General features: G+C 51.3%; 110 protein-coding genes and 1 other annotated feature (2 of these 111 cut by a window edge). Of the genes, 60 read left to right on the top strand and 50 right to left on the bottom strand.

Features of this window, described 5'->3' with window-relative positions; translation table 11 throughout:
* A protein-coding gene (locus DSZ37_RS06490; RefSeq protein ID WP_109726126.1) for an ABC transporter ATP-binding protein crosses the window boundary here: on the bottom strand, nucleotides 1–755 show its 5' end (the start). It extends 973 nt beyond the left edge of the window; only the first 755 of its 1,728 coding nucleotides appear in the window; it begins with the start codon at nucleotides 753–755; its stop codon lies off the left edge, out of view.
* Between the two features lie 143 nt (nucleotides 756–898).
* Here DSZ37_RS06490 and DSZ37_RS06485 point away from each other — a divergent pair, with 143 nt between their 5' ends.
* Complete coding sequence (locus tag DSZ37_RS06485; protein WP_181380260.1) at nucleotides 899–1,858, top strand: CPBP family intramembrane glutamic endopeptidase; 960 nt, start codon at nucleotides 899–901, stop codon at nucleotides 1,856–1,858.
* A gap of 339 nt (nucleotides 1,859–2,197) precedes the next feature.
* Here DSZ37_RS06485 and DSZ37_RS06480 read toward each other — a convergent pair whose 3' ends face one another.
* Nucleotides 2,198–3,376, bottom strand: a complete 1,179-nt coding sequence (locus DSZ37_RS06480; protein ID WP_109726124.1) for a CPBP family intramembrane glutamic endopeptidase — start codon at nucleotides 3,374–3,376, stop codon at nucleotides 2,198–2,200.
* 98 nt (nucleotides 3,377–3,474) lie between these two features.
* Nucleotides 3,475–5,778 (bottom strand): alpha-xylosidase, encoded by a 2,304-nt coding sequence (gene yicI / locus DSZ37_RS06475; RefSeq protein ID WP_109726123.1) that lies wholly within the window; start codon nucleotides 5,776–5,778, stop codon nucleotides 3,475–3,477.
* 524 nt (nucleotides 5,779–6,302) lie between these two features.
* Here yicI and DSZ37_RS06470 point away from each other — a divergent pair.
* Nucleotides 6,303–10,250: an endo-1,4-beta-xylanase gene (locus tag DSZ37_RS06470; RefSeq protein WP_109726122.1), complete on the top strand. Its 3,948-nt coding sequence runs from the start codon at nucleotides 6,303–6,305 to the stop codon at nucleotides 10,248–10,250.
* Nucleotides 10,251–10,595: 345 nt separating this feature from the next.
* On the opposite strand, the gene DSZ37_RS06465 is transcribed toward DSZ37_RS06470, so the two are convergent.
* The 19 genes from DSZ37_RS06465 to ruvC all read right to left on the bottom strand — a co-directional run bounded on the left by DSZ37_RS06465 (nucleotide 10,596) and on the right by ruvC (nucleotide 30,248).
* The gene (locus tag DSZ37_RS06465; RefSeq protein WP_109726121.1) at nucleotides 10,596–11,723 is read right to left on the bottom strand and encodes a DUF4317 domain-containing protein; all 1,128 of its coding nucleotides are present in this window, start codon (nucleotides 11,721–11,723) and stop codon (nucleotides 10,596–10,598) included.
* Between the two features lie 63 nt (nucleotides 11,724–11,786).
* Nucleotides 11,787–12,485 (bottom strand): cohesin domain-containing protein, encoded by a 699-nt coding sequence (locus DSZ37_RS06460; protein WP_109726120.1) that lies wholly within the window; start codon nucleotides 12,483–12,485, stop codon nucleotides 11,787–11,789.
* Nucleotides 12,475–14,829: an ATP-dependent Clp protease ATP-binding subunit gene (locus tag DSZ37_RS06455; RefSeq protein WP_181380259.1), complete on the bottom strand. Its 2,355-nt coding sequence runs from the start codon at nucleotides 14,827–14,829 to the stop codon at nucleotides 12,475–12,477. The genes DSZ37_RS06460 and DSZ37_RS06455 overlap by 11 nt, the downstream gene beginning before the upstream one ends.
* A 70-nt stretch (nucleotides 14,830–14,899) precedes the next feature.
* On the bottom strand, nucleotides 14,900–15,799 hold the full coding sequence (locus DSZ37_RS06450) for a hypothetical protein (RefSeq protein WP_109726119.1): 900 nt from the start codon (nucleotides 15,797–15,799) through the stop codon (nucleotides 14,900–14,902).
* A gap of 65 nt (nucleotides 15,800–15,864) precedes the next feature.
* Nucleotides 15,865–17,028 carry a DUF5711 family protein gene (locus tag DSZ37_RS06445; protein WP_242978585.1) on the bottom strand — a complete coding sequence of 388 codons (1,164 nt, stop codon included), beginning with the start codon at nucleotides 17,026–17,028 and terminating at the stop codon, nucleotides 15,865–15,867.
* A 55-nt stretch (nucleotides 17,029–17,083) separates the two neighbouring features.
* Complete coding sequence (truA, locus tag DSZ37_RS06440) at nucleotides 17,084–17,848, bottom strand: tRNA pseudouridine(38-40) synthase TruA (RefSeq protein WP_109726117.1); 765 nt, start codon at nucleotides 17,846–17,848, stop codon at nucleotides 17,084–17,086.
* A complete protein-coding gene (locus tag DSZ37_RS06435; protein ID WP_109726116.1) occupies nucleotides 17,808–20,711 on the bottom strand; it encodes a YfhO family protein in 2,904 nt (967 codons plus the stop codon). The genes truA and DSZ37_RS06435 overlap by 41 nt, the downstream gene beginning before the upstream one ends.
* Before the next feature lie 23 nt (nucleotides 20,712–20,734).
* Nucleotides 20,735–21,538 carry an energy-coupling factor transporter transmembrane component T family protein gene (locus DSZ37_RS06430; RefSeq protein ID WP_109726115.1) on the bottom strand — a complete coding sequence of 268 codons (804 nt, stop codon included), beginning with the start codon at nucleotides 21,536–21,538 and terminating at the stop codon, nucleotides 20,735–20,737.
* The gene (locus tag DSZ37_RS06425) at nucleotides 21,539–22,402 is read right to left on the bottom strand and encodes an energy-coupling factor transporter ATPase (RefSeq protein ID WP_109726114.1); all 864 of its coding nucleotides are present in this window, start codon (nucleotides 22,400–22,402) and stop codon (nucleotides 21,539–21,541) included.
* Nucleotides 22,403–22,437: 35 nt separating this feature from the next.
* The gene (locus DSZ37_RS06420; RefSeq protein ID WP_109726113.1) at nucleotides 22,438–23,289 is read right to left on the bottom strand and encodes an energy-coupling factor transporter ATPase; all 852 of its coding nucleotides are present in this window, start codon (nucleotides 23,287–23,289) and stop codon (nucleotides 22,438–22,440) included.
* 15 nt (nucleotides 23,290–23,304) lie between these two features.
* Complete coding sequence (locus DSZ37_RS06415; RefSeq protein WP_109726112.1) at nucleotides 23,305–24,096, bottom strand: hypothetical protein; 792 nt, start codon at nucleotides 24,094–24,096, stop codon at nucleotides 23,305–23,307.
* A 12-nt stretch (nucleotides 24,097–24,108) separates the two neighbouring features.
* Nucleotides 24,109–24,303, bottom strand: coding sequence for a DUF6440 family protein (locus DSZ37_RS06410; RefSeq protein ID WP_109726111.1), 195 nt, complete (start codon nucleotides 24,301–24,303; stop codon nucleotides 24,109–24,111).
* Between the two features lie 102 nt (nucleotides 24,304–24,405).
* Entirely contained in the window at nucleotides 24,406–25,272 is an 867-nt protein-coding gene (locus DSZ37_RS06405) for a class I SAM-dependent methyltransferase (protein ID WP_109726110.1), read from the bottom strand.
* Nucleotides 25,273–25,303: 31 nt separating this feature from the next.
* Nucleotides 25,304–26,662, bottom strand: coding sequence for a phosphoglucosamine mutase (gene glmM / locus DSZ37_RS06400; RefSeq protein WP_109726109.1), 1,359 nt, complete (start codon nucleotides 26,660–26,662; stop codon nucleotides 25,304–25,306).
* A gap of 32 nt (nucleotides 26,663–26,694) precedes the next feature.
* Entirely contained in the window at nucleotides 26,695–27,246 is a 552-nt protein-coding gene (locus DSZ37_RS06395) for a hypothetical protein (RefSeq protein ID WP_109726108.1), read from the bottom strand.
* A 32-nt stretch (nucleotides 27,247–27,278) separates the two neighbouring features.
* Complete coding sequence (gene ruvB, locus DSZ37_RS06390; protein WP_109726240.1) at nucleotides 27,279–28,319, bottom strand: Holliday junction branch migration DNA helicase RuvB; 1,041 nt, start codon at nucleotides 28,317–28,319, stop codon at nucleotides 27,279–27,281.
* 33 nt (nucleotides 28,320–28,352) lie between these two features.
* Nucleotides 28,353–29,087 carry an enhanced serine sensitivity protein SseB gene (locus DSZ37_RS06385; RefSeq protein WP_242978580.1) on the bottom strand — a complete coding sequence of 245 codons (735 nt, stop codon included), beginning with the start codon at nucleotides 29,085–29,087 and terminating at the stop codon, nucleotides 28,353–28,355.
* Nucleotides 29,088–29,121: 34 nt separating this feature from the next.
* Nucleotides 29,122–29,745 (bottom strand): Holliday junction branch migration protein RuvA, encoded by a 624-nt coding sequence (gene ruvA, locus DSZ37_RS06380; RefSeq protein ID WP_109726107.1) that lies wholly within the window; start codon nucleotides 29,743–29,745, stop codon nucleotides 29,122–29,124.
* A gap of 26 nt (nucleotides 29,746–29,771) precedes the next feature.
* Nucleotides 29,772–30,248 carry a crossover junction endodeoxyribonuclease RuvC gene (gene ruvC, locus DSZ37_RS06375; protein ID WP_028519434.1) on the bottom strand — a complete coding sequence of 159 codons (477 nt, stop codon included), beginning with the start codon at nucleotides 30,246–30,248 and terminating at the stop codon, nucleotides 29,772–29,774.
* Between the two features lie 235 nt (nucleotides 30,249–30,483).
* Between ruvC and DSZ37_RS06370 the strand changes: the two genes are divergently transcribed.
* From DSZ37_RS06370 to DSZ37_RS06360, 3 genes are all read left to right on the top strand, one after another.
* Nucleotides 30,484–31,599, top strand: coding sequence for a bifunctional chorismate mutase/prephenate dehydratase (locus DSZ37_RS06370; protein ID WP_109726106.1), 1,116 nt, complete (start codon nucleotides 30,484–30,486; stop codon nucleotides 31,597–31,599).
* Nucleotides 31,600–31,610: 11 nt separating this feature from the next.
* Entirely contained in the window at nucleotides 31,611–33,986 is a 2,376-nt protein-coding gene (locus DSZ37_RS06365; protein ID WP_109726105.1) for a homocysteine S-methyltransferase family protein, read from the top strand.
* Between the two features lie 113 nt (nucleotides 33,987–34,099).
* A complete protein-coding gene (locus DSZ37_RS06360; RefSeq protein ID WP_109726104.1) occupies nucleotides 34,100–34,564 on the top strand; it encodes a hypothetical protein in 465 nt (154 codons plus the stop codon).
* Between the two features lie 96 nt (nucleotides 34,565–34,660).
* Here the strand turns inward: DSZ37_RS06360 and DSZ37_RS06355 are convergent, their stop codons facing one another.
* From DSZ37_RS06355 to DSZ37_RS06280, 16 genes are all read right to left on the bottom strand, one after another.
* Nucleotides 34,661–35,605 carry a lysylphosphatidylglycerol synthase domain-containing protein gene (locus tag DSZ37_RS06355; RefSeq protein ID WP_109726103.1) on the bottom strand — a complete coding sequence of 315 codons (945 nt, stop codon included), beginning with the start codon at nucleotides 35,603–35,605 and terminating at the stop codon, nucleotides 34,661–34,663.
* A complete protein-coding gene (locus DSZ37_RS06350; protein ID WP_109726102.1) occupies nucleotides 35,595–36,755 on the bottom strand; it encodes a glycosyltransferase family 4 protein in 1,161 nt (386 codons plus the stop codon). Before DSZ37_RS06350 ends, DSZ37_RS06355 begins: the two co-directional genes overlap by 11 nt.
* Nucleotides 36,752–37,738 (bottom strand): glycosyltransferase family 2 protein, encoded by a 987-nt coding sequence (locus tag DSZ37_RS06345; RefSeq protein ID WP_109726101.1) that lies wholly within the window; start codon nucleotides 37,736–37,738, stop codon nucleotides 36,752–36,754. The genes DSZ37_RS06350 and DSZ37_RS06345 overlap by 4 nt, the downstream gene beginning before the upstream one ends.
* Nucleotides 37,739–37,758: 20 nt before the next feature.
* Entirely contained in the window at nucleotides 37,759–40,224 is a 2,466-nt protein-coding gene (locus DSZ37_RS06340) for a hypothetical protein (RefSeq protein ID WP_109726100.1), read from the bottom strand.
* A 9-nt stretch (nucleotides 40,225–40,233) separates the two neighbouring features.
* Nucleotides 40,234–41,412 (bottom strand): glycosyltransferase family 4 protein, encoded by a 1,179-nt coding sequence (locus tag DSZ37_RS06335; protein ID WP_109726099.1) that lies wholly within the window; start codon nucleotides 41,410–41,412, stop codon nucleotides 40,234–40,236.
* On the bottom strand, nucleotides 41,409–42,620 hold the full coding sequence (locus tag DSZ37_RS06330) for a glycosyltransferase family 4 protein (RefSeq protein WP_109726098.1): 1,212 nt from the start codon (nucleotides 42,618–42,620) through the stop codon (nucleotides 41,409–41,411). The genes DSZ37_RS06335 and DSZ37_RS06330 overlap by 4 nt, the downstream gene beginning before the upstream one ends.
* Before the next feature lie 14 nt (nucleotides 42,621–42,634).
* Entirely contained in the window at nucleotides 42,635–43,717 is a 1,083-nt protein-coding gene (locus DSZ37_RS06325) for a glycosyltransferase (protein WP_109726097.1), read from the bottom strand.
* Entirely contained in the window at nucleotides 43,714–44,172 is a 459-nt protein-coding gene (locus DSZ37_RS06320) for a hypothetical protein (protein WP_109726096.1), read from the bottom strand. Before DSZ37_RS06320 ends, DSZ37_RS06325 begins: the two co-directional genes overlap by 4 nt.
* A 3-nt stretch (nucleotides 44,173–44,175) precedes the next feature.
* On the bottom strand, nucleotides 44,176–45,237 hold the full coding sequence (locus tag DSZ37_RS06315; RefSeq protein WP_109726095.1) for a class I SAM-dependent methyltransferase: 1,062 nt from the start codon (nucleotides 45,235–45,237) through the stop codon (nucleotides 44,176–44,178).
* A gap of 3 nt (nucleotides 45,238–45,240) precedes the next feature.
* Nucleotides 45,241–46,476, bottom strand: a complete 1,236-nt coding sequence (locus tag DSZ37_RS06310) for an ABC transporter ATP-binding protein (protein ID WP_109726094.1) — start codon at nucleotides 46,474–46,476, stop codon at nucleotides 45,241–45,243.
* The gene (locus tag DSZ37_RS06305) at nucleotides 46,476–47,252 is read right to left on the bottom strand and encodes an ABC transporter permease (RefSeq protein WP_109726093.1); all 777 of its coding nucleotides are present in this window, start codon (nucleotides 47,250–47,252) and stop codon (nucleotides 46,476–46,478) included. Before DSZ37_RS06305 ends, DSZ37_RS06310 begins: the two co-directional genes overlap by 1 nt.
* Before the next feature lie 160 nt (nucleotides 47,253–47,412).
* On the bottom strand, nucleotides 47,413–47,889 hold the full coding sequence (gene rlmH, locus DSZ37_RS06300; protein WP_109726092.1) for a 23S rRNA (pseudouridine(1915)-N(3))-methyltransferase RlmH: 477 nt from the start codon (nucleotides 47,887–47,889) through the stop codon (nucleotides 47,413–47,415).
* Nucleotides 47,886–48,671, bottom strand: coding sequence for an MBL fold metallo-hydrolase (locus DSZ37_RS06295; protein ID WP_109726091.1), 786 nt, complete (start codon nucleotides 48,669–48,671; stop codon nucleotides 47,886–47,888). Before DSZ37_RS06295 ends, rlmH begins: the two co-directional genes overlap by 4 nt.
* A 166-nt stretch (nucleotides 48,672–48,837) precedes the next feature.
* Entirely contained in the window at nucleotides 48,838–50,259 is a 1,422-nt protein-coding gene (cysS, locus tag DSZ37_RS06290) for a cysteine--tRNA ligase (protein ID WP_109726090.1), read from the bottom strand.
* Nucleotides 50,260–50,308: 49 nt separating this feature from the next.
* A complete protein-coding gene (locus DSZ37_RS06285) occupies nucleotides 50,309–50,677 on the bottom strand; it encodes a four helix bundle protein (RefSeq protein WP_109726089.1) in 369 nt (122 codons plus the stop codon).
* A gap of 69 nt (nucleotides 50,678–50,746) precedes the next feature.
* Entirely contained in the window at nucleotides 50,747–51,124 is a 378-nt protein-coding gene (locus DSZ37_RS06280) for a hypothetical protein (RefSeq protein ID WP_109726088.1), read from the bottom strand.
* A 462-nt stretch (nucleotides 51,125–51,586) separates the two neighbouring features.
* Between DSZ37_RS06280 and htpG the strand changes: the two genes are divergently transcribed.
* Nucleotides 51,587–53,488 carry a molecular chaperone HtpG gene (gene htpG / locus DSZ37_RS06275; RefSeq protein WP_109726087.1) on the top strand — a complete coding sequence of 634 codons (1,902 nt, stop codon included), beginning with the start codon at nucleotides 51,587–51,589 and terminating at the stop codon, nucleotides 53,486–53,488.
* Between the two features lie 251 nt (nucleotides 53,489–53,739).
* Here the strand turns inward: htpG and DSZ37_RS06270 are convergent, their stop codons facing one another.
* From DSZ37_RS06270 to DSZ37_RS06220, 11 genes are all read right to left on the bottom strand, one after another.
* Nucleotides 53,740–54,126, bottom strand: coding sequence for a metal-dependent transcriptional regulator (locus tag DSZ37_RS06270; RefSeq protein WP_109726086.1), 387 nt, complete (start codon nucleotides 54,124–54,126; stop codon nucleotides 53,740–53,742).
* Between the two features lie 28 nt (nucleotides 54,127–54,154).
* Nucleotides 54,155–54,739: a CDP-diacylglycerol--glycerol-3-phosphate 3-phosphatidyltransferase gene (gene pgsA, locus DSZ37_RS06265; RefSeq protein WP_109726085.1), complete on the bottom strand. Its 585-nt coding sequence runs from the start codon at nucleotides 54,737–54,739 to the stop codon at nucleotides 54,155–54,157.
* Entirely contained in the window at nucleotides 54,736–56,067 is a 1,332-nt protein-coding gene (rimO, locus tag DSZ37_RS06260) for a 30S ribosomal protein S12 methylthiotransferase RimO (RefSeq protein ID WP_109726084.1), read from the bottom strand. The genes pgsA and rimO overlap by 4 nt, the downstream gene beginning before the upstream one ends.
* Nucleotide 56,068: 1 nt before the next feature.
* Entirely contained in the window at nucleotides 56,069–56,710 is a 642-nt protein-coding gene (locus tag DSZ37_RS06255) for a regulatory protein RecX (RefSeq protein WP_109726083.1), read from the bottom strand.
* Nucleotides 56,710–57,897 carry a recombinase RecA gene (gene recA / locus DSZ37_RS06250; protein WP_109726082.1) on the bottom strand — a complete coding sequence of 396 codons (1,188 nt, stop codon included), beginning with the start codon at nucleotides 57,895–57,897 and terminating at the stop codon, nucleotides 56,710–56,712. The genes DSZ37_RS06255 and recA overlap by 1 nt, the downstream gene beginning before the upstream one ends.
* A 26-nt stretch (nucleotides 57,898–57,923) precedes the next feature.
* On the bottom strand, nucleotides 57,924–58,790 hold the full coding sequence (gene prmC, locus DSZ37_RS06245; RefSeq protein ID WP_242978578.1) for a peptide chain release factor N(5)-glutamine methyltransferase: 867 nt from the start codon (nucleotides 58,788–58,790) through the stop codon (nucleotides 57,924–57,926).
* Nucleotides 58,787–59,800 (bottom strand): DUF1385 domain-containing protein, encoded by a 1,014-nt coding sequence (locus DSZ37_RS06240; protein ID WP_109726080.1) that lies wholly within the window; start codon nucleotides 59,798–59,800, stop codon nucleotides 58,787–58,789. Before DSZ37_RS06240 ends, prmC begins: the two co-directional genes overlap by 4 nt.
* Nucleotides 59,801–59,836: 36 nt before the next feature.
* The gene (locus DSZ37_RS06235) at nucleotides 59,837–61,240 is read right to left on the bottom strand and encodes a sensor histidine kinase (protein ID WP_109726079.1); all 1,404 of its coding nucleotides are present in this window, start codon (nucleotides 61,238–61,240) and stop codon (nucleotides 59,837–59,839) included.
* Nucleotides 61,240–61,941: a response regulator transcription factor gene (locus DSZ37_RS06230; protein WP_109726078.1), complete on the bottom strand. Its 702-nt coding sequence runs from the start codon at nucleotides 61,939–61,941 to the stop codon at nucleotides 61,240–61,242. The genes DSZ37_RS06235 and DSZ37_RS06230 overlap by 1 nt, the downstream gene beginning before the upstream one ends.
* Before the next feature lie 61 nt (nucleotides 61,942–62,002).
* Nucleotides 62,003–63,340: a hypothetical protein gene (locus DSZ37_RS06225; RefSeq protein ID WP_109726077.1), complete on the bottom strand. Its 1,338-nt coding sequence runs from the start codon at nucleotides 63,338–63,340 to the stop codon at nucleotides 62,003–62,005.
* A complete protein-coding gene (locus DSZ37_RS06220; protein WP_173328660.1) occupies nucleotides 63,337–64,698 on the bottom strand; it encodes a citrate synthase in 1,362 nt (453 codons plus the stop codon). The genes DSZ37_RS06225 and DSZ37_RS06220 overlap by 4 nt, the downstream gene beginning before the upstream one ends.
* A 129-nt stretch (nucleotides 64,699–64,827) precedes the next feature.
* On the opposite strand from DSZ37_RS06220, the gene spoIID reads away from it, so the two are divergent.
* From spoIID to DSZ37_RS06065, 31 genes are all read left to right on the top strand, one after another.
* A complete protein-coding gene (spoIID, locus tag DSZ37_RS06215; protein WP_109726076.1) occupies nucleotides 64,828–65,850 on the top strand; it encodes a stage II sporulation protein D in 1,023 nt (340 codons plus the stop codon).
* Nucleotides 65,851–66,039: 189 nt separating this feature from the next.
* The gene (locus tag DSZ37_RS06210) at nucleotides 66,040–67,428 is read left to right on the top strand and encodes a sugar transferase (protein WP_109726075.1); all 1,389 of its coding nucleotides are present in this window, start codon (nucleotides 66,040–66,042) and stop codon (nucleotides 67,426–67,428) included.
* Nucleotides 67,425–68,489: a mannose-1-phosphate guanylyltransferase gene (locus tag DSZ37_RS06205; protein WP_109726074.1), complete on the top strand. Its 1,065-nt coding sequence runs from the start codon at nucleotides 67,425–67,427 to the stop codon at nucleotides 68,487–68,489. The genes DSZ37_RS06210 and DSZ37_RS06205 overlap by 4 nt, the downstream gene beginning before the upstream one ends.
* A 67-nt stretch (nucleotides 68,490–68,556) precedes the next feature.
* Entirely contained in the window at nucleotides 68,557–69,594 is a 1,038-nt protein-coding gene (gene gmd, locus DSZ37_RS06200; RefSeq protein ID WP_109726073.1) for a GDP-mannose 4,6-dehydratase, read from the top strand.
* Nucleotides 69,595–69,624: 30 nt separating this feature from the next.
* Nucleotides 69,625–69,894, top strand: coding sequence for a hypothetical protein (locus tag DSZ37_RS06195; RefSeq protein WP_109726072.1), 270 nt, complete (start codon nucleotides 69,625–69,627; stop codon nucleotides 69,892–69,894).
* Between the two features lie 43 nt (nucleotides 69,895–69,937).
* Nucleotides 69,938–71,089 carry a glycosyltransferase family 4 protein gene (locus DSZ37_RS06190; protein WP_109726071.1) on the top strand — a complete coding sequence of 384 codons (1,152 nt, stop codon included), beginning with the start codon at nucleotides 69,938–69,940 and terminating at the stop codon, nucleotides 71,087–71,089.
* On the top strand, nucleotides 71,082–72,206 hold the full coding sequence (locus DSZ37_RS06185) for a glycosyltransferase (RefSeq protein ID WP_109726070.1): 1,125 nt from the start codon (nucleotides 71,082–71,084) through the stop codon (nucleotides 72,204–72,206). The genes DSZ37_RS06190 and DSZ37_RS06185 overlap by 8 nt, the downstream gene beginning before the upstream one ends.
* Nucleotides 72,207–72,218: 12 nt before the next feature.
* Nucleotides 72,219–73,154: a GDP-mannose 4,6-dehydratase gene (locus DSZ37_RS06180; protein ID WP_109726069.1), complete on the top strand. Its 936-nt coding sequence runs from the start codon at nucleotides 72,219–72,221 to the stop codon at nucleotides 73,152–73,154.
* Between the two features lie 38 nt (nucleotides 73,155–73,192).
* Complete coding sequence (locus DSZ37_RS06175; protein WP_109726068.1) at nucleotides 73,193–73,528, top strand: hypothetical protein; 336 nt, start codon at nucleotides 73,193–73,195, stop codon at nucleotides 73,526–73,528.
* Between the two features lie 240 nt (nucleotides 73,529–73,768).
* On the top strand, nucleotides 73,769–74,491 hold the full coding sequence (locus DSZ37_RS06170) for a F0F1 ATP synthase subunit A (protein ID WP_109726237.1): 723 nt from the start codon (nucleotides 73,769–73,771) through the stop codon (nucleotides 74,489–74,491).
* Between the two features lie 2 nt (nucleotides 74,492–74,493).
* On the top strand, nucleotides 74,494–74,721 hold the full coding sequence (gene atpE / locus DSZ37_RS06165) for an ATP synthase F0 subunit C (protein ID WP_037296843.1): 228 nt from the start codon (nucleotides 74,494–74,496) through the stop codon (nucleotides 74,719–74,721).
* A gap of 24 nt (nucleotides 74,722–74,745) precedes the next feature.
* Nucleotides 74,746–74,973, top strand: a complete 228-nt coding sequence (atpE, locus tag DSZ37_RS06160; protein ID WP_037296843.1) for an ATP synthase F0 subunit C — start codon at nucleotides 74,746–74,748, stop codon at nucleotides 74,971–74,973.
* Between the two features lie 34 nt (nucleotides 74,974–75,007).
* Entirely contained in the window at nucleotides 75,008–75,496 is a 489-nt protein-coding gene (gene atpF / locus DSZ37_RS06155) for a F0F1 ATP synthase subunit B (RefSeq protein WP_109726067.1), read from the top strand.
* Nucleotides 75,493–77,523: a F0F1 ATP synthase subunit alpha gene (atpA, locus tag DSZ37_RS06150; RefSeq protein WP_109726066.1), complete on the top strand. Its 2,031-nt coding sequence runs from the start codon at nucleotides 75,493–75,495 to the stop codon at nucleotides 77,521–77,523. The genes atpF and atpA overlap by 4 nt, the downstream gene beginning before the upstream one ends.
* Before the next feature lie 14 nt (nucleotides 77,524–77,537).
* Nucleotides 77,538–78,449, top strand: a complete 912-nt coding sequence (atpG, locus tag DSZ37_RS06145; RefSeq protein WP_109726065.1) for an ATP synthase F1 subunit gamma — start codon at nucleotides 77,538–77,540, stop codon at nucleotides 78,447–78,449.
* A 203-nt stretch (nucleotides 78,450–78,652) separates the two neighbouring features.
* Nucleotides 78,653–80,047 (top strand): F0F1 ATP synthase subunit beta, encoded by a 1,395-nt coding sequence (gene atpD / locus DSZ37_RS06140; RefSeq protein ID WP_109726064.1) that lies wholly within the window; start codon nucleotides 78,653–78,655, stop codon nucleotides 80,045–80,047.
* A 12-nt stretch (nucleotides 80,048–80,059) separates the two neighbouring features.
* On the top strand, nucleotides 80,060–80,470 hold the full coding sequence (locus DSZ37_RS06135; RefSeq protein WP_109726063.1) for a F0F1 ATP synthase subunit epsilon: 411 nt from the start codon (nucleotides 80,060–80,062) through the stop codon (nucleotides 80,468–80,470).
* Nucleotides 80,471–80,793: 323 nt separating this feature from the next.
* Nucleotides 80,794–82,212, top strand: a complete 1,419-nt coding sequence (locus DSZ37_RS06130) for a preprotein translocase subunit SecD (RefSeq protein WP_431768065.1) — start codon at nucleotides 80,794–80,796, stop codon at nucleotides 82,210–82,212.
* Nucleotides 82,209–83,189: a protein translocase subunit SecF gene (gene secF, locus DSZ37_RS06125; RefSeq protein WP_109726061.1), complete on the top strand. Its 981-nt coding sequence runs from the start codon at nucleotides 82,209–82,211 to the stop codon at nucleotides 83,187–83,189. Before DSZ37_RS06130 ends, secF begins: the two co-directional genes overlap by 4 nt.
* Nucleotides 83,190–83,369: 180 nt before the next feature.
* Nucleotides 83,370–84,497: an FHA domain-containing protein gene (locus DSZ37_RS06120; protein ID WP_181380258.1), complete on the top strand. Its 1,128-nt coding sequence runs from the start codon at nucleotides 83,370–83,372 to the stop codon at nucleotides 84,495–84,497.
* 21 nt (nucleotides 84,498–84,518) lie between these two features.
* Nucleotides 84,519–85,286 carry a PP2C family protein-serine/threonine phosphatase gene (locus DSZ37_RS06115; protein ID WP_109726059.1) on the top strand — a complete coding sequence of 256 codons (768 nt, stop codon included), beginning with the start codon at nucleotides 84,519–84,521 and terminating at the stop codon, nucleotides 85,284–85,286.
* Nucleotides 85,287–85,306: 20 nt separating this feature from the next.
* A complete protein-coding gene (locus DSZ37_RS06110) occupies nucleotides 85,307–85,540 on the top strand; it encodes a hypothetical protein (protein WP_109726058.1) in 234 nt (77 codons plus the stop codon).
* A gap of 75 nt (nucleotides 85,541–85,615) precedes the next feature.
* A complete protein-coding gene (locus DSZ37_RS06105) occupies nucleotides 85,616–85,987 on the top strand; it encodes a hypothetical protein (RefSeq protein ID WP_109726057.1) in 372 nt (123 codons plus the stop codon).
* A gap of 47 nt (nucleotides 85,988–86,034) precedes the next feature.
* Entirely contained in the window at nucleotides 86,035–86,730 is a 696-nt protein-coding gene (locus DSZ37_RS06100) for a hypothetical protein (RefSeq protein WP_109726056.1), read from the top strand.
* A gap of 170 nt (nucleotides 86,731–86,900) precedes the next feature.
* Entirely contained in the window at nucleotides 86,901–88,340 is a 1,440-nt protein-coding gene (gene purB, locus DSZ37_RS06095) for an adenylosuccinate lyase (RefSeq protein WP_109726055.1), read from the top strand.
* A gap of 228 nt (nucleotides 88,341–88,568) precedes the next feature.
* Nucleotides 88,569–89,174 carry a helix-turn-helix domain-containing protein gene (locus tag DSZ37_RS06090; RefSeq protein ID WP_109726054.1) on the top strand — a complete coding sequence of 202 codons (606 nt, stop codon included), beginning with the start codon at nucleotides 88,569–88,571 and terminating at the stop codon, nucleotides 89,172–89,174.
* A gap of 36 nt (nucleotides 89,175–89,210) precedes the next feature.
* The gene (rimM, locus tag DSZ37_RS06085) at nucleotides 89,211–89,714 is read left to right on the top strand and encodes a ribosome maturation factor RimM (RefSeq protein ID WP_028519491.1); all 504 of its coding nucleotides are present in this window, start codon (nucleotides 89,211–89,213) and stop codon (nucleotides 89,712–89,714) included.
* A 1-nt stretch (nucleotide 89,715) separates the two neighbouring features.
* Nucleotides 89,716–90,306: a hypothetical protein gene (locus tag DSZ37_RS06080; protein WP_431768064.1), complete on the top strand. Its 591-nt coding sequence runs from the start codon at nucleotides 89,716–89,718 to the stop codon at nucleotides 90,304–90,306.
* 54 nt (nucleotides 90,307–90,360) lie between these two features.
* Nucleotides 90,361–91,086, top strand: a complete 726-nt coding sequence (locus DSZ37_RS06075) for a hypothetical protein (protein WP_109726053.1) — start codon at nucleotides 90,361–90,363, stop codon at nucleotides 91,084–91,086.
* Nucleotides 91,087–91,137: 51 nt separating this feature from the next.
* The gene (gene trmD / locus DSZ37_RS06070; RefSeq protein WP_109726052.1) at nucleotides 91,138–91,836 is read left to right on the top strand and encodes a tRNA (guanosine(37)-N1)-methyltransferase TrmD; all 699 of its coding nucleotides are present in this window, start codon (nucleotides 91,138–91,140) and stop codon (nucleotides 91,834–91,836) included.
* A 365-nt stretch (nucleotides 91,837–92,201) separates the two neighbouring features.
* On the top strand, nucleotides 92,202–92,474 hold the full coding sequence (locus tag DSZ37_RS06065; RefSeq protein WP_019679940.1) for an HPr family phosphocarrier protein: 273 nt from the start codon (nucleotides 92,202–92,204) through the stop codon (nucleotides 92,472–92,474).
* A gap of 57 nt (nucleotides 92,475–92,531) precedes the next feature.
* Here DSZ37_RS06065 and spoIVB read toward each other — a convergent pair whose 3' ends face one another.
* Nucleotides 92,532–93,758 carry a SpoIVB peptidase gene (gene spoIVB / locus DSZ37_RS06060; protein ID WP_109726051.1) on the bottom strand — a complete coding sequence of 409 codons (1,227 nt, stop codon included), beginning with the start codon at nucleotides 93,756–93,758 and terminating at the stop codon, nucleotides 92,532–92,534.
* Between the two features lie 110 nt (nucleotides 93,759–93,868).
* Here spoIVB and DSZ37_RS06055 point away from each other — a divergent pair, with 110 nt between their 5' ends.
* From DSZ37_RS06055 to DSZ37_RS05950, 23 genes are all read left to right on the top strand, one after another.
* A complete protein-coding gene (locus tag DSZ37_RS06055; RefSeq protein WP_109726050.1) occupies nucleotides 93,869–94,399 on the top strand; it encodes a hypothetical protein in 531 nt (176 codons plus the stop codon).
* 188 nt (nucleotides 94,400–94,587) lie between these two features.
* On the top strand, nucleotides 94,588–95,571 hold the full coding sequence (locus DSZ37_RS06050; RefSeq protein WP_181380257.1) for a biotin--[acetyl-CoA-carboxylase] ligase: 984 nt from the start codon (nucleotides 94,588–94,590) through the stop codon (nucleotides 95,569–95,571).
* A 56-nt stretch (nucleotides 95,572–95,627) separates the two neighbouring features.
* A complete protein-coding gene (locus DSZ37_RS06045) occupies nucleotides 95,628–96,302 on the top strand; it encodes a TIGR00266 family protein (protein WP_109726048.1) in 675 nt (224 codons plus the stop codon).
* Nucleotides 96,302–96,445: a WxxxWxxW domain-containing protein gene (locus DSZ37_RS17655; protein ID WP_173328644.1), complete on the top strand. Its 144-nt coding sequence runs from the start codon at nucleotides 96,302–96,304 to the stop codon at nucleotides 96,443–96,445. Before DSZ37_RS06045 ends, DSZ37_RS17655 begins: the two co-directional genes overlap by 1 nt.
* Nucleotides 96,446–96,499: 54 nt before the next feature.
* The gene (locus DSZ37_RS06040) at nucleotides 96,500–96,760 is read left to right on the top strand and encodes a hypothetical protein (RefSeq protein ID WP_109726047.1); all 261 of its coding nucleotides are present in this window, start codon (nucleotides 96,500–96,502) and stop codon (nucleotides 96,758–96,760) included.
* A gap of 160 nt (nucleotides 96,761–96,920) precedes the next feature.
* Nucleotides 96,921–97,171: a binding site (T-box leader), on the top strand.
* A 74-nt stretch (nucleotides 97,172–97,245) separates the two neighbouring features.
* The gene (locus tag DSZ37_RS06035) at nucleotides 97,246–98,913 is read left to right on the top strand and encodes a 2-isopropylmalate synthase (RefSeq protein ID WP_109726046.1); all 1,668 of its coding nucleotides are present in this window, start codon (nucleotides 97,246–97,248) and stop codon (nucleotides 98,911–98,913) included.
* A gap of 346 nt (nucleotides 98,914–99,259) precedes the next feature.
* Nucleotides 99,260–100,942 carry a biosynthetic-type acetolactate synthase large subunit gene (gene ilvB, locus DSZ37_RS06030; RefSeq protein ID WP_109726045.1) on the top strand — a complete coding sequence of 561 codons (1,683 nt, stop codon included), beginning with the start codon at nucleotides 99,260–99,262 and terminating at the stop codon, nucleotides 100,940–100,942.
* A 10-nt stretch (nucleotides 100,943–100,952) separates the two neighbouring features.
* Nucleotides 100,953–101,453 (top strand): acetolactate synthase small subunit, encoded by a 501-nt coding sequence (gene ilvN, locus DSZ37_RS06025; protein WP_028519502.1) that lies wholly within the window; start codon nucleotides 100,953–100,955, stop codon nucleotides 101,451–101,453.
* A 49-nt stretch (nucleotides 101,454–101,502) separates the two neighbouring features.
* Nucleotides 101,503–102,771, top strand: coding sequence for a 3-isopropylmalate dehydratase large subunit (leuC, locus tag DSZ37_RS06020; RefSeq protein ID WP_109726044.1), 1,269 nt, complete (start codon nucleotides 101,503–101,505; stop codon nucleotides 102,769–102,771).
* Nucleotides 102,768–103,259 (top strand): 3-isopropylmalate dehydratase small subunit, encoded by a 492-nt coding sequence (leuD, locus tag DSZ37_RS06015; protein WP_109726043.1) that lies wholly within the window; start codon nucleotides 102,768–102,770, stop codon nucleotides 103,257–103,259. The genes leuC and leuD overlap by 4 nt, the downstream gene beginning before the upstream one ends.
* A gap of 10 nt (nucleotides 103,260–103,269) precedes the next feature.
* On the top strand, nucleotides 103,270–103,695 hold the full coding sequence (locus DSZ37_RS06010) for an NUDIX domain-containing protein (RefSeq protein WP_109726042.1): 426 nt from the start codon (nucleotides 103,270–103,272) through the stop codon (nucleotides 103,693–103,695).
* Nucleotides 103,688–104,344, top strand: coding sequence for a YhfC family glutamic-type intramembrane protease (locus DSZ37_RS06005; protein WP_109726041.1), 657 nt, complete (start codon nucleotides 103,688–103,690; stop codon nucleotides 104,342–104,344). Before DSZ37_RS06010 ends, DSZ37_RS06005 begins: the two co-directional genes overlap by 8 nt.
* Before the next feature lie 57 nt (nucleotides 104,345–104,401).
* The gene (gene leuB / locus DSZ37_RS06000) at nucleotides 104,402–105,475 is read left to right on the top strand and encodes a 3-isopropylmalate dehydrogenase (protein WP_109726040.1); all 1,074 of its coding nucleotides are present in this window, start codon (nucleotides 104,402–104,404) and stop codon (nucleotides 105,473–105,475) included.
* A 137-nt stretch (nucleotides 105,476–105,612) separates the two neighbouring features.
* Nucleotides 105,613–106,317 (top strand): hypothetical protein, encoded by a 705-nt coding sequence (locus tag DSZ37_RS05995; RefSeq protein ID WP_109726039.1) that lies wholly within the window; start codon nucleotides 105,613–105,615, stop codon nucleotides 106,315–106,317.
* A gap of 69 nt (nucleotides 106,318–106,386) precedes the next feature.
* Nucleotides 106,387–106,764 carry a RidA family protein gene (locus DSZ37_RS05990; protein WP_109726038.1) on the top strand — a complete coding sequence of 126 codons (378 nt, stop codon included), beginning with the start codon at nucleotides 106,387–106,389 and terminating at the stop codon, nucleotides 106,762–106,764.
* A gap of 440 nt (nucleotides 106,765–107,204) precedes the next feature.
* On the top strand, nucleotides 107,205–108,137 hold the full coding sequence (nadA, locus tag DSZ37_RS05985) for a quinolinate synthase NadA (protein WP_109726037.1): 933 nt from the start codon (nucleotides 107,205–107,207) through the stop codon (nucleotides 108,135–108,137).
* Nucleotide 108,138: 1 nt separating this feature from the next.
* A complete protein-coding gene (gene hydE, locus DSZ37_RS05980; RefSeq protein ID WP_109726036.1) occupies nucleotides 108,139–109,173 on the top strand; it encodes a [FeFe] hydrogenase H-cluster radical SAM maturase HydE in 1,035 nt (344 codons plus the stop codon).
* Nucleotides 109,174–109,257: 84 nt separating this feature from the next.
* Nucleotides 109,258–110,202: a hypothetical protein gene (locus tag DSZ37_RS05975; protein WP_109726035.1), complete on the top strand. Its 945-nt coding sequence runs from the start codon at nucleotides 109,258–109,260 to the stop codon at nucleotides 110,200–110,202.
* 11 nt (nucleotides 110,203–110,213) lie between these two features.
* Nucleotides 110,214–111,170: a hypothetical protein gene (locus DSZ37_RS05970; RefSeq protein WP_109726034.1), complete on the top strand. Its 957-nt coding sequence runs from the start codon at nucleotides 110,214–110,216 to the stop codon at nucleotides 111,168–111,170.
* A 12-nt stretch (nucleotides 111,171–111,182) separates the two neighbouring features.
* A complete protein-coding gene (locus tag DSZ37_RS05965; RefSeq protein ID WP_109726033.1) occupies nucleotides 111,183–112,139 on the top strand; it encodes a hypothetical protein in 957 nt (318 codons plus the stop codon).
* A 12-nt stretch (nucleotides 112,140–112,151) separates the two neighbouring features.
* Entirely contained in the window at nucleotides 112,152–113,090 is a 939-nt protein-coding gene (locus tag DSZ37_RS05960) for a hypothetical protein (protein WP_109726032.1), read from the top strand.
* A gap of 15 nt (nucleotides 113,091–113,105) precedes the next feature.
* Nucleotides 113,106–114,620 (top strand): sialate O-acetylesterase, encoded by a 1,515-nt coding sequence (locus DSZ37_RS05955; protein WP_109726031.1) that lies wholly within the window; start codon nucleotides 113,106–113,108, stop codon nucleotides 114,618–114,620.
* Nucleotides 114,621–114,638: 18 nt separating this feature from the next.
* Nucleotides 114,639–115,343, top strand: the 5' portion of a protein-coding gene (locus tag DSZ37_RS05950) for a type III pantothenate kinase (RefSeq protein ID WP_109726030.1). It continues 66 nt past the right edge of the window; only the first 705 of its 771 coding nucleotides appear in the window; its start codon is at nucleotides 114,639–114,641; the stop codon falls past the right edge of the window.

The following is a 115,343-nucleotide window of genomic DNA, read 5'->3' as shown; positions in this document are numbered from 1 at the left end:
ATGCTGGCGTACATTACCAGCTGCATTATAGGCATATTGAGTATTACAAGCTTTTCCGCCGCGAACTGTGCCAGACGGACATCGTTGGTGTTCTCCTCAAAGCGCTTCTTCTCATAGTCCTCACGGGCAAAAGCCTTTACCACGCGGATACCGATGAGGTTCTCCTGTATCCTGCCGTTCATGCTGTCATACTTGGTAAGCATCTTCTCAAAGCGCGGGTGCGCCTTGGAGATGATGAAGAACACCGCACAGCCCAGCACGGGAATGGCGAACAGGAATATCACCGACAGCTTCGCGTTCTGTCTTACCGCCATTACAGTGGCACAGACAAGCATTATCGGCGAGCGGAATGCCGAGCGTATGAACATCATGAAGGCATTCTGTATGTTGGTGACATCTGTGGTCAGACGGGTGGTCAGGGACGCCGTTGAGAACCTGTCCACATTTGCAAATGAGAAGCCCTGCACCTTGCGGAAAAGTGCGCTCCTGAGATTTTTGGCGAAGCCCATTGCCGCAACAGCGCTGAATCTTGCCGCCAGAGCGCCGAAGCAGAGCGAGCATATTGACATAACGACCATGAGTCCGCCCATTTTCGCAACGTAGCCGATATCGCCCTTCTGTATACCGTTATCAATTATCTTTCCCATAACTATCGGTATCAGCACCTCCATAAGCACCTCTCCGATAATGGTAACAGGCGACAATATTGCCTGTTTTTTGTATTTTCCGACATGAGAAAAAATGGTCTTATACATTGATATTCCCCTTCCAGACCCCTTAATACAGTCTAACTTTAATTTTAACATTTTTAATGTGTCTTGTCAAATGAGCAGAAACTCTGTCCTACGCCTTGACATCGGGAAGATACTATAGTAAAATGATATTCGGAGGTGTTTTGATGTTTAATTACAGACCCAAATTATTCGACGAAGCGTCAAAGTCACACGCTTCAAAAAAGCTCTATAAGATACTTATCTGCTTTATAGTGGTTTTCATAGTGATCGCCCTGCTGGAGTCATTTGTCCCCGGCATAATGTCATGGAGGGATATCGCCGAGAATATTGCCAATTCGGACAAGGACAGCAAATGGGAGGCGTCAATGGATGCCTCAAAGAAGGCACTTGCAGACACCAACACAATGATCGCCACTCTGTTCAGTACGATCTTCGGCACCCTTGGCGCCATGTTCTACTGCCGTTTTATCGAGATGCGGTCCGTCCGCTCCATGGGCGCTGTAAAGAAGCGCTGCGTACCAAATTACATCATCGGACTGGTCATCGGTGCGGGGCTTATGTCCGCCATCGTTGCCATGAGCAACGCCGCAGGCGCAAGCAGGACCGTTGTCTGCACCGACGCTGACTACACCAAGATAATACTGTTCTTCTTCGGGTTTGTGGTACAGGGTATGAGCGAGGAGTTCATCTTCCGCGGCTATCTGTTCACGACCATCGGCGGCGCAGGCTACCACACCGCAGTCGCGGTGGGCATAACCTCCGTGGGCTTTGCACTTGCACACGCCTCAAATCCCGGCTTCGGAGTCATCGCCTTTATCAATCTCACCCTTTTCGGCGTCTTTGCAGCACTTTACCTGACGCTTACAGAAAGTATATGGGGCATTTCCACCATACATTCCATCTGGAACTTCACACAGGGAAGCCTGTACGGCATAAGCGTCAGCGGAACTTCCGACTATCCCTCCATACTGCGCACTTCCACCGTCTCCTCAAAGGCGCTGCTCACAGGCGGTGAGTTCGGCATAGAGGGCAGCATATTCACCACTGTCGCATTGGGTATCGGCACAGCTGTCATATTGTTCCTGCTGAGCAAAAAGGCTGCAAAAAAGCCTGCGGCACAGTGATATCCGCACTAAACAGTATATCAGACAAAAGCCCCGAAGCTTAATGGCGGTATTCTTATAGAAGTTTTACAAGTGATATTGAGGAAAACCCTTTTGAAAAAGGGTTCTTCCTCAAACTCCTTTCCTAAAACTTTCAGCATTTAATTTAGCCCAGACAGGGCGCTCTCAGTATTATTACTGATTTTCACATCTTGTGAGGAGCGCCCTGTCGGGGCTAAATTCAGTTATAAAGTCTTTGGAAAAGGGGTTCGGGGGAAGAACCTTTCCTCAGAAAGGTTTTCCCCCGATAATTTGCTATAACATTCTATAAGAGTACCGCCCTTACGCATTGGGGCTTTTTTATTGTTTCGTAGCTATTATGTTCAGTGCCATGTATCCGATGTGGATGACCACTGCGATTATACATCCTACCGAGGTCTTTGCCACAGATATGCCTCTCAGCCTCTGGGCAGGTGTTGCCATGGGCAGCTTGTTCTTCACGCGGAAGATTATCAGCAGGATTAGTCCGATTACTGCGCCTGCGATAAGTGCCAGAGAATAAAGCCCCAGCGCGATGTCATGCTCCTCAAGAAGTGACATAACCGTTACCATTGAGTTGATAAAGATATGCACTATTATGGAGGGGATTATGGAGTTGTGCTTCATATCGATGTGTCCGAAGAATATTCCGATAAGGAAAGCCAGCATGAACTGGGGGATATTTCCGTGTGCCAGTCCGAAGAACACTGCCGATATGAATATGGCGAAGCGTCTGTCTGCCTTGGAAAATATCTTCATCAGCGCCCCCCGGAACATTATCTCCTCTGTCAGCGGAGCGATGATGCAGCTGTATATGGTCATTATGGCAAATCCCAGACCCGTATTGCCGTAATCCATGTCCACATCTGTTGAAAAGCCGTACTGCGAGAAGATATTGTCTATGCCCTGCGAAAGGACTCCTGCACATATCCATATGAACAGTCCCGCAAGGCAGTGGACCACAGCGTCGCTGAAGCTGTAATCCCGCGTATTCAGCATGAACGAGGGCTTTACTTTTGCCCATTTCAGTCCTATGAAGGCAAATCCTACATTTGCGGCAAGATATATGATAAGGTTTATGGAGACAAATATCGCTCCGCCCCTCATATAGTGTTCTATCGCTCCCGAAGCCGCGTCGGGGTTTAGCTTCCCAAGTATCAGCTGTATGCCCGATATGAGCAGCAGCGCCAGCACATTTGAGGCGAGGAACTGGAACAGGAAAGTAAATCCGCCTATGTTGTAATACTTCCTGAGAGCGTTCTTTTCCACCTTTGCAGGCTCATACGGCACTGAGAACTCGGGCATGGTTATCCACGGAAGTATCTCCGAATAGTCATCGTTGTACCAGTGGTACTCTGAGGGGTTGTCGAAGGGGTCATAGACATCGGTCTTCTGCTTTTCTTTCAGTTCCTTTTCCTTAGCTTCGAGCTGCTTTGTAAGGCTGTATATCTCATGGTTAAGTGCGGCATATTCCGCACTGTATCCCTGTGTTTCATTCATTTCTGTCGTTTATCCCTGCCTTTCTCTGTATCTTCAGCATATTCCGAACTATATTTTAACATAAAAATCAATAAAAGTAAAGGGGCAGCAGCAAGTTTTCATCTGCTGTACACTATTGCAAGTCCCTGAGCACTCTCACAGGTGAACGGCTTGCCGGTTCCCGTGACTGTAACAAGGAGCTCCTCTCCCCTGCGGACCGCTCTTATCTCTGCGGCGATATCACCGTTTCTGTCGTATACGGCGGTCTCCGCACAGCCGCCCTCGCTCATGCCGTAGAACACTATCCTCATGCCGTCGGCGTAATCATAGTCGGCGGTGTCGGTAAAGTTTCCGTACACTATGACGGAGTCGGGCTTTGCATACAGAGGCATACCAAAATAATCGTACTTACGGGTATACCAGCCGCCGCCCTGAAGTTCCTCACCTGTCTGTATATCGGTCCATGTGCCGCCAATGGGAAGGTAGAAGCTGCACTCGCCATCCTCGCTGAAAACAGGAGCCGCCAACAGTGAGTCCCCCAGCATATACTGAGTGTCAACAGTGAGTGCGCCGCGGTCGCGGGTGAAGTCCACAGCCATTGCCCTCATGACGGGGATACCCGTGAGATGTGCCTTTACGGCGCTGCTCCAGATATAGGGCATGAGCCTGCCTTTCAGCTTCACGAAATGCCTTGCCACATCGCAGCTCTCCTCGTCGAAATGCCACGGCACACGATAGGAGTTATTGCCGTGATAGCGCGAATGGGAGGACATGAGCCCGAAGGCTGTCCACCGCTTGTAGAGGTCGGGTGTGCCTGTTGCCTCGAAGCCGCCGATATCATGGGAGAAGAAGCCGAAGCCCGACATACACAGCGACAGTCCGCCGCGGAGAGTCTCCCACATGGAATTATAGTCCGAGAAGCAGTCTCCGCCCCAGTGAACGGGAAACTGCTGGCAGCCTGCGGTGGCTGACCTTGCGAAAAGGCAGCCCTTGCCGTCAAGGGCTTCAAAAGCCGTTCTGTTGTAGAGATAAGCGTAATAGTTATGCATCATATACGGGTCGGAGCCGTCGTGCCAGACCACGTCCGTGGGGATACGCTCACCGAAATCCGTCTTTACCGCATCCACGCCCATATCAGCAAGTCCCCGTATCTGCGCGGCATACCACTCCCTCGCTTTCGGGTTGGTGAAGTCGATGATGCCCATGCCCGACTGCCACATATCACACTGGAACACGGAGCCGTCCCTGTTTTTCAGGAGATAGCCCTTTTCCGCGCACTCTGCGAACACAGGGGATTTCTGCCCCACATAGGGATTTATCCACACGCATACACGCAGTCCCCTTGACTTCAGTCTCGCTATTATCGCCCTCGGGTCGGGGAACTTGCTCTCATCCCAGCGGAAGCTGCACCACTCCATCTCCTTCATCCAGAAGCAGTCAAAGTGGAAAACGTCAAGGGGTATGTCTCTCTGCTGCATACCGTCAATGAAAGAGGTCACTGTCTCCTCGTCATAATCCGTGGTAAAGGACGTTGACAGCCACAGTCCGAATGACCACGGCGGCGGCAGTGCAGGTCTGCCCGTGAGGGCGGTATATCGCTCTATAACGTCTGCAATGGTATCTCCGCCGAAGATGAAGTACTCCAGAGTCTCGCCCTGCACGGAAAATGCAGTCTTTGACACGTTCTCGCTGCCCACCTCGAAGCTGACTCTCGCAGGCGTATTCACGAACACTCCGTAGCCCCTCGACGATGTAAAGAAAGGCACAGACTTGTAGCTCTGCTCGGTGCAGGTGCCGCCGTCGTCGTTCCACACCTCAACGGTCTGACCGTTCTTCACAAAAGAGGTGAACTTCTCGCCGAAGCCGTAGATGTACTCCCCTACGGAGATATCAAGCATCTCGCGGATATAGGTGCTGCCGCCGTTGTCCCACCTCGAGAAGAAGCGCTCTCCCACGGTCTCCTGCTGTCGGAGCTGTCTCCGCAGGGGCTCCTCCCCGATGATGGACGTAGTCCGCCAGCCCGACTTTGTAAGCAGCCTGCCGCCGTATCTGTAAGAGATATCCCACTCCTTGCCGTCTGCGCCGATCCTGACGGAGGTCATTCCCGAAATGAGCTCCCAGCCGCCGTCCTCTGTACGCTTTATGACGGGGCGGAAGCCGCTGTCCTCATTGAGAGGGAAAGAGGGACGCTTTTTCACGCCGCCGCTGAAATGGCTTATGGTGACCTTGATGCTGTTCTCGAGGGTAGAGGTAAAGGTCACGGTGAGCATTGGACCGCCTAAGGTCATGCCCCTGTTTGATATGAACTGTGTAGCCGCCCAGACCGTCAGGGACCTGTCGTCCGCTGCGGTCTCGTATATCTGAGCTGCCCAGCTGACATCGTAGCCCGTCCTGCTGAGCCAGTAACCGTCGGATACTTTCATTTTTTCAACTCCTTTCGCGCCGAAAGCGCTGTATGTCATGATAGTACTATCATATCATGTTTTTATGAACTTTTCAATCCGTTTTGTCAAGTCTTCCGCAAGGTTTACGCCTTAGGTGGACTTTCTACAAATGGTAATTTTTGCAAGTTACTTTCCCCTGCGGATATAACGACTTCTGCACTTTTTCTGCATTCCGCACATGGGCGGTATACAGCCTTTCATGCCGTTAAAAAATGCTGTTTTGCACCGATGATGCAGAGCTTTTGGTATAACATATCATGCAAAATATCACACATTTTCTGAAATAGCATTATTATGCTAAAAATAGTAATATCTTAACCAAAATTTTAAGGCAAACGCCTATTTTTCGGCACATTCTTCGTTTTGTACACCAAATCTTTGTTTTTTGAGTTGCAATGTTATTATTATTGAAGTAAAATGAGTGTAACAGCATGAAATGATATACGGTATATCATTGCGTGAGCGAAAAAAATAAAATAAATAAATATTGAGGAGGAGAATGTATGAAATTCAAAAAACTTGTCGCAAGTCTTACCGCTGCAAGCTGTCTTTCGGGCGCCTTCGTGGCATTTCCCGAATTCGTACAGCGCACATACGCTGCTTCTATCGTAACCAACGATTTTGAACGCAACTATGACGGCTGGTACGGCGAGGGCGACACCGTAGAGCTCACAGCTCAGCCCGCAGCAGGCGCAGATATGTCAAGAGGCATGAAGGTCTCGGGACGTGCTTCCGCTGAGGACGGCGCCGCTTCATCAAAGGGTCTCTACCTTTTCGGCGGAGACAAGTACAATTACAGCGTAAAGGTATTCAGCAATACCGCTCAGAAGTTCCACCTTTCACTTCTGGTCATCGACGAGGAGACAGAGGAGGAGACAACTGTTGAGCTGGCTTCCAAGAACGTTCCCGCAGGTCAGTGGACAGAGCTGAAGAACAGCTATACCGCTCCCGAGGGAAGCTACGAGTTCAAGTTAAAGATCACCACAGACTCCACAGATGACTTCTTCTTTGATGATTTCCTCATCACAGGAGACAAGAAAGCTCTTGAGGCACACGCTGCTCCCGCAGGCAAGGGTCTCAAGGACGAGTTCGGCGATTACTTCCGCGTTGGCAACATCTTCAACGGCGGTACCATCAAGAACAGCGGTATCCAGGGCATACTGCTCAAGGACTGCAACGCTATCGAGTGCGAGAACGAGACAAAGCCATGGGATACTATGGTCCAGAACGGCTCGACCAATACCAACGTAAAGGTATCTCTCAACAGCTGTGCAGCTATCTGCGATTTCTGCGTTGAGCACGGTCTCGGCTTCAGAGGTCATACCCTTGTATGGCACAGCCAGACTCATGAGTGGTTCTTCAAGGAGAACTTCAGCGACAACGGCGGTTATGTAAACAGCTCCACTATGGATCAGCGTATGGAGAGCTACATCAAGAATATGTTCAACGCATACGCAACTCAGTACCCCGACCTCGACCTCTATGCTTACGACGTTTGTAACGAGGTCATCTATGACGGCACCGCTTCACAGGGCGGTCTCAGACCTACAAACGGCACAGAGGGTCAGAACGGCTCATCTGCATGGGTAAGAGTTTACGGAAACAACTCCTTCGTTGAGAAGGCATTCACCTATGCAAGACAGTACGCTCCTCCGACCTGTAAGCTTTTCTACAACGACTATAACGAGTTCGCTAATGACAAGCAGAACTGCATCATAAACACAATCCTCAAGCCTCTCATGGCTAAGGGACTCATCGACGGTATGGGTATGCAGTCTCACCTCAACTGCGCTGCAAGCGGCGCATGGGGCGACACAAACTCCTACCTCGCAGCTATGGACAAGTACCTCAACCTCGGTATCGATGTTCAGGTAACAGAGCTTGACCTCTCAACTGAGGGCGGCAAGTACACCTTACAGCAGCAGGCTGACAAGTACAAGGCTATATTCAAGCACGCTATGGACTGGAACGCAAGCCACCCCAACGGACCTAACGTAACTCTCGTTCAGGTGTGGGGACCCAACGACAATAACTCATGGGTAGGCACAGACAGGAATTCAGGCAAAAGCAATCAGCCTCTGCTCTATGACGGAAACAATCAGCCCAAGTTAGCTTACAACGCTATCACAAGCCTTGTTCCCGACAGCCAGTGGAGCGAAGGTCTCCCCTACCACGGTCCCGGAAGCTCTAACTTCACCATCTCAGACCCCGAGCCCGATTCCGACGGTTACTGGTTCCACAGCCACTTTGAAGGCTCAGAGGACAACTGGGTAGGCAGAGGCTCAGCTTCTGTAAGCACCAGCGGCAGAACAAATTACGAAGGCAAGGAAGCCCTCCTCGTTCAGGACAGAGAGGCTTCATGGAACGGCGCAGCAATGCCCCTCAATTCAAGAATATTCAAGCCCGGCGAGGAGTACAGCTTCTCAGTAAATGCCTGCTACCTCGACGGTGATCTGGATTCTCAGGAATTCAAGCTCACACTCCAGTACAATGACGCTGACAACGAGCCCCATTACGATCAGATCGCTCTGGCATCTGCTCCAAAGGGCGAGTGGGTACAGCTTGCAAACACAAACTTCAAGATACCCTCGGGCGCTACCGACGTACAGATCTACGTTGAGACAACTCACGAGACGATATTCACAAACTTCTATATCGATGACGCAGTAGGCGCTCCCGCAGGTACAGTAGTTCCCGGCGCAGGACAGCCTCATATCCGCACAGTCATCCTCGGCGATGTAAACTTCGACGAGTGCATCGACTCTCTGGATATGGTCGCTGCAAGAAGAGGACTCCTCAACGGCGGCTTCGAGGATTCAATGACTCAGAAGGCTGCCGACGTTGACCAGAACAGAACTTTTGAAGTTGCCGATCTGGTTCTCCTCCAGCAGTACATCCTCAAGAAGATCACAGAATTCCCCGTAAACAAGCCACAGGTTGACATCAGCGCTTTAGCTGCTAAATTTGGAACAGTGAATATTGCAGAATCATGGAAAAAGGACGGAGAGAACAATCCTCTCACAACTCAGCGCTTCGGTGCTGACCCCGGCTGGATGGTATATGACGGAAGACTTTACATCTATACCACCAACGACGCATTTGAGTACTACCGCGACGGCAGACTCCAGATAAACACATATAACTCAGGTACTATCAACTGTGTATCTACCGACGATATGGTAAACTGGACTGACCACGGCGCTATCCCCGTAGCTGCAAGAAACGGCAGGACCACAAACGGCATTGCTTCATGGGCAAACGCAGCATGGGCTCCCGATGCAGCATGGAAGATGGTAGACGGCAAGCCTAAGTTCTTCCTCTACTTCGCAAACAACGGCTCAGGCATCGGCGTTCTTTCAGCTGATGATCCCACATTCACCAAGAATGTAAAGGATCCTATCGGCCGCGAACTCGTAAGCCGCAATACAGCTAACTGCAGCAACGTAGAATGGCTCTTCGACCCCGGCGTATACTACGATGAAAAGACCGATGAGGCTTACCTCTTCTTCGGCGGCGGCAAGAAGCAGAACGACGGCAACGGCTACGACAACCCCAAGACAGGCAGAGTTGTTAAGCTCGGTTCAGACATGACCTCACTTTCAGGAACTCCTCAGACTATGGAGACTCCTTACCTCTTCGAGGATTCAAGCCTTATCAAGATAGGCGACACATGGTACTATTCATACTGTGCTAACTGGAACGTTCCCGGCGGCACAAACATCAACGGCGTAAGCTTCGGCAACGCAGATATCCTCTACATGACTTCCACTAATCCCTTAGGTCCTTGGACAAAGAACCAGCTCAAGGGCGTTGTATTCAAGAATACAGGTACTCAGAGAATAGACAACGGCGGTAACAACCACCACTCTATCATCGAGTTCAAGGGCAAGTACTATGTAGCATATCACTCACGTCAGCAGTCCCTCCGCATGGGCAATACCTTCATCGACAGCGGCGATCCCAATAACCGTAACAAGGATAACAAGGACGGTAACTATCGTTCAACTCAGATCAATGAGTGTACATACAATTCTTCAAACGGCACACTCAGCTGCAGCGGCGATATGAAGGGCTGCTCACAGATTCAGAACCTAGATCCTACCAAGACTGTACGCGCTGCTACAATGGCTAACGAGTCAAAGGGCATCACAGTTTCAGGCGTAGGCAACACAACAGTCGAGTTCAAGAAGGGCGAATGGGCTAAGGTAAGCAAGGTCGACTTCTCCAAGGTAAGCGGCACACTTACTGCAAAGGCTTCATCCAAGAGCGGCGCGATCATCAAGGTTTGCGCAGGTTCAGCAAGCGGCGAGGCTATAACCTACATTGAAGTACCCGCAGGCGGCTCAATGGAAACTATTGAGACTCCTCTCGCAAATATCCCCAGCGGCGCTTCAGACATCTACTTTGTAGCTAACGGCGACGTAAGCTTCGACAGCTGGTCGATGTCATAATTCTTTTCGATGTTGATCTGTGCGGTGCATCTGCACAACGCGCCGCACAGATTGATATAATTCCAAAAATAAATTGTAAGGGACAAATCAGAACAGGAAAGCCGTGCTTGAGCAGCACGGCTTTCCTGTTTTTTATCGCATATTATTGTCGCTCGGATAACTCGGAATTTAACACCGAAGGTGTTAAATTCCGAAGCCATTAGCCTTTAGCTTTTAGCCATTAGGAAGCGGCTTCGCCGCTTTATTATCGGGCGGCGGAACGCCGCCCCTACATCAGGCTAACGGCTAATGGCTTTGGGCTAACGGCTTAAATCATAATTTAGCTCCGCTAAATTATGATTTATATTACAGAGTAACGGGAAGTCCGTTTATCTCAATGGTAGGGTCGTCGATATCAATGAGCAGGCATCTTCTGCCGTCCACCACACTTGTACGCACCTTATCTGCCGCCGAGGGCTTGATGTTAACGGTGATGCCCGGTGAGGTGAGAACTGTCTTGTTCTCCACAAGATTTGCCGCAGTAAGTGGAGCTGTGCCGCAGACCTTTTCGTATACGGGCTCCACCATGTTAACTCTCTCCTCGGGAAGTCCCACATCCACAAGGATATCCTTCAGCTTTGCATTGTCGATGACCACCTTGTCGGTCTCGTCCTTGCTGTCGTCCACGACCTCCTGTATCTTCTCGTTCACGGTCTTGATAAGCATATAGTCAAGGTCCTCACCCACTACGTTCTTGAGTATGCTCTGGAAGCTGCTCTTTTCGCTCTCTGCCGACATCACAAAGGTGCAGCCCAGCACGTTCTCAACCACCGACACGTTAGGAGCCTTCACATTCTTGGTGTAGTACATCACATGGTTGATATCGGAGCTCCTGTTGCTGAAAACAGGGTAAAGGAAGCCGTCCGAGGGAGCCTTGCTGATGATGAGCTCGGTGTTTACCTTCTTGGTTATCTCGTTGCCGACACTGTCGAAAATAAAGCCGTCCTTGCTGGTGTTAACGGGGCAGATAGCTGTGAGGATATAGCGGTATATCTCGTCCTCGCCGTCAGCGAACTCGTCATTCTTGTCCTTCTTGCGGATGGTATAGGTGCAGTAGGATGTTATCACCGCAAAGGGTCCCGTATAGGCGATGTTGTTGGCAATATGGTTGAGGAAGTCCTCACAGGCTGTCTCGTCCTTCAGCTCGGAGGTGAGGAGGGTATAGAGGATGTTCTGGGGCTGACCCTCGTCATATGCCTCGTTGGGGAACTCATACTCCACAAAAGCCTTGCCCACGTTGGTGTTGAGCACCTTTTTCAGCGTCTCGTCGTAGACATCGTGCTCCTCAACAGGCATGGTGAGACATGAGCTGACATTGTGATAGCGAACATTCTTATCCGCGTCGATGAACGCTGTAAGAACTCTCTCCATGATGAAAAATCCGCTCTTGTCGGAAAAATTCTTCTTTATCTCTGCTGTTTCCTTTTTATTCATTATGTACTTCCTTTCTCAGAAACATACGGAGCTGCCGCACTTATGCGCCGCAGCTCCGTAAACTTATCTTATAGTGATACTTCCGTCCTGAAGATGCTCAAAGGCATACTTCTCGAATGACATATCCGACTGCTCATCGCGGAACATATCAGAGTCCATATAGTAATAGCTGAGCTTATAGACCGTTCCGGGCTGTGCATCGTCGGGGACCTTGAAGTAGAATGTGGCGATATCGCCGTCATGTCCCTTAGTATCCATGAACATGGTGGTGAAGAACAGCGACTTGTTATGCTCTCTTACCATTTCGGGTGCAAGATTGTCCTCCCAGTCCATAGCTACAAAGCCTGCGTTATTCCTTACAGCATCGCCGGGCTCGTACAGCGCATACAGCTCCTCGGCATTGGACAGCTGGCACTCCAGTACATCGGGATATGTGATGTGTATTCCGCACATATTCCACTGGTTGTCTGCTCCCGTGAGAGAAACCGTTACCTCTGCTATCTCTCCGGGCTTTGCGGTGGTATCGCTGATCTTTATAACGGGACCGCTCTCCAGTGCGGGAACGTCCCTGAATTTGACATACATGAGCTCCATGCTCTCGGACAGCTCCTCGCCCTCGTCATTGGTAAAGGGCTCAGAGGCAGTTGTCTCCTCGGGAGCCGTTGTGCCCGCCGAGCTGCTTTTTCCCGAATCGAGACAGCCTGTGAAAACAGCTGCCGAAGCTGCCATAACTGCAATAAGTGACAGTAACTTACGCTTCATCTTCTTTTGCCTCCTTACTGCCCCCGACAACTATCTTGTCGCCGTCGCAGGAAATGCTTATCTTATTGATCTCAGAGCCGCGCTCAAGAATGAGCTCAGCCACCTGATCCTCCACCTCGTCACGGATGACTCTGCGGATATCTCTTGCGCCGTAGGGCTTTCCGAAGGACTTCTCGGCAATGAGTTCAAGAGCCTGTCTTGTGTAGTCCACGGTGATATCCTTTTCTGCAAGGGGCTCCTTCATCTCGTCGATCATAAGAGCGGCAATGTCAGCGAAATTCTCCTTTGTGAGATCCTTGAACACAACGATCTCGTCTATACGGCTGATGAACTCGGGGCGGAGGAACTCCCTCAGACCCTTCATAGCCTTGTCTCTTGATATTTCATTCTCTGTGCGGTTGAAGCCAACGCCTATGCTCTTGTCCGTAGAGCCTGCGTTTGAGGTCATACAGATGATGGTATTTGCAAAGTTTACGGTCCTTCCGTGAGCGTCGTCCACCTTGCCCTCGTCCAGTATCTGCATAAGGATATTCATAACATCGGGGTGAGCCTTCTCTATCTCGTCAAAGAGTATTACGGAGTAGGGCTTTCTGCGAACCTTTTCTGTGAGCTGTCCTGCCTCGTCGTAGCCGACGTATCCGGGAGGCGAGCCTATCATTCTCGCAACGGAGTGCTTCTCCATATACTCGGTCATATCCAGTCTGATGAGCGGATCGGGAGAGTCAAAGAGCTCCTCGGCAAGTGCCTTTACCAGCTCTGTCTTACCTACGCCTGTGGGACCCACGAACACGAATGAAGCAGGTCTGCGGCGCTTGCTGAGCTGTACTCTTGTGCGCTTGATAGCTCTTGTGAGTACCGAAACAGCCTCGTCCTGACCGATGACCCTCTTTTTGAGAGCACCCTCCAGCCTTGATATCTTCAGGAACTCGTTCTCTGCTATCTTAGCCGCAGGGATACCCGTCCAGCGCTCGATGACCTTGGTGATATCGGACTCCTCAACATTGATGTTCTCAGCCTTCTCTTTGAGCTCAGCCTCAGTCTCGCGGATGTGTATGAGTTTGCCCTTTACCTCTGCAAGAGCCTGATAGTCTATCTCATCCTGCTCGGAAATGGACTTCTCCATGTCCTCCAGTACCTTTATCTCCTTTTTGAGCTTTTCGTACTCGCCTATCTCGGGAGAGCGTATGCAGGCGTATGCACAGCTTTCGTCCATAAGGTCGATAGCCTTATCGGGCAGGAAGCGGTCTGTGATGTATCTCTCTGAGAGCACAGCGCACACTCTCACAAGGTAATCGGAGATGTGTACCTTGTGGAACTCCTCGTAATATTTCTTTATGCCCACGAGGACGTTGACTGTGTCCTCGATGGTGGGCTCGTTGACTGTAACAGGCTGGAAACGGCGCTCGAGAGCGGAATCCTTCTCGATATACTTGCGGTACTCGCCGAATGTGGTGGCACCGATGACCTGGACCTCGCCTCGTGAAAGGGCAGGCTTCAGGATATTTGCAGCGTTCATTGAGCCCTCAGAGTCTCCTGCGCCGACAAGATTGTGTACCTCGTCTATGAAGAGTATGATATTGCCCTCGCGCTTTACCTCGTCCACAAGCCCCTTTACACGGCTCTCAAACTGTCCGCGGAACTGAGTTCCCGCAACAAGAGCGGTGAGGTCGAGAAGATATACCTTCTTATCCACAAGGTTGAAGGGAACATTTCCCTCGTTGATGCGGAGAGCTATACCCTCTGCGATAGCGGTCTTGCCGACACCCGGCTCGCCTATGAGGCAGGGGTTGTTCTTGGTACGCCTTGAAAGGATCTGTATAACTCTTGCTATCTCGTTGTCTCTGCCGATGATATTGTCCAGCTTGCCGTCAGCAGCCTTCTGTGACAGATTGGTGCAGTAGCTTCCGAGGAATTTGGGCTCTCTCGGCTTTTTCTCCTTATTGCGTCCGAAAAGACCTTTCTTCTCCTTGCTGTCGGACTGCTTGTCATCGGAACGTCCGCCGCCGAAGATGCTTCTCGGGTCGAAGCCGCCCTCATCGGGCTTATCTCCGCCCTCTGAGTCGTCGCCGCTGTTTCCGCCGAACATATTCGTGATAAAGTCGGGAAGTACGCCCGAGCCGCCCATTTCAAAGCTGTCGCCGTCAAGCATACCCATCATCTGATCCGAGAGCTGATCCAGCTCCTCGTCGGTGATGCCCAGCTTATCCATGTATTCCTTTATCTGCGGGATATTCTGCGCCCTTGCACATGAAAGGCACAGACCCTCGTTTTTCTTTTCGCTGCCCTGAACGGAGGTGATGAACACCACCGCAGGTCTTTTTTTGCATTTACTGCACATTATCATCAGGCAGTTCCTCCTGTAGTAATTTCTATGCGCTTGTTCCGCAAACCGCGGGCGCTGTTGTCAAGCCGCCTCAGATACCCTTTACGATATCGTAGATGTACTTGAAGATAAAGGTCTTGTCTATTGCCTCGTGGTTGAAGAAGAGCATTTTGTTGCTTCCGAATACCACATAAAGACGGACCATTACCGCTATAAGGAACACGAATACCGCGCCCTTGAATATGCCTATGAGTCCGCATATCACATGGGTAACGATGCTTGGTTCCATCTTATCGTTCTTGCCTGCTGTAGTTGAAATGATTATGGTAAGAACGAGGAATATTATGAGCATGACTATAAGGGTTATGAGCTTGATAATCGAGACATAAGGTGCCTTGAGGTAATTATCAACGATAAACTCAGCAGGTGCTCTTCTGCTGTCGGGTTCATCCATAAGCTTCATGAAGCCGTAGAACTTTGTCGGATGCTCCCTTATCTCCTTTGCGGCACACTCTGCGGAATACTCGCTGAGGTGCTTTGATACCAGACCGCTCATAACGGTGGCATAACCCTCATGGAGCTTGTTATAGAAGATGCCCTCCTCGGATTCTACCTTTCTGCCGTTGATATTGTTGAGATAGGTATAGATATTCTCATCAACATCCTCGCCCTTGATGTAGATACCGGTGAGCTTGTCGCGGTCTACCTTGACATTGTATCCCAGAGATTCAAGATACTTTGCCAGCTCCTCTGAGAACTCGTTCTCGGAAAGAGCCTGATCCATCTTTTTGACATTGCTCTCTCTTACAGACTTGCTGTATATTGAGCTGCCGATAGACGAACTGAGAGACAGCGCGATAAATAATGCCAATACATAACCCAGCAGCGATACTGCTGCCTTTAAAAAACCTCTTTTTACTGTGATGAATAAGCAGATAAGGATAGTTGCAACTGCGATAACATCATAAAACCACCAGAATTGTACTCCCATATAGATCGCGTCATTTGATAAGGTGACGCTTCCTCCCTTCAAATGTGGATTGATCGTACCAAAAATCAGCTCTCATAGTCTATACGGTCTATTTTATTATAGCCCTTCAGGAAAATATGATCGTCGCTGCGAAGGAATCCGGTGTAAGAGTCGCTTACCTCGGCGACAGAGCGCAGACCTCCGTTAAAGTCATAGGCATTTATCTGACCCTGACACATAACATAAACGAGATCCTCATATATAGCAACATCTATCGAGGGCTTGTCCAGCTCGATAATACGGGCTTCTGTATTGCCGCCCTTGAATATAGCCATTACATATTTTCTTCTGTCGTCGTCGTTGACGATAACCGCAGAGTTGCCGCCCTCGCTTGCTCCTGCGGCAAGCTTGCCGTCATAGGAGTAATACGAGCTTATCTGCCCGTTGTCATCAACGTAGCCGCAGGCGTCCGTTCCGAGCACAAATGCGCCCTTTCCGTAGCCAAAAACATCAAGTCCGAGGGTATTAAGTCCCGGGGATGTCCAGTGCTCACCGTTTTCGCTGAAGTCGATCTCCTGAACATTAGTTACGAGCTGGTCGTTTTCTGCCGAGATATAGCTCAGCACACAGCCCTTGCTCCTTTCTATGAAGCTCAGGTCACTGACCTTTTCGATACATTTTCTTTCGTATATGACCTTTCCCCTTTTATCATATACGATGATCTCACAGCTGTATTTGTCGGAAGTTGTGACAACAGCCGTATATCCCTCCTCGCTTATCCTTGCGAAGAGTATGAGATTCTTCGGAAGAGTCTTGGTGTAGATGATCTGATCCTCATCCTCCACACAGAGCTCGTTCCCTCCGTTTTCATAGAGCAGGGCTCTACCCCCTGCTGCACGGAGCACCGTGTTGGTGTATGTATGCTGACGGCGTCTCAGAAGCGCTCCGTCAGTATCGTAGAAGTAAGTATAGGTATCGCTCATCACGATCATTTTCCTGTCTGTAAGCTCAAACTGGTAATCCGATCCGCTGCTGACTTCTATCGGGAAATTGCCCTCAGCCAGCTTGCCTGAATTGACGATAGTCCTGTACTGTTCTCCTATACCCCTTAACTTATTATACCACTTGTCACGGGTAAAATAAAGACCCGTTCCAATGCCCGCTATAAGCAGGATAGTCAGAAACCGCATAAGTCTTTTCCGCCGTCTCTTGCGATTTTTAAGATCGACTATATCATCGGCGTCATACATTTTCGGCACACTGACACCTCCTTATCCTTTGTTCTTGCTGATGAGAGCCGCCTCATCAGTATGTATCTTTCATAAGCTCATCCTCGCTGTAGAACACGCGGTTCAGATACAGTCCGTGAGCCATGGCTGTTCTGCCTGCCTTCAAGCGGTCTTTTGCGGCAAGGATAGCGGGGATATCGTCGGGCGAGATGCGTTTTTCGCTTACGTCCAGCAGAGTCCCTGCCATTATCCTAATCATATTATACAAAAAACCGTTGCCTTTTACAAGCATTATCACAGAATCTCCACTATTTTCTATTCTGAAAGAATAAATAGTCCTTACAGTCGTGGAAACATTTGTGCAATCGGCACAAAACGAGGAGAAATCATGGGTCCCCACAAAGTATTGTGCCGCCTTTCTTGCCGCCTCGATGTCGAATTTTCTCCTGTAATGGAGCATAAGATCGGCGGCGAAAGGATTTTTCGATTCGCTGCAGTGTATCTTGTAGATGTACTCCTTGCCCTTGCAGTCGAACCGCGCGTGGAAGTCCTCGGGAACGTCCTCACAGCTCAGTATGGATATATCATCGGGAAGCTCGCCGTTCACTCCTCTGCAAAAGCCGAGGCAGTGTATCCTGCTGCTGGTCTTTACATTGAAGCAGAACATATTGGCATGGACTCCCGTATCCGTCCGCGAGCAGCCCGTAATGGTCACAGGCTCGTTGAGCACCTTTGACAGCGCCTTTTCGAGCACCTCCTGCACCGTTACCGCGTTGCTCTGCCGCTGAAAGCCGTGATACTTAGTCCCCCTGTATGCTATGGTCACTTTCAGATTTCGCATCATCGACCTCCTTTTCGGGCTTTTTGCTTCCGTCGTACAGTATGACCTCGGTATCCTCGACCCTGCCTACATCCTCACCTATGAGGGACTCGCAGACCTGATCGTATACCTCAGCTCTGTAATTGAATGGCGGCTGCTCCTGAAGCTCCTCCTGAGGAGCCTCCGCCGCGGGAGCTGTTCTCCTGCGCCGGCGCAGCCTTCTTCTGTCGAAAAGCATTGCCAGTATTATCAGTCCGAGACTGACGAAGGATATGGTAACACCCAGAGGGAAGCCCTCGGGAGTATACTCTATGCGGATATCGTGGCTGCCCTTGGCGACCTTTACGCCTGTCACAGCCTGAAGGAGCTTGAAAGTCTCAGCCCTCTCGCCGTCAACGTATACCTTCCAGCCCTTTTCGTATGGAATGGACAGGAAGAGTATGCCGTCCTCCTTTGCGGTGAGCTCTCCCCTTATCTTCCTGTCGGAAAACTCGGTTATATTGAGCTGTTCATCGGCGAGCTCCTCATAAGCCCTGTCGAATATCTTCGTATCAAGAGCATATATCATCAGCTTGAAGTTGCCTGTCTTGTGATCCTTGTTGGAGGTTATCCTCACCGTGGAGGTCTCTCCGCCCTGACCGTTGCCCATGGTAAATACTATGGGGTAGCTCTCGATGAGCTTGCCCGAGTCCACCAGATCCTCGCCGCACTTTATCTCAAGGGTATCGCAGGTGCCGCCCGTACCGTTCGCATAACCGTAGAGGTAGCTGCCGTCGATGCAGTCATAGGTGTATAAAGCGCTTCCTGTTGGCTCATCCGAGTCGTTCTGGAAAGTGTAGTTCCCGTAGCCGTTCTTTGTTACGTCAAGTCCGTCGTATTCCACGAGAGCCACGGGCTGGGGCACGAAAAGCCTGTCCTCAACACCCGAGACCCTGCGGATAAGGTCGTTCTGATACTCGAAGGGATTGGCGCCGCCGCCGTCCTCCATGAGGAGCACATTATCCTTGACCATGAAGCCCATTGACAGAGGATAGCGGTTCTTGTAAAGATGTGTGCTTCCCGAGGAGTCCTCCTCCTCAAGGACCCAGCCCTCTGAGTTGAGTGTGCCGCCCTTCTTGATGATGTATTTTATTCCCAGAAGCGAATTCACAACGGGGGTAGATGTTCTGTAATAGTATCTGTTTCCCGCCTCCGAGGCATAGAGCCCCAGACGCTTGAACATTGTCGTCACCGAGACATTTGCTGCCGACGAGAACTGCGATACTCCGCGGTAGCCGTACAGCGCACTGTCATTTAAGGTGTAGGTCTGTGTCATCTCCATACGGTAGAAAAGGTCCTTGTCGTTCTTTTTCACCTTGTCAAGGAGGGGCTTTACGTCGCCGTAGCTGGCAGGATAGTCGTAGTAGCCCGTAGTGTCCACGGTCCTGACGCCTATCTGTGCGTTGCTGACGAACTCGCTGAGCACCGCTGCCGTAAGGGCAAGTGTCAGCAGCACGTTCCGCCTCTTTGTGGTCTTGAACGGGAATATCTTTGCCGCGATGAATATGAGCCAGAATGCGGCGGTAATGACAAGTGAGCTCTTGAAAGCCTGTGAGGGCTTGAATGCGTCACCCTCCACCATGCGGTTGAGGACGAACACCGTCACAGGAGCTATGGGCATCAGTATGAGCTGGTATATCTTAATGCCCTTTTTGAGCATGATATCCAGCGCCCTGAACGCCGACGCCGCCAGTACAAAGCTGAATATAAAAGCAAATCTGTATGGTATCTGATTGGTGAAGTGGAAGCCGTGCCAGATGAAGTTGAGGATATTCATATTGCAGCTCACGGCGATGATACCCAGCATTATCAGTGACGATATCTTCTCCCTTATCTTTATGCCGAATGACAGCAGGAACACTCCGAAGAGGAGCACCGCCAGCATTCCGCAGGCAAAGTTGGGAAGTCCGTCCACCTTTGTGGGCTCATTGTATGAGAGCAGGTTTGCGAATATCTTCTTCCAGTCCTCATAGAAGGACATCTCCCGCGGCATGGTGTTGTTTGCGCTGTATGTGAGCTGTAATCCGTAGTATGCAGGCAGGAGGATGAAGCCTCCCAGACCTATGCCGAGAACTGAGGAGCGTATCATCAGAAACAGCTTCCTGAACCAGTCCTTTATGCCCCTGCACTCGATGATGCTTGCCGAAGCGAACATGAATACCGAGAATATGCAGGTGAAATATCCCACATAGTAGTTTGCTATGAGTGACAGCGCGAGACCGAAGGTGAACACCTTCCATTTTCCCTCACGGCATATCATGACGATACCCGTCATGACCAGAGGGAACAGTGCGATGGTGTCGAACCACATTACGTTCCAGTAATAGCCCAGAGTGTAGCTGCAAAGGGCGTACATCACCGAGAACATACATATGGTGAAGTCCCTGCGCTTATATGTATACCGCAGGAATGTGCTGAAAAAGGCTCCTGCGAAACCTATCTTTGCCGCCAGTATGAACGTAAGCGCATCACGTTCATTGCCCTCGCCGAAGAACACCGAGAGCCAGTTCAGCGGACTTGCCGCGTAATAGGATATGAGCGACAGGAAATTGGTGCCCATACCGTTTTCCCATGAGTACAGGAACGAGCCGCCGCTTGTGAGCTTCTCGTGTACCACCCTGAAAAACGGGTAGTACTGATGCCACAGGTCGACTACAAGTATCTGCCTGTCTCCGAAGGGATGAACGCCGTAAATGCCGAAGGCATACAGCATTATCGCAAATGGGATAAGGAACGAAAGCAGGAAGTACAGGACTCCCTTATCGTACAGTATCCCGTAGAATTTTCCTTTTCTGAACCGCTCAAGCCTTGTGCGCCTTGCGGCTCTTTTTTCCTCTTTGTTCATTTTTACCCTCTCTTTTGTTCTTGTCAGAACAGTCTTCCCAGAACTATAACTCCCGCAAGGAACAGGACAGTCACGCCAAGTGCGATATAATCACGGGGCGCAGACTTCAGCTGTCTGAGACGTGTTCTTCCCTCTCCGCCGTGGTAGCAGCGGCACTCCATAGCCGTAGCCAGCTCGTCCGCACGTCTGAACGCGGAGATGAACAGGGGCACCAGTATGGAGATGAGGTTCTTTGCTCTCGTTGTGAAGCTTCCTGTATCTATTTCGGCTCCACGGGCTTTCTGTGCGGACATTATCTTGTCCGTCTCCTCGATGAGTGTGGGGATGAATCTGAGCGCTATGGACATCATCATCGCCAGCTCATGTACGGGGAACTTTATCTTTCTCAGCGGCGAGAGCAGCCGCTCTATGGCGTCGGTCAGCGTTATGGGCGAGGTAGTGTAGGTCAGCAGTGAGCTTCCCATGATAAGAAGGACTATCCTTATGACCATGAATACGCTGGTGTGTACGCCTTCGTCTGTTATCTTTATGAATTTCCAGTGCAGGAGCACGTTTCCGCGGCTCATGAAGAACAGGTTTATGACGGCCGTTATCATAAGGAAGATAAACAGCGGCTTGACGCTCTTCACGAACATTTTCAGCGGTATCTTCGACAGGAGTATGGCTCCTATGGTGAAGACTGCTCCCACTGCAAGGCAGAGGTAATTTCCGCCCGAAAAAAGCATTACGATATAGAGAATGGTTATCACTATCTTGAACCTTGGGTCAAGCTTGTGGATAACGCTGTCTCCGGGAAAATACTGTCCGATGGTGATATCTCTCAGCATTCAGCGTACCTCCCTTTCCTTCAGCTTCCTGAGCAGCAGGTCACGGGCATAGCCTACTGTGTAGACCTCCTTGCCGAAGTCAAGTCCCCTGCGTCTGAGCTCTCCGAAAACTCTGGTTATCTGTGGTACGTCCAGACCTATCTCGGATATCTCGTCGGCTCTTGCGAAGACCTTTACCGTCTCGTCATAGCAGAATAGCTTTGCCTTGCTCATGACAAGTATCTTGTCCGCAAAGGAAGCAATGTCCTCCATGCTGTGAGAGACAATGAGGATGGTATTCTTTGTGCGCTCATGGTAGCGCTTGATATGCTCGAGTATCTTGTCCCTGCCCGCAGGGTCGAGACCTGCGGTAGGCTCGTCGAGAATGAGCACCTTCGGCTCCATAGCCATAACGCCTGCGATAGCCACACGGCGCTTCTGACCGCCCGAAAGCTCAAAGGGAGAGCGCTCGAGGAGCTCCTCCGAAAGACCTATATCATTTGCGGTCTCATGGACGCGGCGCTTTATCTCAGCCTCGTCAAGTCCCATATTCTTCGGACCGAAGGCGATGTCCTTGTAGACGGTCTCCTCGAATATCTGATACTCGGGGTACTGGAAAACAAGCCCCACCTTAAAGCGCACATCTCTTATCTTGTCCTTGTCCGCCCAGATGTCCTTTCCGTCGAGAAGCACCTTTCCCGACGTAGGCTTGAGGAGTCCGTTGAAATGCTGTATGAGCGTGGATTTGCCTGAGCCTGTATGCCCCATGACGCCCACCATTTCGCCCTCTTCTATTTTAAGGCTCACATGGTCCACAGCGGTCTTCTCAAAGGGAGTACCGGGGCTGTAGGTATATGTGAGCTCCTGTGTTTCAAGGATAGCCAATTCTATTCTCCTTTTCTTTCCTGTGAGCTGTGCGGCTATTCCGCAAACAGCTTTTCGATGGCAGCCGCGCACTCCTCCTCGGTGATTATCTCGGGAGAGATATCACAGCCTGCCTTTCTCAGCTCCCATGCCAGCTCTGTCACCTGCGGCACGTCGAGACCGATAGCCTTCAGCTTTTCCACCTGCGAGAAGACCTTCTCGGGGACATCGTCAAGGACGATCTCGCCCTTGTCCATGACCACTACTCTGTCACAGTCCGCAGCCTCGTCCATATAATGTGTGATGAGGACTATGGTTATGCCCTTTTCGCGGTTCATGCGGTGTATGGTGGCGAGCACCTCTTTGCGTCCCTGTGGGTCCAGCATTGCAGTGGGCTCGTCGAGGATTATGCACTTGGGCTCCATGGCGATTATGCCTGCTATTGCCACTCGCTGCTTCTGACCGCCCGAGAGCTGGCTGGGAGAATGGAGCCTGTACTCGTACATTCCCACGGCTTTCAGACTGTCGTCCACCCGTCTGCGCATCTCCTCATAGGGGACGCCCAGATTTTCCAGAGCGAAGGCAACGTCCTCCTCAACTATCGAGGAGACTATCTGGTTGTCTGGGTTCTGGAACACCATGCCTGCGCACTGGCGCAGGTCAAAGAGCCTTTCCCCGTCCTTGGTGTCTATACCGTCCACCGTTACCGTTCCCTCGGTGGGGAGCAGTATGGCGTTAAGATGTTTGGCGAGGGTGGATTTGCCGCAGCCATTGTGCCCCAGCACCGCCACGAACTCACCCTGCTTTATGTCAAGGTCAATGCCTTTCAGTACCTCAACGGGCTTTTTCTCCTCGTCGTCGGTCTCGTATGAAAAGTGCAGACCCTTTATTTCGATTATATTATCCATATTTATCCCTGTTCTTCACTTTATATCGATCGTTGAGCACATCATCAGTGCTTCCTCAATAGTATCTCCGATGACCTGTACCTGATAGTACTCGTTATCGGAAACGAAGATCATTGCATTAAAGCTCTCGCAACCGTCATTGCTGAAATCATTTTTCATAAAATAGACTTCACAGCCGTTTATCTGCTTATAATAGACCTCGGAATTGTCCCGGATCGTAAATTCCTTTGCAATCATAGCCGTCTCAAAGCTTTCGGCATTGCTGTCGGTGCGCATTTCGCTTGTCAGAGACAGTACCGCCTTATACATAGAGAGCCAGCTTCCGTCAAATTCTATGCCCAGCACTTTGAAAGCCTCTGCCGCTGTCTCCTCGTTTACCTCCGGAAATCCGGTATTCAAAAAGCCGTACTTATTTTCCATTTTCTCGACAATGTAAGCTGTTCTGAAGCTGTCCTCCTTGCCGTAGCACGTCTTTACATAGGAAGGCCACATCTCTGTTTCCTCAAGGTCGGGAGGTATCCTCAGACTTACCCTCTCGTAGGATATTTCCTTCCAGTCTTCAGGGATATGGTCAAATTCAGGCAGTGGCTTCGGAGTTATATCAATGCCTTCCTCAGCATCGCGCCTTATAAGTTCCCTATATTCTTCATTATCGGGATCTGTTGTCTCTGCCTCTGTGGTATCTTCTTCGGAAGCAGCTGTGGTCTCATTCACCGCGCCGCTTTCCTCTTTTTTACTGCCGCAGGAAACTGCGGAAAATGCCATTACAGCGGCTGCTGCGATAATTGCCATAAATGCTTTTTTCATATTATATCCTTTTTACTTTAAGTTGGCTATTTCCTCGGCTGTGGATACAACGGGCTTGCCGTCCTTGTCGGTCAGTACGCACAGACCGCCCGAATAGCCGTCCTTGCGGTAGAGGTAGTTAACGCCTGTTTCCTTATCCACCCATATCTCGGTCTCTACGAGCTTGCCCTGTGAATATGTCTTGATAAATCTTTCGTTTTTTGCCATGTTTATTACTCCTTTGATTTCTGTGATTATTGATGTATAGTTTGTGCATTTATTGCAAGCCGCGCAGCAGCACGGCATATGGCTGTGGATATGCGGAAGGCTTTACTTTGCCTCCCAGATAGCGGTAGAGCCGCAGGGAAGCGTCATTCCCGTGGACTTAACGGGAAGACCTATCTCATCGAAGCTTACCCTGCCGCCGAACCTGTCGGTGAGGACGCTTCCGAGGATATATCCCATTACCGAGGGAGAAAGTCCCGTGGTATAGCTGTTTATCAGGAAGAAAAGCGGCTGGTCGGAAAGGACTCCCGAACAGAGCTTCACAAGGTCATAGACGCAGTTTTCCAGCTTCCAGACCTCTCCTCCCGGACCTCTGCCGTAGCTTGGCGGGTCCATTATGACCGCGTCGTACTTGCGTCCGCGGCGTATCTCACGGGCGATGAACTTCTCGCAGTCGTCCACTATCCAGCGGACGGGCTTATCGGAAAGTCCCGAAGCAGCGGCGTTGTCACGCGCCCACTGCACCATGCCCTTTGAGGCGTCAACGTGGCAAACGGAGGCACCTGCCGCCGCACAGGCGAGAGTAGCTCCGCCCGTATAGGCAAAGAGGTTGAGGACGTTTATCTCACGCCCTGCGTTCCTTATCTTATCCGCCATGAAGTCCCAGTTCACAGCCTGCTCGGGGAAAAGTCCCGTATGCTTGAAGCCTGTGGGACGGATATTGAAGGTAAGGTCTCCGTAGCTTATATTCCACGACTCGGAAAGCTTTCTGCGGAACTCCCACTTGCCGCCGCCCTGATTTGAGCGGTGGTAATGACCGTCGGCATTTCTCCACAGGGGGTCGGTGCGCTCGGTCTTCCAGATTATCTGGGGGTCGGGACGGACAAGGCTTATGCCGCCCCATGTCTCCAGCTTTTCGCCGTCGGAGGTATCGAGTATTATATAATCCTTCCAGTTATTTGCTGTTCTCAAAATAAATGCTCCTTATAAGTGTTATCAGCGCTCAGACCTTGTAGGCACAGGTGTCCTTGATAGTCTGTGCTATCTCCACAGCCATATCGTTGATGCGTCCGAAGTCTGCGCCCTCTATGAGGATACGGACGATGGGCTCCTTGCCGCTCTCGCGGATGACCAGTCTTCCCTCGTCCCCAAGCTCCTTGCCGAAGCTTTCTATGAGCTCGGTGATGTCCTTCTCGTTTTTCCAGAGCTCCTTGTAGTGGGGGTGTATCTTAACATTGAGCCTTACCTGCGGATATCTGGGCATATCTCCCGAAAGACCGCTGAGAGGACTTCCCTTTTCCTTCATTATGCTCAAAAGCCTTACTCCTGCAAGCTGACCGTCGCCTGTGCCCGAGTCGTCAAGGAAGATGATATGACCGTCGGGCTCTCCGCCCAGCTTATAGCCGCCCTCCAGCATACGCTCAAGGACGTATCTTGTGCCTGCTCCCGAGCTCACCAGCTTTATGCCGTGGTCGGAGGCATATCTGCGGAAACCGAGGGTACTGCCTGCGGTGACCACTGCGGTATTCTTGAAAAGGGTACCCTTTTCCTTCATATATCGGGCGAAGATCGCAAGCTGCCTGTCTCCGTCAACAAGCTCGCCCTTTTCATCGACGGCTATGCACCTGTCTGCGTCGCCGTCAAAGGCAAGTCCGCAGTCACAGCCGTTACCGATAACTACTTCCATGAGGCGGTGTACGTTTGTGCTGCCGCACTCTCTGTTTATGTTTGTGCCGTCGGGCTTGTCCGCGATGACTATGGTCTCCGCTCCCAGCGCCGTGAACAGCTTTTCCGCGGTGGAAGCCGCGCAGCCGTTGGCACAGTCCAGAGCCACCTTCATGCCGCTGAGGTCAGCGCCCGTCAGCTCCTTGATATGCTTTATGTACTCCTCCGCGGCTTCCTCGCCGTGGATTATCCTTCCCACCTTGTCGTGGGACTTCAGCTTTATCTCCTCGGGAGCAGTCAGCACCAGCCTTTCTATCTCCTCCTCAGCCTCCTCCATGAGCTTGCAGCCCTTTGCGGAGAACAGCTTCAGACCGTTATACTCGGCGCTGTTATGGCTTCCCGATATCATTATGCCTCCGTCGGCACCGTGGGCGCCGATAAGGTATGTGACCGCAGGTGTGGGAACAGTTCCCAGCAGCTCTGCGTCTGCTCCTACCGAGCATATACCTGCGCAGACCGCTGCCTCCAGCGCGTCTGAGGACAGTCTTGTGTCCTTGCCGACAAGTATCCTCGTCTTTCCGCCGTCCTTTTTCGCCAGCACCAGTGCAGCGGCGCGTCCCGTCTGCATGGCGAGCTCACAGGTCAGGTCGGTGACGGCGATACCTCTCGGACCGTCGGTCCCGAAAAGTTTAGCCATTACGGAGTCTCCTTCTAAATCAGGTTGTAAAATCAGAGTCGGGAGCCTTCCCCGCTCTCAACTATCTCATAAACTGCAATGGGGCGGCGCTTTCCCGCCACCTCCTCCAGATTTCTGCAAAGCTCCTCGGAGGTGCAGCTGTTGTATCTGTTATAGACCAGTATGCCGTTCCACTGCTTCACGCAGAACACCGTGTGAATGGTGGAAAGGAAGGGCTTTTTCGTCCAGAAGGTTATGATGAAAGCCTTCGCTTCATCGGGGGCTTTCGTCCGTCTGAACTCGACGCCGAAATGCTTCAGCGCTTTGCCTATCCGATAGGCATTACAGCCGAAAAAGCCCAGCAGCACGCGGAATCGCTCCATATAGAAGGCGATCTCCTTCAGTGGACGGGGCTTTTTCAGATAGACAAGTGCATTGTGTACCGCTATGACCTCGCAGCCGTTGAAGCTCATATGACAGATGCCGTATCTGAACTGTGACACGATACCTCTGCCCTGTCCGTTAATCATCTCCCCGAGGGGAAGCTGCTCGGTGATAGACTCATTATGTCTGAGATTATATCTCCTTGAACCTTTTATAAGCATATTCAATTCCTCGCTCCCCTGTGGGAGTATCGTCAGAAGCTCATCTGTCCGTCTTCGGGGGAAGCCGCCTGCTCGGGAGGCACTATGCCAAGGTGCTCATAGGCAAGCCTTGTGGCAACTCTGCCCCGCGGCGTTCTGCCAAGGAAGCCCAGCTGCATAAGGAAGGGCTCGCATACATCCTCAAGGGTAACGCTCTCCTCGTTGATAGCCGAGGCGAGGGTCTCAAGACCCACAGGTCCGCCGCCGTAGCCCTTGATTATCATTTCCAGCATACGTCTGTCCAGACCGTCAAGACCGAGATGGTCTATTTCCAGACGGCTCAGGGCGATGGAGGCTATCTCCTGCGTTATCTGACCGTTGCCCATGACGTCGGCGAAGTCGCGGACGCGCTTCAGCAGTCGGTTGGCTATTCTCGGCGTACCTCTTGCCCTGCCTGCTATCTCTGCGGCTCCGTCAGCCGTACAGGGTATGCCCAGTATCATTGAGCTCCTGCGGACGATATCCGTGAGCTGCTCCTTGGTGTAGAGCTCAAGCCTGTGGATAACGCCGAAGCGGTCGCGGAGAGGCGCTGAGAGCTGACCTGCTCTGGTGGTGGCGCCGATGAGGGTAAAGGGCTTCAGGTCCATTCGTATGGAACGGGCTGAGGGCCCCTTGCCGATGATTATGTCTATTACTCTGTCCTCCAGTGCAGGGTAGAGTATCTCCTCAACCGCGCGGGACAGTCTGTGTATCTCGTCGATGAAAAGCACATCGTTGTCGGAGAGACTGGTCAGCAGCGACACAAGGTCTCCCGGCTTTTCAATGGCAGGACCTGTGGTGACTCTGAGATTTACCCCCAGCTCGTGAGCTATTATGGAAGAAAGGGTGGTCTTTCCCAGTCCGGGAGGTCCGTACAGAAGCACATGGTCTAAGGGTTCGTTCCTGCGCTTTGCAGCCTCGATATATATGGCAAGGTTTTCCTTTACCTTGTCCTGTCCGATATAGTCGTGGAGGGTCTGTGGGCGGAGACTGAGCTCAGCCTCGCTGTCCTCCGCGGTATTCTCGGGAGTTATTATTCTCGGAGCGAACTCCATATCCTCTGTCTGTATCAAATAAACACCTCTGAATTATTTCTCGAAAAATCTCTTTTTGCGGACATAGAAGGGCTCTACGGTCTCCGCAGCCTTCTTGCCCATATCCTGTTCATAGCTGATGAAGCACAGATGCTCGTTTGCCTTGACCGTCTTGGAAAGGTACTTTGAAAGCGGCACGAACAGCTTTCTCGTGCTTCCCATCATATCCAGAACAATGAGTATCTGAGGCTTTTCGCAGCCCTTTATCATCTCCATGATGAAGGCGCGGTCAACGTTGGGCTGCTTTGAGAGGAACTTGCTTGCAGCCTTTACGATATGTCCCACCTCATGCTCAACGGGGCGGTAGCTGATGATGTCCGCTTCGTTGTATGAGATAGCCTTTATCTTGAGGTTTCGTGCTATCATGAGTATGCTCTTTATCTCCTGTGATGAGAACTCCTTGCCGTAGGAATTGGGGTTCAGCACAGCGGATACCGACTGTATGAGGTCAAAGAGCCTCAGACAGTTTATCTTATAGCAGTCAACATAGCGCTTTGCGAACTGCTGGAGGGCACGGTAGCTGGTGAAGAAGGGGATAAAGATATCGCCGTCGGGGTTCTGGGTGGTTATCAGCTCAAGCTGAATACCGCCTTCTGCTCTGCCGCGCTCCTGCTGAACAGGGTTCTTGCAGATCACATATACGTCGCTTTTGATGAGCGTCTGGAGGAACTGAGCGCGTTTTGAGGGGTCCTTTATTGCTGCTTTCAGCAATTCATCAAGATTCATCATAACAGTAACCATCCTTGTAACAAAATTTTGTTTTTTACCGCATATTCTTTGCTGTCATTAATCTGAGCGTTTCCTTTATGAGCTCCTGTGTACTGAGAGAGGGGTCCAGCTTGCCGAGGATAGGGGCTGTCTCGCCCTGTGAATACCCCAGCACCATAAGAGCCTCCAGAGCCTCCGACACAGCCGACGAAGCCGCGCCCGAGGGGATATTTGCAAATTCCGCAGCGTCGCCGCCAACGCTGCCGCTTATGGACTCCGAGGATATCTTGTCCTTGAGCTCAAGGACTATCCTCTGTGCAGTCTTTGCACCGATGCCCTTGGTTTTAGTGAATGCCTTGCTGTCTCCCGAAGCCACGAGAAACGCAAATCTTTCGGGAGTAACATCCGAGAGTATCGCCGTTGCCGCTTTTGGTCCCACTCCCGATACGGAGATGAGCAGCTTGAAGCAGCTCAGCTCCTGCTGGGTGGCAAAGCCGAAAAGCTCCACCACATCTTCCCTGACGTAGAGATAGGTGTATAACATCGCTTCGCTGCCTATCTCGCCCAGCTGTGCGACCGTATTGTATGAAGTCCTGCAGCCGTATCCAACTCCGCCGCATTCCACTACGGCAAAGCCCAGTTCCTTGACTGCGAGCCTTCCTCTTACGCTGTATATCATTTTACCACCTTTTGAACAAAGGATCGTCAGTTCCACCTGACGGAATGACCGTGGCATATGGCTATGGCAAGGGCGTCCGCAGCGTCATCGGGCTTTGGTATCTGTGCCAGCCCCAGCAGCTGCTTGGTCATCTCCATGACCTGCTTTTTCTCTGCCTTTCCGTAGCCCACTACCGATTGCTTTACCTGAAGGGGGGTATACTCCGACACGGGGACTTTCCTCATCGCCGCCGACAGTACGGTTATACCTCTCGCCTGCGCCACATCAATTGCAGTCTTCTGGTTGGTAGTGAAATAGAGCCGCTCTATCGCCATACAGTCGGGAGAGAACTTATCGAAGATGAATTCGATATCCTCGTGTATAGCCCTGAGCCTTTCGGGGAACGGAGTTCCTGCCTCGGTGAGCACCGCACCGTATTCCACGGGCGTGAACCTTATGCCGTCATAGTCCAGCACACCGAAGCCCACTATTGCATACCCCGGGTCTATGCCTAAAATCCTTATCTTTTTCACTGTTTTTTCCTGTACATTTGTTAAAATCTTCACATGGATATAGCTTCTCACTATATTCTATATCATTATACCACAGAACACTTGTGATTTGCAATATATTTATCCTTTTTTTATTGATTTCTACAAAAATAAATGCTATAATATGTGAGGTATATCAATACGAGCCTTCAGCCCTGCGGGTTTGCCGACACATAAGGACTTACGGCTCAAATCGGAGGTATTTTTTATGGATCTTAAACAGCTTCGTGACGGCATCGATGATATAGACAGCAGCATACTTTCCCTCTTTATGAAGCGCATGGAGCTCTGCAAGGGCGTCGCAGATTACAAGAAGGAGCACGATATGCCCGTTTTTCAGGGCGGACGCGAGCAGCAGGTCATCGACCGCATCAAAGAGCTGACAGGGAATAAAGACCTTGAAAAGGGCACGGCTGCCCTTTTTACCACTATCATGGATATAAGCAAGATACTCCAGAACCGCACTATCCTGGCAGGAGCTCCCGACTATGAGTTCTCCGCTCCCGACTTTGCAGGAGCAAGGACAGTGGGCTGTCAGGGCACCTCGGGCGCCAACTCTGAGGTGGCTGCAAGGTCTGTATTCGGTGACCGAAGCTTCACCTTCTATCCCTCCTTCGAGGACGTTTTCAGAGCGGTCAGCGACGGCGAGATAGACTACGGTGTGCTGCCCGTTCAGAACTCCACCGCAGGCTCGGTAAGCAGCACCTACGACCTCATGGCAAAGTACCCCGTGTACATCGTCAAGGAGGTAATAATCGAGATAAACCACTGTCTCGCTGCGAAGAAGGATATGCCCCTCTCGCAGATAAAGAAGGTATACTCCCACCCTCAGGCACTGGCACAGTGCGAGACCTTCCTCCGCAAAAACGGTCTCAGGACCTCTGAGTACGCAAACACTGCAACTGCCGCAGAAAAGGTCATGGAAAGCGACGAGGATATCGCAGCTATCTGCTCGGTACAGTGTGCGGAGCAGATGGGAATGACCATCCTCGCAAGGGATATCGCCGATGTGTCGGTGAACCGCACACAGTTCATAGTTATATCAAAGAATATGCAGGTGGCGGAGGACTCGGATTCCGTTTCCGTAATGCTGGCTATCCCCCACACAGAGGGTAGTCTTTACCGACTCCTCACCAAATTCTATGTCAACGACATGAACCTTATCCGTATCGAGAGCCGTCCCATCCGCGACGGCAGCTTCAATGTACTTTTCTTCCTTGATTTCAGCGGCAAGCTCACAGACCCCAACGTAAAGGCGGTCCTCCGCGACCTTGAGGAGAACCTCGAGACCTTCCGCTGCATAGGAACATTCAAAAGCGAATAAAGGAGACAGCTATGTCAGATAAATTCTTTTCACTTCTCGACAGCAGCAGCTTTGTATTCCTTGACGGCGGCATGGGCACCATGCTGCAGGCTCACGGGATAAAGACGGAACATATACCCGAGCTTCTCAATATCACAGACCCCGAAGCCATTATGAACATCCACCGTCTCTATGTGGAAAGCGGTGCGGATATAATCTACGCCAACACCTTCGGCGCAAACCGATTCAAGCTTTCGGGCAGCGGCTATTCCGTTGAGGAGATAGTCTCCGCAGGTGTTGCCAATGCCCGTAAAGCCGCGGCAGGACGCGCTCTCACGGCTCTGGACATGGGTCCCATAGGGCAGCTCCTCGAGCCTGCGGGAACACTGAAATTCGAGGAAGCCTACGAGGTCTACAAGGAGCTTGTACTGGCAGGAAAGGAAGCCGACGTTATCGTCATCGAGACCATGACCGACCTCTATGAGGTAAAGGCTGCCCTCCTCGCCGCAAAGGAGAACTCCGACAAGCCCGTGCTTGTGACTATGACATTTGAGGAGAATATGCGTACCTTTACGGGAGTTTCTCCCGAGTGCATGGTGGCAGTACTGGAGGGACTGGGCGCAGACGCCATCGGCGTGAACTGCTCACTGGGTCCCGAGGAGCTTTTCCCCGTACTCGACAGGATATGCGCCCTCACCTCGCTCCCCGTTATAGCCAAGCCAAACGCAGGTCTCCCCGACCCTGTAACCAATGAGTACAACGTAGGTCCCGAGGACTTTGCGGAAAGCGCGGTAAAGCTGGCAAAGGCAGGCGTCACCATATTCGGCGGCTGCTGCGGCACCACTCCTCAGCACATCTCCACTATGATAGAATCTCTTTCGGGCATGGAGAGACAGCCCCGAAAAATAGTCCGCGCAAGCATAGCCTGCTCCGCAGTGAACTGCGTGAATATAAACCAGCCCCGTGTTATCGGCGAGCGTATCAACCCCACAGGCAAGAAGCGCTTCAAGGAGGCTCTCCTCGCCCATGATGTGGACTATATCCTCGGTCAGGCAGTTGAGCAGATACACGCAGGCGCCGAGATACTGGACGTGAACGTGGGACTTCCCGGCATCGACGAAAAGGAAATGATGGTGACGGCTGTAAAGGCTATACAGAGCATCTGCGACACTCCTCTCCAGCTGGACTCCACTATCCCCGGGGTGCTTGAGGCAGGTCTCCGCGTATACAACGGCAAGCCCATTGTTAACTCGGTGAACGGCGAGGACGACTCCCTCGACACCATACTCCCCATCGTAAAGAAGTACGGTGCCTCTGTGGTGGGACTTACCCTCGACAAGGGCGGTATCCCCAAGACTTCCGACGGACGTTTCGCCATTGCGGAGAAGATACTGCGCCGCGCCATGGAATACGGCATACCCAAGGAGGACGTTTTCATCGACTGCCTTACCCTGACGGCTTCTGCCGAGCAGGACGGCGTTATGGAGACTCTCAACGCACTTCACAGAGTAAAGACAGAGCTGGGACTGAGAACGGTCCTCGGCGTTTCAAATATATCCTTCGGACTTCCGAACCGCGAGCTCATCACCCGTACATTCCTCACAATGGCGCTCCACAGCGGTCTGGACCTGCCCATCATCAATCCGAATGTTGAGGGCATAATCGGCGCAGTAAGAGCATACAGGCTCCTTGCGGGAATAGACCGCAACTCCGCGGATTTCATAAGCATCTACGCTCAGGACGACAGCGCTCCCAAGGCTCCAGCACCTGCAAAGGACAAGGACTCCCCCGACCTTGTGTACTCGGTGGAGAACGGACTGAAAAACAACGCCGTAAAGGCTGCGGAGACTCTCATGAACACCGTTGACCCCATGGAGATAATCAACGGCTATCTTATCCCTGCCCTTGACAGTGCAGGCGCTAAATTCGAGAAGGGCAAGATATTCCTGCCCCAGCTCATACTCACCGCAGAGGCGGCGCAGGCGTGCTTTGAGGTAATAAAGACAAAGCTCTCGGCGGCAAACAGCGAGAGCGTATCCAAGGGCAAGGTGGTTCTCGCCACGGTCCACGGCGATATACACGATATAGGCAAGAACATCGTCAAGGTGCTCCTTGACAGCTACGGCTTCACGGTCATAGACCTTGGCAAGGACGTTCCTCCCGAGACCATCGTGGAAGCCGCTATACAGCACAAGGTAAGCCTTGTGGGACTGTCGGCGCTGATGACCACTACTCTCGGCGCTATGGCTGAGACTATCCGCCAGCTCAACGAGAAATACCCCGAATGCAAGACCGTTGTGGGCGGAGCTGTTCTCACTGCTTCCTATGCGGAGCAGATACACGCGGATTTCTACGCCAAGGACGCCAAGCAGACCGTTGATATAGCATCAAAGGTCTACGGAGCGTGAGCCTTTAGCCATTAGCCATTAGCCGTCAGCTTGCAGGGCGGATACTATCTGCCTGCAATAATGAAGATAATGTAGGGAACGGCTCTCCTGCTGATCTCTAAATGAGGTATACCATGAATGAAAAAAATGAGCAAAACCACTTGATGAGTAAAAAACTTTTTATAATTTGCTCGGGGTTACTATTTGTCTTAGTTCTTATTTTCGGGATAATTTTACTGTTCAAAAATATGCTCTTCAAACCTGCGATATTAAATAAAGCAACGTTCTCAGAGGCGGATAAGAACATAATTGCAGAGGAACTTGATATTTCCGCTGATAAATTCACTGTAGAAAAAATGAGATTCACACATGCCAAAGACTCATATTTCTGCATTACCGTAAAGACCTCTTCTCTTGAACTTCTTGGTTCATATGAATTTCAGGGAAATGATAATTACAATAACCGACCAAAATACTTAAAAAGAGACATTAATGACCCTCACAACAATATTGTTTGTACTGTAATATCAAACGAGCCTTATGAGCTTGATTTTGAACTGCATAACTGGAATAAAAAACTTTATGGTATAATAAAATGAGATTATCTTAGAATATGCAAAAAAGCAGCCTACATGGGCTGCTTTTTTTCGTATACACAAAGGCATACATAAAAGGGAACGCCGAAGCGGCGTTCCCTACTGTTTTGTCTTATGGGCTTTCTCGTAGACCTTGCCGATGACGAATGCCGCTACGTCCGCAAATACCGAGGCTATACGCATTACCAGCACGAACAGCACTATCCTGTCCGCATAGCTGTCTCCGCAGACAAAGAGCATAACGCCCTCTCTTATACCGATACCGCCGGGGGCTCCGGGGGTAACGAAGCCTATTATCCACGCGAACATAAAGGCTCCCGTCAGCGCTGCAAGCTCCCCTGCACCTGCCTGCGGAACTATGAACCACAGACACGCAAAGTACATGGCTGCCGACACCAGATTGTGTACGAAATAGTAGAATATGCCAAAGAGGAGCTGGGGACGTCTCTCTTTGCTGAATGCCTTTGCATACCGCGAAAGATAGGAGCTTACCCTGTCTCTGAACTTCAGCCTTACCACTATCGCCGCAGCTGCAAGTACCGCTATGCCCACTGCTGCCACGATAAGGAGGTTCCGTCCGTATTTCGACATGAGCTCCGCTATACGTCCTCCCAGCAGCACCACTGAGATGATACCCGTCCAGAACACGCAGAACAGCACATCAAGAATGGTGGCGCAGGCAACGTCCACATGGCTTATCTTCATATCCGCCGCCAGCTGATTTCGTCCCACATACTGGAACACATTGCCGGGGAGGTACTTGTATATATTTGACCTTGTGAACACGGGCATCGCCGCTGAATAGGGTATCTTCTGCCCCGAAAGGGAGCGCGTGAACATGAGCCATGACCAGCAGGCTATGATGATCTGGACGGTCTGTATGACCAGTCCCACCGCAAATGCAGCTATGACACGGGGCGAGCTGAGATCAGACAGCTTTATGTCCATGTCGATTATCTTCTTCACCACAAATGCCAGTGCGGCTATAACAACGAGATGACCTGCCAGCTTCAGGAGCTTTTTGACGTTTATCTTATCCTTCATGGCGCTTTGCCTTCTCGTAGAGCTCTTCTATGTTGTCCACCATCTTGTCCCACGAACGCCTGTCAGCCTCCGCGCGGACGCACTTGGTCATTTCATCTGCATTTCCCTCGCTGAAGAACCTCTTTACCGCCTCTGCAAGGGCGTGGGGGTCCTTGGGTGGGACGATATATCCCGTCTTGCCCTCGTCCACCACCTCGGGGATACCTCCCACATTGGTGACGATAACGGGCTTGTCAAAGCCGTATGCCATCTGGACGATACCGCTCTGAGTTGCCGATTCATAGGGAAGAACAACTATATCGCAGGAGGCGAAGTACTTCTCTATCTCCTCGTCGGGGATATAGCCGTCAACTATCTTTATGTTGTCGCCTGCTCCGCCTTTTTTTATCAGCTCCATATAGGAGTCCTTGTCGTCGCGGAACTCGCCAACTACCCAGAGCTCTATATTGGAGTCATATTTCACTATCTCGGGCATTGCCTTTATGATATGGCGGAGTCCCTTATACTCGCGGACAAAGCCGAAAAACAGCAGTATCTTCTTCTCGGGAGCGATTCCTGCCGCCTTTCTTCCCTCCTCCACGGTCAGGTGGTGGAGGTTGTACTGATTGTGTACGGGCAGGTCAGCCGCCTTGAAAATGGGGTCAGACTTTATGAGCTTTAAGTCCTCCGCGTCGGATTCGGAATGGGTGATATACGCCGAACCGCGCTTCAGCGCGAACCTTGCCAGAGACTTCTGCATGGGGAAGTTCTCATGAGGAAAGACGTTGTGGCAGATGAAGATGCGGGGGATCTTTCTCAGCATGAATGAAAGACAGCCGTAGCAGGGTGCGAAATATGGGTGCCACCAGTGTATGACTATGAAGTCGGGGTGCATTTTCTTTATTTTTCTCGCCGTATTTATCCAGTTGAAGGGATTTGCGGTATTTATCAGGAACTGCGCGTCGTCTATCTTGAAAAGACTGTTGCTGTAATCCTTCTGGGGCTTTCTGAAAAGCAGCTTGGGATACTGCATCTTATAGGAGACAGTCTTTACATTGAAGCGCTTTTTCAGGCTGTTTATCATAGTCGCGGTGTTATAGGCTATGCCGCCCTTATAGGGGTAAACGGGACCTATCATCACGACTTTTTTTCTCTTTTTCTTCTCGCTCATTTCTCATCCACCTTTTCCGCGGAGCGTCTCTGCTCCTCGTCGCTCTTTCCGCACTCCATCTTTCTCACTCTGTACTGAACGTCCTCAAGGAGCTTGCGGTTTGAGGCGATGGTATCGCCGAGAAGTCCGAGAGTCACTGTCTGGAAGCCCATCATCATGAGTATTGCTGTCAGGATAAGAGACTGAATGTGTCCGTCGCCCTCTCCCATAGCCATAAGTATCAGGAAGCGCACGCCCAGCACCGCTCCTATGAGGAGAAGCACAAGTCCTATGGTCATGAAGAATGTAAGGGGCTTGTACATTACGAAGGAGCGCATGATGACAGTTGATGAACGCTTCATGTATCGCCACATACTGGAGAAAAGACGTGAGGGTCTGGTCTCGGGATTTGTTCTGATAGGCACCGAGGTCATGGCAGTCTTGTTATTGCCTGCCTGTATAATGGTCTCAAGGGTATAGGTGTACTCGTTGACAACATTGAGTCTCAGTGCAGCCTCACGGGAATAGGCTCTGAAGCCGCTGGGAGCGTCGGGGATATCAGTGCCCGAAGCCACGCGCACGACCCAGCTTCCAAGATGCTGGAACTTCTTCTTTTTCCATGAGAAGTGCTCGGTCTGGTCAATGGGTCTCTCACCGATGACGATATCAGCCTTCTGCTCAATGATGGGACGGACTATCTTCTCGATGTCCTCGCCGCAGTACTGGTTGTCGGCGTCGGTATTTACGATTATATCCGCACCAAGGTGGAGACAGGCGTCGATGCCTGCCATAAAGCCCTTTGCAAGTCCCTTGTTGCGCTTGAACGAAACGATATGATGAAAGCCCAGCTCCCTTGCACGGGCAACGGTATTGTCCTTACTTCCGTCGTTGATGATGAGATACTCTATGGTATCGATGCCGTCTATATGCTTTGGCAGGTCATTGTACGCCAGTTCAAGGGTCTCCTCCTCGTTATAGCACGGTATCTGTATGATAAGCTTCATGATATATCAGTTCCTTTCTTTTATGAGGCAGGCGAAAAACGTACTGAGCTGAAAGCTATTCCCAGCTCGCGGTCATCATTGGGATTTGCAAGGGAAGCGCTCCAGAGAGGTGCGCGTATCTCCAGTATATTCTCGCCCTCAAGCACCTGATCCTCCTCGGCGCTGAAGTGGAGAGGCTGACCGTTATTGCTCTGAGTTATCTCCTGTGTGCCGATCTCCTCGCCGTTGAGAAGCAGAGTTACCTCCACCTTATCCTTGCCGATCTGCTCAAAGGGGATGCCGCAGCCCATTTCAAGAGTCACATCGTAGTCGCCCGGATAGAGTCCGCACTCCACCTGTGCCTCCTCGCTGTCTGTCCAGCAGAATGTCGCCTCGAGTCCCGAGACACCGCTGAGCTTTGTATAGTCCCCTGCGGCGGTATAGATAAATCTGTACTTGTCATAGAAGAAAAGATGTATCTCCTCAAGATAGCTGTAGAAGGACTTTGGCATGGGGATAATTGTTCCCGTATTTACCATATCGTCCTCGATGTGGTGTATCTTGTTGGAGTAAATGGCTGTATAGTCCTCCTCTCCGAGGTCAGACTCGGTGATGACCATTACTCTGCCGTATCTTGCGGCAAGTCTGTCAAGCTGGTCGGGGTCCTCGGTATCCTCGGGGATAACATGGGCGCCCGTCATGCTCCTTATGGGGAGCCACAGCCTTGATGCGTAATCGTTGGAAATGACCACGCAGTCGTCTGCATCAACGAAATCCGCAAGGTCGCTGAGAACGCTCCACTCGATACGGGTATCGTCCTTGTGCCATACAAGGTATGCGTCGTATCTTGCAATGAACAGGAATGACGCCGCAGCCGCAGGAATGAGCAGCTTTCCGCCGAAGCGGTCAAGTGCAATTCCGCTGAAGACTATTCCCACAGGGATAAAGGGAGCCAGATAGCGCGAGAAGTAGAAGTAATACCTTACCTCAAAGCGCAGGAACGCCGAGTATATCAGTATACAGTAGAAGAACATGATGAATACCACAAGGCGCTGCTGCGATTCGGCAAAGAGCTTTGCGAATATAAGTGCAGAGACCATAGCCAGCGGCATCACGATGAAGCCCACGTTCGCACAGAAGCCCCAGAGCGTCACATAGCTTGCCGACTTCCAGTCGCTGTATGTCATGAACGCCTTTATGATGATGTATGCACAGGGCAGTATTATCATCAGTCTCAGCAGCAGAGCGAACAGCTTTGAGGAGGAAGCCTTCTTCAGGAACTTTCTCTGCGAGAAGTCCTTCTTTGTCAGCTTCTTCACTATGAGGTCAAAGATTATGACTGCCGCAAATGCCGCAGCTGAACCCGCAATTACCACTGTGGTGATATTGTGTACGCCTATGCCGCCCACAAAGAGGGGGCTGTAATTGTTCATGGTGTAGAAGGGCTGAACCTGCTTCATCATGAAGAAGCTTGCCAGATATCCTGCCACGGTGACAGGCATGAGCACCGCGTACTGGCGCTCTCTTGTAAATACATACATACCGCCGTATATCATGATGAACATGGGAAGCATGGTGTACAGTGATACATGATAGCAGCCGAAAACTGCCACGGGGATTATGGACATCCACCGCTGCTTGCTGTCCTCATCGGTCATGAAGTAGAGGAATACCGCAGGTATAAGGGTGAGCATTATCTCGGTAAGAGAGGATTTTGCTGTCCATATTATTACGGGAGCCACTGCCGTCAGCGCACATACACAGGCAGAGGTGGTCTTTTTGAGCTTGAGTGAACGGGTTATGAAGTATATGACGAATATGAGACACACAAAGAGTATGGTCTCAAAGTCCTGCATATGCTCCATGCCGAATATGCTTCCCCACATGGCAAGGAGTGCCGAATATGTAGGTATGCCGTGGATTATGCCCGAGGACGGTCCCACGCTCCTGTCGTAGACGGTATCGGGGTAGTCCGCATGGGGGATATCATAGCCTGCCAGCCTGCTGCGGATATTGTAAGCTAATGCCGCCTTCTCGGTCTCATCAGTGACATCGTGATACTCTGTTATGTCCTTCTGGCGCTTGGTATCGCCGTTCATGAAGAGTATCGCCTGTGTCTGGTACACTCCCTGATCCTGTCCCATGCCGAAAAACTCGTTCTTGGTGGTGACAAGGGGAAGTGCAAGGAGACTGACTATCAGCGGTATGAGCATATCCTTCACGGACATATCGTTCCTGAAGATGTGCTTCCAGCGGAAAGGCTTGCTCCTCCGCAGGAATATTGCCAGAACCAGTACGGCAAAGCTTGCCGCTGCGGCTCCGCAGCCTGCACGGAACACGGTGTACTTGTCTATGACGAAAAGCCCCATGCTCACAAGGATATGGATGAAGAACCACATGACTATTCCCATTACGGCGCCCTCTATGATATTCTTGTTCCTGAACCATACAACGCCGCCGAGAATACTGAATATAACTCCGACTAAGCATATCGCAGCAAATAACATCTAATACGTTCACTCCTCACAGATATTGTTTATCATCTCGCTGAAATTGCGCATTATCACTTCCCAGCGGTAGTTGTTCTCAACATAGGCTTCGGCGTTCCTGCGCATTATTGCATACTCCCTGTCATGGGAGAAAACATAGTCCAGTATGCCCTCGAACTCGAAGTAATCGGTATAATAAAGACCGCCGTTGCTCTTGACGCAGTGCCCTTTAAGCACCTCGCAGCCGCCGTTTACGATAACGGGGACGGAGAGTGTCATAGCCTCCAGAACGGAAATGGACAGGCTCTCAAATCTGGACGGCAGCACAAGGCATTTTGCCCCGGATATGCCGCTGAACTTGTCCTCCTCGCTGACGAAACCGAGACTGATGATGTCCTTGTGCTTCGGTATCTCGCAGACAGGCTTGCCCATGAGCACCAGCTTTAAGGGACTGTCGGGACGGCGCTTTTTGTATTCAAGGAAGTACCTGAACATCTCGGGGCAGCATTTGCCCTCGTCGATGCGTCCGACGTATATGATGTAATCGCCGTCGATGCCGAATTTGCTGCGGAATGCAGCCTCATCGGGCTGACAGGGCACCTCAACTCCCGTGCCCATTACCCTGCAGTGGATATCCTCACAGTGGAAAAGTCCCTGCACCAGAGCCTTCTCCTCGTCGGTGAGGAACACATAAGCCCTCGGCAGCTTGAAAAAGGTCTTGTAGGTCTCGAAGTGTATGAAGGGCTCGTCGTGAGCGGTGGGTATCATTATGGACTTTTCAGCCACCTCGGGGAGTCCCTGCACTGTCAGGTAGTAAAGATAGGTCACGAAGATGAACACATCGTACTTATCCTTTGAGGAGCGGATATAGTCGATAGCCGCAGGTGAATAGGGTCCCTGCTTCTCGAACCATATCTTCTCTGTCTCTGTATTGTAGTGCCCCGAGGAGAGGTATTTCCCGTTGAAGTCGTTGAAGTCCTTTGCGCGGGGCTTCTCAACAGAGAAGCGGAGCACTCTTACTCCGTTTATCTCCTCCTCGTCGGCAGTATAATAGTTTTCCCATGTGGTATATTCAACAGCCTTTGTGGTGATGACGTCCACCTCAAACTCGCCCGTGAGTCTTTCGGCAATGAGCCTTGTGTAGTACTCCGAGCCGCCGTTTACCTCAAGTCCGTATCTCTGATTTACAAGCGCTATTCTTTTCATTGTTCCCTTTCTCCGATGACTTCTGCGAAAAACTTCTTGTATTTCTCAACGATGACGTCCCATGCGAAGTTGCTGCGGACGTAATCTCCGCCGTTTCTTCCCATAAGTGCAGCCTTTTCCCTGTTGCGGAGGATCCAGTCGGTGCAGCCCTCGAACTCGAAGTAATCACCGAAATAGAGACCGCCGTCGGACTCCGATACGAAGTTCCTTGTGACGGGACAGCCGCTGTGTACCAGCACGGGGCGTCCGCAGAGCCAGCTCTCCATGATGACAAGGGAGAAGCTCTCGTTCTTTGAGGGCTGACAGAGGAACTCTGCCGCTGCCTGTCCGTTATACTTGTCCTGTATATCCACGAACCCAAGGTCGATTATGCGCTTCTGCCTTACCAGCTCGTCGGGGAGCTCAATGCTGCCGCCGCCCATAAGCACCAGCTTCAGGTCGGTATCGCGGCGCTTGAGATACTCCGCAAAATACTGCACCAGAGTGTGAACGTTCTTGCCCTTGTCCTTGCGTCCCGCGTAGACGATAAACGGACTGTCTATGCCGAACTTTTTGCGGAAGGCATCTGCGTCGGGCTTTATGTCCGTATCCATGCCTATTCCCATGACGATGGTCTTGGTGCCGCTCTTTGAGAAGCCGTAGAGCCTCTCCGCCAGCTCCGACTCGGGACGGGCATTGAATATCATTCCCGCAGCCTTGGGAAACACCTCTTTATACCGCGATATATAGGCATAAGCCTCATCGTGGAAGCAGGGTATCAGCACCGATTTCTCAGGGAACATTTTCGTTCCGTTATAGGTGGTGCAGAGCAGATAGGGTATGAACACAAAGAGGCTGTATTCCTCGCTGTGCTCCTTCATATAGCCGTAGAGGGCAGAGCACTCCGCCATTTCCGTCAGGAAGATGTCCTCCTCGGCAGGAGTTATCCTCATGCCCTTCATGAGCTTTGCGTTCACGGCGTCAAAAGCCGCGGCATTTCTCTCGCCCACTCTGAATCTTCTTACGGTAATGCCGTTTGAGGCAGTCTCAGTGCCCTCCTTGTGGAAATTGCGGCTCCAGTCCGAGCCTGCGTCCTTTATACAGGTGGTCAGTATCTCCAGCTCCACCCCTGCCCTGTGCAGGCGGTCAGTCACCTGCCGGAGCTCCATTTCCGCTCCGCCGGGAATATTCTCGCCGTACCACGGGATAACAAAACCAATCTTCTTCATCGTTCTATCCTTTGTTATTTACCTTTTCTTCCCTCGATAAAGCCTGTGAGACAGTCTGTGAAGATGTCCTTCAGGCGGTCGTATGAGAAGTATTCAAGTCTTTTCTTCTGTCCCTCGATGAGACTTTTGCGCAGCTTTTCGTCCCTTACCACTCTGTCGATGACAGCCGCCGCGAATACGGGGTCATTGCTGTCCAGAAGAACGCCGCTTCCGCCGAGAGTCTCGGAAATAGCGCTGGTATCATAGGCTATTATGGGGACTCCGAAGAACATGGACTCCACAAGGGGCACACAGAGTCCCTCGTGCTCGCTCATACAGACAAAGGCGTCAGCCACATGGTAATATGCCAGTATCTCGCTGAACTTTATATGTCCAGTGAACACAACATCATCGCTGAGTCCCAGCGCGTTAACGTACTTCACAAGGCGCTCGTTGTAGTTCTCCATGCCGTTTGCCGAGCCCACAAGTATGAGCCTTGAATCGGGCTCCAGCTTCTTATAGCAATAGTAGGCTCTGATGATATTCTCCTGTCTCTTGTTGGGAGCTATCCTGCCCACGAATATGATATTCTTCTTTCCGTCGCGGTACTTCTTCATGGTAGCCTCGTCGGGAGCCTGCTCATAGTCCTCGAACTTCGTCAGCGAGGGGCTGATGTCTATGGGACAGGTATAGCCCATCCTCCTCAGCTCCGACTTGTTGTACTCCGATACCGCCATGACGTAGTCCATCTTGTCGCGGAGGTACTCCACGCCCTTGTAGCCGTATTCCGTCAGCTGAGTGGCTGAGGGGCTGTAGGGACGGAAAAAGTCGGGGGGAGTGATATTGTGGTATATCATAACCCTGCGGCACTTGTAGCTGTCTATCTTGAATGACAGATCTGTGCCTGTGGACTTGTGGTATATGAGCACATCGCTGCTTTTCAGGTCGGTGAGCTTATCCGCCTTTATGGCAGAGCCCTCGGGCAGGCGCTTGTCGATATTCTCGGCATAGATAGCGGTCTCATAGCCCAGACCAGCGATTATCTCCTTGAGGGCGAGAGCGTCATTTCCCACTCCGTCACCGAATGACAGCGTAGGAAGGAGCTGCACCACCTTCATCGTGTGGTCTCCTTTGAGATCAGTCTGCGGAGCTCCGCATTCTCGCGCTCCAGCTTGTCAAGTCTGATGATAAGCTCCTTGTTGGCAAGCTCAAGGGTCTCCACTCTGCCGCCAAGGTCTGCGCTTCCGCTCTCCGCAAGGGACTTCATGACAGTTACCGCATTGGCGTTGAAGTCGTTCTGCTCAAACACAACAGGCTCAACGTAGAACTTGGTCAGCTTTCTGATGACCTTCTTGATGAATACCTTTACGGGATTGCCCTGAAGCTCCTTGTAGGGCTGTATATAGTAATGGGTGCTGACATAATCGAGGGCTTCGCTTGCAGAGCCGCTCTGTGCGTTCTTTTTGTAGGGAACGTCCTCGAAGCTGAGCATATCCGCAGTAAGTCCCTGCTCCTTGATGCTCTGCTTTATCTCAGCCATTATCTCCTCTATATTTATCTTCTCGTTTTCCATAGCTTATCCTTTCTTGACCGCCACAACAGCGTAATCCTGACTTCCGAATATCATGTCGGACACGCGCTTCATCGCCTCGTTGAACTCCTCTGTATTCTCTGCTCCCTCGCATTTCAGTGCAGGGATACTGTAAGGCGGACGGCTGTTCTCGGTATATATTATCTCCACATCCGTAAAGCCTGCCTTCTCAAGGTAATACTGCATGGTGAGAGGGTGTACGGGCTTTATATGGGAGGGGTCGATATAGAATGCGTTGGTATATATGGACAGTGAGGTGGGGTTGGGTGTCTCGATGATGATACAGCCGCCCTTCTCCAGACGGTCATAGGCAGTATTGCACAGGTCGATTATCTGGTGGGGAGTAAGGTGCTCGACAACCTGTCCCACGAAGATACCGTCAACGCCCTCTGTCTTTCTGAGGAAGTCCGCACCGTCGCCGCAGGCAGCTTTCAGCCCCTTCATATTGCAGTATTCGGTGTATGGCTCGTATATATCCACGCCCTCTGCGTTTATGCCGTTGTCCTTCATCAGCGACAGGAACTCTCCCCTGCCGCAGCCTATGTCAACAACGTGCTTTTTGCCGCTGTAGAACCGCAGATAGAACTCCTGTGCCTTCTTTATGCTCTCTATGGAGCCGCGGAAGTGGTTCTCGAAGTCAAAATAGTCGATGTCCTCATAGTCGGAGCCGCTTCCCGAGGGTGCTGCCGCAGCTGTCTCCGCAGGAGCTGCCTGAGCTGTACCCGCAGGCTGTACAGCAGCGCCTTTCAGCTTCTTTTCCACCGTGCCCAGCTTGCTGCGCAGGAACTCCTCCTCGCTGTTGATACGCTCGATGAGGTTGTTGTTGTTCCTGAGATTTACGCAGGCGGACTCAAAGTCGCTCCTGAGGGCGGAAAGGCTTTCCGCAGCAGCTCCCTGAGAGTCACCGAAGCGCTTTTCCAGCTCCGCCATATCCCTGTCAGCTGCCCGAAGCCCTGCAAAGAAGCTGCCGAAAAGCTTTCTTTTCAGTGCTCCCTTGATGCCCTTCTGATTGTTTATGCTTTCAAGAAACTGTGATATATTGCTCATTTTTTACCTCTGCAAATTCCATGTGTGGTCAACGCGGGCGATACCCGCATCACCGTATGCCGATAACATCTGTATTTTGTATGCCTGCCTGTAATAGTCCACAGGTATTCCCTCGCCCTGTTCTATGGCTATATCTATCATATACTCACCCGACAGCAGCTGTACGTTCTTCATTGTTATCTCAGCGGTGCCGTCCTTGGTGAGTGTCATCTCGGGGAGCTTGTCTATCCTTGTGTTGGTGCCGTAGCACTGCACACCGTTCATATCGAAGATACCGAAGCCGATAACTGCGTCCTGAACGGGCTTTTTCACGGTATAATCCACAGTGAGCCTGATATCCTCACCCACTCTGAATACGGACTGCTCCGTACCGTCCGAAGCAAATGAGCGTATCCTCTTTATACGCGCCTCGCCGCTTCCCCAGCGCTTGCCGTCCTTGTTTTCGGCAGGCTCCTCGGTATCGGCAGCCTCCTCTGACTTCTTGTTCCTGTCCTGAATTTTCCTGCTCATATAGTCAAGGTACTCAAGGTCGATCTCCTTGGGCGGCCCCTCCGCCTTGATGAGTCCATCATGTATCCATATCGAGCGGTCGCATATCTGCTCTATCTGACCCAGCGAGTGAGACACGATAACGATGGTGGTGCCATGAGACTTTATCTCCCTAAGCTTGTTGAAGCACTTGGACTGGAAATTGGCGTCGCCCACGGCGAGTATCTCGTCGATGAGGAGTATATCCGCGTCCACGTTTATAGCTACGGAGAAAGCCAGTCTCATATACATTCCCGAGGAGTAGGTGCGGACGGGATTGTCGATGAAGTCCTTCAGCTCCGAGAAGTCGATTATGCTCTGTATACGGGAGTCTATCTCCTTTTTGTTAAGTCCGAATATAGCGGCGTTGGTGTAGATGTTCTCCCTGCCGCTCATATCGGGGTGGAAGCCTGCTCCCAGCTCGATAAGGCTGGAGACTCTTCCCTGCATCTTTATGCTTCCCGAATCGGGGTACATTATCCTTGTCAGCAGCTTCAGTGTGGTGCTCTTGCCGCAGCCGTTGTGACCGATGAGACCTATCGCCTCGCCCTTTTTCACCGAGAAGCTTATGCCGCGGAGCACCTTTCGCTCCTCATAGCGGCTCCTCTTGCGGAAAAGCAGTCTCTCCTTGAGCTGCGAGCCCTTGTCCAGATACACCTTGAAGCTCTTGGTAACGTCTTTGACTTCTATTACATTTTCATTTTCAGCCATTACAGTTCCTCCGCAAAGTGCTTCTGGAGCTTATTGAATACCACAGCTCCGATTATAAGGAATAATACTCCCAGACCTGCCGCCCAGAGCAGTGTGGTAAGGTCAGGGACCTGCTTGTCGTAAAGCACCGTTCTGTAGCAGTCGATTATATGTGTCATGGGGTTGAGATTGAATATGGGAAGGTATCTCGGCGGTACGATGGACTTTGAGTAAACGACGGGAGTGAGGTACATCCACGCCATTGAAACGATGCCGAGGATATGCTCCAAGTCCCTGAAATAGACGGTTATCGCCGAGGTAAGCAGTGCCATTCCCAGTGCAAAAACGTACTCCACTATCATTATGACGGGGAGAGTCAGCACCGCAAGGAAGTTTATGCCTGCTCCCGTTACTATTATCACCGCGAATATGACTATGAAGCACAGCAGCATATTCACAAAGCAGCTTGTAACATAGGATATTGGTATTACCATTCGCGGAAAGTATATCTTCTTTACGAGGTCCTTCTGCGCCACTATGGACGCTGCTCCCACCGTTATTGACGATGAGAAGAATATCCACGGTATCAGCGCCACGAAAAGGTAGAGGTAATACCTGTCAATGTTATTGGGAAGGATCTTCGAGAAAACTATCGTGTAGACTATCAGCTGAAAAAGCGGATTGATAAACGTCCACAGGAAGCCCAGCACCGAGCCCTTATAGCGTCCGCGGAGGTCCTTTTTCACAAGGCTGAATATCATCTGTCTGTAAGCATACAGCTCTTTTATCGTACTCATTTATTGCTCCTTGAAAGGCGCACGGCGGCTGTTTTCCGCCAAATGCGCATAAAAATCCATAGTATCATTTAATTATATCACAAGCGCTCTGCACTGTCAAGTGCAGAGGTGCTCGTTTGTCGGTATAATGCAAAAAACGGACCTTTTTGGTCCGTTTTTGTCACTTATGGTATTTTCCGCCCTCAGCTATCTGGAATGCACGGTATATCTGCTCCAGCAGCATGACCCTTGCAAGCTGGTGAGGGAAGGTCATTTTAGACATGGAGAGTCTGAGGCTGCCCATGGACTTTATCTCGGGGTCGAGACCGAATGAGCTTCCGATAATGAATGTGACGGTGCTCTGACCGCTGACGCCTGCCTCGGTTATCTTCTCCGACAGCTCGGGGCTTGTGAGCTGCTTTCCCTCTATGCACATGGGTACTATCATGCCCTTGGCATAGCGCTTTATCTGCTCGGCTTCCTTTTTCAGTGCGGCAGCTATCTCCTTCTCGGAGGGGTTGTCCCCCAGTCTGCACTCATCCAGCTCATGGAGCTCAAAGGTGCAGTATCTTCCCAGACGCTTTATGTATTCTCCGCAGGCGCTGCGGAGGTAGTCCTCTTTCAGCTTTCCGACAGCGATAAGTACAATATTCATCAGAAAATAACTGCTCCTCCCTGAGTTTCTACAGGAGCCACCCCGAGGAGGTAGTCCCTGCCCCTTGCGAACCTGTCAAGGCTTCGCTGCACGGTGCTGTCCGCAAGCTGCGGACGGTTATTGTCCTGACTGAGGTGTCCCAGCAGGAAATGTGTAGTCCCCCGCTCTATGAGCCTGCCCACCTGCACGGCGCAGTCATCGTTAGAGAGATGACCGTTCACAGAGAGTATCCTCTCTTTCAGGTACAGCGGATAGGGTCCCGTGCGGAGCATATAGTCATCGTAATTGGCTTCGATGAGCACCATTCGGCAGCCCGTCAGAGCCTCGTCCACCTCCTGTGTGACGTGGCCCAAGTCCGTGCATACGGCGCAGTACTTGTCGTCGGAGGTGTGTATGCGGTAGCCGCAGCTCTGTATGACGTCATGGGGAGTGTTGAAGCAGCTCACCTCACTGCCGCCGCAGCTTATGGTCTTTCCCGTCATATCTATAACGGGAGAGTTCACCGCTATCTTGTTGCCGTCGCACAGCCTTTGCAGGGTGCGCTTCTGCCCGTATACGGGCATACCTGTTTTCTTTGTGAGCATAGCCAGACCTGCGATATGGTCGGAATGCTCATGGGTGATGAACACCCCCTGCACGGCGCTTAGAGGTATGTGGTTCACCTCCAGAGCAGTGCAGAGCCGTCTGAAGCTTACGCCGCAGTCTATGAGTATACCGCCTTTTTCAGTTCCGATAAATGAGGAGTTGCCCTTGCTGGAGCTGAAAAGGGGATAGAGTCTTGCCATTGGATATTCTCCGTTCAGTTTTTTAATTCATAATTCATAATGCATAATGCTTAATTGATGTGTCGGCTTACGCCGACCTGTTTACAAGATCAATACTATCTGCCATAAGGCAAAAACTTTAATTATGAATTATGCATTCAGCATTATGCATTCAGTCACAGAACTATTAATTGATCTTATTAATTTCAGTGCCCTGACGGGTCTCCTTTACCTCGTAGCCCAGAGCTGCTATCTTGTCGCGGAGCTCGTCTGCGAGGGCGAAGTTCTTGTCCTTGCGTGCAGCCTTGCGCTGCTCCACAAGCTCAAGGACCTCATCGGGTATATCATCGGAAACGGAATCCGCATTGTCTGCAAGCTCCTTTGCATTGGCAATGAGGTCAAGTCCCAGCACCTTGTCGAACTCGCCGATAAGAGCCAGCTTTGTTGCGGCGTTTGCCTTAGACTTCAGAACATCATATACGACTGTAATAGCCATAGCGGTATTGATATCGTTGTCAAGAGCATCTCTGAAGCTCTGCATAAGGCGGTCGTATTCAGCCTTGTCGATATCGCCTGCGCTGTCCTTTGTAAGCGGAGCTATCTTCTCGATGAGCTTGTTGTAAGCCACAACAGCATTATCGAGGTTCTCCCATGTGAACACCAGTGACTTCCTGTAATGGGACTGTAAGCAGAAGAAGCGGTATACCACAGGCTTATAGCCCTTCTCCTCAAGAAGGGATACTGTCAGGAACTCGCCCTTGCTCTTGCTCATCTTGCCGCTGTTGGTGTTGAGGTGAAGCACATGGAACCAGTAGTTGCACCACTTGTGTCCCAGATAAGCCTCAGACTGCGCTATCTCGTTGGTATGGTGAGGGAAAGCGTTGTCGATGCCGCCGCAGTGGATATCGAGATACTCGCCGTTATTCTTCATGCTTATGCATGAGCACTCGATGTGCCAGCCGGGATAGCCAACGCCCCACGGGCTGTCCCATTTGAGCTCCTGATCGTCGAACTTTGACTTGGTGAACCAGAGAACGAAGTCAGCCTTGTTGCGCTTGTTCTCGTCAGCTTCAACGCCCTCGCGGACGCCGACTGCAAGGTCCTCCTCGTTGAAATCGTTGAAAACGTAGTACTTCTCCAGCTTTGAGGTGTCGAAGTAGATGTTTCCGCCTGCCTCATAGGCATAGCCCTTGTCCATAAGGGTGCTGATAACGCGGATGAACTCGTCTATATAAGTAGTTGCGGGAACTACTGTATCAGGCTTCTTGATGTTGAGCTTTTCGCAGTCGGCAAAGAATGCGTCTGTGTAGAACTTTGCTATCTCCATGACGGTCTTGTGCTCACGCTTTGCGCCCTTGAGCATTTTGTCGTCGCCTGTGTCGCCGTCACTGGTGAGGTGGCCTACGTCGGTGATGTTCATAACGCGGTTGACCTCATAGCCCTCGAAGCGGAGAGCCTTCTCCAGTATATCCTCCATGATGTAGCTTCTCAGGTTGCCGATGTGGGCGTAGTGATATACGGTAGGTCCGCAGGTGTACATATTTACCTTGCCCTCCACATTGGGCACGAATTCTTCCTTTTTGTGTGATAATGAGTTATATAACTGCATACTTTTTCCTCCGATCAAAAGTTGAAAGTTGAAAATTGAGAGTTGAGAGTTATTCGTCCTCGCCGCTCTCCATCCTCGATCTTTTGGTTTTTATTATTGATGAAAGGATCGCCTTTAATTCGCAGGCATCCCTGTTCATTGATGTGAACTGAATATCTGTGATATATTCCGTCTCATGCAGCAACCGAAGCCAGTAAATGGTCTCAGCAGTCTCCTTCAGAGCTATGCACATTTTTGAAAGGAAATCCTTGTCGCTCTGTGCTTCCAACGCCTCACTGATATTAGCACCTATACTCGTTCCGCTCCTTAATATCTGACGTGACAGAACGTATTCTTTCTTCTCATAAAGATATTTATACAGATTTACTGTTCTCACGGCAAATCTGAAACTCTTTTCACCGACAATGCTATTACTCATGTCTTTCACTCCCGACTGTTGAACGCGAGTTTGAAACTCTCAACTTTCAATTCTCAACTCTCAACTCATTCAGAATTCCCATATCTCGGGCGGTGGATTTTTTATTTTCAGCTTTGAGAAATAGCCCAGCATTACAAGAAATTCGGGGATAATGCGGAGTCCGTCGCGGTAATAGGCTCCCATGCGGTCATTATCCTGCACTATTCCCTTGTAGCTCTTGGGACAGGAGAAGGTCCAGTCCGCGGTGATACTGTCGAAGCTGAGCCTGAAAAATCCCGAGGGACTCTCCTCACCCACAGCTTCAAGAAGTGCGATATGGTCGCCCACGGTCTCTGCCGCGCCCACATAGGCTGTGGTGCCGTCAAGGCTGACAGCTCCGAGAAGCCTGCTGTCGTACTTCATAGCCTCGTCGAAAGCCTCGTCAGAGGGATATTTTATTATATTCATCTCCGCCTCCTTACAATACAAAAGCCCCCGAGGGTATACCTCGGAGGCGCAGATGCTCGTTCCCACTCCGTCTTGAACTCATCTTATCCTTAACGCGGACGAAACGCCGTCAGATACACACGCAAACGCGCTTCCCTGCCGAAGCTGACAGCCGCACTTCACTTATCCCGACCATGTGCTCACACCGACCGCACACTCTCTGGACATCCGCAGAAAAGCTACTCTGACTGCTACGCCTTTTGATTATTGCCGGTCAGCCGCATAACTATGCACTACGCACCGACCACTAATCACTATTATATACCAAAGTGCAGGGTTTTGTCAAGGCTGAAAATGGGCAGCACAAATATGAACAAATTGTAAACATTTTCTCTCCCCCTTGACTTTGTACCTGTAAAAGTTATATACTTGTTTTAGCACTCTAAGAGATAGAGTGCTAATTCTACTATGGAGATGTTATAAATGGAAACCAAACAGTTCAAAGCAGAGTCCAAAAGACTTCTCGATATGATGATCCACTCGATCTATACTCATAAGGAGATATTCCTCCGTGAGCTTATCTCCAACGCCAGCGACGCTATCGATAAGCTGTATTTCAAATCACTCACCGACGACAAGGTCGGCCTCAATAAAGACGATTTCGCAATCTGGATATCCGCCGACAAGGACAGCCGCACCCTCAAAATATCCGATAACGGTATCGGCATGACTGAGGAAGAGCTGGAAAACAACCTCGGTACTATCGCAAACAGCGGCTCATTCAAGTTCAAGAACGAGAACAAGCTGGAGGAAGATAACCAGATAATCGGTCAGTTCGGCGTAGGCTTCTACTCCGCATTCATGGTAGCAAAGAAGGTCACCGTTATCTCCAAGGCTTACGGCAGCGACAAGGCTTACCAGTGGGAGTCTGAAGGCGTTGACGGCTACACCATCACAGAAGCCGACAAGAAGTCCGCAGGTACGGAGATCATACTGGAGCTCCTCGACGACACCGACGACGAGAACTACACAGAGTTCCTCGACCAGTACAGAATAAAGTCCCTCATCACAAAGTACTCCGACTATATCCGCTTCCCCATCAAGATGGAGGTATCACACAGCCGTCCCAAGGAGCAGTCAGAGGAGGACAAGGCAGCTAACAAGCCCCTTGAATATGAGGACTACATCGAAGTTGAGACCCTCAACAGCATGGTGCCCCTCTGGAAGAAGAACAAAAACGAGCTCAAGGAGGAGGACTACAAGCACTTCTACACAGAGAAGTTCTTTGATTACAACGAGCCTCTGAAGTATGCTCATATCAGCAATGAGATGCCTTCATACAACGCTCTGCTCTATATCCCCTCAAAGGCTCCCTTTGATTTCTACTCAAAGGAGTACGAAAAGGGGCTCCAGCTCTACTCAAACGGCGTCCTCATCATGGACAAGTGCGCAGACCTGCTCCCCGACTATTTCAGCTTCGTAAAGGGTCTTGTGGACTCCGAGGACCTGTCTCTGAATATCTCCCGTGAGATGCTCCAGCACGACAGACAGCTGAAAGTCATTGCAAAGAGCATAGAAAAGACTATCAGCAACGAGCTGAAAAAGATGCTCAAGAACGAGCGTGAGAAGTATGAGGAGTTCTGGAAGGCATTCGGCTTACAGATCAAATACGGTATTTACAGCGACTTCGGCATGAACAAGGAAAAGCTTCAGGACCTGCTGATGTTCACTTCATCAAACGAGCAGAAGCTTGTTACTCTTGACGAGTACGTTACCGCAATGCGCGAGGATCAGAAGTACATTTACTACGCAACAGGCGAGAGCGCAGCCCGTATCGAGCAGCTGCCTCAGACAGAGCTTGTCAAGGACAACGGCTTCGAGATACTCTACCTCACAGACAATATCGACGAATTCGCAATAAAGTCCCTGATGAAGTACAAGGACAAGGAATTCAAGTCCGTATCCGCAGACGATCTGGGTCTTGACACTCCCGAAAAGAAGGAGGAGCTCAAGGCTAAGGAGGAGGAGAGCGCAGACCTGCTCAAGGAGCTTCAGGAGGCTCTGGACGGCAAGGTAACAAAGGTAGCTCTCTCACAGAGACTTAAATCCCACCCTGTCTGCCTTACAAGTGAGGGCGAGATATCACTGGAGATGGAGAAGGTCCTCAACTCCATGCCAACTGACCAGAAGGTACACGCACAGCGCGTTCTCGAGATCAATCCCGATCACGAGATCTTCGGCAAGCTGAAGTCACTCAGCGAGGGCGGAGACAAGGATAAGATCGGCAAGTACGCAAAGCTCCTCTACGATCAGGCGCTCCTTATTGAGGGCATGAGCATAGAGGACCCCGTAGAGTTCTCAAATCTCATCTGCGAGCTTATGTAAGCTGTGACATAAAAAGCGGTACACATAAGCCGTATACCCACATAAAAGATCTGCCCCTGAGTGTTTTGTAACACTCAGGGGCATTTTGTTTATTTGAATAAATTCCAAAGCTATCAGCCTTTAGCAATCAGCCATCAGGAAGCGGCTTCGCCGCTTTATTATCGGACGGATAATATCCGCCCCTGCATTATGCTAACGGCTAAGGGCTAATGGCTAAAATCAGGATTTTGCTTTGCAAAATCCTGATTTACTTATGCGCTCTTTTTTCTCAGTGTGCGCTTAACTATGCCTTTCAGGCGCTCGCAGGTATCCTGCGGAAAGTCCGTAATGAACTTTATCGCCTGCTCGTGAGCCTCCTCCTTGGAGAGCTTCAGGAACTTGTGGAAGAACATATACACCTCGTTGAATGAGGCGAATATCTCGTCAACTGCCTTTTCGCCCTCGGGAGTGAGTACCACGCTGTTGCAGAAATCCTCATACACATATCCGCAGTTCGCCAGACACCTGAGCATCTTGCTGACGCTGGGTCTGGAAACTCCCAGATGACGGGATATGGTTACACAGCGGACGTATTCCTCTGTATCGGACAGTTCCTTTATTGCAACCAGATATTTTATCTGACCTGCACAGTGTTTCATATTTTACTCCTTTCAGAAATACAATGGATCATTTATCGGAGTCGATAAGGTGCCAGTAGCCCTTGAGATAGACTGCTCCCGAAATAACGGTGAGTACGGTGGATATCCATACCAGAACGGGAACGAGGATATTGTCAACAGCGTTCCTGAAGCCGTCGGGGAAGTCTATACCGAAATCAAAGCAGAGACACAGCCAGAACAGTATAGCCACGATAGCTACCATAGTAAAGGCGGTCTTGAGCTTGCCCCAGATACCTGCAGCAACGACCACACCGCTGTTTGCGGCGAGAAGTCTCAGTCCCGACACCATAAATTCTCTTGCGGTGATGATTATGAGCGGTATCGCGCCCATGTTCACCTCTGAGAGCTCCACAAATACCGTAAGTGCTGCAATGACAAGCACCTTATCGGCAAGGGGATCGAGGAATTTTCCGAAGTTAGTTACAAGATTGCGCTTTCTTGCTATCTTTCCGTCGAGGGCGTCCGTGATGGAAGCCGCCGCGAATATTACCAGCGCGATACCGTAGTGGAACGGTATGCTGATATACATAAACAGCAGGAAAAACGGAATAAGTATGACTCTGAGAAGGGTCAGCTTATTTGGCAGATTCATTTGCTTATCACCTCTCCTATAAGGTCGTAATCAAGGGTATCGGTGATCCTGATAGTGACGTATTCACCGATCTCAAGTGGCGTTTCGGACGTAAAGAACACCTTTCCGTCGATATCGGGTGCGTCGAGGGGAGTTCTTCCGAACCAGCACTCGCCGAACCTGTCGAAGCCCTCCACCACAGCGGTGAGCTCCGCGCCCATAAGTTTTTCGTTGTTTTCGCAGCTGATGAGCATCTGCTGCTCCATAATTATGTCAGCGCGGTGAGAAGCGGTCTCCTCATCTATCTGATCGGGCATATCGTAAGCCCTTGTGCCCTCCTCACGGGAATATGCGAAGCAGCCCAGCCTGTCAAAGCGGACTCTCTTCACGAACTCAGCCAGCTCCTCGAACTGCTCCTCGGTCTCTCCGGGGAAGCCAGTTATGAGGGTGGTCCTGAGGATGATACCGGGGACCTTTTCGCGGATATGCCTGAACAGCTCCTCCAGCTTTTCGGTATCTCCCCAGCGGTTCATGCGCTTGAGAATATCGCCGTTGCAGTGCTGAATGGGTATCTCCAGATACTTCACCAGCTTATCCTCTCTTGCGATAACATCGAGGAGCTCGTCGGTAATGCGCTCGGGATAGCAGTAAAGAGTGCGTATCCAGCGTAATCCTTCGATCCTGCACAGCTCGCTGAGAAGCTCGGGGAGTTTCTGCTCGCCGTAGAGGTCCTTTCCGTACTGAGCGGTATCCTGAGCGATGACCACCAGCTCGGTAACGCCGTTCTCTGCGAGATAGCGAGCTTCTTTGAGTATATCCTCCATTGGTACACTGCGGAACTTTCCTCTTATCATGGGGATAGCGCAGTAGGTACAGCAGTTGGAGCAGCCCTCGGCTATCTTGAGATATGTGAAGAAGGGCAGAGTTGAGATGACTCTCTCTCCGCTGAGCTCCGCGTCCAGTTTGGGCGCGAAACAGACGTACCTCTCGCCCTCAAGAACGTGGTCGAGGACGTCAACGATGTCCTTGGTATTTCCTATGCCGATAACAGCGTCTGCCTCGGGGAACTGCTCCGCAGCCTCCTCCTTATACCTCTCAACGAGGCAGCCTGTGATGATTATTTTTTTGAGGGTGCCCTCCTCCTTGAGCTTGCCCAGCTCAAGAATGGTGTCGATAGCCTCCTCCTTTGCAGACTTTATGAAGCCGCAGGTATTCACGACTGCCACATCGGCAAGTCCGGGCTCTGTCACCAGCTGATAGCCGTGACTTCTGAGCTTGTAGAGCATACGCTCCGAATCAACAAGGTTCTTTGAACAGCCAAGAGAAACCATTCCCACCTTGATCGCCATATCAGTTTTCCTCCTCGGGGTCAGATACGTTCTCGAAGTAATCCTTAACGGCGCGGTTTATGTCTGTATAGTCGTAGCCGTATCTCACAAGAGCGTTCTTGACCTTTTCAATTGATTTTCTGTCCTCACGGTCTGTCAGATAGCGTGAGTGTTTTGTCCGCAGAAGCTCGTCGAGGTTCTCGCGGAACCTGTCGGCGTAGGGCTCAAGAGCGTCCTCGGCGATAAACTCGCTTATCCCCTTCTGCATCAGCTCTCTTTTTGAGCGGCGGAAGCCGTAGTGCTTTGACTCCACCAGCTTTCGCGCCATACGCTCGGCATATCTCTCGTCGTCGATGAAGCCGTGCTCGGTGAGCCTTTTCATGACTGCCGTGCAGAGCGTCTCGCTTTTATAGTTATCCACCAGCTTCCCCAGCATTTCCTTGTAGGTGTAGTCCCTGTAATCCAGCAGGTACAGCGCCCTCTGATAGGCTCTGCGGAAGTTGGAGGCGTAGATTATCTTTCTCAGGGTGTCGCGGTCGGTCTCCATGCCCGAACGGATACCGAAATCGGTGATGATGTCCGCATGGAGATAGAGCTTTCTCCCGTCATCCAGCTCTGCCTCAAAGGTAGAGCCCTTGTATCGTTTGACCGATAGTATCTTCATTATTCCTCAGCAGGTGTGAACTCCTCAAAGTTCTCATCGAAGTTTGCAAGAACGTCGTCGTTTGCGCCGCCGTCCTCAGCAGAAGACTTCTCGGCAGCAGCGGGAACTGCACTTTCGGCGTCTTTCTTGCCCTTCTTGGGAGCAGCAGCCTTCAGCTCGTCCTTGCGCGCAAGTATCTGCTCCTCGATCTCCTTCATGAGGTTCTCGTCGTTCTGGAGGAGCTCCTTGACGTTGTCGCGTCCCTGTCCCAGCTTCTGATCCTTATAGCTGAACCATGAACCGCCCTTCTTGATGATGTCAAGGTCAACGGCAAGGTCAAGCACCTCGCCCGTACGGGAAATTCCCGTACCGTACATAAGATCAAACTCGCACTCCTTGAAAGGAGGAGCCACCTTGTTCTTTACTATCTTGCAGCGTGTGCAGGCGCCGATTACGTCTGTACCCGACTTGATGACCTCGCCCTTTCTTACCTCGATACGGACAGATGAATAGAACTTCAGAGCGCGTCCGCCGGGGGTAGTCTCGGGGTTTCCGTACATAACGCCGATCTTCTCACGGATCTGGTTGATGAAAATGGCTACACAGTTGGACTTGGATATAGCCGCCGTCAACTTTCTCATAGCCTGAGACATAAGGCGGGCAAGCTGACCTACATGGAGGTCGCCCATTTCGCCGTCGATCTCGGCACGGGTAGTCATAGCAGCGATAGAGTCGAGAACTATTACATCGATGGCGCCGGAACGGATAAGAGCCTCCGCGATCTCCAGAGCCTGCTCACCGCTGTCGGGCTGTGAAACGAGGAGGTCGTCGATATTGACGCCGAGAGCCTGTGCGTACACGGGGTCGAGGGCGTGTTCAACGTCGATGAAAGCAGCCTCGCCGCCTGCCTTCTGAGCCTGAGCCACGATGGAGAGAGCAACGGTGGTCTTACCCGAGCTCTCGGGACCGTATATCTCAACGATACGTCCTCTGGGGACGCCGCCTATACCCAGCGCCATGTCCAGTGTCATGGAGCCTGTGGGGATAGCATCAACGTTGAGGGTCTTGGTCTGTCCCAGACGCATAACAGCGCCTGCGCCGTACTTCTTTTCTATCTGCTTGAGAGCACCCTCAAGAGCGGTCTTCTTGTCCTCTTTCGTAGTAACTCTCACAACGGTAGGCTTTTTAGCAAGTTCCTTCTTAGCCATTGTGATTTCCTCCTGTCCTGCCTGCATCACGCAGGTCTGTTTACTATTATATTCCTTGCGGCGGCAGTTCTGATGATACCTCCGCCGTCCTGTCTCAGCTCCACATCGGTGAAGCTGTTTTCTTCCAGTATTCTCTTTACGTCCTCATGCTGACCCATGCCGAATTCATAGGCGATGAAGCCGCCCTCCTTCACGGATATCTTCCAGAGCTGAGTAAGGGCTCTGTAAAAGCCGAGACCGTCCTCGCCGCCGAAAAGCGCCTCCGCAGGCTCGTATGTGACCTCGGTCATGAGCTCGCTCATATCCTTTGAAGTGAGGTATGGGGGATTGCTGACCAGTATATCCAGTCCCATGAGGGAACGGGCGGTCTCCCGTTTCAGCACATCTCCCTTTATAATATGTATGTCACCGCAGCCGTTGAGCTGCGTATTCTGTCTTAGATAAATGAATGCCTTTTCTGACAGCTCCACAGCGTAGACCTCCGCGTCTGGGAGCTCCTTTTTCAGAGCAACGGCTATACAGCCGCTTCCGCTGCAAAGGTCGGCTATTTTTGGGGCTCTCAGTCCCTCTCTGCGGCAGATGTCAAGGACCTGCTCCACCAGAGTCTCGGTATCGGGACGAGGTATGAGCACTCCCTCTCCCACCTTGAATTGGCAGCCCCAGAACTCCCACTGTCCCAGCAGGTACTGAAGAGGATAGCCCTGAGCCCTGCGCTCTGCAAGGGCGAGTATCTCAGCCGCCTTTTCCGCGGGAACGGGCATTTTCGGTGCGAACATTGGATTGCGCTCTCCCAGAAGGTCCTGAAAGATACAGTTTGTATCGAAATCGGCAGTCTCCTCATCGCGTCGGGCGATAAGGCTGCGGACCTGTGCAAAGAGCTCGCCGCGGCTCACCACCTGTCCTCCTCCTTATTCTCGGGGATGCAGGGCTTCATAGCCGCAATAGCTATCTCTATCATGCTGTCATCGGGCTCACGGGTGGTTATGCGCTGCATAGCCAGTCCGGGGGCGGACAGTATCCTTGTGAAGACGTTGTCGTTGTTTCCGGCAAGTCTTATGCACTCGTAGGAAAGTCCCACAACTACGGGGAGCAGAGCAAGTGAAGCCACTATTCTCTGCCATGTTACGGTAAAAGGCACAAGGCACATTACCAGTATGCTGATTATCAGCACTATGAATATGAAGCTGGTGCCGCAGCGCTTGTGGAAGCGTGTCTGCTTGCGGACGTTCTCCACTGTCAGGGGAAGCTCCGCCTCATGGCAGGCTATGGTCTTATGCTCTGCGCCGTGGTACATATACTGCCTTTTTATATCCTTTGTAAGGCTGACTACCCACATATAGGACACGAAAAGGACTATCTTGACGATGCCCTCAAGGAGAGAGCGGAGTATCCTGTGCTCCTTGATAGCGGGGATAAGTCCCACGAGCCACTTGGGCAGGAACACGAAAAGACCGATAGCAATGGCAACTCCTATTATAATGCCCAGATACATGATGATATCTCCTGCGCCGCCCTCTTTTTTATCGGAAACTGTCTTTGCTTCCGACTCTGCGGGAGCGGTCACAGCCGTATCGGCGGCAGCAGCTTCGGTCCTGTTCTTCTTTTTCTTGTCATCTTCCTCGTCGTCATCGGGCATCTGTTTTTCCGCAGACTTCATCATATACTTATAGCCCTTGACCAGTGAGGTCACGAAGTTGGTGCAGCCCCTTACAAGAGGAGTTTTCTTGTACCACGGAGCGCCCTTTCCGTTATTCTCGTCCCATGTCTCAAGGTCAATGGTACCGTCGGGGAGACGGCAAGCCATTGCACCCGTATTGGGTCCCAGCATCATTATGCCCTCGATAAGCGCCTGTCCGCCTATCTTGGACTTGAATTTTTCCTGTGAACTGTTGTTTTTACTCATTTTTCCACCTTGTTGAAATTGGCAATGCAGTGTGCCTTACTGCTTTACGGCAGGGAGAGTGATAGTAACGGTAGTCCCCTTTCCCTCGCCCTCGCTGTCGATATCGACTGAGCCGCCGTGCATACTGATTATCTCGTCCGCAACTGCGAGACCTATGCCCGAGCCGCGGCGAGTGTGGTTAGCCTTGTAGAATTTCGTCTTTACCTTTGCAAGGTCGGACTGCTTTATTCCGCAGCCAGTATCGGCTACGGAAACGATAACGCTGTCTCCCTTTTCGTAAGCCTTTATGGTGACCGTATCCCCGTCCGAGGAGTACTTCACCGCGTTGTCTATAACATTGATGAACACCTGTCTGATGCGGTTCTTGTCGCCGTATACGAATGGCAGCATCTCGGGCTCATCGTAGATTATCTGCTTGTTCTCGCGCCTTGCCTTGTCACTGTATATGAGCACGGCGTCGCCCAGCTCCGCCAGAATGTCCATATTGGCGTTCTGGAGGGTGAAATGACCGTTCTGCATACGGGAGAAGTCAAGGAGCTCCTCTACCATCTGTGAAAGACGCTCTGTCTCATTGACGATGACGCCGACGCCCTTCTTCATGGTATCGGGGCTTCCGCCGCCGTCTATCATGAGGGTCTCCGCCCAGCCCTTGATAGCGGTGAGAGGAGTTCTCAGCTCATGGGACACCGACGATATGAACTCATTCTTCATAGCCTCGGCGGTAGACAGCTCGTCAGCCATATTGTTTATGGCGGTACACAGGTCGCCTATCTCGTCATCGCTGTCGTTGTCGATACGGGTTGTAAAGTCGCCCATGGCATACTTTCGGGCAATACCGCTTATCTGCCTTATGGGACGGACGATGGAGCCCGCAAAGTAAAGGCCCGTTATGATGATGATGAGGATTATTATAAGGCAGACTATGGTGACTGCCGCCGTATAGGTCTTTATGGTGTTGTCTATATCCGTAAGGGAGGTGACCATCCTGACGGCGCTGTACTCGTTGCTCATGGAGTTTATGGGCACGGATACTGCCAGCACCTTCTCGCCGCTAACCATCCTGTACACATGATAGCCCTCGTTCTTTTCGAGAGCCTCCTGATAGTCGGGCATGGGGTCATCGGCATCGGGAGTAAATCCCGAGGAGGTGAGAACCACTCTTCCCTTGGAGTTTACAGCCATCAGCTCTATCTTGTCCTTCTCGTTGAAGTTTTCCAGCATATTTCTCATCTCTGCGGAGAAATTCGCCGAGCTGTCCTGCGAATACATACTCAGGACGCTGGTAACGGCGTTAAGCTTCGAGACGAGGTACTGCCTTGCAGAGCTGTAGAAATAATTCTGTATCGCATAGACAATGACCATGTCTATGACGAGGAGCGCCAGCACTACAACGCCGAGGTTGTTGAATATCCAGCGCTTTGTGATACTCTTTTTAGCCATTACTGCATATCATTCCATTTATAGCCGTAGCCCCAGATAGTAATGATGTACTTGGGGTTTGAGGGCTCTTCCTCTATCTTCATTCTGATACGTCTGATATTTACATCGACTATCTTATCATCGCCGTAGTAGCTCTCGCCCCAGATATGGTTGAGTATGCTTGCACGGTCGAGGGCGGTGTTCTTGTTGTTCATGAAGAATTCCAGTATCTGGTACTCCACCTGTGTGAGCTCTATCTGCTCGCCGTTCTTGGTGACGGTGCGGCTCTTGAGGTTCAGCACGAAGGGACCGCTTTCTATGACAGACTGCTTCTCGTTCTTGATGAAGCTCATGCAGACGCGGCGGTAAATAGCGTCAACTCTCGCAGTGAGCTCAGAGGGTGAGAAGGGCTTGGTGATATAGTCATCGGCGCCTATCATAAGTCCGCTCACCTTGTCCATCTCCTGAGTTCTTGCGGTGAGCATGATAATGCCTATGGTAGAGCTTTTCTCGCGTATCTTCTTGCACACGGTAAAGCCGTCGATACCGGGCATCATTATATCGAGGAGGACGATATCGAAGTTGCCGTGCTCGGTCTCAAAGGTCTTGAGCGCAGCCTCTCCGCAGTTGACGTCCACAACGTCATAGCCTGCACGCTTGAGGTTTATGACCACGAATTCGCGGATAGTGTCCTCGTCCTCGCAGATAAGTATACGTTTCATCGGTTTTTCCACTCCTTTTTGTGTGAGTTTCCTGTTATATCAGCAGCATTCGGCTGCGTGGTCAGTCTCTGAATCTGAATCCCACCGCGGCTTCGCCCGCAGTGATGGAAAGTCCGTCGTCCTCTGCATCGGAGTCCGGCGGTATATAGGCGAGATATGAGGACTCTCCCTTGGTGTGCATGAGCATATATCCTCCCGATATTCTGTCATCTCTGGATGGCTGATCCTCGGCGCAGAAAATATGGAGCAGCTCTCTGCCCATGCCCTCATCGCCGTAGGTGCAGAACACTATCTCATCGTTGACGATATCGCGCTTGACCGAGACCTTTCCCTCCCATTTTTCGGGAAAAAGGAAGATATATCCGTCAGTTACGCTGTAATAGGAGGTATAGTGCCTCTCCAGCTGAAAGTCGTCATTTACCTGCATCCAGTCGGTGAGCCTGAGCTGTTCGCCCTCCTCATATACCTCGTATCCGGGAGCAACTGACTGGAGTGGTATCTCGGGGCTTCCGTCGCCGTCAACGTCGAAGCAGGTACAGCCTGCGGGACGGATAGTAGCCTCCGACTCCTCGGGGGTGGCGAACACCTTGTGCAGCATGCCGTCGTCCATGTATACAACATCGGTCTGTATTGAGCCTGTGCCCGAAACAGCGTCGATGTAGAGCCCTGTCTTGACGCTTCCCACCTTGCCGTAGCTTATGTTGTCGAACTCGGTGAAGCTTCCGCTGAGGGGCTGGAACGCCCTGTGGTAGATGCCGTCCTCGTCCAGCTTATAAGCCTCTGCCGCCGCAGGCTCTCCGCCCGAGGCTGACGTGAGGCGCAGGAACTCCATCTCACCGTCCATATCGAGGTCCTTGACGTCGATGAATGCGTATGAGTCGGAGAACGTGGGTTCCTCAAGAACTCCGTCAACGCAGTTATATATGGAAACATTCTTCTCGGAACGGTTTATCATGCTGGTTCCGATGATGATGTTTATCCTGTTGTTTGAACCCAGCTTCGAGATCATGACCTTTTCGATCTCGCTGCCTGCTGCCGCCGTATCATAGCCCGAGCTCCAGTGGTCGCCCTCTTTCTCGAGAAGCTTTATACGCAGCGGATTTTCGTCCGCGGCATGGTTGTTCCTCTCATAGAAGACAAGTGCCTCATTGACGCCGTCGCCGTCGATATCCTCGATGATGAACGCCGAAAGGTACTTTCCCGATTTCGGGTATTTAAGGCTTATTGACGAGCCTATGGAGTTTTTCAGCGCGGAGTATATCTGCTCCTGCTCGACACTGAGCTTCGGCGGAGCCATAAGAGTATCTATGCTCGCTCCGAATGTGCAGCCCGTAAGCGCAGCCCCCGTTATGAGGGCTGTGAAAAAAGCCGATATCTTTTTCATATCCGTAAAAATCATTCACGCTCCGAGAGCTTTATGTATTCCTTTTCCTTTGCGATGGCCTTGTATGCGGGACGGATTATCCTTCCGCCTGTGAGTATCTCCTCCATGCGGTGAGCAGCCCAGCCTGCCATACGGGCAACTGCAAAGAGAGGTGTGAACAGCTCGTCGGGGATGCCCAGCATCCTGTACACCAGACCCGAATACATATCCACGTTGGCACACATAGCCTTGGTGCTGCCCTTCATCTCCTTGAATATCTCGGGAGTAAGTCTCTCTATGGTCTCGAGGAGACGGAATTCTGCCTCTATCTCTCTGCCCTTTGCAAGCTCGAAAGCCTTCTTCTTGAGTATCACTGCACGGGGGTCGGAAACGGTGTAGACCGCATGGCCCATGCCGTAGATAAGGCCCGAATGGTCGTTGGTCTCCTTGCGGAGGGTCTTGCGCATATAGTCAGCGACCTCACCCTCGTCCTCCCAGTTCTTTATGTTCTCCTTGAAGTTATCCAGCATATGGATGACCTGAAGGTTTGCGCCGCCGTGACGGGGTCCCTTGAGGGAGCATATAGCCGAGGAGTAAGCGGAATAGGGGTCTGTGCCCGATGAGGTCAGCACGCGGCAGGTAAAGGTGGAGTTGTTTCCGCCGCCGTGCTCAGCCTGAAGCATGAGCAGACGGTCCAGCATCTGAGCCTCGTCCTTGGTGTACTGTCTGTCGGGGCGGAGGAGGGAAAGTATACACTGAGCGGTGTTCTCCTCGTAATTTATGGGATGCATTATCATGCTCTGGTTGTCGAATACCCTGCGCTTTACCTGATAGGCGTTGGCCATGATAACGGGCATTTTTGCGATAAGGCTGACAGCGGTCCGCATCTCGTTCTCAAGCCCCTTGTTTTCGCACTCGTCGTCGTAAGAATACAGAGCCAGCACGGAACGTGCAAGCTTGTTCATGATATTCTTAGAAGGAGCCTTGAGTATCATATCCTCAACGAAGCCGTTGGGAAGGTCTCTCTTTACCGAAATATATGAGCTGAAGGTCTTGAGCTCCTTCACATTGGGCAGATGTCCGAAGAGGAGAAGAAAAGCAGTCTCCTCATAGCCGTAACGGTCATCGGCTTCTACATTCTCAACAAGGTCATTTATATTGTAGCCTCTGTAGATGAGCTGACCGGGTATAGGCTCTCTTTCGCCCTCGTTCATAACATATCCGTGTACGTTGCAGATATTGGTGATACCTGCCATAACACCTGTGCCGTCGCTGTTGCGAAGTCCTCTCTTGACATGATATTTTTCATAGAGAGACGGTTCGATAACGGTATTATCCGCAAGTCTCCCGCATAAATCTGTAATATTGGCGCCTGAAATGTATGACGGCATCATGATCACACTCCTAAAACATATTCATTATTAATTATACACCATATTCAGTGTGATGTCAAATGTTATTTACAATATAAAGGCATTGTATAAAACGTATGTTCCTGTGTATTTTGCCGAAAGGAGAAGCTTATGAAAAAACATCTCGCCGCAGCTCTGCTGCTCATCGTCTCTGTGACGCTCATACCTGCTGTACCTGCCCTGACAAAAAGGACTCCTGCGAATGTGAAGGGAGTCCCCCTCACTCAGCAGGAGGGATATGCCGTTTCAGGCGAAAACACCGCCGAAAAGCCTGATTTCAATGCAAGTCCGTACAAGGTTCTGGACACAGAAAGCGGACAGATACTCGAAGTATCCGTCCGCGACTACGTCATCGGAGCCGTCTGCGCGGAGATGCCTGCATCATTCGGGAAGGAGGCTCTCAAGGCGCAGGCTGTCGCCGCCCATACCTACGCCGAGCGGCAGCGCCTCCGCGAGCAGGAGTCTCCCACCCCCGAGCTGTGCGGCGCCGACTTCTCCGACGACACCTCGAAATATCAGGGCTTTTTTACCAAAGACGAGATAAAGGAACGCTTCGGTGACAGGTTCGATACTGACTACGCAAAGATTTCCGCAGCCGCAGACGAGGTCCTGCCCTATATCCTCACCTACGACAACGTTCCTATAATCGCCGCGTTCCACTCCATGTCGGCAGGCTTTACCGAAAGCGCCGAAAACGCATGGGGCTCCCCTGTGGAATACCTTGTGGAGGTGGACAGCCGTTCCGACCTTACGGCGCCGAAATTCCGCGAGGAAAGGCGTTTTACGGCGGCGGAGCTGAAAGCCGCTCTCGAAGCGGCTTTCGACGGCGCGGTCCTCGGGGACGATATGACAAGCTGGCTGAACGTTCTCACGGTATCCGACTCGGGAACAGTGCTGGAAGCTTCCGTCGGGGACCGCACCGTCACAGGAGGTCAGGTGCGTTCCGCACTTGACCTCCGCTCCGCCGCCTTTGATGTACGGTACGAGGGAGATGAAGCCGTCATAACCACCAAGGGCTTCGGCCACGGCGTGGGAATGAGCCAGTACGGTGCGGACGCAATGGCGTCCGAAGGCAGCAGCTGGCGTGAGATACTTGCCCATTATTATCCGAACTGCACCATAACTGCGGCATGAGCATTTTGTGCAAAGTGCAATAAAAGATGTTCATTTATTGCCGTTTCGGCTGTTCCGTATTGACACGGCTCCGACGATTTGTTATAATAACTTTGTGCCGCTTCATGCGGCTGAGAAGAAATAAGTAGAAAGAAACAAGTAAAAAGAACTATAAGGAGACTGTGTCCGTCACCGCAACGGATAAGGATTATGAACAGAAATAAAGACCTGTATAAAAGATTTGTCACCTTTATCTCCAGCATACTGCTTCTGGGAATGCTCACAGGCATATTCGCCTTTGTGTGGTACAGAAACTACAGCGAGGAGATAATCCTGCCATACTACCGGCGAGGAAACTGGGTGCTCATTGCTATCTACTGCCTGCTGGTATGGCTGTTTTTCAGAGCCTACGGCGGCTTCAAGCTGGGCTATCTGAAGAAAACGGATATGCTCTATTCACAGATGATATCCATGATATGTGTCAACACGGTATCGTACTTCCTCATCAGCCTCATCGGCAGACATTTTATGGCAGTTTCGCCTGTTATCGTCATGTCCTGCGCTGATATGGGAGTCATAGCCCTGTGGACCCTGCTTGCGGGCAGGCTGTACTTCATGATATATCCGCCGCGGAAGCTGGTCATCATCTACGGAAGCCATCAGGCGGCAGCACTGGTGCTGAAAATGAGCCAGCGTGTGGACAAGTACATGATTTGCGAGTCCATAAGCATAACCGAGCCTGCGGAAAAGGTCCGCGAGCTTATAATGAAATACGAGGGCGCTATCATCTGCGATATCCCTGCCGAACAGAGGAACGATTACCTGAAATTCTGCTTCGAGCATTCAAAACGCGCGTATATAGCCCCTAAAATATCAGATATTATAATAAGAGGAGCCGACGATATACGTCTTTTCGACACTCCCCTTATGCTGTGCCGTAACTACGGTCTCGACTTTGAACAGCAGCTCATCAAGCGCACCTTTGATATCATATTCTCGCTGATAGCGCTTGTGCCTGCGGCTCCGTTCATGATACTGGCAGCAGCAGCCGTTAAGCTCTACGACCGCGGTCCCGTGTTCTACAAGCAGAAGCGCCTGACCCTCCACGGCAAGGAGTTTTACGTCTACAAGTTCCGCAGCATGATAGTTGACGCGGAAAAGGACGGCAAGGCGCGCCTCGCCACCGAGGAGGACGAGCGTATAACTCCCGTGGGAAAGATACTGAGAAAGTTCAGAGTGGACGAGTTCCCCCAGCTCCTCAACATACTCAAGGGCGATATGTCCGTGGTAGGACCGCGCCCCGAGCGTCCCGAGCTCACCGAGGAGTACAAGAAGGAAATGCCCGAATTCGGCTTCAGACTCAAGGTCAAGGCAGGTCTTACGGGCTATGCTCAGGTAACGGGCGCCTATGACACAACTCCCTACGACAAGCTAAAAATGGACCTGATGTATATAGAGAACTACTCCATACGTCTGGACCTTCAGATAATACTCATGACAATAAAGACCATGTTCTTCCCGCCAAAGAACAACGCCGAATTAGACGAGAACGTTCTGGCGCCGAAGTTCACAGAAGAAAAAAAGGAGAACAGCAGATGAAGATCACAGCAGTCATCATGGCAGGCGGCAGAGGAGAGCGTTTCTGGCCCAAGAGCCGCAACGCCACGCCAAAGCAGTTCCTTTCGCTGACAAAGGACGGCGAGACCATGATACAGAAAACGGTGAAAAGGCTCCGTCCCATTGTTGAGGCTGAGGACATATTCATCGTCACCAATGCAGCATACACCGAGCTGGTGCTTGACCAGCTCCCCGATATACCCAAGGAGAATATCCTTGCCGAACCATGTGCAAGGAACACAGCTCCCTGCATAGCCTTTGCGGCAGCGGTCATCGGCAGGAAATACGAGGACGCCATCATGCTGGTGCTCCCCTCCGACCACCTCATCGGCTATGAGGACATCTACCTCAACACGCTGAAAAAGGCTATAAAGTCCGCCGAAAAGGGCAAGCGCCTTGTCACTATCGGAATAACCCCCGAATACCCCGAAACAGGCTACGGCTACATCAATTTCGGGGAGGAAAAGGGCGACGTCTACGCTGTTGAGCGCTTCGTCGAGAAGCCCGACCTCCCCACAGCCAAGGAGTACCTTGCCTCGGGAAGATACCTCTGGAACAGCGGTATGTTCGTATGGAAGGTATCCTCCATCATGTTCAATCTGAAGGAGCTCATGCCAGACATCTATGAGGGCGCAATGCGTATAGGACAGGCTTACGGCACCGACAGCTTCAACGAGGTGCTGGTGAAGGAGTTCACCGCCTTCAGAAGCGAGTCAGTGGACTTCGGCATCATGGAAAAGGCAGCTCACATCTACACCATCCCCGGAAGCTTCGGCTGGGACGATGTGGGAAGCTGGCTGGCTGTTGAACGCATAAACGAGACCGACGACGACAAGAACTTCATCGACGGCGACGTTATCGCCATCGACTCAAAGCGCACCACGGTATGCGGCGGAAAGCGCCTCATTGCCGCTGTGGGCACAAGAGACATCATCATCGTTGATACCGATGATGTTCTGCTGGTCTGCTCAAAGAACAACACACAAGACGTGAAAAAGGTCATTGCTCAGCTTAAAGAGCAGGGCAGGGACGAACTGGTATGATGACACATCGGAGGCTCAGGTCTCCGGTATGATATATACGCTTAATTGCAAAAAAGGAGTAATATAAATGAAAAACGCACTTATCACAGGTATAACAGGACAGGACGGCTCTTACCTCGCAGAGCTCCTGCTCGAAAAGGGCTACAATGTTTACGGCATATGGAGAAGAAAGGCTACTGTTGACTACGGCAACATCGCTCACCTCAAGGACAAAGTCCATCTTATCTATGCTGATATGACCGATCCCGTGTCCCTTATCTCCGCAATGAAGATATCTCAGGCTGACGAGGTATACAACCTTGCCGCTCAGTCCTTCGTTGCCACAAGCTGGGACACTCCTCTCGGCACAGCCGACATCGACGCTCTCGGCGTTACAAATATGCTGGAGGCTATCCGCATAGTAAAGCCAGAGGCCCGCTTCTATCAGGCTTCCACATCGGAGATGTTCGGTCTGGTGCAGGAGATACCCCAGAAGGAGACTACTCCCTTCTACCCCAGAAGCCCCTACGGAGTTGCTAAGCTCTACGGCCACTGGATAACAAAGAACTACCGCGAGAGCTACGGACTTTTCGCCTGCTCGGGCATCCTTTTCAACCATGAGTCGGAGCGCCGCGGAATAGAGTTCGTTACCCGTAAGATCACAGACGCCGCAGCCCGCATAAAGCTTGGCGTTCAGGAATACATGGAGCTCGGAAACATGGACTCAAAGCGTGACTGGGGCCACTCAAAGGACTATGTACGCGCTATGTGGCTCATGCTCCAGCAGGATAAGCCCGATGACTACGTTATCGCTACAAACGAGACAAGAACTGTCCGCGAGTTCGTTGAGACTGCTTTCAAGCACGTCGGCATAGAAGTTCAGTGGCAGGGCAGCGGCGTTGACGAGATCGGTATCAACAAGGAAAACGGCAAGACCATCGTAAAGGTAAACAAGAAGTTCTTCCGTCCCGCAGAGGTGGATATCCTCCTCGGTGACCCCTCAAAGGCTGAGAAGGTACTGGGCTGGAAGCGCGAGATTGACTTCTCACAGCTTGTTGAGCGTATGGTAAAGAACGACCTTGAGCTGGTACACAACGAGATAAAGGTAAAAGAGATAATCGGCTGAACTTTCAGCTGTCAATAAGGGGGCGGTATTATGAGATCTGAGGTACTCAGAAGCGAAAAAGGCGGCTATAACAAAACCGATGTGCTTACTAAGCTAGATGCTCTGAACGCTCTGCTGATGATGGCGGAGGAAGGCGTGGACAGCTCAAAGATACTCCCCGAGCTGGAAAAGATCCGTCAGCGTCCCATGAGGAAAGAAAAGAGCGGATTTTTCGGTACTATCGGCTTTTCCGCCGAAGATACCGACAATTACATTGCCGACCTTGAAGCAAAACTGATGAACGCTCTCTCGGACAGATAAAAACCTACACAGTCATATATCATTCAAAGGTGGAGAAGTTGATTTGAGGATAACCTTCGACGCTGTGCCCATATGCAGCGATAAGATAACGGGAATAGGCTGGTGCGAGGTGGGACAGACACAGGCACTGGCTGAAAACTTCCCCGAAAACAGATACGAATACAGCTTCTTTACCAGCGGCGATGCCGAGAGAGTAAAGAGGGTAAAGAAGTTCGCAGGCAAGAGCATAAAGCTGAACACCTCGGGCTTTTCGGGCTATCTCTACCGTGCAGCCAGCACATTCCTGCCCGTCCCCTATTCATTCTTTTTCGGCAGAAAGTCAGATATAACGCATTTTTTCAACTACATCGTGCCGCCCTTTGTCCGCGGAAAGAAGGTAGTCACCGTCCATGACATGGTGTACAAGGCTTTCCCCGAGACAGTCCGCGGACGCACCCGTTTCATGCTTGAAATGGGGCTGAAGCGCTCTATGAAAAGGGCGGATATCATCGTTACGGACTCGGAGTTCTCCAAGTCCGAGATAGTGAAGTATTTCCCTCAGCATGAGGGCAAGATAAGAGTAGTCCCCTGCGGCGTTGACCTTGAAAGGTTCCGTCCCTGCGAAACTCCCGAGCGCATCCCCGAGGTCAAGAAGTCCCTTGAGATAGAGGGTGACTATTTCCTCTACCTCGGCACCATCGAGCCCAGAAAAAATCTGGAGCGCCTTATCACTGCCTATGCAGCTTTTGCAAAAAAGGCAGGCGAAAAGGCTCCCAAGCTGGTGCTGGCAGGCGGCAAGGGCTGGCTTGACCACGGCATATACAGCCGCGTGGAGAAGCTGGGACTCACCGACAGGGTCATCTTCACAAAATACGTCCCCTCAGAGGACATGAATCCCCTTATGTGCGGCGCTCTGGCATTCGTTTTCCCCTCACTTTACGAGGGCTTCGGTATGCCCCCTCTGGAGGCTATGGCGTGCGGAGTTCCCGTACTGGCGTCGGGTGAGGCTTCTCTCCCCGAGGTAACAGGCGACTGCGCGGTCATCTGCGACGCATACGACCCCAAAAGCATTGCAGGCGGTCTTTACAGGCTCTGGAGCGATGAGGCTCTCCGCAGGGAGCTGAGCAGAAAGGGCATTGAGAGAGCAAAGGGCTTCACATGGAAGCGCTCCGCAGAAATGCTCATGGAGGTATACAGGGAGCTGAAAAATGAGTAAAAAGCTTGAAATTCTTGAAGTCAACAAGGCTTATTATCCCCATATTGGCGGCATAGAGACCATTATCCGCCAGTATTCCGAGGAGCTGAGCAAAAACGAAAAGGTTCATGTGAGAGTACTGGTGTGCCGCGACGGCAGAGGCAGGACGATACGCGAGAAGATGCGCGGTGTTGATATCACCCGTGCAGGCAGTCTCGGGACTTACTTCTCATGTCCCCTGTCATTCTCATTCTTCCGCCACTTCCGCAGAATGGCGAAAAAAGCCGACGTTGTACACATACACGTCCCCTTTCCCCTTGCAGATGCAGCACTGCTGCTGTCGGGCTTCAAAGGGAAAGTGGTAGTCTCATGGCACAGCGACATCGTGAAGCAGAAAAAGCTCATGCTGTTCTACAAGCCCTTTATGCGCTATCTGCTGAAAAGGGCTGACGTTGTACTGACAGCTACGGAGGGTCATGTGAAGCATTCGCTGTACCTCCCCGAATACAGCGAAAAATGCAGAGTCCTCCCCTATGGCATAATCCCGGAGGAGTACCTTGCAGTACCGAGAAAGCCCGTCCTCACGGAAAGAGCGACGGACAAGAGCTGCGTAAAGGTGTTCTTTACGGGCAGACTTGTCTACTATAAGGGCGTAGACGTGCTGCTGAAGGCATTCACAAGGGTAAAGGGCTGCGAGCTGTTCATCGCAGGCACAGGCGAGCTGGGCGACGAGCTGAAAGCCTATACCGCAGAGTGCGGCATGGAGGAAAAGGTGCATTTTCTGGGATTTCTCCCCGATGAGGAGCTCCGTCAGGCTTATGCGGACTGCGATATATTCGTGCTGCCTTCGGTGGCTCCCAGCGAGGCATTCGGCATAGTACAGCTGGAAGCCATGGTCTACGGAAAACCCGTTATAAATACCGCTCTCCCCTCGGGAGTGCCATATGTCAGCCTTGACGGCAAGACAGGTCTCACGGTGAAGCCCAAGTCCCCCAAGGCTCTGGCAGAAGCCATAAACCGCCTTGCAGGAGACAGAGAGCTCCGCGAAAAGCTGGGGAAAGCTGCCGCGGTCCGTGTGGCTGAGGAGTTCAGCGAGGAGAGCATTCAGAAACGTCTTTACGATATACTCAGCGAATAAGGAGGCAGACTTTTGAGAGCATTGATAATCGGCGCCGCAGGCTTCGTGGGAGGCTATCTCATCAGAGAGCTCAGCGCCTTCGGCTGGGACGTCCACGCCACCTGTCTGCCCAATGAGACCGTGAGCGAGAGCTGTCCCGTACACCATCTGGATATACTTTCGGCAGAGGATATCGCTCCCCTGCTGAATGAGGTGAAGCCCGATGTGGTCTATCATCTGGCTGCCCAGAGCTCCGTGGCGCTTTCGTGGAAAAAGCCTCAGCTCACCGCGGAGATAAATGTCATCGGCACGATAAACGTCCTTGAAGCCCTCCGTACAGCCGAAAAGCAGGACATCAGGACAATTCTCATAGGCTCGGGAGAGGAATACGGCTATATCCGCAAGGACGCCTGTCCCCTGTCGGAGTCGGAGCCCCTCAATCCGGGCAATATCTACGCCGCCACAAAAGCCTGTCAGGGCATGATAGGCGAGATCTACGCAAGGGCGTACAAAATGGATATCGTCATGGTACGCGCCTTCAACCACTCGGGACCCGCTCAGAGCAGTATCTTCGTTATCTCCGACTTCTGCCGCCAGATAGCAGAGATAGAAAAGGGCTTGAAGGAGCCCGTCATCAGCGTGGGAAATCTGTCCGCCAAGCGCGATTTCACCGACGTCCGCGACGTTGTCAGAGCATACAGGCTCCTTGGCGAAAAGGGCGTCAGCGGTGTGGTCTACAATGTGGGCAGGGGCAGAGCAGTTGATATACAGTTCATACTGGATACGGCACTTTCCTTTGCGAAGCTCCCCATCGAGGTAAGACAGGACCCGAACCGCATGAGAGCCTCGGATATCCCCCTCATTGAGCCCGATGTGTCACGCATTGCCGCCGACACAGGCTGGTCCGCAGAGATAACCATGGAGCAGACCGTTGAGGATACCCTCAGCTATTGGAGAAATAATATATAACTATATAGACAGGACAAAATCAGAAAGGAGCGAACAGAATGTCCGATATGAAGCTGACAAACGAGAAAATGCTGACCTTTACGGGGCATGAGAAGGTAGGTACCTTCAAGGCAGGCGAAAAGCTCATGGAATTCGGCGAAAAACAGAACGCCGCCAACGAAGCCCTCGCCGCAAACCTTAACGACCTTATCAAGAGAGTCTGCGCTCTGGAGGACAAACAGCTCCAGAATGAGGACATAATGCGCCGCATTGCCAACGAGCTTGCAGCCTACAAGAAGGAGCTGGACAGAGTAAGGCTGTCGGAAAAGCTCAATTCAGGAGCGATAGAGCGCCTTGACCGCGCAATAAAGCTTGCCGAGGGCGACGGAAAGTAAACTGCATTTTTGTATATGCTGTCATTCCCAATGATTATGCAATTTTTTTCGTCAGACTCTTGACAATGTTACCGTTTTGTTATATTATATAATAGTGTGGACAGGGTATGCCCCGCAGCTTGAAAAAGTCCGTCGGACGTATATCTTTACCCATCAAGACTCAATCAACGGAGATTTGTGTAATTGCAGTCTCCGTTTTATTATTTTGGCGATGAAGCCATACTGAAAGAAGGTGTTATCATGGCAGAAGAGTTAATGGAACAGCTGGATAATCACACCGCGTTTGTCATACCTATACTCGGCGGCATCCCCGTTCCCGATTCCTGTGTGGTGACTTGGATAATAATGGCAGCCCTTGTACTGCTGTCGATAATATTCACACGCAAGCTGAAAAAGGTCCCTACGGGCTCACAGTGCATACTGGAAGCCTTCATGGACTTCCTCGACAATTTCTTCATCAATATTCTGGGAGAAAAGGGCAGGAAGTACGTCCAGATACTTGAGACCTTCATCATATACATAGGTGTATCGAACATAATCGGCGTATTCGGCTTCGTACCGCCCACAAAGGACATCAACGTCACCGCAGGCCTTGCGGGCATGGCGATAATCCTCGTTCAGGCGTCCTTCATCATCGAAAAGGGACCGCTGAAATGGGCGAAAAGCTTCCTCAACCCCATAAACCTGCTGGACCTTGTTACCCGTCCCCTGTCGCTGTGTATGCGACTTTTCGGTAACGTCCTCGGCGCATTCGTCGTTATGGAGCTCATCAAGCACGTTATCCCCGGCGGCGTACCCGTTATCGCCAGCGCTTACTTCGACCTTTTCGACGGTCTGCTTCAGGCGTATGTATTCGCCTTCCTCACCTCCCTCTACATGGCAGAGGCTCTCGAGGAGGAAGAGCATGAGGGCAAAAAAGTAAAAAAAGCGAAAAAAAAGCCACAACTTCACGGAGGTAATTAAATATGGGAATCATTGCATTAGGCGCTGCTGTTGCCGTTCTTACGGGCGCAGGCGCAGGTATAGGAATAGGTCTTGCAACTGCTAAGGCTACCGAGTCTATCGCTCGTCAGCCCGAGGCTAAGGGCGATATAAGAACAGCTCTGCTCCTCGGATGTGCTCTTGCAGAGGCTACCGCCATCTACGGCTTCGTTATCGCACTTCTCATCATCCTTTCCCTCGGCGGAAAGTAATCAAAATACACGGAGGTAAATATCATGGGAATCATTGCATTAGGCGCTGCTGTTGCCGTTCTTACAGGTGCAGGCGCAGGTATAGGAATAGGTCTTGCAACCGCTAAGGCTACCGAGTCCATCGCTCGTCAGCCCGAGGCTAAGGGCGATATAAGAACAGCTCTCCTTCTGGGCTGTGCTCTTGCAGAGGCTACCGCTATCTACGGCTTCGTTATCGCACTCCTTATAATCCTTTCTCTCGGCGGCAAATAAGCCGTAACCAAAAAACATCCAAGGAGGGCATAGAATGCTTGATTTTAGTTTCTGGAGCATTTTCTGGGCAGTTTTCAACGTTATCGTGCTGTTCATACTGCTCAGGATATTCCTTTTCAAACCTATAAATAAGATCAGGGACGAGCGTACCCGCACCATACAGAATGATCTGGACTCCGCCCGTAAGGCTAAGGACGAGGCTGAGGAGCTCCGTCAGCAGTATGAGAACTCTATCAGCGACGCCAAGGAACAGGCTAACCAGATCATGATGAAGGCGCATGAGGACGCTGAGTCCGAGAGAGCTGCCATAATCAGGAAGTCTCAGGAGGAGGCTGACAGGATCGTTGCAGACGCTGACAAGACCATCGAAAACGAAAGGAAGCGCGTGCTCCGTCAGGCTCAGTCAGAGATAGCTGATCTGGCTATCGAAGCCGCTTCCAAGATCATCGGCGAGAACGTGGACGACGAGAAGAACCGCAAGCTCGTTGATAAGTTCCTTTCCGAAGAGGAGGGAAATAAATGAGAGATTCAGACAGAGAGTTTCTGAAAGAGCTTGTCCGTCTTGATGTTTCTCAGACAGACTGCTCCAATACCAGAAAGATCCTCGAGACCTGCGGCGACGTGGGAGATACACTGGCTAATCCCCTTGTTACCCACGACGAAAAGCGCGGTATCATAAATAAACTCTTCCCCGAGTCCATGCACAAGTTCCTGCTCAATGTTGTCCGCGGAGGCGCCATCGAACGCCTTGAGGAGATACTTGACGAGTACGACGAGCTGCTTCTGGACAAGCAGGGAAGCATAAAGGCGGTAGTCCGCTATGTTACACCCCTTACAGAGGCTCAGCAGGCAGACCTCCGTCAGTTCATCATGGACAAATTCGTGAAAGAGGACGTTGATATAGAGTACAAGCATGACCCCGATATCATCGGCGGCTTCATACTCAATGCAGGCGACCTTGAATACGACAAGAGCTACCGAACAGGTCTCCGCCTTATGAAGGACAACCTCCAGACAAAGGCTGCGGAGTACGTTGACGGCGGCGCTTCCAAGAATACAGGCAAGAACAGCGATATCATCTCAGTCCTCAAAACTGAGGTAAGAGACTTCGAGGTAAAGTCGGGAGCTACCGAAACAGGCTTCGTTACCCGCCTCGGCGACGGTATCGCAAAAGTACACGGCATGAATTCCGTTATGTACGGTGAGCTGGTAGAGTTCGAGACAGGCATCAGGGGTATCGTTCAGAACCTTGAGGAAAAGTCAGTGGGAGTAGTTCTCCTTGGCGATGACCACGGTCTCACAGAGGGCTCATCGGTAATCAGAACAGGCAAGAGAGCAGGTATCGGCGTAAGCGATGAGCTCCTCGGACGAGTTGTTGACGCTCTCGGCTCTCCCATAGACGGTCAGGGACAGATAAAGGCTGACGATTACTTCCCCATTGAGCGCGAGGCTCCGGGCGTTATCGAGCGTAAGCCCGTAAGTACTCCTCTCCAGACAGGTATACTTGCCATAGACTCAATGTTCCCTATCGGCAGAGGTCAGCGTGAGCTCATTATCGGCGACCGCCAGACAGGCAAGACCTCCATCGCCGTTGATACCATTATCAATCAGAAAGGTCAGGACGTTATCTGTATCTATGTTGCCATAGGTCAGAAGTCCTCAACAGTTGCACAGATAGTCAATACTCTCAAAAAGTACGGCGCTATGGACTATTCCGTAGTTGTCTGCGCTTCTGCCAGCGACCCTGCGCCCTTCCAGTATATAGCCCCCTATTCGGGCACTGCTATCGCAGAATACTTCATGTCAAAGGGCAAGGACGTCCTCATTGTATACGATGACCTCTCAAAGCACGCCGTCGCATACAGAGCCATGTCACTTCTGCTCCACCGTCCTCCGGGACGTGAAGCCTTCCCCGGCGACGTTTTCTATCTCCATTCGAGACTTCTCGAGCGCTCCAGCCGTCTTGACGACGAGCACGGCGGCGGTTCACTGACGGCTCTCCCCATCATCGAGACACTGGCAGGCGATATCTCCGCTTATATCCCGACCAATGTTATTTCTATCACAGACGGTCAGATATTCCTTGAGAGCGAGCTTTTCAACTCAGGTCTCCGTCCTGCGGTGAACTACGGTCTTTCCGTATCCCGTGTAGGCGGTGCCGCTCAGACAAAGGCAATGAAGAAGGCTTCGGGAAATCTCCGTATCGACCTTGCCCAGTTCAAGGAAATGGAGATATTCACACAGTTCTCATCAGAGCTTGACCAGTCCACAACAGAGCTCCTCGAGCACGGCAGAATGCTGACCGAGCTTCTCAAGCAGCCTCTGTACAATCCCCTGCCTCACTATGAGCAGGTAATACTCCTCTATGCGGCTCAGCATGGCTTCTTCAAGGGTATCCCCCTCAAGGAGCTGAGAGAGCACCGCACCGACCTGATGAACTATATCAGGAGCTACGGACAGGATATAATCACCGAGATAGAGGAGAATAAGGTCCTGACAGACGACCTTATGGAACGTATCGAAAGAATACTCACAGCTTTCGAGGAATAAGGCGGTGATCCTCTGTGCCTAATATGAGAGAGATCCGCGAAAGGATCGGAAGCATCCAGCAGATCCTGAAGATCACCAACGCCATGTACCTCATGTCATCTTCCAAGCTGAAAAAAGCAAGGAAGTCACTGGAGTGTACAGAGCCCTACTTCTACAAGCTCCAGTCAACTATCGAGAGCGTTCTCGAGCATACTCCCCATACCCGTCAGCAATACTTCGACAGGCGTGAGGATATCCCCGAGGATAAGCGTAAGAAGGGCTATATCGTCATCACTGGCGACAAGGGACTCTGCGGAAGCTATAACCACAATGTACTTAAATATACCGAGCAGAAGCTGAAAGAGACCGCAGATATTGACAACTGCTACCTCTTTGTCATGGGACAGGTGGGAAGAATGTACTTCCAGCGCCGTATCCAGAACGACAAGAAGGGCTACGTTGACGGAGAGTTTCTCTACACCACCCAGAATCCCACGCTTTACAGAGCCCGTGAGATCGCAGAGCAGGTGCTGGAGAAGTTCGAGAAACACGAGCTGGACGAGGTGTACGTCATATACACCGATATGGTAAATTCCAGCCTTCAGGAGCCGAGAACGCTGCGTCTGCTCCCCTTTGAGAGAAAGCATTTCGGAAAGGCTGCCGACGGTACGATGAAAAAGCTGCCAAAGGCGTCATTCATGCCCTCTCCCGAGGAAGTTATGAACTATCTTATCCCTCAGTATGCAAAGGGAATAATCTACGGTGCCATGGTGGAGGCATTCTGCTGTGAGCAGCAGTCCCGTATGACCGCTATGGACGCCGCCACAAACAGTGCCAAGGACATGATAAAGGACCTTTCCCTCATGTACAACCGCGCAAGACAGGCGGCTATCACTCAGGAGATAACCGAGGTCTGCGGAGGCGCTGCTTCCATCAGTGAAGAGTAATGCAGTGAACACCGTCCACGGCGTTCCATTCGTGTGTGGGGCGATACCCACATCGCTCCGTGATCACTGTTGAATTTTGTAGAGGAGGGAGCCCTCGCCCTCCCGAAATATACATAGCATTATACCATACAACGGGAGCCCGAGGGCGGGCTCCCCTACAAAAAATGATATACCCGAAATTCTCTTAAACAAAGGAGAAAAAAATGGAAAAAGGCAGGATAACTCAGGTCATCGGACCTGTTATAGATGTTGAATTCGGCACGGGCAAGCTCCCCATGATAAAGGACGCCCTCACTGTCGAGGTCGACGGCAGAACACGAGTTATGGAGGTGGCTCAGCATATGGGCAACCACATCGTGCGCTGCATCATGCTGGCGTCCAGCGAGGGACTCAGCAAGAATATGGAGGTAACTCCCACAGGCTCCTGTATAAAGGTGCCCGTAGGCGAGCAGACCCTCGGACGTATGTTCAACGTTCTCGGCGAACCCATCGACAAGAAGGGCGACGTTGAGACAGAAGAAAAATGGGAGATACACCGCAAGGCTCCCACATTTCAGGATCAGAGCCCCGTTGTTGAGGTACTTGAAACAGGTATCAAGGTCATCGACCTTATCGCCCCCTATGCCAAGGGCGGTAAGATAGGTCTCTTCGGAGGCGCAGGCGTCGGCAAGACCGTCCTCATTCAGGAGCTTATCAGAAATATCGCCACCGAGCACGGCGGCTATTCAATATTCACAGGCGTCGGAGAGCGTTCCCGTGAGGGCAACGACCTCTGGAACGAAATGCAGGAGTCGGGAGTTATCTCCAAGACCGCTCTTGTTTTCGGTCAGATGAACGAGCCCCCCGGATCCCGTATGCGTGTTGCTCAGACAGGTCTTACCATGGCTGAGTACTTCCGTGACCGTGAACACAAGGACGTTCTCCTCTTTATCGACAATATCTTCCGTTATGTACAGGCAGGCTCCGAGGTATCAGCCCTTCTGGGACGTATGCCCTCTGCCGTTGGCTATCAGCCTACACTGGCAAACGAAGTCGGCGAATTGCAGGAGCGTATCACCTCCACAAAGAACGGCTCCATCACATCGGTACAAGCTGTTTACGTCCCTGCGGACGACCTTACAGACCCTGCACCTGCGGTCACATTCGCTCACCTTGACGCTACAACAGTTCTTTCCCGTAAGATAGTTGAGCAGGGTATCTACCCCGCCGTTGACCCTCTGGAGTCCAATTCCCGTATCCTCGAACCCGAGATAGTCGGCGAGGAGCACTATACCGTGGCAAGACGCACTCAGGAGCTTCTCCAGAAATACAAGGAGCTTCAGGACATCATCGCCATTCTCGGTATGGAGGAGCTGGACGAGGACGACAAGCTGGCTGTATACCGTGCAAGAAAGATACAGAAATTCCTGTCTCAGCCCTTCAATGTTGCCGAGAACTTCACAGGCCTCAAGGGCAAGTACGTTCCCCTCAAGGACACCATCGAGGGCTTCAAGGCTATCATCGACGGCGATATGGACAAGTACCCCGAGGCAGCCTTCCTCATGGCAGGAACTATCGACGACGTTATCATGAAGGCTCGTCAGATGGACGAGAACTAAAGGAGGCGTCATATGGCTAAGACCTTTCACCTTGAGATAATCGCCACCGACCGCATTTTCTTCAGCGGAGAGGTGGAGCACCTCGTCATCACCGCCATAGACGGTCTTATCGGTATCATGGCAGGACATGAGCCCCTTGTTACCTCTCTCCCCACAGGAGAGCTGAAGTACCTTGTGGACGGCGAGTGGAAGTACGCCGCCATATCCGAGGGCTTCATACAGGTAATGCCCGATTCTTCCATAATTCTGGCGGATACCTGCGAGCTTCCCGAGGAGATAGACATAAAGAGAGCTCAGGAGGCGCGTGAGCGTGCCGAGGAGCGTCTCAGACAAAAGCAGAGCATAAAGGAGTACTATGAGACTCAGGCTGCGCTGAACCGCGCTATGAACCGCCTGAAAATTTCTCAGAAACACTTCAAATAATATCAGAAAGCACTCCGTCGGGGGTGCTTTTTTATTATTCTCATGTGGCTGTTTCATTATCTGCGGACGCCCGATGGGCGTCCCTGCATTCAGTGAGGACTCTGTCCGGCATACAGATACATACGGAGCTTTGTCTATATTCCCGATTTTTACTTTAAGGAATTGTGCATATTCTTGAAATGGGAATAATTTCCGCTCACATACTTGACTTTTTTATAAAAATATAGTACAATAATTGTAATTGTCAATGAGACAGGAATAAAGAACTCATGCCTTTTCCCCCTTAGCGGAGTTACGGCTCAAAGAGTTCGGAAATAGGAGGCATGACTGTGAAAAAGACAGGCAAATCAACTTTCTTCATTGTCGTTGCTTTTATCGCATTGTTCGCTGTTACAGCGGTGTTTGGTATTGACAAGCTCTTCGGAGACAACAGGACTACTTACGTCAAGGGCGTTGACGATATCCGCCTTGGTATCGATATCAAGGGCGGTGTTGACGTTACTTTCGGTCCTGCCGGTGACTTTGAAGCTGATGCCAATCAGCTCGACGCTGCTACTGCGATCATCAAAACAAGACTTTCGTCTCTCGGTATCACCGATAACGAGGTCTACAGCGATGAAAAGAGCGACAGAATAATCGTTCGCTTCCCATGGCAGGTAGGCGAGACAGACTTCGATCCCGAATCGGCTGTCAAGGAGCTCGGCGAAATGGCTGAGCTGACTTTCCGTAAGGGTACAGACACAACAACCGATGAGGCGGGCAACGAGATCCCCTCAGGCGAGATCGTACTCGTGGGCGATGACGTTGCAAAGGCTACAAGAGAGTTCCAACCCGACAGCGACGGAAAGAACTATGAATATGTTGTCGCACTCGAACTCAGCTCAGAAGGCTCAAAAAAGTTTGCTGCCGCAACTGCTGAGCTCTCAGGTTCGGAAACCCCCATCTCGATCTGGATGGACAATACAATGGTATCCGCTCCCTCTGTAAAAAGCACTATCACAGACGGACACGCTATCATCTCAGGAAGCTTTGACGCTGACTCTGCAAAGAGACTTGCAGATCAGATCAACTCAGGTGCTCTCCCCTTCAAGATGGAGACAAAGAGCTTCAGAACAATTTCTCCTACAATGGGTGAAGGCTCACTGGACGCTATACTCCTCGCAGCTCTCATCGCATTCATAGGAATCGCGCTCTATATGATCGTTCTTTACAGACTCCCCGGCGTTGTGGCTGTTATCGCTCTGGGCGGACAGATCGCAGGCTCTATCGCCGCTATCACAGGCTGGTTCGGATTCATGAACGGCTCTACACTTACCATCCCCGGTATCGCAGGTATCATCCTCGCCGTTGGTATGGGTGTTGATGCCAATATCATCACAGGCGAGCGTATCAAGGAAGAGCTCAGGACAGGAAAGTCACTCGATGCGGCTATCAAGATCGCTTACAAGAGAGCATTCTCCGCTATCCTCGACGGTAATATAACAAACGTTATCATCGCCGTTATCCTCATGGGTGCTTTCGGTGTTCCCGACAGCTTCTTCTCGAAGATCCTCAACAAGACTATCTTCTTCGCATTCGGCGCTACTGCTGAGGGCGTTGTTTACTCCTTCGGATTTACCCTGCTCGCAGGCGTTATCTGCAACTTCATCTTCGGAGTATTTGCTTCAAGACTTATGGTAACATCACTCTCCAAGTTCAAGTGCTTCAAAAACAGAAAGCTTTACGGAGGTGACGAGAAATGAGTAAGAAGAACACTCAGAAGGAGAACGTAACACTTCCTAAGAAGGTTTATAACTTCTGTTCCAAGAAAAGACTTATACTCGGCGTTGTGATCGCTGTCCTCGTCGTATTTATAGCAGGCGCTGTAATCAGAGGCATCCACCTCGCTATCGAGTTCAAGGGCGGTACCCTTATCACCTACACATATCAGGGCGAGATCAACACAAATGACGTCGCTTCAAATGTTAAGGACATCGTAGGCTCATCCGTTATCGTAAGAAAGGGCGAAAGCCTTGATTCCGGCGGAAAGCAGATCACTATCTCCTTCACCTCTGAGGAGGGGCTTACTGCTGACAAGCAGACAGAGCTCACCTCTACTCTCAGAGAGAAGTTCCCCGACAACGCTCTTGAGATATACGATTCAAACGATGTAAGCCCCACTTCGGGACATGAGTTCCTGCTCAAGTGCCTCATCGCAGTGCTCTTTGCAGCTCTCATCGTTATCATCTACATCGCTATCAGATTCAGGAACATCGGCGGATGGTCCGCAGGTGTATGCTCTATCTTCGCACTGTGTCTGGACATCCTCGTAGCGTTCACAACTACCGTTGTATGCGGTTTCAGCATCGACTCCAACATCGTTGCCGTATTCCTCACCATACTCGGTTACTCTATCAACAACACCATCGTTATCTATGACAGAGTCAGAGAGAACCGCAAGCTCATGCCCAAGGCTTCTCTTAACGAGCTTATCAACGTAAGCTGCACACAGTCGCTTACACGTTCTATCAGAACATCGGTAACAACTATCGGCACAATGCTCATCGTTACCATCGTAGTTCTGGTAACAGGATATGATTCGCTCCTCAGCTTCTCTGTACCGCTGATGATGGGTCTTATCTCAGGTACCTTCTCGTCACTTTTCGTTGCACCTGTTACATGGTCATGGTGGAAGAACAAGAAGGCAAAGAAAGAAAAGGAAGCAAAGAGCAGCAAGTAATGCTCCTTCCGCAATACAGAGCTTCAGCCCCGAACGTCCTTACGAACGCTCGGGGCTCTTTGTTTTTTGCGGACTTCTCTGCATTTTAAACTCATTTGTTATATATGGCTCCTTTCCCTTGACTTGACAGGAAGAATATTGTATAATTGTTGTATAAGAATGAGCAGAAGGGAGAAGACTATGGCTAAGCTGAAATTTTCGGAAAAGACCGACGGCGTTTGCATACACTGCCGATTCACAGGCAGCGAGACCCTCAATGAAGCAGAATACAGATACTTTACCGACAACCGTATCAAGGGCTGGCTCACGCCAAGGTTCTCAGCTCCCGATAAAATAGAATACACGGGCGCTCAGGGCGTCCCCCTCATAAACGTGCTGAAGCACGGCGTTGACAAGGAGCTTTACTACCGTATCGTTGCGGAGCTCCTCACCATTATGGACACAGCCGCTTCCTGCGGCTTCAATATGCCCAACATCGTTCTCGACCCCAACTTCATCACCTTCGATACCGAGCGGAAGGAGATATGGCTTTTCTACCTCCCCATCTGGTACAACGAGAACACCAACGACGGCATAGTGAACTGCCTCCGCAGGATATCCACCTATGCGGAATACAAGTCCAAGGAGGACTTCCACAGCGTTGACGGCTTCATGAACTTCATCTGCCGCGCCGACGGCTTCACCGTGGGAGAGGCTATGGAATATATACGCAGAGAGGCTCCCGATGCGGTGCCTGCACCTAAAACAGCAGCAAGACCTGCGTCTCCTCAGCCTGCGTCAAGACCCGAGTTCAGCCGTCCCGAGGCTGCAAGAGTGGCTGAGCAGCCCCGTCAGGCAGCTCCGCAGAACACCGCTCAGGCTATAATCAATGAGATAAACCGCGGCTCTCAGGAGTTCATGCACACCGAGGAGCCAAAGCTCCCCGAGCCCAAGGTCATCCCCTCCCTCACCGAGGAGAGACCAAGCGCGGTACCCGAGCTGAAAAAAAGGGATATCCCAAGACCTGTGGTGAAATATCCCACTCTTACAAGACGCGCAACGGGCGTTACCATCAACATCGACAAGCCCGTTTTCAGAATAGGCAAGGAGCGCGACCGCGTTGACTTCTGTGTCACGGAGAACAGAACTGTCAGCCGACTCCACGCCACTATCTACACCCGCAACGGCTCCTGCTTCGTAGAGGACAACAACTCCACCAACAGGACATATATAAACGGCACTCCCGTTCTTCCCGACAGAGAGATAAAGCTGAAAAGCGGCGACGTGCTGAAGCTTTCCGACGAGGAATTCGACTTTATCGACGGTTGATACCGCCCTTTGGGGGTAATTATGGATTACATCACTGCCTGCGATACCGATATCGGTATCTCAAAGAAGATAAATCAGGACAGCGTCTGTGTCAAGACCGCAAACACTGCCACGGGCAAGGCAGCTCTTGTACTTGTGTGCGACGGCATGGGCGGTCTCTCACGGGGAGAGCTTGCCAGCGCAGAGGTGGTCAGGAGCTTCGCAGAATGGTTCGATACAGAGCTCCCCTTCGAGCTTCCCGACTGGGACTGGAAGACTGCCGCAAGAAACGTCATCAGCCGCCTGAGAAGGCTCAACGCCATACTCATGGACTACGGCGCTCACAACGGCATACAGCTGGGTACTACCGCAACAGGTCTCATTGCCGTCAACAACGGCTTCATGACCTTCCATGTGGGTGACAGCAGGATATACAGGATATCCGACAAGCTCAGCCAGATAACCGACGACCACACCTTCGTCAACCGCGCTGTGAAAATGGGAAAAATGACTCCCGAGGAGGCTCTCACCGACCCGAGAAGAAATGCCCTTGTGCAGTGCATAGGCGTAACGGGAGAGGTCGCTCCCGAGGTAAGACTGGGTACCTTTGAAAACAACACCAACTTTATGATATGCTCCGACGGTTTCCGCCATGTGCTTACGGAAAAGGAGCTTTTCGAGGAGCTTTCTCCCGAAAAAACACCCGACAGATCAGCTATGAAGTCACAGCTCCGCAGACTCATCGAGACAGTTAAAAGCAGGAACGAAAACGACAATATCACCGTTGCATTGTTCCGCGCAGAGCTGTAACGGCAAAAAGGAGTGATCCTATGACAAGAGACGAATTGCTGGTTATCGCAGCAGCGGCTGCGGCTTTCGTCATTATAAACATCATCATGTGGAGCATCATCGCCAAAAAGGAGCGAAAGGCAAAGGGGATCGCCGCTTCACAGGATGCAATCGCTGAAAACACTGTAAGCAGCGTACCTGCGGCAGCTGCCGCAGAGGGGTTCGAGTTGATCGACAACATAGTCATCGTCCACACCACGGACAGGATCATCTGAGGATATACCTGCCGCCTTCCGCGCAGGCGGCGGTCTGTCATATATTTATTTCATGATATAGGAGGAAAATCAAACATGAAACTTGCATTCAAGATCATGACTATCTTCTTACTGGTAGTCAACAGCATCGCAGCTATCGTAGGAATAGCGGCTGCGGTGGCAGCGAACTCGCTCACCGAGGGCAAAACAGGCGGAGATGCCGCTCTCGGAGGTCTGGCAGTATTCGTCATCGTGCTCTCGCTCATCCCAGTGGCACTTACCATCTATATGGCAATATGCGGCCTCAGAGGCAACTATAATATGTGCTTCAAGCTGTCCGCAGCGCTGATGGTGCTGAACATCGTGTCGTTCGTAGCCACCGAGAACAAGGCGTCTGCCATCTTCTCACTGGTTCTGTCCATCGTTTACTGCTTCATGGCAAAGAAAATGGACGACGGAGCCTATTGATCCACCACCGAACACTATACATACACGATATCAAAGGAGGCTTCATCATGTACGAACAGTCCGAGGCAGATCGCTATCAGGCACAGAGATCTATGGAATTTGCTCTCAACAGAAACCTGAGATCACAGGAGTTCGCTCATAATCTCTCGCTGCTGAACCGCTGCAAAAAACACTATTCCATCATGGGCATAGTGTATTTCATACCGCTTATAATTTATTTCCTTGTGGCATTTGTATTCGGCTTTCTCACAGGTTCATTCACAGCTGCCCTTTTCGCGCTGTTTGAATGTCCCCTCATAGCCTATCTGGCTCTCAAGAGCTTTTACAGCCATAAGGATATGACGCTGATATTACTGCTCGCAACACTGTTTATAGTTCAGGCGGCACTGTTCGTGCTTGCTCCCAAAGAACCTCAGGGAATATTCAAATTCAACATCGCAGGCAAGTGCAGCTGGATACACCTTGTAATGGCTGTTATAGAGGGCAGTCTGGCGGTCTGGAACATCTTCACCAACATCACCTACCACAAGCTGGAGGAGGCTGACGGCTTCCCTCAGTTCAACGAGAGGTTCTTCGAGCAGGAAATGGACAAGCGCGGCAGTGCTATCAAGGACCCCTACCAGTTAGAAATGGAAAGGCGCATGAGAACTGCTTCCGATGCAATGTCCGACGTGGGGGCAACAGGTCAGGAGCCTGTTGGCTACAACAGCTCTCACACCACGGGTCAGATGGACGAGATATGAATACGGCTCTTTGGCAATGTATATTTTTCACAGAAAATCTGCAAAAATTTCTGTAAATAAAGGCGGCTGTAAGCCGCCTTTATTTATTGACATGAGAAGCTTATAATGATATAATTAAATTGATATTTTATGCGAAAAACGCAAATGAATTTTAAAGGAGAACATTTCAAATGAGCGGTAATATCAAAAGCTATGAAAGCCCTTTCTGTACACGTTATGCCAGCGAGGAGATGCAGTATGTCTTCTCTGCCGATAAGAAGTTCACCACATGGAGAAAGCTGTGGGTGGCTCTGGCAAGAGCCGAAATGAAGCTTGGTCTCCCTGTTACCGAGGCTCAGGTAAAGCAGCTGGAGGAGCACATCAATGATGTGGACTACGAAATGGCTGCCGAGCGCGAAAAGATAACTCGCCACGATGTTATGGCTCATGTTTTCACATACGGTCAGGCTTGTCCCGACGCCGCAGGCATCATCCACCTCGGTGCTACATCGTGCTATGTCGGCGACAACACTGACGTTATCATCATGCGCGACGCTCTGAAGATAGTCCGCAGAAAGCTCATCAACGTCATGAACAATCTGGCTAAGTTCGCAGAGGAGTACAAGTCTCTCCCCTGTCTCGCATATACACATCTTCAGCCCGCTCAGCTCACAACTGTGGGCAAGAGAGCTACGCTCTGGCTCAACGAGTTCCTCATGGACTTCGAGGACCTCGAGTACCGTATGTCCACACTGAAGCTCCTCGGCTCAAAGGGCACCACAGGCACTCAGGCTTCCTTCATGGAGCTTTTCGAGGGCGACACAGACAAGATAAAGCAGCTTGAGAAGATGATAGCCGAGGAAATGGGCTTTGACGCAGTAGTTCCCGTTTCAGGTCAGACCTACTCCCGTAAGGTGGACTCAAAGGTGCTTGAACTCCTCAGCGATATCGCTCAGACCGCAAGCAAATTCTCCAACGATATGCGTATCCTCCAGTCCTTCAAGGAGATGGAGGAGCCCAGAGAGAAGAAGCAGATCGGTTCTTCTGCTATGGCTTACAAGCGTAACCCCATGCGCTGTGAGAGAATAACCTCCCTCGCACGCTATGTGATTATAGACAGCCTCAACCCTGCATTCACAGCAGGTACACAGTGGTTCGAGAGAACTCTCGACGACTCCGCAAACAAGCGTATCAGCGTTGCTGAGGCATTCCTCGGCGTTGACGCTATCCTCAACATCATGATGAACGTCACCAACGGCATCGTGGTATACCCCGAGATGATACGCCGCCGCGTCATGGCAGAGCTTCCCTTCATGGCAAGCGAGAACATCATGATGGACGCTGTAAAGAAGGGCGGAAACCGTCAGGAGCTCCACGACCGTATCATGGATTACTCCATGGAGGCAGGCGCCAATGTAAAGGTAAGAGGTCTCGACAACAATCTCTGCGAGCTCATCGAAGCCGACCCCATGTTCATGGTAACAAAGGAAGAACTTGACGCTGTGCTCAAGCCCGAGAACTACACAGGCAGAAGCTCACAGCAGGTGGACGAGTTCCTTGCTGAGTGCATAAAGCCCATACTGGAAGCCAACAAGGACATTCTCGGCGAAAGCTTTGAAATGAAAAACTGAGCGCGGAGCGCCCCCGCGGCGTTTCACTGCAATAATTATGTGTTTGCGAAACGGCGGGGGACGCCGTTCCCTACTTTACGGCTAAGGGCTAAAGGCTAACGGCTCAAAATCGGCTATTTCACGCACTCTACGAAGCGTAGACTCCGCTTTTTATCATAATTCTACGGCTCATGGGTGTACTTTTTCTCCGCAGCATGATACACTTTTCTCAGAAAGGAGGACACATGAATGGATCAGGTAAAGATCGGTAAATTCATCTCTCAGATGAGAAAAGAAAAAGGACTTACACAGAAACAGCTTGGGGAAGAACTCCTTATCAGCGATAAGACAGTTTCCAAGTGGGAGACAGGCAAGGGTATGCCCGAGGTATCCCTTATGCTCCCCCTCTGTGAAAAGTTAGGTATCAATGTCAATGAGCTCCTCACGGGCGAGCGTATCCCCGATGAGGACTACAAAAAGAAAGCGGAGGAAAATATTATGAATATCATGCGTGAAAAAGAAGAAAGCATCAGAAAAATTATCATTGAAGCAGTCGCATTCGTTATCACTATACTTGCGTGCGTCTCCATTATCGCAGTCGCAGGTTTGACCGACATTAAAACATGGCAGAGAGTACTGCTTGTCATAGTAGCATGTATTATCATGGCAGGCGGTATCACAGTCGGTGCTATGGCAGATATGAGCATCGGTACATTTGAGTGCAAGCACTGCGGAACTCGCTTCGTACCGTCTGCAGCGAGCTATATCTTCGGTGCTCATACTATAACAAGGAGAAGGCTCACCTGCCCCAAGTGCGGCAAGCGTTCTTACTGCAAGCACAGACTTACACATTAACTAAGATATATCCGTCCGTATGACCAAGGAGATAAAATGAAAAAAGAATATCTGGAAGCGGGCAAGATAGTCACTACCCACGGTATACGGGGCGAAGTGAAGATAATGCCCTATACCGACAGCCCCGACCTCCTTGCAGAGTTCGACAGGCTTTTCATAGGAAAAAACCACGAGGAAGTGTTCATTGAGCGCTCCCGCGTGTTCAAGAATACAGTCATCGCCAAGATAGAGGGAATAGACACTCCCGAGGCGGCGGAGAAGCTCCGCAACAAGGTGCTGTATATGCACCGCGATGACCTCGAGCTTGACGAGGACACCTACTTCATTCAGGACCTCATCGGTCTTGAGGTACGCGACGCCGATACGGACAGGGTCTACGGCAAGATAGCCGACGTTATGCAGACAGGCGCCAACGACGTATACGTCATCAAGGGCGAGGACCGCGAGTACCTTGTGCCCGCTATCGGAGATGTGGTCATCTCCACGGACATAGACGGCGGCGTTATGACTATCCGCCCTCTGGACGGACTTTTCGACTGATATGAAAAAGAGCAATATCATCGCTCTGTCAGCGCTGTGTGCGGCTTTTGCAGCTATTGCAGCATGGTCTCTGTCAGTGAGCGGCGGTCTCCCCGAAAGCTGGTTCAGGCTGCCGAAATGGGGTATTTCAGTTGTGGGGATAGTTTTCCTTCTCATGCTGTTCATACCTAATATCATCTGGGGCAAAAATCAGCCCGAGGGCTACGAGGAGGCTTCAAAGCGCGAGAACAAGGTTCTTCTGTCGCTTGAACGCGCAGGCGAAGCGCTGGTATCGACTCTGGTGCTTATCGACAGACGGCTTGACAGCTTCTCGCTCTCACCGAGATCGGGCTACATGATACTTGCACTTATACTAATGTTACTCTACGAGCTCTACTGGCGGAAATATTTCCGAAGCACCCGCACTCTGGCGGATATGTACTCGGACTACTGCGGTTTTCCGCTGGCAGGAGCCTCGCTTCCCGTTTTTGCCGTGTTCCTTCTGGGAATTTACGCCTGCAATGTCTTTCTTACTGCGGCGGCGGTGATACTGGGCATAGGTCACATAGGCATTCATCTCATGCATAAAAAAGATATAGAAAAAGAGATATAAAGAACAAAGAACAAAAGAAAAACGGCGGAATACCGCCAAAAGGAGGCACTCATCATGAAAAAATTCTTAGGCATACTGTTTCTGCTCATCGTTATAGCTATCGGCGTCGGAGCTTACTTCTTCCCCGGCATACCTTATTATTATAAGTGTACCCACGACCTCGAGTTCCGCGAAAGCCTCACCCACGAGCTGCCCATAGCCTCTCCCGACATCCCCGAAAACAGCGCCGACTACGCCAATCTGGGCATACGTCTGACAGCGTGGGGCGATATGGAGGCTCAGCGCACCAATGACAAAAATCAGGCGCTCTGGGAAAACAAGGACGGCAGCCATACTGTTTCCATATACGCCGAGACTCTCGGTGACAACTACGACTTCCTCGACAGGACCAACATCTCCCACGAGGACCTTGACCGCTACTGCAAGGCTGTGAAGAAGACAACTCCCGAGACCAACTATGAATTTGTAAAGCTGGTTTGCTCACTTACCATGGACGACTTCGATATCCACGACATGAAGAACGCCAAGACCTTCAGCAAGATGATGAGCATAAAGAACGAAAACTTTGTCAGAGGGAACACGCCACTTGAGCATTACATAGTGGACGGCGTGGGCTATCACGGCTTCATGCTGATCTCCGAGGACGCCGAAAGCGGCAAAGAAGCCGTTATCAATGTGTATCCCGAGAAAAACAAGCACAAGAGATACATTATCATTCTCAGCTTTACCGACAAAGATGAGATACTTTCCATTGCAGGAAAGATAAAGCTCACGGAATAAACTATAAAGGGACCGCTTCGGCGGTCCTGTGTTCTTGAAAAGGAGAAAAATATGCATATTGAGATAGCAACTCTCTTTCCCGAAATGTGCGAAGCCGTTCTCGGCGAGAGCATCGTGGGACGCGCAAGACGTGCAGGAAAGCTCAGCCTTCACTGCCGCCAGATAAGAGAATACACCCTCGACAAGCACCGCCGCGTGGACGATACTCCCTACGGAGGGGGCATGGGTATGGTCATGCAGTGCGAGCCCATCTACAACTGCTACAAGGCAGTCTGTGAGGAGCTGGGTGCCAAGCCCCATACTATATATATGTCTCCCAAGGGCAGAGTTTTCGACCAGAAACGTGCTGTGGAGCTGTCAAAAATGGACAATATCCTCATCATCTGCGGTCATTATGAGGGCGTGGATCAGCGCGTTATCGACAAGATCGTGGACGAGGAGCTGTCCATCGGCGACTATGTACTGACAGGCGGCGAGCTGCCTGCAATGGTGGTGGCGGACGCAGTAGCCCGTATGTGCGACGGAGTCCTCTCCGACGAGGTGTGCTTCACCGACGAGAGCATTTACAGCGGTCTGCTGGAGTATCCGCAGTATACACGCCCCGAGGTCTGGGAGGGCGAGGCTGTTCCCCCTGTGCTGCTTTCGGGCCATCACAAGAACATCGAGGCGTGGAGACATGAACAGAGCCTTAAAATAACAGCTGAAAGAAGACCCGATCTTTTAGCTAAATATAAAGCTGAAAATGACTGACCAGAATTTGCGGTGGGATTTTCCCTCTTCTCATTTATTGCTGTTCCACATATTAACTGGCTGTATATACAAAAAAACATTCTCCACTTAGAAGAATTCAACATATTCCAATGTTGAAAAATATGCACTTTCAACAATTACTGTCAACATTTTTTTGTGGTGATAATAAACAAGCTTGTTGATAAAATTTCATTCACATTTAATCTAAATGTAGAATTTAACGAAAAGATGGTGTTTAATCGCAAAAATCCGTTGACGAGGAGAAAAAATGATTGTATAATGATATCAGCAAGTGAAACATATTTGCAAACGGCAACGCAGTCCTGTTGAGAGGGGCTGTAATACAGAGAATAGGAGAGTTGTATATGTTTGTAAGAGAAGTAATGGTTAAGAATCAGGTTGGACTTCATGCAAGACCTGCAACCTTCTTTATTCAGAAGGCTAATGAGTTCAAGTCATCAATCTGGATCGAAAAAGAAGAACGCAGAGTAAACGCTAAGAGCCTGCTCGGAATTCTTTCTCTCGGTATCGTAGGCGGTACAAATGTTAAGGTTATCGCTGACGGAGCTGACGAGAAGGCAGCAGTTGACGCTCTTATCGAACTCGTTGACAGCGGTTTCAGCGAAGAAAACAGATAATCAACAAAAAACTTGGGGCGTTACTTTCCGTAACGCCCGCTTTTATTGTCGGAAAGGCTATTTCATGCCCTCCGCCATGTTTTCCGCAAATATGCCATAGCCCTGAGTCGGGTCAGCTACAAATACATGGGTAACAGCCCCCGCAAGCTTTCCGTTCTGGATAACGGGACTGCCGCTCATGCCCTGCACTATGCCGCCCGTGCGCTCAATAAGCCTCTCATCGGTTATGCGTATCACCATATTCTTGGAGGTCCCGACGCTGCCGTAGTCAACACTGACTATCTCGGCTGAGTACCTCTCGGGTGTTTCACCATCGACCGTGGCGTATATCTCCGCCGCCCCCGTGCCGACCTCCTGTCGGCGTGCCATTGTGAATTCCTCACAGCTTTCAGAGATCGTGGCAAGTGCCTCGGGGGAGAGGTGTCCGTATATGCCGCTTGACTTGTTACGGTCAAGGATACCGAAGCTTCCGCTCTTTGAGAATGCTCCGCGGAGCTCTCCCGGAAGTCCCCGCGCACCGCGCTTTACTTCGGTTATATCAACAGGAACAGCTTCACCGCTGTGAACAGGAACTATCCCTCCTGTGTCGGAATCGCATATGGGGTGCCCAAGTCCGACAAAGCTGCCTGTTTCCTTGTCAAAAAATGTCATGGTGCCAATGCCTGCAATACTGTCGCGGACCCACATACCGCCCTTCCAGCCTCCGCTCCGTCGGGACATAACAGGCTGGAGGTATGCGGTAAAGCTTTCTCCGTCACGGTCTGCGGAAAGCTCTATGACTTTTCCGCAGGATGACGATATGAGCTCCTGAAGCTGATCGTTGGAGGTGAGCTCCACGCCGTCTGCACGGCGTATGACATCACCTTTCTGTATCCCCGCTTCCTTTGCAGGACAGATACAGCCGTCCTTGGAAGTCTCGATGTCGCCAAGACCCGTGACCATGACGCCCTCCATAAGGAGCTTTATGCCGAAGGGGCGTCCTCCCACAGCAAAAACGGGAGCTTCCTCCCTGTGAACTTCAACATTTTTAACGGGAATTGCCCCGAAAAGCGAAAGCGTGACACGTTCTGTGTCCGAACAGGTCTGCGCGGCAGGTATAGCCGCCTCTGTGTCAGTACAGCAGCTCAGCTCGGGAAATCCCGCTATTTTTATATCCTCTGCCCGTTCCGCCGTGATAACGTCGGGCAATCGGGCGGAATAATACCCTGCTGTGCCGTATAATCCTAAAAAAGCCGCAGATAATAGTGCCGCAGCAGTTTTTATAATTTTTCTTTTCAATCGCATTTTTCTTCCCTTTCTTTCATGTTCCCGCGGGAACATATTTATTATACAGCGGCGGACTGCGATTATGTCTGAGAATTACACACAGCCGCAATATTCATGTGGAGTAAAAAATGAACGCAAAAAATATGAAAAAAATGCCGCGGAAGCGCTCTCCCCTTATGACAGCCGCAAAAGCGGTCATGCTGGTGCTGAGCCTTGTTTTTTCCTGTGCCATGCCTGTTCTTGCAGGCTCGGGACTTCTCTATAACCGTGAAAGCTACGGTGATAACATGGCAAAAACAGGAATATTCATGATTTTTTCCGCCATATTTATGACAGTGGGAGCCATTTTGTGCCTTTTCAGGAAAAATCTTCCGAATATCCTCTCGGCAGTCCTCTCCGTGGTGGGGCTTATCCTCTGTCTCGCCATGCTGAAAATACTCACGGACCACGCCGACACAAGCGGCTGGACAGACAAGTACACACTATCCCCTGTCAGCGGAATGTATGCCGCGAGGCTACTCCCCTGCATCATCCCTGCCGTCATGGCAGCAGTCATAGCCGCGGTGCAGCTCTGCTCCTATGACCTGAGAGAGCAGCGCCGTGCCCTAAAAGCCCGTAAGCTTGCGAAAAAAAACGCTCCTGCACCGCCCATCGTCTGAAAGCTGCCGCAACAGCACACAGCTCCAAGAGCTGCTTCTGATAAAATTATATACCATAAAGGACGGGAATACCGTCCTTTTTTGTTTGGCATAACTGTTTTTTCTCCTCTTTTTCTGTATTTATCTTGCATTATATGTTTTTTTGTGGTAGAATATTGTTAATAATACCGAAAGGAACATCCGCGATCATGAACGTAAAAACCGAATTGCTCTCAACCCTTGCCAATGCAGGCGGTCAATTCATTTCGGGAGCTGCTCTTGCCGAGAAGCTGGGCGTGAGCCGAAATGCCGTCTGGAAAGCGGTAAAAGCTCTGGAGGCAGAGGGTTTTTCTATCACCTCAGTTACGTCAAAAGGATACAGACTCAATAACGACAACAATATTCTTTCGGAAAGCCTTATAACTCCCTATCTCAACACCAAGGAGATAGGCAGGGTCATGAAGGTGTACGACACTGTGGACTCCACCAATAATATCTGCCGCGAGCTGGAGACAGAAAAGGCTCCCAACGGTACCACGGTCATCGCCGACAGGCAGACTGCGGGAAAGGGCAGGATAGGCAGGCATTTTGAGTCGCCCTCGGGAAAGGGCATATATCTCAGTGTGCTGGTGCGTCCCCATTTCGACCTCAGCTTTGCACCAATGATAACTGCGGCGGCTGCCTGTGCGGCGGCTGAAGCTGTCGAGACATTCTGCGGCAGTCAGGTCATGATAAAATGGGTCAACGACCTGTATATGAACGGCAAGAAGATATGCGGAATACTCACGGAAGCCTCTCTGGGTCTTGAAATGAGAATGCTGGACTGCGCCGTCATAGGCATAGGCATAAATGTCAGAAAGGTGGGCGACAGCTTCGACAGCGAGCTGAAAAAGACTGCTACCTCTATCGAGGATGAAACAGGTCTTGCAATAAACAGGAACAGGCTCTGCGCGGAGCTGCTCAACAGGCTGGAAATATACCTCGGCAGGATAGAGGACAGGAGCTTCCTTATCCGTTACCGCGAAAGGGAAATGCTCACAGGAAATATCATCACAGCCAATGTGGGCACGGAGGCCATCGTGGGTGAAGCCCTCGGTATCGGCGATAACGCCAATCTTATCGTAAGAATGCCCTCGGGTGAGATAAGAGAGCTCAGCTCGGGCGAGGCAAATCTTTGCAGGATAAAAGTGTGAAGGAGCTCGGCTCCTCCGCTTTAATATATTTTATTTAATAAGGAGGGTATGTCCGTATGAGATATACTATTATCGGTCAGACAGTTCCTGCTGTTGAATGTGAACTCAACGCAGGCGAATCAATGTTTACCCAGTCAGGCGGAATGATCTGGCAGTCACAGGGTATCAAGATGACAACAAACGCAAGAGGAGGCCTCGGAAGAAGCCTCGGAAGAATGTTCACAGGCGAATCAATTTTCATGGCTAATTACACCGCAGAGGTCGCAGGCGCTAAGATAGCTTTCGGCTCAACAGTTCCCGGCTCTGTGGTTCCCGTTAATATATCTCAGGCAGGTCTCATTTGCCAGAAGGGCGCTTTCCTCTGCGCAGAACAGACAGTTGACCTCAAGGCGATCTTCACCAAGAAGTTCACGGCAGGCCTTTTCGGCGGCGAGGGCTTTATCCTTCAGCAGCTCTTCGGTCAGGGCATGGCTTTCCTCGAAGTAGACGGCGATATGGTAGAGCGCTACCTGAACCCCGGCGAGGTCATCAAGGTGGACACAGGTAATGTTGTTGCCTTTGAGCCCACTGTTCAGTACGAGATCGAGACTGTAAAGGGCCTCGGCAATATCTTCCTCGGCGGCGAGGGACTCTTCCTCACACGTCTTACAGGTCCCGGAAAGATCATCCTCCAGACCCAGAACTTCAACGACTTCGCAGGCAAGGTGCTCTCACTGGCTCCCAAGCGCTGATGAAGCACTGGTTCATTGCAGTCGCTGTTGCGGTCATATACCTGCTTTTCAGTGTATTCACAGGACTCTGGGCGATCTCATGGATCATCTGGGTGTTCTATGGAGTATACAGACTGGTGGACTATATAAAGTCTCAGCAGTAAACCGATCCCACGTTATCACTCACACCCGTTTTCAGAAAAAGTGAGGTGCCGACTATGTTTATCTACGGTTTCCCCGTTATGGGACTTCAGTATATGACAAGAGCCGATGACCTGTTCCGTATGGCAGCGGAAATGCATCCCGCCCCTGCATGGTCGGTCAATGTGTGGCTCTGCTCCTGCGGCAGGACGAACGAGACTAAATTCTGTCCCGACTGCGGTGCAAAGGCTCCCGTAACGCCTTGGAAATGCACCTGCGGAAAGGACTGCACTACAAATTTCTGCCCCGATTGCGGCAGCAAAGCCCCTGACAGATAAAAGGAGCAAAGCTCCTTTTATCATAGCCGACAGCCTTCAGCACCTTCTTCTTCGCGGCTTGCCGCCTTTTTACGCTGAAGGCTGTCGGCTTAGTGATTTTTTGTAAAAAAATCACATCAGGGGCTTGACAAAAGGGATTTTTCGTTGTACAATGAAATCAATAAATGCGATGAAGGGAATAAAAGCTTGTATCATGGCATCACAGAGAGCTGCCGTTTGGTGAAAGGCAGTATGCAGGTATGAGAAATAACTCCTCCCCGAGCAGCCGACCCAAAGAAGCACGGCTTCAAGTAGGCTCGGACGGGCGCTCCCGTTACAGAGATATGCGTTGATCCGACGCAGATGAGTGGGTGTATTCTTACATCAAGAAGAGTGGTACCACGGAGTATTGCAAGTAACTTCGTCTCTTCCATGCCGCGCATGGAGGAGACTTTTTTATTACCCTTCATACAGTCGGCAAAACGGATCGGAATGGAGGTTTTTATATGAATAACGTCAATAAGTACACAAGACAGTTTTTTGAAGCGCCTGCAACTGAGATGAAATGGACAAAGCGTTCATACGTTGACAAGGCGCCCATCTGGTGCAGCGTGGATCTCCGCGACGGCAATCAGGCACTGATAATCCCCATGAGTCTGGGTGAAAAGCTGGAGTTCTTCCAGATGCTGGTGGATATCGGATTCAAGGAGATCGAGATCGGCTTCCCTGCGGCGTCCGAGACCGAATACGACTTCTGCCGCACACTCATCGAGCAGGACCTCATACCCGACGATGTGACCATTCAGGTGCTGACACAGTCAAGAGAGCACATCATCGAAAAGACCTTTGAGGCGCTGAAGGGCTGCAAGAACGCCATCGTCCACCTCTATAACTCCACCTCCGTAGCTCAGCGAGAGCAGGTATTCCGCAAGAGCAAAGAGGAGATAATCGACATCGCTGTCAGCGGTGCAAAGCTCTGCAAGGAGTACCGCGAAAAGTACGAGGGCAATTTCCGCTTTGAGTACTCTCCCGAGAGCTTCACAGGCACCGAGCCCGAGTTCGCTCTTGAGATATGCAACGCCGTGCTGGACGTATGGGAGCCCACTGCCGATGACAAGGTGATAATCAACCTCCCCGTAACAGTGCAGCTGTCCATGCCCCATGTCTACGCCAATCAGATAGAGTATATGTGCGACAACCTGAAATACCGCGAGAACGTCATAGTCTCCCTCCACCCCCACAACGACCGCGGCTGTGCAGTTGCGGACACGGAAATGGGTCTGCTGGCAGGCGCCGACCGTGTTGAGGGAACTCTCTTCGGAAACGGCGAGCGCACAGGAAATGTGGATATAGTTACCCTTGCTATGAATATGTACTCACAGGGCGTTGACCCGCAGCTGGAATTCGGCGATATACCCTCCATATCCGAGCTGTATACCCGAGTGACGCGCATGAACATCAACGAGCGCCAGCCCTATTCTGGCAAGCTGGTATTCGCAGCATTCAGCGGCTCTCATCAGGACGCTATCGCCAAGGGCATGAAATGGCGCGAGGAGGGGCATACCCAATACTGGACCGTTCCCTATCTGCCTCTGGACCCCGAGGACGTTGGCAGAGAGTATTCGGCAGACGTTATCCGCATCAACAGCCAGTCGGGCAAGGGCGGTATCGGCTATATACTGGAGACACGATTCGGCTATGACCTGCCCAAGAAGATGCGCGAGAGCGTGGGATATCTGGTCAAAAGCGTTTCCGACCACAAGCACAAGGAGCTCCTTCCCGACGAGGTCTACGAGATCTTCAAGACCAACTATGTGGATATCGTAACTCCCATCAATATCACCGAGACCCACTTCGTTCAGCGCGACGGCATCGAAGCTACCATCAGCTTCAGCTATAACGGCAGGAACGTCACCGTCACCGATATGGGTAACGGTCGTCTTGACGCCGTCAGCAACGCTATCCGCTCATATACGGGAGCAGAATACAGCCTGAACACCTACTCCGAACACGCCCTTGAAGTAGGTTCGGCTTCAAAGGCTGTGTCCTATGTGGAGATAATCGCAGGAGACGGAAAGAGCTTCTGGGGAACAGGCATAGACAACGATATCATCACCTCCTCTGTAAAGGCTCTCGTCAGCGCGGTAAACAATATGCTGACAAAAACTCGTTAAATCGCACAAATAGAACCGTTGAAAATCACATACACAGAGAATATTCCCCGAAAAATGCCGCTTCTTATTGATTTTGCACCTGCAAAGTGTTATAATTCAGATATATTATCAGAAGGGAGCGAAGAATAATGAAGATCGTTGTTATGAAAACAGGTCATGTCATTATTTCGGGCGCAGTCATCAGCGTGAACGGCTGCGGTCTCTTTTCGTTCTGTCCGAACGGCGCTCTTGCCTGATATATAGCTGTATATCAGTTGTTACAAAGAAGCCTTGCCCTCCGACAGAATGTCGGAGGGCTTTTGTTTTACATCAGATACAAGACATTAAAGTAAAGGATTTTGATACTATGAAAATTTCAGGTGCAAAAATCGTTGTTGAGACACTTATCGAGCAGGGCTGTGATACTATTTTCTGCTATCCGGGAGGACAGGTCATCGACCTGTTTGACGAGCTCTACACTGCCCGCGACCGCATAAAGCAGATACTCTCTGCCCATGAGCAGGGCGCGGCTCACGCCGCAGACGGCTACGCAAGGGCTACGGGAAAGGTGGGCGTTGTCATTGCCACATCTGGTCCCGGCGCCACAAACCTCGTAACAGGCATAGCTACAGCGGCTCTGGACTCTGTCCCCATGGTCGCCATAACGGGAAACGTTCCCTGCGAGCTCATCGGAAGGGACAGCTTTCAGGAGGTGGACATAGTCGGCGTGACCATGCCTATCACCAAGCATAACTTCATCGTCAAGGATATCAGCGAGCTGGCGGACACTCTCCGCACAGCCTTCAAAATAGCCAAATCGGGACGTCCCGGTCCTGTGCTGGTGGATATCCCCAAGGACGTTCAGACCGCCCTCTTTGAATTCGAGGCAAATCCGCAGCCCGTTATCCCCTATCCTATCACCTTCGCCTCCGAGGAGAAGCTGAAAAAGGCTGCCGAAATGATAAACAATGCCGAGAGACCTTATATCTACTTCGGCGGCGGAGTCATCAGCGGCAAGGCTTCCGCTCAGATAATCGCTCTGGCGGAGCAGATAGACGCACCTATGGGCTGCTCACTTATGGGACTTTCCGCAGTTCCCTGCGACCACCCGAAATTCCTCGGTATGCAGGGTATGCACGGACATTACGCCTCCTCCATCGCTGAGGACGAGGCTGACCTTGTAATAGCTCTTGGAGCACGTTTCAGCGACAGAGCTACGGGAAACAAGTCCCGCTATGCAAAGCATTTCAGCATAATCCATATCGACATAGACGGAGCGGAGCTCCACAAGAACATCAACGCAGACCTCGCCATAAGGGGCGATATAAGAGACGCTGCAGAGCGCCTTATCGCCATGACAGAGGAGAAAAAGCACCCTCAGTGGACTCAGCGCATCGAGGAGCTGAAAAAGGAGGAGGCTGCAAGGACAGCCTCCGCAAGAAAGCCCAAAAGCGGCTTCCTTCACCCCTATGACATCGTTGACATTATAAGCGCTCACGCAGGCGATGATGCCATCATCGCCACAGACGTAGGTCAGCATCAGATGTGGACCGCTCAGAGATACCCTCTGAAAAAGCCCCGTACCTTCCTCACCAGCGGCGGTCTCGGCACCATGGGCTACGGTCTGGGTGCAGCCATAGGCGCCTGTGCAGCTACGGGCAGACGCGCCGTACTCTTTACGGGCGACGGCAGCTTCGGCATGAACCTCAATGAGCTGGCTACTGCCGTATCACAGCAGACTCCCGTTACCATCGTCATCATGAACAACGGAGTGCTGGGCATGGTGCGCCAGTGGCAGACACTTTTCTTCGACAAGCACTACTCCTGCACCACCTTCAACAGAAAGACCGACTTCGTAAAGCTGGCAGAAGCTTTCGGTGCAGAGGGCGGCAGAGCCGCGACCAACGAGGAGCTTGAAAAGCTGGCGGAGAGAGCCTTCGCCTGCGACGGACCATTCGTCATTGACTGTGCAGTTGACTGCGACGAGTTCGTTCTTCCCATGCTTCCTCCCGAGGGCTCGGTTGACGACATAATTACTGAGATAAAGTGAGGTGACAGTTATGGATCAGTATGTAATAGGAGTTATAGTTGCCAACGTTTCGGGTGTTCTTTCACGAGTTTCGGGAATGTTCACCAGACGCGGCTTCAACATCGACAGCCTTACCGTGGGAGAGACTGAGTCAAGCGGTTTTTCCCGTATAACCATAGCCTTTCACGGCGACGAGGACATCAAGGAGCGTATACTCCAGCAGCTCCAGAAGCTCCATGACGTCAGAGAGGTAGAGGTGCTGGACAGCAAGGATACCGTTATCAGGGAGCTCCTACTCATCAAGGTAAGGAACAAGACAGAGATAAGACAGGATATCATGACGGCAGTTGAGATATTCCGCTCAAAGATAGTTGACTATTCCCCCACGGCTCTTGTATGCGAGCTCACGGGCGAGACATCAAAGATAGACGCTTTTATCCAGCTTCTCAAGCCCTACGGCATCATGGAGATGTGCCGCACGGGTATCGTGGCTATCGAGAGGGGCGAGAACTGCCTCAAGACAGTGAAATAACAAAGCGGAACGGCTCCGCGGCAAATATATACGAAAGAAGCGTGTAAAAATGGCAATGACAATGACGCAGAAAATACTTGCGGCTCATTCGGGCAGAGAGTCCGTCAGCCCGGGAGAGCTTATCTTAGCCGACTTAGATCTGGTCCTCGGCAACGATATCACCTCTCCCGTAGCTATCAAGGAGTTCGCAAAGCTTGGCAAGGACAGCGTGTTCGACAAAGATAAGATCACCATGGTCATGGATCACTTCGCTCCAAACAAGGACATAAAGGCGGCAGAGCAGTGCAAAATGTGCCGCGATTTCTGCGGAGAAAAGGAAATAACCCATTTTTACGATGTGGGAGAAATGGGCATTGAACACGCCCTGCTCCCCGAAAAAGGACTGGTCACCGCAGGAAATGCAGTCATCGGCGCCGATTCACACACCTGCACCTACGGCGCTCTGGGAGCCTTCTCCACAGGCGTCGGCTCCACGGATATGGCGTGCGGTATGGCAACAGGCAAGGCGTGGTTCAAGGTGCCCTCTGCCATAAAGTTCAACCTCAGGGGAAGCCTCCGCAGATACGTCTCCGGCAAGGACGTTATCCTCCACATCATCGGAAAAATAGGCGTTGACGGCGCCCTCTACCGCTCTATGGAGTTCACAGGTGAGGGACTCTCCTCACTGACTATGGCTGACCGCCTCTGCATTGCCAACATGGCTATAGAGGCAGGCGCAAAGAACGGTATCTTCGGGGTAGACGAGATAACCCTTGACTATATCCGTCAGCACGGCGGCGCAGAGCCCGTTGTGTACAGTGCCGACCCCGACGCTGAATACGACGAGGTCATTGACATTGACCTTTCGGCAATTGAGCCTACCGTGGCTTTCCCCCACCTCCCCGAAAACGCAAAGACCTTCGGCGAAATAGGCGATGTTAAAATAGATCAGGTGGTCATAGGCTCCTGCACCAACGGCAGACTTGAGGACCTTATCGCTGCCGCAGAGATAATGAAGGGCAGAAAGGCAGCAAAGAACGTCCGCGTCATAGTTATCCCCGCGACTCAGCAGGTCTACCTTGACGCTATGGAAATGGGGCTCCTCCGCACATTCATCGAATTCGGCGCGGTAGTATCAACTCCCACCTGCGGACCATGTCTCGGCGGATACATGGGCATACTTGCCGCAGGCGAAAGAGCCATAACCACTACGAACCGCAACTTCGTGGGAAGAATGGGTCACCCAGAGTCAGAGGTGTACCTTGCAAGCCCTGCAACTGCCGCAGCAAGCGCAGTAACAGGCAGGATAACAAGTCCATGGGAGGTAATGGGAAAATGAAATACACAGGAAGCGTTATAAAGTACGGCGACAACGTGGACACAGACGTTATTATCCCTGCACGTTACCTCAATACCAGCGACCACAAGGAGCTGGCGAGCCACTGCATGGAGGACCTTGACAAGACCTTCGTCAGCCGCGTAAAGCAGGGTGACATCATCACCGCAGGTCAGAATTTCGGCTGCGGCTCCTCCCGTGAGCACGCTCCCATAGCCATAAAGGCAAGCGGAGTCTCACTGGTCATCGCAAAGAGCTTCGCCCGTATATTCTACCGCAACGCCATAAACATAGGACTTGCCATCGTGGAATGTCCTGCGGCTGCTGAGGAGATCTCCGAGGGAGACACCGTGGAAGCCGACCTCGACAACGGCATTATCCGCAATATAACTACAGGTAAGGAGTACAAGACCGCTCCATTCCCCGAGTTCGTACAGAAGATAATCGAAAACGGCGGACTTATGCAGGCTATCGTCAACGAGGCTTTCTGAGGCGCAGGAAATGACAGCAAAGATAATCGTAAAATGTATAATCCACAATAAAAAGCTGAACCGCTTTCTCCTTGTCAGGCGCAGTGAAAACGATGACACGGGCGCAGATACATGGGAAAATGCAGGCGGCAGTGTCGAAAGCGGAGAGACTCCCGAGGAAGCAGCAAAGCGAGAGGTCAGGGAAGAAACAGGCATTGGGGATATAAGGATAGGCAATATCGCTTATATTGCGCTCTTACACCATGAGGTCCCCGATCTTATCATAGCGTATCTGTGCGAAACAGATGAAGAAGACGTAAGGCTGAGCTTTGAACACAGCTCTTTTGTGTGGGCTGACGAACAGCAGTGCCGTTCCCTGCTTCCTGCTGAGATAATCAGCGATCTCGAGAAGAATAAGGTATTTGACATCCTCAGCAAAGGAGACTATCATGACTGACCTGAGCTGCCTTCTGGCAGGACTTACAAATCTGCTGGGACCGCTTCTGCTGCTGATATTCTGGCACAAAAGGACAGGGGCACGGATACTCCCCGCACCTGCCGCACTTGCGGTGTGCTTACCCGTATTTATTGTGGCAGGAGCAATACGCGCAGGCTTTGACCGCAGCGACCATCTCTCATTCTATTTGCAGCAGGCTCTGCTGTACGGCATATTCGAGGAGGGCAGCAAGTTTGCTGTGCTTCGCTGGCTCCTCAGTTCATACGACCACCGCAGGGACGCAGTCACCTACGCAATAGGACACGGCTCCTTCGAGAGCATAAGCTCGGGATTTGCCTGCCTGAACCTTATCGGCACAGGCAGGGCAGCCGCGGATATCTTTCCCGTGAATTTGTTTGGCTTCATCGAAGGCGCGGCTTTCTGTATCGGCGTGACTGTGCTCATATTCTACGGCATACAGATGAACAAGTCTCTCATAATGCTTCCATTAGCGGTATTTCTGCACTTTCTGGGCAATTTCACGGGAGCGGTGTTTATAATGCCTGTTTCAATGGCGATTCGTCTGTTCCTGACCACAGGCATATGCTATGCCGCATACCGCTGCTACAAGGCAATGGGAGCCTCCTATGAGCATGAAACATATATATAGTGTGCAGTGCGTGTTCTGCGCGGCACTGCAATCTCACATTGATCGAAAGGAGTAATTATGGAACTGAAAATAGCATTGCTAAAGGGCGACGGCATAGGTCCCGAGATTGTGGACAGCGCCGTGGCAGTCCTTGAAAAGACAGCAGAAAAGTTCGGACATAAATTCACCTTTACACCCTACCTCATCGGCGGCTGCGCCATTGATGAGACAGGTATCCCACTCCCTCAGGAGACCGTGGACGGCTGTCTCGCTTCGGACAGCGTCATTCTGGGAGCCGTGGGCGGTCCCAAGTGGGACGACCAGCCCGGAGACAAGCGTCCCGAAAAGGCTCTGCTGGGCATTCGCTCGGCTATGGGACTGTTCACCAACCTGCGCCCTGCAAAGCTCTACCCTGCTCTCCGCGGAGCTTCTCCCCTGAAGGACGAGATAGTGGGTGACGGCTTTGATATAATGATAGTACGTGAGCTCACGGGAGGCATCTACTTCGGCGACCGCGGCTACCGCGAGGGAAAGTACGGTCAGGAGGCTTTCGACACCGAGGCTTACAGCGTCACCGAGATAGAACGTATCGGCAAGGTCGCCTTTGAAGCAGCTATGAAGCGCAGCAAGCGACTTTGCAGCGTGGATAAGGCAAATGTTCTGGAGTCCTCACGGCTCTGGCGCAGGACCATGCATGAGCTGTCGGAGCAGTACCCCGAGGTGGAATACAAGGATATGTTCGTGGACAATGCCGCTATGCAGCTGGTACGCGACCCTAAGCAGTTCGATGTGATAGTCACCTCCAATATGTTCGGAGATATACTTTCAGATGAAGCCTCGCAGATCACAGGCTCCATAGGAATGCTGGCTTCTGCGTCACTGGGCGCTTCAAAGCGCGGCCTCTATGAGCCCATACACGGTTCTGCCCCTGATATCGCAGGAAAGAACATGGCTAACCCCATTGCCACCATCCTTTCGGGAGCTATGATGCTCAGGTATTCATTCGGTCTCATAAAGGAGGCTGAGACCATCGAAAACGCCGTAGATAAGGTGCTTGATGCAGGTCTCAGGACTGCCGACCTCATGGGAAGCGACAAGGATCAGCCCCTTAGCTGTACCGAGATGACGGAAGCTATATTAAAGGTTATATAAACCTATGATAAGTTCATATGAACTTCATAAAAAATTTAAAATTTCCTCATTGACATTCTGCGTCAAAAATATTATTATATATACATAAATTATTTGCGTATATATTTTTTATATCGCAGAAATATCAGGAGGTAAAAATGAAAAAAGGATTATTGGGACTTTCAGCATTAGTTTTCGCAGCAGCGCTCGTGGGGTGCAGCGCTGACAAGAGCAAGGACTCCGAAAAGGAGACCAAGTCATCAAAGGCAGAAACAACTGCTGCCGCAGACGATACCACCGCTGCGGAGGAGACTGAGGCTGGCAAAAACGAAAAAGAAGAAAAAGGATCATCAGCAGAAAACGCCGAACCCGTTGAGCTCAAGGATCTCGCAGGTGCTTATCACCTCAACGGCTATATGACCATGGGCGATGTACCCGAGGAGCTTGATCCCAAGAAGCTCGAGGAAACATACAAGGACGATCCCGTAAGCATCTCTGAGGACGGCGTTCTCCACATCTACGGCAAGGACTACAAGCTCGCTGCCGAGGGCATGGACGACGAGGACACTGTTTTCAGTATCGAGGGCAGCGGCTTTGATATGGAAAGCTACCGCAATTCCTCAAAGGTGTCTGATAAGGACTATGAGGGTCCTTGCGCACTTGTAGTGCAGGTGTCTCATATGACCGTCAACGATGTGGACGTTCCCTATACTCAGTATAATGTGCTTCTGACACAGAAGGGCGACGAGGACTATTTCGGCTATGTCGGAATAGATGAAGGCGAAAAGAGCGACTGGGACTGGGACTGGGATGACGACGACGACAGCGACGATGACTGGGATCTCAGCTCTGACGATGAATGAGAGCCAAACAGTGTACCCGTACTTACGTCGGTGACTAAACTGATATGATCCTCTATGGAGGAAAAAACTATGATAAAGATACACACAGAAAAGGCTCCTGCCGCAGTAGGCCCCTATTCACAGGCGATCGTTTCGCGAGGAATGGTCTACACCAGCGGTCAGATAGCCATTGATCCGCTCACCAACACCGTAAAGGGCACAACTATCGAGGAGCAGACAGAACAGGTAATGAAAAACCTCGGCGCTGTACTCGCCACCTCGGGCTCGTCCTTTGAAAAGGCGGTAAAGACTACCTGCTTTCTTGCGGATATGAACGATTTTGCCGCATTCAACGAGATCTACGGAAGGTACTTTACTTCCCTTCCTGCAAGAAGCTGCGTTGCGGTAAAAACTCTCCCCAAGGGCGTTCTTGTGGAAGTTGAAGTTATCGCAGAGAGCGAGCTCTGATGTGTAAATAACCACAGCGGATATGACCGCAGTGCTTATATAACAGTTTATATGCAACTATCGGGGGAAAACCTTTCTGAGGAAAGGTTCTTCCCCCGAACCCCTTTTCCAAAGACTTTTGGCTGGTTTTTATCAGGACAGGGCGCCTTAAATATAATAAAAAGGCATATATTATCAAGCGCCCTGTCCTGATAAAAACAAAACAGAGTCCTCAGAAAGGAATCAAAGGAAGCGCTTTTCAAAAGGGCTCCCTTGATATCGCGTGTAAAGCTGCTGTATGAGCATAGCAGTCATATCCGCTGTGTTTTTTCGGGACTATGCACTTTTCACTGACAACTCTCCGTTATGGCTTGAAATATTATAACATATGTGGTATAATTGATAAAATAGGCAAATTATAATTTCAAGTCTGATGCCTAAGACCGAAAGGAAGTATTATCATGAACGTTCGTGAACTGCAGGACAGTATCATAAAACTCAAAAAAGAGACAAATACCGCCATCCTCGCACACTGCTATCAGGCAAGAGAGATATGCGAGATCGCAGACTTCGTGGGTGACAGCTATAAGCTCAGTGTTGACGCAAAGAATATCGCTGAGGAAAATATCCTTTTCTGCGGAGTTCACTTCATGGCTGAGACCGCAAAAATGCTCTCGCCGCAGAAGCGTGTATTCCTTTCCAACAGGCACGCAGGCTGCCCTATGGCTGAGCAGATGGACAGGGAAATGATAAGCGCTGTCCGCGAAATGGAGCCTGACCGCACTGTTGTGGCTTACATCAACACCACTGCTGCATTAAAGACCGTTTGCGACGTCTGCGTTACCTCGTCAAGCGCTCTGCGTATCGTGAGAGCTCTTGACACCGACAAGATACTTTTCATCCCCGACTGCAATCTGGGAGACTATATAAAGAAGCAGTGCCCCGAAAAGGATATCAAGCTCCTGCAGGGCGGCTGCCCCACTCATGCAAGGATAACAGTCAAGGAGGTACTGGCTGCAAAGGAGGAGCACCCCGATGCGCTTTTCCTCGTACATCCCGAGTGTACTCCCAAGGTGGTAGAGCTGGCTGACTATGTGGGCTCGACTACTGGTATCATGGACTACGCAAAGAAGTCCGATAAGAAGGAGTTCATCATCGGCACGGAAAATTCCATCGTGGAGCACTTGCAGTATGACTGCCCCGGAAAGAAATTCTATCCCGTCAGCCGTGACCTTGTCTGTCACAACATGAAGCTCACCACCCTCCCCGATATCTACAATACTCTCGTCGGTATCGGCGGCGGAGACGGCGACGCTTTCGAGATACTCATGGACGATGAGCTCATCGCTCAGGCGAGAAAGTGCATAGATGAAATGATAAGGCTGGGCGGCTGATATGACGGAACTTGCCGAAAAACTTTACAATACAGGAGACCTCTCCGACAGCGAGCTGAAAGCTCTCATTGAGACCGACAACAGCGAGACTGCGGAGCTTCTCCGCAGATATGCCGATGAGACAAGACAGAAAAGCTACGGAAAAAAGGTCTTTCTCAGAGGCCTTATCGAGGTATCCAGCTATTGCAGGAATGACTGCCTTTACTGCGGTATCCGCCGCAGCAACAAAGAGGCTGACCGCTACCGCCTCTCCCGCGAGGAGATAATGAGCTGCTGCGAAAACGGCTACGGACTGGGCTTCCGTACATTCGTCATGCAGGGCGGCGAGGACAGCTTCTTCACCGATGACTTCATGTGCTCGGTAATATCGGAAATAAAGGAAAAATACCCGGACTGCGCTGTTACACTGTCACTGGGCGAGCGCTCTTACGACAGCTACAAGCGTATGAAGGAGGCAGGTGCGGACAGATACCTGCTCCGCCACGAAGCCGCCTCAGAGGAGCTGTATTCAAAGCTCCACCCTGCGGAGATGAGCCTTGCTCACCGCAAGGAATGTCTCTTTCAGCTCCGCGAGCTGGGCTATCAGGTAGGTGCAGGCTTCATGGTGGGCGCTCCGTACCAGACCACAGACCACATTATCGCGGACCTGCGCTTCCTTCAGGAGCTGCGCCCCCAGATGATAGGCATAGGTCCCTTTGTGCCCCACCATAACACTCCCTTTGCGGAGGAGAGCGGCGGTACTCTCGCACTGACCCTGAGACTTCTGGGCATACTCAGGCTAATGTTCCCCAAGGTGCTGCTGCCTGCCACCACTGCCCTCGGCACTATCGCTCCCAACGGCAGGGAGCTGGGGCTGAAAACAGGCTGCAACGTCGTTATGCCCAATCTCTCGCCCGTAAAGGTGAGGAAGAAATACGACCTGTACGACAACAAGATATGTACGGGAGAAGAAGCCGCCGAATGCCGCGGCTGCCTGCAAAGACGGATAGAGTCCGCAGGCTATGAGGTATCCGCCGAGCGCGGAGACTGCATATAAGCCATTAGCCGTCAGCTGTCAGCCCTATTGCTGACAAGGCTTTATACAAAATAAAAATATACTTCGATCCAAGGAGAATAAAACATGAGAGTTCGTTTCCACCTTCCCGATTTTTCGGGTAATTTCAAGCTCAATCTCCTCTTTGCGGAAATGCTGAAGCACCGCCCCGAATTTTTCCGCGAGGGCGTGGAGATAGCTCCATTCTACGGCGTATTCCCACCATCTATCTGGAACGGCGGCAGAACTCAGGGAGGAGTCTGTGACAAGACTTTCGTAAAGCAGGTCATCAAGACCTTCAACGAGAGAGGCATACCCCTGAGATTTACATTCACAAACCCTGCACTGGAGAAAAAGCACCTCAGCGACCCGTTCTGCAACATGGTGCTGAATATGGCGAACAACGGTCTCAACGAGGCTATCGTCATGTCTCCCATACTGGAGGACTATATCCGCAGGAACTTTCCCGACTACAAGCTTACCAGCTCCACCTGCAAGCGCCTTGATACCCTCGAGGGGCTTCTGGGCGAGCTGGAAAAGGATTACCATATAGTTGTAATGGACTACGACCTGAACAACCGCTTCGAGCTCCTTGAGAAGATACCCATGGAGTACAGACCCCGTATCGAGTTCCTCTCAAATGCCTGCTGTGAGCCGGGATGTCCCAGACGCTCCGCCCATTATCACTCCATAGGCGTCCAGCAGATAGCCTATAACGAGCATATAAAGAAGTACCCCAATCTCCCCTTCAATGTGGAGAAGTACGACCCTGACCACTTCCGCGACTGCCCCTACTCACAGAGAGGTATCTTTGAGATAAGGAACCTCCGCACACATATCTCCCCCGATGATATCTGGGAGAAGTATGTGCCCATGGGCTTTGAGCAGTTCAAGATAGAGGGCAGGACAGCAAGCCCCATAAACGTGCTGGAAACATATATGTACTACATGGCAAAGCCCGAATGCCGCGACGAGGCAAGGTTCACCCTGCTGAAAACGATGGAGAATTCAGGCGCATTGTCATTCAAGTAAGGAGGATAATCATGCGAGTAAGATTTCATCTCCCTGATTTTACGGAGCATTTCCGCTTCAATCTCGTCTTTGCACATATGCTGAAAAACCGCCCCGACTACTTCCGCGAGGGCGTTGAGATAGCTTCATTCTACGGTGCGTTCCCGCCCTCATTATGGAACGGCGGCAGGACCATCGGCGGTCAGTGCGACGAGAGCTTCGTCAAGGGCGTCATCAAGTCCTTCAATGACCTTGGCATTCCCCTGAGATTTACCTTTACCAACCCCGTGCTGAAAGAGGAGCACCTCTATGACCCCTTCTGCAACAGAGTCATGGAGCTTGCCAACAACGGTTTCAACGAGGTCATCGTGAACTCTCCCCTGCTGGAGGACTATATCCGCAAGACCTATCCCGACTACAAGCTGACCAGCTCTACCTGCAAGCGCCTTGACACCGAGGACGGCTTCCTCAATGAGCTGAAAAAGGACTACAGCATCGTGGTCATGGACTACGACCTCAACAATAAATTCGATATCCTCGAAAAGGTGCCCATGGAGGACAGACCCCGCATCGAGTTCCTGTCCAACGCCTGCTGCAACCCGAAATGTCCCAACCGCAAGCTGGAGTACGACCTTATCGGCGAGCAGATGATATACTACAACAAGCACCTGAAGGAACACCCCGAGCTTCCCTTTGACATCAACGACTACACCGAGCGCAACGTCAACAAGCTCATACACTGCAACTGCCGTCAGCGTACCCTCTATGAGATAAAGGACCTGCCCACACATATCTCTCCCGACGCTATCTGGGGCAAGTATGCTCCCATGGGCTTCGAGCAGTTCAAGCTTGAGGGCAGGACCGCAGGAAACCTCTACCTCATAGATATCTATATGTACTACATGACAAAGCCCGAATGCCGCGACGAGGCAAGAATGATGTTCTTCTACAACCTCGACTCAAACGGCGTTATCCAGTACGAAAGCTAAGGAGGCGATATCATGAGAGCAAGATTTCATCTTCCGGGACTTACGAAAAACTTTTCCTTCAATCTCATATTCGCACATCTGATGAAGAACTGTCCCTATTTCTTCCGCGAGGGCGTGGAGATAGCCTCATTCTACGGCGTATTCCCCCCTGCTGTCTGGAACGGCGGAAGGTCCGTAAGAGGCAGATGCGATGAGAGCTACGTTAAACAGGTCATAACCACCTTCAATAATATGGGCATACCTGTCCGCTTTACATTCACAAATCCCTGCATCACAGAGGAGCTCCTCCACGACCCCTTCTGCAACAGGATACTTGAACTGGCTTACAACGACCTCAACGAGGTCATCGTCAATTCAGCCCTCCTTGAGGACTACATCCGCGACAAGTACCCCAACTTCAAGCTGACCAGCTCTACCTGCAAGCGCCTTGACACCGTTGACGGTCCCATAGGCGAGCTGAAAAAGGATTACAGCATAGTGGTGCTGGACTACGACCTGAACAATCAGTTCGACCAGCTGGAGAAGATACCCGTGGAGGACAGAAGCAGATGCGAGATACTCTGCAATACCCTCTGCAATCCCAAGTGCAAGATGCGTAAGGAGCATTACAGGCTCATAGGCGAGCACTCCATCGCTTACAACGACTATGTGAACAGCGGAAGCACCGAGCCCTTTGACCTGAACAAATATTATGAGATAAACGAGGAAAACGTCATAAACTGCGGCTGCTTCACCAGAAATGCCTTTGATATAAGAAAGCTCCCCACCCATGTGAGCCCCGATGATATCTGGGAGAAGTACATCCCCATGGGCTTTGAGCAGTTCAAGCTTGAGGGCAGGACAGCAGGCAGGATATTCCTCACCGAGAACTACCTCTACTACATGGTGAAGCCCGAGTGCCGCGACGAAGCCCGTCTTATGCTCCTCTACAATCTGGAGCGCAACGGCATAATCCGCGTGGACAAATAAGAGGTGAATACTATGAAAGCAAGATTTCACCTCCCGGGTATAGCCACACATTTCAAGTTCAACCTTATCTTCGCCACGGTGCTGGAGCAGTATCCCCAGTACTTCCGCGATTTCGAGATAGCCTCATTCTACGGAGCCTTTCCCCAGTCCATCTGGAACGGCGGAAGGACTCAGGAGGGCTTATGCGACAAGAAATTCGTGAAGATGGTGCTGAAGGCGTTCAACGACAGGGGCATACCCGTCCGCTTCACATTCACAAATCCCGCTCTGGAAAAGAAGCACCTCAGCGACAAGTTCTGCAACATGGTCATGAGCCTTGCAAACAACGGTCTCAATGAGGCTATCGTGGTATCCCCCATTCTGGAGGAGTATATCCGCAAGACCTACCCCGATTTCAAGCTGACAAGCTCCACCTGCAAGCGCCTTGACGACGGCGAAAGACTGGCTCAGGAGCTGGAAAAGGATTACAGCATAGTGGTGGTGGATTACGACCTCAACAACAAGTTCGATATCCTCGAAAAGCTTCCCCACAAGGAGAAGTGCGAATTTCTGGTGAACTCAAACTGCCGCCCTGCCTGTCCCAACAGGAAACAGCATTACTACAACGTGGGCGTCCAGCAGATAAACTACGCAAACCATATGAGGAAGTACCCCGACCAGCCCTATGACCCCATAATCTTCGGGGACGGAGCCAACCAGAACTGCCCGTTTTTCACGAGGAACCTCTTTGAGATAAGAGACCTGAGCACAAATATTAAGCCCGCCGACATCTGGGACAAGTACCTCCCCATGGGCTTTAACCAGTTCAAGATAGAGGGCAGGACAGCATGGCTGTTCAACCTCATCGAGACCTACATATACTATCTGGCAAAGCCTGAATATGCCGATATCGCAAGATATACCCTCATTGATTTCTGCCATGAGAACGACGTTCTTTCAGTAAACGAATAAGGAGATTTTCGCATAATGAAAGCTGCTGCTGTATTCAGTGATAACATGGTGCTGCAAAGAGAGCGGTACGTCCGTATCTTCGGCACCTGCACCAATAACGAAAAGGTCATAACCGTCTCCGTGCCCGAGCTGCTCATCTCCGTGAGAGCCATAATCAGAAAAGGCAGATGGGAGGCTGTACTGCCCCCTATGACGGAGTGCAGCAAATGTACCCTTGAGATAGCCTGCGGAGCCATAAGGAAGGTGTTCCGAAATGTGGCTATCGGAGAGGTCTGGCTGGCAGGCGGTCAGTCCAACATGGAGTTTGAGCTCCGCAATGACAAGAACGGAGTCCGCGAGCTGGTCAGCTGTGCCGAGGAGGACGTTAGATATTACTACACTCCCAAATGCGCCATGCCTGAGGAAATAGAGGAAGCCGAAAAGCATACGGGCTGGAGCCTGCCATCTGCGGATAATTCCGCGGCATGGTCGGCTGCAGGGTATTACTTCGCAAAGGAGCTGAGCCGCAGGCTTGGCGTCACCGTAGGCATCATAGGCTGCAACTGGGGCGGCACCTCCGCCTCTGCGTGGATGAGCCGCGAGTACCTCGAGCAGGACAGCCGTCTCCGCCCCTATGTGGAGGAGTACGACAGGGCTGTAAAGGGCAAATCACGCAAGAAGATGATAGCGGAGTATGACGAGTATACGGCGTATCAGGAGGGCTGGGAGCAGCGCGTGGCTGAGTGCTATGACGCTGACCCCGATATTAAGTGGCCCGATGTTGTGGCAAAATGCGGCGAGAACAGGTATCCCGGTCCTCACGGCATAAAAAATCCCATGCGCCCATGCGGTCTGTATGAGACCATGGTAAGCAGAGTTGCACCCTATACTCTCCGCGGCGTGCTCTGGTATCAGGGCGAGTCCGACGACCACCGCCCCCAGATATACAGCGTGCTGCTGAAGGCTCTCATCGAGAACTGGCGCCGTGACTGGAAGGACGACGAGCTGCCGTTTATCATCGTACAGCTCCCCATGTTCAAGTACAGGGACGATCCCGACACAAAGAGCTGGGCGCTCATAAGAGAAGCGCAGGAAAAGGTGTTCCGCACCGTTAAGAACACGGGTCTGGCTGTCTGCCTTGACTGCGGAGAATTCAACAATATCCACCCCACCGACAAGGAGCCCATAGGCCACAGACTCTACCTTCAGGCAATGAGCGAGGTCTATTCACAGATGAGCAGGAGCGAGTCCATGCCGCCCATGTATGACGGCTTCGAGATAAGAGGAAGCGCCATGCTCATACACCTTGCCAACGTGGGAAAGGGTCTGGGCGGAAAGGACGAGCACTGCCTTGAGGGCTTCGAGCTGGCAGGCAGCGACGGTAAGTTCTATCCAGCACAGGCAAGGGTAGCCCTGCCATATATAGAGCTGAGCTGCGATAAGGTGAAAGCCCCTGCCGCAGCCCGTTTCAAGTGGACAAACTATGCGGACGTAGGCCTTTTCGGAGTCAACGGGCTCCCTCTCGCGCCATTCCGCACATATACCGACTAATTATTCAGGAGGAAGATCATGCTTTTAGCAGTAGATATCGGAAATACCAACATCGTTTTCGGCTGTGTTGACGACAAGGACGAGGTAGTTCTCTTTGAGAGGATCAGCACAGACCACAATGCCACAGCCGCAGAATACGCTGTACTCATCAAGACCATCCTCGAGATGAACAGCTTCAACGTCTCTGACATCGACGACGCCATTATGTCATCGGTAGTACCCTCCGTGACCAATACCGTCAAGGAGGCTGTCCGCAAGCTCTTCGGAGTTGATGTAATGATGGCAGGTCCCGGAGTAAAGACAGGACTCAATATCCTAATCGACAACCCTGCACAGCTGGGAAGCGATCAGGCTGTAAACGCTGTTGCGGCTATAAACCAGTATCCCGTTCCCCTTATCATCATCGATATGGGAACCGCCACAACTCTCTCTGTTGTTGACAGCAAGAAGAACTACCGCGGCGGACTTATCCTCACGGGCATGAAGGTAGCTGCCGACGCTCTCACAGCAAGGACAGCACAGCTCCCCAAGGTGAATTTTGAGGTGCCGCCCCATGTTATCGGCACAAATACCATCGACTGCCTCAAGAGCGGCATACTCTACTCCAACGCCAGCGCCCTTGACGGCATAATCGACCGCATAGAGGACGAGCTGGGCGAGAAGTGTACAGCAGTGGCAACAGGCGGACTTTCCGAGCTGGTAGTTCCCCTTTGCAGGAGAAAG

Source organism: Ruminococcus flavefaciens (genome assembly GCF_900116855.1).
Lineage (GTDB): Bacteria > Bacillota > Clostridia > Oscillospirales > Ruminococcaceae > Ruminococcus > Ruminococcus flavefaciens_R.
The sequence above is the reverse complement of the archived record's forward strand: the minus strand, read 5'-3'. Positions and strand labels throughout refer to the sequence as shown.

Excerpts from the sequence above, each read along its gene's own strand:
- DSZ37_RS06435 (WP_109726116.1), bottom strand. The coding sequence starts at position 20,711 with ATGAACAAAGAGGAAAAAAGAGCCGCAAGGCGCACAAGGCTTGAGCGG.
- DSZ37_RS06040 (WP_109726047.1), top strand. The coding sequence starts at position 96,500 with ATGTTTATCTACGGTTTCCCCGTTATGGGACTTCAGTATATGACAAGA.
- DSZ37_RS06205 (WP_109726074.1), top strand. The coding sequence starts at position 67,425 with ATGAAGATCACAGCAGTCATCATGGCAGGCGGCAGAGGAGAGCGTTTC.
- DSZ37_RS06445 (WP_242978585.1), bottom strand. The coding sequence starts at position 17,028 with ATGTATGACGCCGATGATATAGTCGATCTTAAAAATCGCAAGAGACGG.
- DSZ37_RS05960 (WP_109726032.1), top strand. The coding sequence starts at position 112,152 with ATGAAAGCAAGATTTCACCTCCCGGGTATAGCCACACATTTCAAGTTC.
- DSZ37_RS06175 (WP_109726068.1), top strand. The coding sequence starts at position 73,193 with ATGTCCGATATGAAGCTGACAAACGAGAAAATGCTGACCTTTACGGGG.
- DSZ37_RS06415 (WP_109726112.1), bottom strand. The coding sequence starts at position 24,096 with ATGAAAAAAGCATTTATGGCAATTATCGCAGCAGCCGCTGTAATGGCA.
- DSZ37_RS06485 (WP_181380260.1), top strand. The coding sequence starts at position 899 with ATGTTTAATTACAGACCCAAATTATTCGACGAAGCGTCAAAGTCACAC.
- hydE (WP_109726036.1), top strand. The coding sequence starts at position 108,139 with ATGACGGAACTTGCCGAAAAACTTTACAATACAGGAGACCTCTCCGAC.
- DSZ37_RS06325 (WP_109726097.1), bottom strand. The coding sequence starts at position 43,717 with ATGAAGGTGGTGCAGCTCCTTCCTACGCTGTCATTCGGTGACGGAGTG.
- DSZ37_RS06365 (WP_109726105.1), top strand. The coding sequence starts at position 31,611 with ATGTCAGATAAATTCTTTTCACTTCTCGACAGCAGCAGCTTTGTATTC.
- DSZ37_RS06395 (WP_109726108.1), bottom strand. The coding sequence starts at position 27,246 with ATGCTTATAAAAGGTTCAAGGAGATATAATCTCAGACATAATGAGTCT.
- DSZ37_RS06310 (WP_109726094.1), bottom strand. The coding sequence starts at position 46,476 with ATGGCTGAAAATGAAAATGTAATAGAAGTCAAAGACGTTACCAAGAGC.
- DSZ37_RS05965 (WP_109726033.1), top strand. The coding sequence starts at position 111,183 with ATGAGAGCAAGATTTCATCTTCCGGGACTTACGAAAAACTTTTCCTTC.
- DSZ37_RS06050 (WP_181380257.1), top strand. The coding sequence starts at position 94,588 with ATGAACGTAAAAACCGAATTGCTCTCAACCCTTGCCAATGCAGGCGGT.
- DSZ37_RS06240 (WP_109726080.1), bottom strand. The coding sequence starts at position 59,800 with ATGAGTAAAAACAACAGTTCACAGGAAAAATTCAAGTCCAAGATAGGC.
- DSZ37_RS06170 (WP_109726237.1), top strand. The coding sequence starts at position 73,769 with ATGGCAGAAGAGTTAATGGAACAGCTGGATAATCACACCGCGTTTGTC.
- DSZ37_RS06295 (WP_109726091.1), bottom strand. The coding sequence starts at position 48,671 with ATGGCAAGACTCTATCCCCTTTTCAGCTCCAGCAAGGGCAACTCCTCA.
- rimM (WP_028519491.1), top strand. The coding sequence starts at position 89,211 with ATGAAAAAAGAATATCTGGAAGCGGGCAAGATAGTCACTACCCACGGT.
- DSZ37_RS06345 (WP_109726101.1), bottom strand. The coding sequence starts at position 37,738 with ATGAAGCTTATCATACAGATACCGTGCTATAACGAGGAGGAGACCCTT.
- DSZ37_RS06455 (WP_181380259.1), bottom strand. The coding sequence starts at position 14,829 with ATGATAATGTGCAGTAAATGCAAAAAAAGACCTGCGGTGGTGTTCATC.
- ruvA (WP_109726107.1), bottom strand. The coding sequence starts at position 29,745 with ATGATATACAGCGTAAGAGGAAGGCTCGCAGTCAAGGAACTGGGCTTT.
- DSZ37_RS06080 (WP_431768064.1), top strand. The coding sequence starts at position 89,716 with ATGAAAAAGAGCAATATCATCGCTCTGTCAGCGCTGTGTGCGGCTTTT.
- ilvN (WP_028519502.1), top strand. The coding sequence starts at position 100,953 with ATGGATCAGTATGTAATAGGAGTTATAGTTGCCAACGTTTCGGGTGTT.
- DSZ37_RS06330 (WP_109726098.1), bottom strand. The coding sequence starts at position 42,620 with ATGAAGAAGATTGGTTTTGTTATCCCGTGGTACGGCGAGAATATTCCC.
- atpE (WP_037296843.1), top strand. The coding sequence starts at position 74,746 with ATGGGAATCATTGCATTAGGCGCTGCTGTTGCCGTTCTTACAGGTGCA.
- glmM (WP_109726109.1), bottom strand. The coding sequence starts at position 26,662 with ATGGCTAAACTTTTCGGGACCGACGGTCCGAGAGGTATCGCCGTCACC.
- nadA (WP_109726037.1), top strand. The coding sequence starts at position 107,205 with ATGAACGTTCGTGAACTGCAGGACAGTATCATAAAACTCAAAAAAGAG.
- DSZ37_RS06195 (WP_109726072.1), top strand. The coding sequence starts at position 69,625 with ATGAGATCTGAGGTACTCAGAAGCGAAAAAGGCGGCTATAACAAAACC.
- trmD (WP_109726052.1), top strand. The coding sequence starts at position 91,138 with ATGCATATTGAGATAGCAACTCTCTTTCCCGAAATGTGCGAAGCCGTT.
- atpD (WP_109726064.1), top strand. The coding sequence starts at position 78,653 with ATGGAAAAAGGCAGGATAACTCAGGTCATCGGACCTGTTATAGATGTT.
- DSZ37_RS06100 (WP_109726056.1), top strand. The coding sequence starts at position 86,035 with ATGTACGAACAGTCCGAGGCAGATCGCTATCAGGCACAGAGATCTATG.
- leuD (WP_109726043.1), top strand. The coding sequence starts at position 102,768 with ATGAAATACACAGGAAGCGTTATAAAGTACGGCGACAACGTGGACACA.
- DSZ37_RS06370 (WP_109726106.1), top strand. The coding sequence starts at position 30,484 with ATGGATCTTAAACAGCTTCGTGACGGCATCGATGATATAGACAGCAGC.
- DSZ37_RS06410 (WP_109726111.1), bottom strand. The coding sequence starts at position 24,303 with ATGGCAAAAAACGAAAGATTTATCAAGACATATTCACAGGGCAAGCTC.
- DSZ37_RS06320 (WP_109726096.1), bottom strand. The coding sequence starts at position 44,172 with ATGGAAAACGAGAAGATAAATATAGAGGAGATAATGGCTGAGATAAAG.
- DSZ37_RS05995 (WP_109726039.1), top strand. The coding sequence starts at position 105,613 with ATGAAAAAAGGATTATTGGGACTTTCAGCATTAGTTTTCGCAGCAGCG.
- DSZ37_RS06465 (WP_109726121.1), bottom strand. The coding sequence starts at position 11,723 with ATGAATAAAAAGGAAACAGCAGAGATAAAGAAGAATTTTTCCGACAAG.
- DSZ37_RS06340 (WP_109726100.1), bottom strand. The coding sequence starts at position 40,224 with ATGTTATTTGCTGCGATATGCTTAGTCGGAGTTATATTCAGTATTCTC.
- DSZ37_RS06335 (WP_109726099.1), bottom strand. The coding sequence starts at position 41,412 with ATGAAAAGAATAGCGCTTGTAAATCAGAGATACGGACTTGAGGTAAAC.
- spoIID (WP_109726076.1), top strand. The coding sequence starts at position 64,828 with ATGAAAAAACATCTCGCCGCAGCTCTGCTGCTCATCGTCTCTGTGACG.
- DSZ37_RS06315 (WP_109726095.1), bottom strand. The coding sequence starts at position 45,237 with ATGAGCAATATATCACAGTTTCTTGAAAGCATAAACAATCAGAAGGGC.
- DSZ37_RS06255 (WP_109726083.1), bottom strand. The coding sequence starts at position 56,710 with ATGAAGATACTATCGGTCAAACGATACAAGGGCTCTACCTTTGAGGCA.
- DSZ37_RS06005 (WP_109726041.1), top strand. The coding sequence starts at position 103,688 with ATGACTGACCTGAGCTGCCTTCTGGCAGGACTTACAAATCTGCTGGGA.
- DSZ37_RS06115 (WP_109726059.1), top strand. The coding sequence starts at position 84,519 with ATGGATTACATCACTGCCTGCGATACCGATATCGGTATCTCAAAGAAG.
- atpA (WP_109726066.1), top strand. The coding sequence starts at position 75,493 with ATGAGAGATTCAGACAGAGAGTTTCTGAAAGAGCTTGTCCGTCTTGAT.
- htpG (WP_109726087.1), top strand. The coding sequence starts at position 51,587 with ATGGAAACCAAACAGTTCAAAGCAGAGTCCAAAAGACTTCTCGATATG.
- DSZ37_RS06065 (WP_019679940.1), top strand. The coding sequence starts at position 92,202 with ATGTTTGTAAGAGAAGTAATGGTTAAGAATCAGGTTGGACTTCATGCA.
- secF (WP_109726061.1), top strand. The coding sequence starts at position 82,209 with ATGAGTAAGAAGAACACTCAGAAGGAGAACGTAACACTTCCTAAGAAG.
- DSZ37_RS06235 (WP_109726079.1), bottom strand. The coding sequence starts at position 61,240 with ATGGCTAAAAAGAGTATCACAAAGCGCTGGATATTCAACAACCTCGGC.
- DSZ37_RS06230 (WP_109726078.1), bottom strand. The coding sequence starts at position 61,941 with ATGAAACGTATACTTATCTGCGAGGACGAGGACACTATCCGCGAATTC.
- purB (WP_109726055.1), top strand. The coding sequence starts at position 86,901 with ATGAGCGGTAATATCAAAAGCTATGAAAGCCCTTTCTGTACACGTTAT.
- leuB (WP_109726040.1), top strand. The coding sequence starts at position 104,402 with ATGGAACTGAAAATAGCATTGCTAAAGGGCGACGGCATAGGTCCCGAG.
- DSZ37_RS06210 (WP_109726075.1), top strand. The coding sequence starts at position 66,040 with ATGAACAGAAATAAAGACCTGTATAAAAGATTTGTCACCTTTATCTCC.
- DSZ37_RS06430 (WP_109726115.1), bottom strand. The coding sequence starts at position 21,538 with ATGCTGAGAGATATCACCATCGGACAGTATTTTCCCGGAGACAGCGTT.
- DSZ37_RS06270 (WP_109726086.1), bottom strand. The coding sequence starts at position 54,126 with ATGAAACACTGTGCAGGTCAGATAAAATATCTGGTTGCAATAAAGGAA.
- DSZ37_RS06360 (WP_109726104.1), top strand. The coding sequence starts at position 34,100 with ATGAATGAAAAAAATGAGCAAAACCACTTGATGAGTAAAAAACTTTTT.
- atpE (WP_037296843.1), top strand. The coding sequence starts at position 74,494 with ATGGGAATCATTGCATTAGGCGCTGCTGTTGCCGTTCTTACGGGCGCA.
- DSZ37_RS06035 (WP_109726046.1), top strand. The coding sequence starts at position 97,246 with ATGAATAACGTCAATAAGTACACAAGACAGTTTTTTGAAGCGCCTGCA.
- rimO (WP_109726084.1), bottom strand. The coding sequence starts at position 56,067 with ATGGCGATCAAGGTGGGAATGGTTTCTCTTGGCTGTTCAAAGAACCTT.
- ruvB (WP_109726240.1), bottom strand. The coding sequence starts at position 28,319 with ATGGAGTTCGCTCCGAGAATAATAACTCCCGAGAATACCGCGGAGGAC.
- DSZ37_RS06460 (WP_109726120.1), bottom strand. The coding sequence starts at position 12,485 with ATGAAGCGTAAGTTACTGTCACTTATTGCAGTTATGGCAGCTTCGGCA.
- DSZ37_RS06105 (WP_109726057.1), top strand. The coding sequence starts at position 85,616 with ATGAAACTTGCATTCAAGATCATGACTATCTTCTTACTGGTAGTCAAC.
- DSZ37_RS05970 (WP_109726034.1), top strand. The coding sequence starts at position 110,214 with ATGCGAGTAAGATTTCATCTCCCTGATTTTACGGAGCATTTCCGCTTC.
- ilvB (WP_109726045.1), top strand. The coding sequence starts at position 99,260 with ATGAAAATTTCAGGTGCAAAAATCGTTGTTGAGACACTTATCGAGCAG.
- cysS (WP_109726090.1), bottom strand. The coding sequence starts at position 50,259 with ATGCAGTTATATAACTCATTATCACACAAAAAGGAAGAATTCGTGCCC.
- DSZ37_RS17655 (WP_173328644.1), top strand. The coding sequence starts at position 96,302 with ATGAAGCACTGGTTCATTGCAGTCGCTGTTGCGGTCATATACCTGCTT.
- DSZ37_RS06090 (WP_109726054.1), top strand. The coding sequence starts at position 88,569 with ATGGATCAGGTAAAGATCGGTAAATTCATCTCTCAGATGAGAAAAGAA.
- recA (WP_109726082.1), bottom strand. The coding sequence starts at position 57,897 with ATGGCTAAGAAGGAACTTGCTAAAAAGCCTACCGTTGTGAGAGTTACT.
- DSZ37_RS06110 (WP_109726058.1), top strand. The coding sequence starts at position 85,307 with ATGACAAGAGACGAATTGCTGGTTATCGCAGCAGCGGCTGCGGCTTTC.
- DSZ37_RS05975 (WP_109726035.1), top strand. The coding sequence starts at position 109,258 with ATGAGAGTTCGTTTCCACCTTCCCGATTTTTCGGGTAATTTCAAGCTC.
- DSZ37_RS06285 (WP_109726089.1), bottom strand. The coding sequence starts at position 50,677 with ATGAGTAATAGCATTGTCGGTGAAAAGAGTTTCAGATTTGCCGTGAGA.
- truA (WP_109726117.1), bottom strand. The coding sequence starts at position 17,848 with ATGCGAAATCTGAAAGTGACCATAGCATACAGGGGGACTAAGTATCAC.
- DSZ37_RS06355 (WP_109726103.1), bottom strand. The coding sequence starts at position 35,605 with ATGAAGGATAAGATAAACGTCAAAAAGCTCCTGAAGCTGGCAGGTCAT.
- yicI (WP_109726123.1), bottom strand. The coding sequence starts at position 5,778 with ATGAAAGTATCCGACGGTTACTGGCTCAGCAGGACGGGCTACGATGTC.
- DSZ37_RS06045 (WP_109726048.1), top strand. The coding sequence starts at position 95,628 with ATGAGATATACTATTATCGGTCAGACAGTTCCTGCTGTTGAATGTGAA.
- DSZ37_RS06220 (WP_173328660.1), bottom strand. The coding sequence starts at position 64,698 with ATGATGCCGTCATACATTTCAGGCGCCAATATTACAGATTTATGCGGG.
- DSZ37_RS06130 (WP_431768065.1), top strand. The coding sequence starts at position 80,794 with ATGACTGTGAAAAAGACAGGCAAATCAACTTTCTTCATTGTCGTTGCT.
- DSZ37_RS06135 (WP_109726063.1), top strand. The coding sequence starts at position 80,060 with ATGGCTAAGACCTTTCACCTTGAGATAATCGCCACCGACCGCATTTTC.
- DSZ37_RS06350 (WP_109726102.1), bottom strand. The coding sequence starts at position 36,755 with ATGAGCGAGAAGAAAAAGAGAAAAAAAGTCGTGATGATAGGTCCCGTT.
- DSZ37_RS06470 (WP_109726122.1), top strand. The coding sequence starts at position 6,303 with ATGAAATTCAAAAAACTTGTCGCAAGTCTTACCGCTGCAAGCTGTCTT.
- DSZ37_RS05990 (WP_109726038.1), top strand. The coding sequence starts at position 106,387 with ATGATAAAGATACACACAGAAAAGGCTCCTGCCGCAGTAGGCCCCTAT.
- gmd (WP_109726073.1), top strand. The coding sequence starts at position 68,557 with ATGAAAAACGCACTTATCACAGGTATAACAGGACAGGACGGCTCTTAC.
- DSZ37_RS06185 (WP_109726070.1), top strand. The coding sequence starts at position 71,082 with ATGAGTAAAAAGCTTGAAATTCTTGAAGTCAACAAGGCTTATTATCCC.
- pgsA (WP_109726085.1), bottom strand. The coding sequence starts at position 54,739 with ATGAATCTGCCAAATAAGCTGACCCTTCTCAGAGTCATACTTATTCCG.
- DSZ37_RS06480 (WP_109726124.1), bottom strand. The coding sequence starts at position 3,376 with ATGAATGAAACACAGGGATACAGTGCGGAATATGCCGCACTTAACCAT.
- DSZ37_RS05955 (WP_109726031.1), top strand. The coding sequence starts at position 113,106 with ATGAAAGCTGCTGCTGTATTCAGTGATAACATGGTGCTGCAAAGAGAG.
- DSZ37_RS06420 (WP_109726113.1), bottom strand. The coding sequence starts at position 23,289 with ATGGATAATATAATCGAAATAAAGGGTCTGCACTTTTCATACGAGACC.
- DSZ37_RS06120 (WP_181380258.1), top strand. The coding sequence starts at position 83,370 with ATGGCTAAGCTGAAATTTTCGGAAAAGACCGACGGCGTTTGCATACAC.
- DSZ37_RS06280 (WP_109726088.1), bottom strand. The coding sequence starts at position 51,124 with ATGAATATAATAAAATATCCCTCTGACGAGGCTTTCGACGAGGCTATG.
- DSZ37_RS06450 (WP_109726119.1), bottom strand. The coding sequence starts at position 15,799 with ATGGGAGTACAATTCTGGTGGTTTTATGATGTTATCGCAGTTGCAACT.
- DSZ37_RS06010 (WP_109726042.1), top strand. The coding sequence starts at position 103,270 with ATGACAGCAAAGATAATCGTAAAATGTATAATCCACAATAAAAAGCTG.
- spoIVB (WP_109726051.1), bottom strand. The coding sequence starts at position 93,758 with ATGCGATTGAAAAGAAAAATTATAAAAACTGCTGCGGCACTATTATCT.
- DSZ37_RS06225 (WP_109726077.1), bottom strand. The coding sequence starts at position 63,340 with ATGATTTTTACGGATATGAAAAAGATATCGGCTTTTTTCACAGCCCTC.
- DSZ37_RS06305 (WP_109726093.1), bottom strand. The coding sequence starts at position 47,252 with ATGAGTACGATAAAAGAGCTGTATGCTTACAGACAGATGATATTCAGC.
- DSZ37_RS06075 (WP_109726053.1), top strand. The coding sequence starts at position 90,361 with ATGAAAAAATTCTTAGGCATACTGTTTCTGCTCATCGTTATAGCTATC.
- DSZ37_RS06055 (WP_109726050.1), top strand. The coding sequence starts at position 93,869 with ATGAACGCAAAAAATATGAAAAAAATGCCGCGGAAGCGCTCTCCCCTT.
- leuC (WP_109726044.1), top strand. The coding sequence starts at position 101,503 with ATGGCAATGACAATGACGCAGAAAATACTTGCGGCTCATTCGGGCAGA.
- atpF (WP_109726067.1), top strand. The coding sequence starts at position 75,008 with ATGCTTGATTTTAGTTTCTGGAGCATTTTCTGGGCAGTTTTCAACGTT.
- DSZ37_RS06385 (WP_242978580.1), bottom strand. The coding sequence starts at position 29,087 with ATGATGAATCTTGATGAATTGCTGAAAGCAGCAATAAAGGACCCCTCA.